Genomic DNA, 113,978 nt, shown 5'->3' with positions numbered 1-113,978 from the left:
CATCGCGCTGTGGTTCATCTTTCTTGACCATGTTCCCAACAACATCGGAACTTGGCTGACACTAAGGAACTACGGCTTCAGCGATGCCGCTGAGGTGTTCATGTTCGTGTCGGGCGTAACCTGCGCGCTGGCTTACGGCAAAGCATGGCGTTGCGAGGGTTGGACCGGAGTGATCAGCCGAACGCTGCGGCGAAGCTGGGACATTTATGTCGCATTTCTGCTGCTCACGCTCGCCTGCGCCATCTTGGTTCACCTCGCAGGCACGGGCCGTATTGCTGATGAGAGCAATACGCGTATCCTGTTGGATCATCCAGGGGCAACGCTCGCGCGCGCGGCGGTCCTGCAATACCGTCCGGTCAATACCGACGTGTTGTCGGTCTTCGTGCTTCTTCATCTCCTGTTCGCGCCGCTGCTGTGGCTGCTGCTGCGAGCGCCGAATGCGACGCTTGGCGCCTCGCTGGCGCTTTATGTGCTGGTGCATGTCTTTGGCTGGACCGTCCCGGCCTGGCCGAACGGCCACTGGGCCTTCAATCCGCTGGCCTGGCAGTTGCTGTTCGTGCTTGGCGCGTGGTGGATGATCGAGGACAAGAGGCTCCAGCCGTGGGTGACGTCACGCACGACGCTTGTACTTGCCGTCCTGTATCTGCTCTTCAGCTTGGTCATCGTATTGAGCTGGCGCATCAAACCGCTGGAAGCACTGATCCCGCAGGCGCTGGCGAACCTGCTTTATCCATTGGACAAATCGAATCTCGATCCATTGCGACTGCTGCATTTTTTGGCCATAGCGGTTTTGGTGGCATGGCTCGTGCCTCGCAATTGGCAAGGGCTGACGACGCCGGTAATGCGCGGCGCGATCCGCTGTGGTCAGAACTCGCTGCCAATCTATTGCCTCGGCGTTCTCCTGACGTTTGCCAGTCACGTGGCGCTGCTCAAGATTTCAGACGGATTTGCGATGCAGATAGTGTTGAGTTTCGCTGGCATCGCAGCGATGATCGCGACCGCAACGCTGCTGAACTCGATCAGCATCAAACCCAGGATGCGATCACAATATTCTGACACTGCGATCAGCGAGAGTGTCTATGAAAGATGAAGAATGCCGTCATTGCGAAGATCGCTGCCGGCCAGGGCCATGCCTCCGGCGGAACCAGGTTTATTCGCTCGCAACCACAACCGCCCGATGGCAAAGCGGGTGGACGCTGCAGTAACGCGCATCGTTGCGCATGCGATCCATGTGGCGCTATACATTACCCATGTCCCGCGATTTTCGCCTTGATCGCACTCCCGTCGACGTTCTCAACTATGAGATCGCCCAGGACCAGGCCGTTGCGCTCGGACGAATGGGGCGAGCGCTGGAAGCGGCCCTCGCCAGGCTGCGGGAGTTCGATTCCACTCATCCACGCTCGGGCGCGCCGGCGTCAGCGCAGCAGGCACGGCGCATCCTGGTGATGGAGGCCGGCCACGCGCTCTGGATGTTCGTGGTGCAACGAGAGGCGTGCGGCTTGCGCGACAGCCGCCCTATCATGCGCCACTATAACGTGCCGAACGAGGTGCAGCAGTGCATGGGGGCTGTCCCTGCCACATCGATGCTGTCAGCAACATGACTTCCTGAGTTTCAACGATCCATCGAGGTTCGAGACGAGCAGGAAGTCCACCTTGCACGCCGTTCGCGCGGCTGCCCGGCACTCGCGCCACGGTCTCGTTTCCCAAGCCAGAATGAATCCACCGCCTTGCCGGATTTGAGTCTCATTATGACCCAGGTCGCGGCCAAAGGTCGGTGCGGGGAGGGCGCAACACTGGGGTGATTCTCATGTCCGGTCATTTGCGATCTTGCATCGCCGCTTTTGTCCTTCTCGCAAGTCTCCCGGCTTCGCCTGCATCTTCGAATCCGCTTGCAGACTTGTTCAATGTCTCTCCTCCCCAGACAGCCACTGCGCCTGCTCCCGCGGAAAAGGAAAGCGAGTGCTTGCCACGACCCGGTACGTCGACGGCGGAAGGTCAGCGCTGGGTCTATCGTACTGAGGGGCGCCGCAAATGCTGGTTCCAGGCTGCTGAGGGAACCACGACGGTGAAGCAGGTTCGTAATCGCGCCGCGAAACCTCGTGTCACTGTTGAGGAGAATGAGGCCGCGCGGGCCAAGCAGAAGGCGGTCATGGATGCGCGTGCGGAGCTGCTGCGCTCCGCACCGGCGGAAACGTCTCAGCCGACGCAACCCGCGCCCGAGCTCAAGGTGGTCGATGCCGCTTCCGTCCCGGCTACGGAGACCGCAGCCTTCGTGCCGCCGACACCTGTCGCCAGCCGCGCGACCGATCAGCTCACGCCTGACCAGCCCACGCCTGACCACCCCGCGCCGCGCAGGCTCGACGCAGCGACACTTCTGGCAGCCGCACCGGCGCCAAGCGAGGCGGTTGCGGTTTCCGTGCCTCCGGCCGCGCCGGTCGCCTCTCCGATCGCCGAGGCGGCTGAAGACGGGTGGGGCTGGATGGCAACCTGGCTTGGCGCGCTGCTGATGGCGCTGGGGCTCGCCTCCGTCTTAGCCTCGAGCCGGACCCTTCGCGAGGCCGTGCTGTTGCGCGATTAATGCGGGAGTTGCTGCTCCTCAGCCCAATCCATTTTCTCGCAGCTAAGGCAGCGGAGGAGGCGAAAGCTCTTGCCCTGGCGACTGTCGAGGATCACCACGGGCCGCGCGATGCCGCCGCAATGATTGCAAGTTGGATGATGAGGCGGATGACACCGCCCGGCGTCGCTCGCATCTCGTACGTTACTCACCGCAGCCTCCTCTAAGGGCGACTCACGTAAGATAAAGCGCACACTGGTTCCAAGAACGCGTCCAGTGAGCACAAAAGCCGAGGCCAAGAACCAAGCGAACCGTCAATTTTCTAATCTAAAAGCCAGATCCTTCCGCTCCATAACGCATCAAAAGTGTCAGGGACATCATTCCGCGCTTGCACGGCTTCCTCCGGTGCCCACGCTTGTACGGCTTCTTTCGGTGCCCAGGCTTGTGTGTCTAATAGATTGCCGCGCTTCTGCGAGACTGCGTTCACAATATCCTTGCGCGACGGTTGCGCGGCCACGCCCTTGGGCCATTCCAACAACGCTTTTGAAAGCCCGGGCTTGCCTTCGTACCAGCATTTTCGTCCGTCGATGAGACGATACGACCACCATTTTCCGTTCGGATTTGACGGCATAGCGGCGCTGCATTGCTGTTTCGCTCCCGCGCCTGGCGTTCCCAACAATAACAGCGCAGCAACAAAAGCCGTCAGCGTTATTGATGAAAGCTGCTTGGTCATTTGCGTGGCTCGAGGCCACTACGTTGCTGCAAGCGGCTCACAGCAACCATCACATCGGGACGTTCGAGAACTTCTACGAGCTTGTCGAGAATACGCTCATTGTTCTGCGGCCGAGGTTGCAGGTATTCTTCCAGTATGAGTTGCGCCTCGCCAATCGCCTGAATAGCCAATTGTTGATCTGTCATACGCGTTACTCACAGAGCGCCCCGGCTAAAGAAAGAAGGCAAATCAAGACCCCATTTGGGTTTTTTCCCCGCTTTTTTCCAAAGTTCCATCAATTTTTATTTCAAGGTTTGGCAGGAGCCCTGCCAAACCCTGTGTAGGAACTTGGTCTACTGGGCGCAGACGGATTGTGGCGGTGATTGTTGTGGTTGCGACCTTTCAAGCCGCCATCTTGCGGCGAGGTAGAAAGATCGGGCTGTCTTCGGCAGCGAGTGACTGTTTTCTGAACTCAGATGCCCGGACTATGTCTGCAAGTTTTGAAGTCGATGGCCGCACCATGTTCGCGCATGCCTGCAAGGTCGGGCTCGAAGCCGTCGCGTCGAAGCGATAGCGGATATGCATCTGGACGAGGCAACAACTGGGTAAAGGTGACATGCGCGCAGCGCGAGATCTCGCCAAAAAATCCCGCCTGGGGAAAACTCGACTTAGGTCAGCCTAACTGCGTTGTCCGACTCGGCAGTCCGTGCTGGTTTCCTCAAAATTTGAGTCTGGTTTGCGGGGCAAGGAAGTTGAGCCAGTTTTCCTTTATGCTTCTGCTCGTGATGTCCCTGATGCTCACTGTGTGCGTCGGAGTGGCAGCTTGGCGCATGTCTGATGACTGGCCGGAAGTTACCGGAAGCACTTCGCCGGCATTTATCCACATGCGTTGAAAAGCAAGGACCTCAACTCCTGACGGAGCTGAGGCCCTTGCACGGAATCAGCAGGGATAGAGGCCGCATGCTTTGGCATTCGCGGGCTCGCGCATTCCGCTGATCACCTCTTCTGCGCTTGCGCCACCCGATCTCGGTTCCGGGGATCCCGATACGGAGATCGTCGGCGCACGCTCTGATCGATGTCATCGGCCGATCGAGCTTCACCGTCATAATGGTGAGGCTCTTTCCTGCCGGTGACATAGAGCGCAGCAGATTGTCGCCCTCGTCCGACCAGTGGCGGCCGCGGTTTTGTCTTATACCGCTCATCGTAGTTTGCCTCTGAGGCCAATTGAGGCGGGCCAGATACAGAAAATCAAAGGACCCAGCTCACTGAGCACGGCCGCTGGGCTTCAGTTGAAGGGCGGATTTCAACGCTTCCGCCTGTCACCTACATGGTGCAAACGTGCTTGCCTTCAATAATATTACGCAATTGTAAGTTCTCGGAAGAGCACTCTTGATCGGGAGGAAGTCTTGAGGATCTACGAGCCGCGGGTTCGCCCGAATTTGGAGTGGGTGCTTCCGGTGCACGAGAGCGATCACGAGTACCTGTGGAGGCTGGATGGGACTGCCCGCCGAGCTAGCTGGCGACCGATGCCGGTGGCCAGGCTCTTGGTGGACGACGAAGGTGAGCCGCGGGCTGAGGCGGACCTCCCCTGGCTTGGCGGCCACGTGCTGGTGCTTCGCGAGCATGCGGTCAAGGTGCTGGCGCCGCTGTTGGACCGTTCCGGCGAACTCCTGCCGCTGGCATGTCCGGACGCGGACCTGTGGCTGTTCAACGTGCTAACGGTGGTTGACGCGCTTGATGAGGAAAAATCGGAGCTGGTGCGGTTCGATGATGGAGACATTCTTGATGTCGAACGTTACGTATTCCGGCCCAACCTGACGGAGGGGCTAGCGGTGTTCAAGGTGCCGCAGCTGCTACGCGGCCCGTTATTCTTGGGCGACGAATTCGTCAGTGTGGTGAAAACTGCCGGGTTGCGTGGACCCGAATTTATCCAGCTCTGGCCGTAGCGCGTTGGATCGGTAGAGCGAAATCGAAACGCATCAATCGCGTGCGCGGACGGGCATCGCTTCCACGCTCTGGCAAGCTTCCGCCTTCGCTCTGGCGAGCTACGGCGGACAGGCCGGCGGACAAGTCGCTCTACCCATCCGGCGCGCTACGTGGCAACGAACCTGCGCGCCGCGCGCTCTAGTCGCAATAGCTCCACCCGCCATAACCGTCGTCGCATCGCGCCCGCGCACGATGGGGCACGGGCAGCGGCGGTCGCGGCGCGTATTCGCCCGCATAGTCGTATTCCTGCGCGTAGTAGCGTTCGCGATAGACTGGCGCGCGTTCGACATAGACCGGCCGCGCGGCGTAGGCGGGTCCGTACTCGCCATAGACCGCTGCCGGTGCGCGGTAGGCGGGGTCACCGTAAGAGCGATATCGGTAATCGGGTTCCGCGTACGGCCGATAAGCCGGTCGCGGGCGCACATTGATGTTTGCGGAGGGCGCGTAGATTCCGCCTGGCGCGACGTAGACGGATGACGACAGATCGCTGGCCGCGGCAGCCCCGGAACACAGGACGACGAAAGCCAGCGTGAGCGATGATCGGTACATGTGTGAAGCCTCCAACTACTCAAGCCGCGCCAGCCAGCGTGGTTAATTTTCGCTAAACAAATCGAAGTGCGCAATGATATTTTGCGCGAAGAAGTGTGCCATTTCAGGACTGCGCACACATTCGCGTGTCGGCATCGTGAGTTGAGGAACACTGCGTGATGCGATCGCAATCACGCAGTCTGGCAGTTGAATGTGAATGCCCAGCCGTTGGCTCCTCGCAATGACGGCTCGAGGATCGCTTTCATGAACGACTTCACCATCCGCACGATGCGGCGCGACGAGATATCGATCGCAATCGACTGGGCCGCGGCTGAAGGCTGGAATCCGGGTCTTGCCGATGACGCCTGCTTTGCGTCTGTTGATCCAAAGGGCTTTTTCATCGGCGAGATCGATGGTGCGGCTGTCGCGACTGTGTCCTGCGTCAATTACAGCGCGGGCTTTTCCTTTCTTGGCTTTTACATCGTGCGGGCAGATTTGCGCGGCAAAGGTTACGGCTTGCGGATTTGGAATGCAGCCATCGCACATGCCGGCGCGCGTGTGATCGGACTCGATGGCGTGACGGCGCAGCAGGACAATTACAGGAAGTCCGGATTCGAGCTAGCTTACGCCAACGTCCGCTTTGGCGGTATCGTCACAGCACCGAGCGCGGCGAAGGCCGGGGTGATTGACCTGAGCGAAGTCCCGCTGGCTGACGTGGAAGCAGACGACGCGACGGTGTTTCCGGCGCGGCGGCCGGCGTTCCTGCGGGCCTGGATCGGCTCGCCCGGGCATGTCGGGTGCGCGGTCATGCGCGATGGACGGCTTGCGGGCTGGGGTGTGATCCGGCCGTGCCGGAAGGGGTTTAAGATCGGGCCGCTGGTGGCCGACGACCGCGCTACGGCCGAAGCGGTGTTGTCCGCCTTGCTCGCCAAGGTGGGCGGCGGCGAGATGTTTCTGGACGTGCCCAGCATCAACCGCGACGCGGTCGCACTGGCGGAAGGTTTTGGGCTCGCGCCGGTGTTCGAGACGGCGCGCATGTATACCGGCGCAATCCCGCCACTGCGGCTGGAGCGGGTGTTCGGTGTGACCAGCTTCGAGCTGGGGTAGGGAACGGAATGTAGGGTGGGTGGAGCGAAGCGATACCCATCGCTCCTTTGATGGCATGCGATTGATGGGTATCGCTGTGCTCCACCCATCCTACGCGTTCGTGCGGGCCGGCCTCGGCACTACCGGCCCAATGGCATCCGATCGATCACCGTGGTGCCGGCGGCGGAGAACAGCCTGTCGGTTTGCACGAGTTCGAGCGCTTCCACCGTAAAGCGGCCGAAGCAGGTCGCGCGATGGCGTGCGATCGCGCGAATGAAAGAAGGAGATAACGGGCCCGAAAAGCGGATCAGGTTCGCAAAGGCAAGTCTACGAAACAGAAGATCGCGAAATGCGCCCGGGCCGGCTGTTCTTTTTCGCGTGTAAGAAAGATCCTGGGTCGAGCGCGTAAGCTGTTGTCTGAGCCCCCACAGCGAATCGTCTTCGGGAAACAACTGCAAGAAGACGGAATTGGGCGAAACGCCCAAGCCGTGTCCCGTTAGGCTGAAGGGACGAAGCGTTCCGATGCGATGCCGGAGTCGCGCGAGCAGCTCGTCCCGGTCGACGTCCTTGATGTCGTCGAAATTTTGGATCGTCACATGGACGGTGTCGGAGGGATAATAGTGATGCGAAGGATGGAGCCGCTCGAGTTCAGCCAGGACTTTGCCGATTCCGGAATTGGGTTGTTGAGGAAGCCGGGCGACAAGGGACAAGTGCACAGCCGCATCCGGGCCTGATGCGGGCAGGATATATTGTTGGCGCCGAACCGTGGAGAGGCTTAGGGCTGCCGTGCCGGTTGCCCAGAGCGATTTGAACTGTAAGGCATCAAGGAAGTTGCGGGAGTTCAAGGCGCTCTCCGTTAGTTCCGCGACGCGCGCCTGGACGTCGAAAAAATCTCCCAGCTCACCATGAAGATCGCGGCGATCAGCGGGCCGATGATGAAACCGTTGAGGCCGAAGACTTCGATGCCGCCCAGCGTCGAAATCAGCACAACGTAATCCGGCAGCTTGGTACCCTTGCCGACAAGGAATGGACGCAGCACATTGTCCACCAGGCCAATGATCAGCACGCCATAGGCGATCAGCCCGATGCCCTGCCAAACGGCGCCGGTTGCGAGAAAGTAAATCGCGACCGGGAGCCAGACCAACGCGGCTCCGATGGCCGGCAGCAGCGACAGAAACGCCATCAGCACGGCCCACAAAATCGGCGCGTGAACCCCGAGGAACCAGAACGCCAAACCGCCGAGCGCGCCCTGGACAACGGCCACCACGATCCCACCCTTGACGGTGGCGCGAACGACGTCGGCGAACCTGGTGAAGAGCGCTGATTTCTGATCGCCGTGGAGTGGAACAGCCTGCTTGATCAGGTCTGCCACTGCCTTGCCATCGCGCGTCAGGAAGAACAGCAGGTACAACATGATGCCGAGGCTGATCACGAACTCGAAAGTGTTCATCCCGATGGTAAGCGCTTGGGGAGCCAGGGCCTGACCGCCCTTCATCAGGCTGGACGACAATGTTTCGCGAAGCCCTGAAAGATCTGTCAGGTTGAACCGCTGCAGCCAACCGGTCGCCCAGGCCGGCAGCGCATCGACGACACGCTGGATGTAGCCGGCGAAATCATATTCTCCGGACCTGATCTTCTCAAAAAGGCTCGTTGCTTCCTGCACCAGGGAGGCCGCAACCATCGCCAGCGGTATGAGTACGATCGCGATGATGAGCAGGACGGTTACCAGGGCAGCGAGGTTCGGCCTGCCGGGCATCGATCGCAGCAGCGCCCGATTCACCGGCGCAAAGATGACGGCTACGATGATCGCCCACAGAACGGCGCCGTAGAATGGCTGCAAAATCCAGGCGAATGCCAGCGTAACGGCAAACAGCAAGAGCAGAAAGGTCTGATCATCAATTCGTCGCACCACGGGCGTCTCGTTTCCTTGCCTTCTCGGCCGCGCCAATGTTCAGCAACGAACCGGTGCGCGTTCTCCATCGCCTTGTACAGCATTTTTCCGGACCCGTACCGCGTCAGCGTAGGATTGGCGGAGCGGACGGGTCCGGCCTTCGGCCAGCCCGATGATAAACTCCGCGATACCGTCACCCTTCTTGAATGGAGTGTAGACGACGGGTGACGTTTCGCTCTACCGCATCCTGCGGACTAAGTGTCAATCCTCTGCGTTCCGATGAAGCGCATGTAAGGCGTCTGCCCGGCCGGCCCGAACAACACGACTGTGTAAGGTTGTGGTGCCCCGCCTTCCATTCCGGGTGACCCGACCGGCATGCCGGGAACGGCAAGGCCCTTGGCGTTCGGACGGTCCGCCAGCAACCGCTGGATCGCGAGCGCCGGCACATGTCCTTCGATGGCATAGTCGCTTACGACGGCTGTGTGGCAAGCGGCGAGCTCAGGCGGAATACCATGCTGCTGCTTGATCGGCGCGAGATCGGCAGAGTCATGCACCTCGACCGGAAAGCCGGCCGCGCGCAGATGATCGGCCCAGCCCGAACAACAGCCGCAGTTCGGATCCTTGTGGACGGTCACGACAGGATTAGCGGCAGCGGCGGACGCGATCGTCCGGCCTGCCAGCACGGCGGCAATCGCGCCGAGGAAGGACCGCCGGGCGATGCAATGCAGTGTTTCGGTCATCGACTTCACCTTTTCGGTTGGACTTTCCAGTCAGCGTAGGATGGGTGGAGCGTAGCGATACCCATCACTCTGAACTGGGCGCAGACGATGGGTATCGCTTCGCTCCACCCATCCTATCGACTAATCCGGGCGCGCTATTTATCGAGCCGGGCCAGTATTTGCTTCATCTGGTCGATCTCCTGCTGCTGTCCCTTGACGATATCCTGGCAGAGTTTCACGAGCTCTGCATCCGCAACCGCCGACCGTTCGCACATCAGAATTGCGCCTGCATGGTGCGGGATCATCGACTTGATGAACTGCACGTCGGCGACCGCCGTCTGGGCGCGGATGCCGAGGAAGAAGAGCGCCACGGCGACAACAGCCACCCCGCCAAAAATCAGGCTCATCCTGGCGTCCGGATACATGCCGCGCATCACGACCAACTCGATGATAACCATCGGCGCGGCCATCAGCCCTGCCATGTAGAATTGGTTGATGTTCGGATACACGTTCGCGAAGCGATCGACCATCGCGTACATCAAGATGAACATCGCTACGAAGGACAATGCGGTCATGACCGCGAGGTGACCGTAGTGGTGCTTGTGCATAGTCCCACCTCGAATCCTCCCATTGCACCGAGGAAACGCGAGGACTCAATGGTAGTTCCTTGGCTTGGGATCGGCATCCTGCCGGAGGTCCCACCCCACATCGGGAAGAAGGAGACTACCGGTCTAAAGAAATCCAGCGCGGGCGGAAGCCACCACTACTACGGTGGACCGAAGTCCCAAGTGCCGCATCACATCGGCCCCAAGAAGGACTGATTGAGAATGAAGTGATCCTGCGCGATCGACGCGGGATCACTTCATGTCGCCAAAGCTTCTTCCATCGCCGCAGCAATTGGCCGCCGCACCCATGACCTATTTGCCTTTCTGCATTTTCGTGATCGTGATCCCGGCTGCAGCTCGCTCCGCTTCGAACTGAACCTTATCGCCGGCCTTGACCTGCTTCAGCATCGCCGGATCCTGCACACGGAAGACCATCGTCATTGGCTCCTCCATTTCGAGGCTCTTGATTGGGCCATGCTTCAGGGTGATCTTTCCGGCGGCCTGGTCCACTTTCTTGACTTCGCCATTGACCATTTCCGCCTGCGCCGCGGCGATTCCGACTCCCAAGGTGAGCGAAAGCGATAGAGCGGCTAATGTGAGTTTCTTGACCTTCATGCTCGTTCCCCTTTCACTGAGCTAGATTACTGACTCGAACTACTTCACGACCACCGTTCCGGTCATTCCTGCTTCCCGATGGCCGGGGATCAGGCAGGAATATTCGAATTCGCCCTTCTTCGTGAACTTCCAGACAATCTCGTCGTTCTTCTTCGGCGCGAGCCGCTTCCCGTTCGGATCGTCGTGCTCCATGTCGGGATTCTTCTTCATGGCTTCAGCATGCTTGAGATTGTCCGCTGTCGAAGCGAGGATGAATTCGTGTTCGAGCTCGCCGGTATTGCGCAAAACGAATTTTATCTGTTCACCCTTTTTCACTTCGACTTTCGCCGGTGTGAATGTCATTTTGCCATCGGATTCACCCATGGTGACTTGCACGATTCGCGCCGGCTTCTTGGGATTGCCCGGCTCACCCGCCGAATAGGAATCGTCGTGATGATGATGGCCGGGAGGGCCTTCACCGGCGTATGCCGGCGCCACAAGCAGAGCGGTGCCTGCTGCTGAGATCAGAACCAGTTGTTTCAGTTTCATTATCTTCTCCTGTCGATGTTCAAGCTTGAGCCGGCTCCGGGTCTCTCATTTCTGCATATGCTTCATATGCGCAGGCTTTGCGCCCTTCGTATCCTTTGCAGGTGGTTTCGTATTGGCCGGTCCCTGTCGTGCGGGCTCACTCGACGGCGCCTCGACTTCCCAGGCGACGGTGCCTTTCGGAAACTTGTACGGACTTGGATCCCTGTAGTCGTCGCGCGCGAGCCCCTCGCGGATCTTCATCACCGTGAACATGCCGCCCATTTCGATCGGGCCGAACTGTCCGGTGCCGGTCATCATCGGAAGCGTGTTGTCGGGCGCCGGCATTTCCATGTCGCCCATCGCCATGCCGGTCGAACCCATCACCATGGCGTCGGGCGCGAGCTTGCCGACGGCTTTCGCAAGATCCCGCTTCGACACGCCGATCAGGTTCTTCACGTCGTGTCCCATGGCGTTCATGGTGTGATGCGACTTGTGGCAGTGGAATGCCCAGTCGCCGGGATTGTCGGCGAGCACATCGAATGCGCGGATGGCCCCGACGGGCACGTCAATGGTCGTTTCAGGCCATTGGGCGCTTTCAGGCACCCAGCCCCCGTCCGTGCAACTCACCGAGAAGTTATGGCCGTGCAGATGGATCGGATGGTTGGTCATGGTGAGATTGCCCATGCGCACGCGGACACGGTCGCCAAGGCGAACCGGCAGCGGATCGATGCCGGGAAAGACGCGGGAATTCCACGTCCACATGTTGAAGTCGGTCATCTCGTTGACCTTTGGCAGGTAAGTGCCGGGGTCGATCAGATAGCTCGACATCACAAAGACGAAGTCGCGATCGACCGGCCGGAACGACGGATCGCGCGGGTGCACGACGAACATGCCCATCATGCCCATTGCCATCTGCACCATCTCGTCCGAATGCGGGTGGTACATGAAGGTGCCACTGTGCCTTAGCTGGAACTCGTAGACGAAGGTTTTGCCGGGCGGGATGTGCGGCTGCGTGACCCCGCCAACGCCGTCCATGCCGGACGGCAGGATCATGCCGTGCCAGTGCACGGTGGTGTGCTCGGGCAGTTTGTTGGTGACAAAGATGCGCACCTTGTCGTCCTCGACCGCCTCGATGGTCGGTCCCGGCGCCTGGCCGTTATAGCCCCACAGATTGGCTTTCATGCCTTCGGCGAATTCGCGCACCACGGGCTCAGCGACAAGGTGAAATTCCTTCCAGTCGCCGTTCATGCGCCATGGCAGCGTCCAGCCGTTGAGCGTGACGACGGGCCGGTAGTCGGGACCCGACGTCGGATGCAGCGGCGGCTGCATCACCGCCTTGTCCATCGTCGGCGCTTCTGGGATAGCGGCCGCCTGCACGCGGCCGGTGACGGCGCTGGCGCCGACGAGGGCGGCGGTGCCAAGAAATCCTCTGCGTGAGAACATCGTTCTCTCCTTTTAGTGCCCGACGCCTGCGGCTGGCGCCGCCGCGGCGGTGGTCGTTGGAGTTTCCCTTGCGGCCTCCGAGCCGCCGCCATTGACGGCGGTCTGCAGGTCGGATTGCGCCAGCCAGAACGCGCGCTTGGCGTTGATTGCCGCGCGCAAGGAGGCGAGGCGCTGGCGCGCTTCGGTCAAAAGCGCGAACACATCGATCTGCATCGAGGAGAAGCGAAGCTGCATCTCCTCGGTGATGATCTGACGCAGCGGCAGGATCTCGCGCTGGTAGTGGCTGGCGATGTCGTATGCCGAGCGGTAGACACGGTAGGCGTCGCGCGCTTCCGAGCGGACGTTGACGGCCCTTTCGGTGAGCAGGTTGAAGCCCTGGTTGTACCTCTCCGCGGCCTGACGGACCCGCACCTCGCCGCCGTCAAAGATCGGGATCTGGAACTCGATGTCAAAGCCGCGCTCCCGGATGGGCGGTCCCTCGTCCTCGCGGCTCCGCTTGGATACCCCGGCGAGATCGAGCAGCGTGACGAAGCGGGTTGCCTGGGTTAGGCCGAGCGATTTTTCGAGCGCCGCGAGTTCCATGCGTGCGATCTGCAGATCGATGCGGTGGCCGACCGCGTCGGCTTCGATACTGGGAAGCGAGCGCGGCCGCCGCGGCAACGTCGGCAGGCGGTTGGGCAGGCGGAAATCGAGATCCTCGCCCCACAGGCCCATCAGGCGCGTGAGCTGTTCGCGGGCGCTGGTCGCCTCCTGCCGCGCGGTGGCGAGGTCAGCGGTAGTTTCAGCGTAAAACACCTGCTCGCGGGCCTGGTCGAGCTTGTTCAGCGAGCCGGTCTCGCCGCGCTTTTTCGCCAATTGCGCCGTGCTCTCGGCGGTCGATTTCGCATCGGTGAGGAGGCCGACCATCTCGTTGGCCGCGACTGATCGGAAATAGGTGCGCCGAACCTGGGCGGCGAGCCGCAGCGTTTCCAGCGCGGCGCGGAGCTGCGCCTGACGAAAGCGTTCGCGCGCAATTTCGGAGCGGAACGGCAAGGTGGCGAGCGCCAGAATGTCGCCGACCACCTGACGCTCGATTTCATAGCTGCCATTGCCCGAGATGCGGGAAATCGCAAAGACCGGATTCGGCGGCAGGCTTTGTTCGATGAGATCGGTCTCCGCCAGCGCGAGCTCATTATAGGCGGCCTGCAGGCCCTTGTTGCTCAACAGCGCGACCTGCACGGCAGTATCGACCGTGAGCGGCCGGCGAAGCAGGCGGCGCACGACGCCGCCGGTCCGCTCGGCACCGTCGGCCGAGCGCACGAAGGCGACATCCTTGCCGATGGTCTGGCTGGCGACGTCGGACACGACGGTCATGCCGGAGTCCGGCGAGAACGATGCGCATCCGGAAAGGCCCACGCCCGTTGACAGCAGCAGGGGCGATGGCCGGCGTACGCCACATGAAGCTAATGCGCATGGCTGTTCCCGCGTTGTTTGGGCGTGACACTCTCATTGCGCTCGCGCCAGGGCGCGGGCGTCGACGGGCGCAAGGACGTGTACGGCGCAATCGTCGAGCGATAACGGACGCTGGCGACTCTGGCCGCAGGATCGGCGGGATCGGCGCTGGCCAGGCGCGTCGTCGCGGGCGTGCAGCCGGCTGCACCGATGGCCAAGGCGACGACGGCTCCGCGAATCGCCGACTTGAAGATGGAATGGCATCCGCCCGCCGAACCTACGGCGGCGAACCACGCCCCAAACTGCGCAGACATCAAATGAATCCCTGATCTCTGATGAACCACAGGCAGCCGCGCCGACGCGCGCCGCTACCCACTTAGGTTACCTCGGATCAGGCGATGGGAGGACGGTAGTGGAACGGGGGCGCCTCACCCGGCAGGCGCCAGGAATTCTCGGAGACGCAAAGCGAGGTCGGCTGCAAGGGTTTTACAACCGTCGGCAGATCGGCCGCGATGCCGGAGACACAGAGCATGGCGCAGCACGGTCCCGGTGAGGACTTGTGGTGTCCATGCTTGGCTGGCTCATGCGCGGTGTTGCCCGCATCGGTGTCATGGCTTTCATGGTCGTGATGATGCTCATGCGCGCTCGCATGCTCGGAGTGATCATGCGTATGTGTGGCGGCGACCGGCTGAACCACGATCACCAGGCATGACGCAGCGTCGCCGAGCGCCAGTGCAACGCCGGGCGCCAGCACGCAAAGCAGATAGAGCAGGGCGACAAACCACCCCGCTTTGACGCGCTTCCGTCTGGTCAGGCGAACGAACATGGTGGCAAACTATCCCCAATCGCCGATTCCGCCAAGCGCGGACGCCGTCCCCATCACAACTGCATGCCTAACATCGCGGCATTGTGGCTTGACCTTCGGCCATTTGACCCCGAAGTTCCGGCTGCCGTGGTGATTTCTTCTGAGCTTTCCCGAGATTCCGACCTGTTCGTTCCCGATTCGCGCCGGGCGTGGATCCGGCTTGCCGTGGCCGTGCTGATCGGCTCGCTCGGCAGCGTCGGCATGTGGTCGGTGGTGGTCGCGCTGCCCGTGGTGCAGACGGAGTTTGCCGCGAGCCGCGGCACCGCGTCGCTGGCCTTTACCATGGTGATGCTCGGGTTCGGTTCCGGCGGGGTGCTGACCGGCAAGATCACCGACCGCTACGGCATCGTCACAGCGATCGGGCTCGGCATCGGCATTTTGGGCCTCGGCTATGTCGTCGCGGGAATGTCGACCTCGATCTGGCACTTTATCTTGGTGCATTTCGCCATCGGGCTGTCGTCGTCCGCCACCTTCGGGCCGCTGATGGCGGAAGCCTCGCACTGGTTCGACCGTTATCGGGGGCTCGCGGTCGCGATTGCCGCCAGTGGCAATTACATCGGCGGCACGATCTGGCCGCCGCTGGTGAATTTCGGCATCGAGCAGCTCGGCTGGCGCACCAGTCATATCGCGATCGGCATCTTCACGGCGGTAGCGATGACGCTGGCGCTGATCGGCTTGCGCATGCTGATGGGCGCGGGAGGCCAGCGCGACCACGACAACGCGGCGCCGCCGCGCGTCGATCTAAAACTCTCCACCAACGCGCTGACCGCGATCCTGTCGCTGGCCGGCATCGCCTGCTGCGTGGCGATGTCGATGCCGCAGGTGCACATCGTCGCCTATTGCGGCGACCTCGGCTATGGCGTGGCGCGCGGCGCCGAGATGCTGTCGCTGATGCTGGGCTTTGGCATCATCAGCCGGATCGGAAGCGGCTTTCTCGCCGACAAGATCGGCGGCATCCGCACGCTTTTGATCGGGTCGTTCGCGCAGGGCACGGCGCTGTTGTTCTACCTGTTCTTCGATAGCCTGACCTCACTCTATATTATCTCGGCGATGTTCGGCCTGTTCCAGGGCGGCATCGTGCCGAGTTACGCGATCATCGTGCGCGAGGCGATGCCGGCCTCCGAAGCGGCGACCCGCGTCGGCATCGTGATCTTTGCTTCCGTGTTCGGCATGTCGTTTGGCGGCTGGATCTCGGGCGCGATCTTCGACGCCACAGGCTCCTACGGCGCCGCGTTCGCCAATGGGCTGGCGTGGAACGCGCTCAACATCGCGATCATGCTGCTGCTGCTGATGCGTGCGCGGCAACGGCTGGCGATGGCGTAAGCATAGGTAATTCGGTCCAGGTCTCTAGCTGGCGTTGCTGACGCGTGCTGCCGGGACAATCGCGTGAGATCTGGATTGCACCGTCCCTCATGATGCTCTGGCACCGGAGCAAGAGCTAGCCGTTGCGTCGCCGGAGCGCTCGACCTGTATCGGCGGACAGGGCACTGAACCATAGGAGCAGAATACGCAGCAGTCGCCCGGCTTCGGCCGCAGCCTCGCCCCGCAGCCGGTACATTCATAAAAGAACCGGCAGGCATCGGTCGGCATAGCTTCCGATTTAGCGGTCGCGCAGTGCGGGCAAGTGATAATGGATTCGAGGATCATATCATGTTCCTAAAGCATGTAGCCGATATCCGAGGCTCCGGTCGGATAGATGAACATCGCCGATTTGAGATCAGCGGCGGTGAGATTGTGCCGGATCGCTAGAGCAAACAGATTAATGACTTCGTCCGCATGCGGTCCGACGACGTGCGCGCCGATAATGTGTCCGCTATCTTCATCGACAAGCGTCTTGTACCCGTAAACGGACTCGGCAATGCGACGGGCTGTGTACCAATCGGGCACCTTCGCGGACTTCATGCGCAGTTTCGGGGTTTGCGCGCGGGCGGCGCTTTCCGAAAGCCCCACGGCGGCGATCGGCGGCAGCGTGAAGGCAACACTCGGCACGCCCCGATAGTCCGCCTTGTGGCGAGTGCCTTCCAAAATATTGTCAGCGACGACCTTGGCATCGTGGCTCGACACCGGCGTCAGCGGCGGCCCCTTCGCCGCGGCATCTCCCGCTGCATAGACGATCGGGTTGGAGACGCTTTGCAGGAAATCGTTGAGTTTAAGTCGCCCACCTGCGACAGCGACATTGGCGGCTGACAGATTGAGTGCTGCGATGTCCGGCACGCGCCCCGCGGCGTGTACTACGAGATCGGCGCTCGCAACCGCTTCGCCGTGCGGTGTCTGCTTATGCACGCGGTATTCATCGCCCGTCCGTTCTATCGCCGTCACCGCGTTTCCGGTTCGCACGTCCACGCCGATTTCGGCAAACTTATCCATCAGCCAACCAACTACCTCGGCGTCGAAGGTCGGCAGCATTCGCGCCGAGCGCTGCAGGACGGCCACATTGGCGCCCGCACGCGCCGCGATATGAGAGAATTCGGCGGCGATGTAACCGCCGCCGACCATTACGATCCGGCCGGGAAAATGCTCAAGCTCCATGAATGCGTCGCTGGTCGTGAGATGTCCAGCGCCGGGGAACCCGAGGACGGCTGGCCGCGCGCCGCTTGCAATCAAGATATGACGGCCTTGGAGAATATGATCATTCACCGCGACGCGATCGGGGCCGGTGAAGCGAGCCACGCCATGAAACCCATCAATGCCCTGCTTGGCGAAATCCTCCTCGCGCCTTCTCGGTACGGGTTCGGTGAAGGTCCGTTTGAAAGCGATGAGGTCTTTCCATTCGATGCGCAGGTCCCCAGTGACGCCGTGACTTCGCATCCGGCGCGCGAGATCGATCCCCTCAGCCCCGCTGACTAGCACCTTCTTGGGATCACAGCCGCGCAGCGCGCAGGTGCCGCCGAACGGACGATGATCGATCACCGCCACCGAGCGTCCCGCTCTGCGGACACGACGCGCCGCCACCTGTGCGGCCGTTCCGGTGCCAATGACGATGAGATCATAGGAGCCCATGCGTCACCCTTGGCGAATCCGCCGCTGGTGATAAGGAGAGCGGTAGCTTGCACCGCGCGCCTATCCCTTGGGAGCGGACGGATAGCCTGCATTTGTGGTGGCGGCGGTCAGCGCATTCACGCTGGTCTTCGCATCGTCGAACGTGACGATCGCCGTCTTGTCCTTGTAGGACACGGCGACCTTGGCCACGCCCGGCACCGCTGCAAGGCTTGCTTTGACGGTGTGAGGACACGCCGCGCAATACATGTTCTTGACCGCAAGCCTGACCGTCCTCTCGGCAGCGAACGCGGTGGACGATCCGAGCAGGCAGAAGACGAATGCAGCGGATATGAGTTTGTTCATTGAGGACCTTCCATTCATGCGTTGAGAAGCGGTGGCACAAGGAGGTCGAAGCCGAGTGCAGCAACGACCAGGATCGTCGCCACCACGAGCGCGGCCTTGACCAGCTGGTTTGGCAAGGGGCGGGCGCAGGCTTCGCCCTCGGCGCAGGTACGTTTCGAGGTGCGGTGGACCAGCCAATAGCCGGTTCCGAGAAAGAGCACTGTCGCTGCGAGGAAGTAGGGTTGATACGGCGCAAGCTGTGTGAAATTGCCGATCCACGCACCGCTGACGCCGAGACTGAACAGAACCATCGGCAGGATGCAACAGGACGACGCGGCGAGCGCGCCCAGCAGACCGCCTGTGGCCATCAGCGCTTGTCCGCGCCCTGGGTCGGCGGCGATATGCTCTTCCTTGATCTTCATGCTAACAAGCCTACATCCTGTAGCGACTACAGGATCAAGGGGTTTTCCATGAGTGCGATCACGGCTGCGCGAGCCGAAAAGCTAACAATCGGCAAGCTGTCGCAGCTTACCGGCGTAAACATCGAAACCATCCGCTACTATGAAAAAATCAAGGTGCTTCCGGTCCCCTCGCGCGCGGAAAACGGGCGTCGCGTGTACGGCCCGATGGAAGGGCGCATTCTTGCTTTCGTGCGGCGCTCTCGCGAGTTGGGATTTTCGCTCGACGAGGTCCGCGCCTTGCTCCGCCTCGGTGGTCCTGAAAAAGCCTCGTGTCGTGAAGTCCGGGAGATCGCTGCCCATCACCTCGATGACATCCGCGCAAAGATCGCCGACCTCCGCAAGCTGGAACGCTTGCTGACCAAAACCGTCGCCCAATGCACCGGCACCGCAGCGCCGAAGTGTCCGGTATTGGAGATCCTCGATATCCAGCGTTCCAGATAAGTGCTCGGCGGTGGCTTGAGTCTTATGCCGCCTGGCCGGTCTTCAACAGCGAGCAGCCGGTAATCTTCAGGCTGCCGTCCGGCTGCTGCTCCAGCGTGTACATCGCTTCCCAGGCTTCGCCCTTGTCGTCGACGATATGGACGCGCTGCGCAATCCGGCCATTGGCTGAACGCGCCTCGCCGAATTCGAAACTCTTGTGGCGATAGACGGGCGCGTAGCCTTGCCGGACCATCTGCATGAAGATGTCGGCTTGCGGAAAGATCTGCCTGATCTCGGGCGCGGCATGGGAATAGGCGGCCGCGGCGTCGTCGCGAATGAACGCCTGCTCCTGCGCGCGGATCACGCTCTGGGCAGTAGCGACGTCGTCGGCGAGGGCAGGGGTGCCCAACCCGATCAGGAATGCGAGAACCAGAGCAAGAGCGCGCATGTAAAATGCCTCGGACTGGCGGTGCTTGCCACGGTACAGACAAGTGGAAATTTATACCCGCCGGCACGCGGGCGGAAGTACTATTCGCGTAAGCGTCAGGCAAGATGAGGAACAAGCCAAGGCAGTTATCGTTTCTCAATTATCGTTTCACTCGGGAGGGACACCCGATGGCACTCGCACGCGGAAACATTGGCGGTTATGAGTTCGACCGCATGGTGCTGCTGTTTTCCATGATGGACGGCCCGAGGGAAATACCGTGCGCGGTCAGCGCCTCCGCGATGGATGAGCTGGAACATGCCTCGCGCACGGCGACCAGCCAGCGCGAAGAACAATTCCTTCGGCTGCGCGACCGCATCGAACAATGCGCGTCGCGCAAGTTCGAAGCGGGGGAGTTCGAGGGGACCCCGCCCGGCATCATCCTGCGCAGCATCGATTTTCGCGGCTAGCTCTATTGCTGACCTGCTCCAGGCAATGTCGTCGCCGCGATGGCAGGCCGCCTAGTGCGAATGCAAGTCCAGGAACGGCGTGTCATTCGCGCTGACATAGAAGATGACCACCTTGGTCGGCTCGGTGGAGCTGCGGTTATAGCCGGTCATGGGCACGTTCGGCGGTTCGACCATCGCTTCGCCGGCCTTGACGTTAAGCGGTGGACGGCCTTCGAGTTCGAGCGTGAAGGCGCCTTCGAGGACGTAGACCGTCACCGGAAAGCGATGGGTGTGATACACGGTCTTGTCGCCAGGCTTGAACGTTGCGGTCATCACCCGCACGGTTTGCTTGTCATCCTTTGGCAATCCCTCGACGACCTGTTGCAGCACCATATTCGGCTTGGCGATACTCGGCGCGGGCGCTCCTTGCGGCTGCGCCGATGCGGGATTGTCGAGGCCAGCGCCGAGGCCGGTGAGAAGGAAAAATGCCGGGATGAAATGGCTGCGCATGTTTTCGCTCCTTGTGTCGATCAGGGACCGCGCGGGTGTTTTCGGCGCGAAGAAGCCTACGGGCCGCTGCCTTGCCGCGGGAGCCGCAAGATTGCGAAACCCCGCCGCAGAAGTGCATAATGGGCGAATGTTCGACTGGAACGATCTGAAATACTTTCTCGCGGTGGCGCGTCACGGCAGCACGATCGCGGCCGGCAAGGCGCTCGGCACCAGCCAATCGACGGTGCATCGCCGCCTCGAAGAACTCGAACGCAGACTGGGGCGGGCCCTGGTGACGCGGCAGAACACCGGCTATCGCCTGACCGAATACGGCAACACGCTCTTGAAATATGCCGAGCGCATCGAGGCGGCGGTCGATGATTTCCAAAGGCGGGCAACCGACCTCGAGCAGGAGCTAAAGGGCGTGATCCGCGTCACCTGCCCCGAGCCGATCGTCTATCGCATGACCCAGTCGACGTTGATCGACCGTTTCCATGCCCGTTACCCGCAGCTTCGCGTCGAGTTTATCACCAGCGACCGCTATCTTGATTTGTCGAGGGGCGAAGTGGATGTTGCGTTTCGCTCAGGCGATACCGACGATGAGCTGGTGGGCCGCAAGATCGCCGACTCGGTCTGGGCGGTGTATGCCAGCCATGGATACATTGAGCGCCACGGCAAGCCCGAACGAACCGAGGATCTGTCGCGTCACCTTCTCGTCGGTTTCGATGAGACGCTCGCCAACCACCGCGCCGCCAAGTGGCTCAAGGAAGTGGCGCCCGGCGCCCCCATGCCGGTGCGCAACAACAGCGTGCTCGGGCTGGTCTCGGCCGTGAAATCCGGCGTCGGCCTCGGTCCGCTGCCGACGGCGCTCGGCGATGCGGAGCCGGATCTGGTCCGCGTTCTCGGGCCCGTCCCTGAATTGACCCGAAGCTGGCGGCTCCTGGCCCACCCGGATATCAGGCGCGTCCCGCGCATCGCGGCGTTCTTCGACTTCATCGTGGAAGAACGCGACTCGTTGAAATCGATCCTGACAGGATGAGAGGCGGGCAGCCCGCGCCTACTTGCCCTGAAACACCGCAGCGCGACGCTCGATGAAGGATTGAATGCCCTCGCGCGCATCGGAGCTGTTGAGCACGCGCTCGCGGATTTTTGGAATGTAGGCGATGGCCGCCGCCTCGCCGTGCTCGACATATTGAAGGGCCGCTTCCTTGGTGACCTGAATGCCGAGCGGCGCATTGCCGGCAATGATCTTGGCGAGCGCCATCGCCCGCTCGATTTGCTGGCCGGCCGGCACCACCTCCTGGACCAGCCCGATCTCACGGGCGCGCGTTGCGGTGAATTCGTCGCACAGGAACAAATGATACATCGCGTTGCCCCAGCCGCTGCGCGACAGGAAGCGGAAATGCGCACCTCCAAGCGGGGCGATGCCGCGCCTGGATTCCATCTGGCAGAAGCGGGCGTCGTCGGCGGCGACGACGATGTCGCCCGCCAGCATCAGCTCGATGCCGATGGTGAAGACGATGCCTTGCACCGCTGACACGATCGGCTTCTTGCAGCGCTTCTGCAGGCCGAAGACGTCGACATTGCCCTCCCTAAAATTCCGCTTCTCGGCGTTGGGGCCGAAGAATTTCGGCATGTCGAGGCCGGCGGTGAAATCCTTGCCTTCGGCGCAGATCACGCCGACCCAATAGTTGTCGTTATTGTGGAGCTCGGTCAGCGCGTCCGACAATTGCTCCATCATCGCGGGCGAGAACGCGTTCTTCTTGGCGGGATTGTCGATGATGATCTTGAAGATGCGATCGTGGATTTCGGTGCGGATTGTTCCTTCGCTCATGGTCTTCTCCATCCTGATTGCTCTCAAAATGCGGTGCGACGCGCGCGTGTTTATCGCTCGTATTTGACGGCGAGTGCAGTGCGGATTGCCGTGGCGCGTTCCGGTGAAAAATGCGATGCGCCATGTTCGAGCAGGTCGAGGAACGACAGCACGCCGCCGCGCGAACCCCAGCTTCCTTCCTCGATGATACGGAAATTGATCCACCAGCCTGGCGAGGGTGTCTTCATTCCACAGGCGTCCGCAAGCGCGGCATGGATGTTGCGGATGACGGTGGCGCGATCCTCGCGCGTCCAGCAGCAGTCCATCACCACGACGTCGAGCACCATCACGTCGCTGGGCTTGTCCGAGAGCAATTCCCCGCCGTGCGCGATCATGTCGAGCGGGCGCTCGACGAAATGGACCTGATAGCCGCGGCGCGCTTCAGGCGTCAGCTTGCCGACCTCCGGCACGAGGACGGCGTCCGTCAGCGTCTTGGCCAGCACCCGCCGCTGATCGGCGTTCAACCGTCCCTGCGGCGTCATCACATGGATAAACGTCATCGCGCGCTTCCTTCTGCCTTGGCTTTTACCGACTATGACGCGTGGCATAGTTCAGATCGGGCTGGCTATGTCAAGTGTCATATTCTAGGATGAACTGTCCAGCCGACGAGGATCTCCGATGACGTCAGATACCCGCACAAAAATGGTGGCAGGGGCCGCCGACCTGATGAGCCGCCGCGGCGTCAACGCCACCAGCATGCGCGAGGTGGTCCGCCACACCGACACGCCGCGCGGCTCGATCGGCCATCATTTTCCGCGCGGCAAGCAGCAACTGATCGAGGACGCGGTAGTCTTTGCCGGCAAACAGGTCAGCAGGCCGCTGGAGCACCTGACGCAGTCGCGCGGCGCGATTGCGGGTCTGCGTACCTTCATCGCGCTGTGGCGTCAGACCCTGGAGAAGTCGAAATTCCAGGCCGGCTGCCCGGTGCTCGCCGTCGCGGTCGAGCAGTATGTCAATGACGCGACGGATAAGGACGGCGCGCCGGACGAAGCCGCGCAGCGGCATCTGCTCGACCTTGCCGAGGGCGTATTTGCCGATTGGCAGCGCATCATGTTCACGGCGCTGCGCCGCGAGGGCGTGGCGCCCGCGCGCGCCCGGCGGCTCGCCGCGCTCGTCATCGCCTCGACCGAGGGAACGGTCGCGATGTGCCGCGCCGCGCGCAGCGCCCAGCCGCTGGACGATGTCAGGCAGGAGCTGGAGCTGGTGCTGTCGAGCGCCCTGGGGAAGTGAAGCAGACCGGCGCGGTGCAGCTCAGGCGGATGCCGCCAGCGCCTGCCGCATCTCAGCAGGCGTGGCCGGCTCCGCGCCGTGCTCGCGCACCAGGCGCACGGCCTCTTCGACCAGTTCGAGATTGCTCACGGTGGTGCCGAGCGGCGCATCTTCGAGGCCGACGCGAATATGGCCGCCGCGTGCGATCGTATCGGTGAACAGCGGGCGCAGATCGGCGCTGACGCCCGCAATCATCCAGGGCGCGCCGGGCGCTTCCTCCTCCAATAGCGCATGGTAGGCCGCAAGCGCATATGGCTTGGGTGGAAGGCCGACCGCGATCAGATCGCAGAACATCAGGCGATAGATCGGCGCCTTGACGCCGGCCGCGCGCGCGAGCGCTGCGCCGGCACGCAAAAAGCCGGGCTCGTAGATCGCAAAATCGGTATGCAGGCCGTGGCGTGCTGCGAAATCGAGCGCATACCGGATCTGGGATTCCGGATTCATGTAGGTGCCGCCAGGCTGTGTGTCCGCCGTGATTTTTGTCAGGCTCAGATTGACGCTGCCGGGGTCGATGACGGCAAAATCCAGGAGGCCGCGCGCGGCAAGCTCTTCGATGTCGGCAAATCGGTCCTCCGCGTCGGCGAGTGGGCTGTCGTCACTGCCTGTGGTTATGAAGGCCGGATAGGAGGGGTAGACCGGCACATCGACCTGGTTGCAAATGCCTTCAATGATGCGGGCATAGACCTGCCAGTCGTAGGTCTGCGGGCCGCCGCCATCATAGGCGTGGACGTGAACGATGGTAGCGCCGGCATGCGCGCAGGCGACGCCCTCGGCGATGATGGTCTCGACGGTATCAGGAATGCCGGGTTGGAGCGCGCGGCCCCACGAGCCGTTCAGGGCCGCTTCGATCCAGACTTTGCGCACGGTATCGCCCTCCTGAAGATCCAGTTCTTCTATCTATAGGGCGTGTACTCGTAAACGAGCGATGTGCGATTTCTGAGGCCAGGCAGACGCTACCTTTGGGCTCTGGCGAATGCCTGCAAATGATCCGACACGGACGTATGCGGTGACGAATATTATGCCGAGCGCATTCGCTCAATCAGACCGTAGATATCTCCGAGTACGTAGAGGTCGCGAACCTTGCCGCTGTCGAATGTGAAGATCGGCATACCGGTCCACCATACATGGCGGCCGCTCGGAGCCACCCCGAACACCTCCTGACGATGGTAGCCGTGAAAGCGCATCTTGCCGCTTACGCGATTGCCTTCCTCAATCAGAACCAGCATGTCCGTCGTGTAGTTGGCAAAGGCGGTTGTTACCCAATCCACGTATTCGGCGAATTGGCCATGCCCGACTAGCGAAGGACCTAGAGAGCCACGAAACGTGAAGTTCGGATGGAAAATGGAGGGGATTAGACTTTTGTCAGCACGATCCCACATCTCCTTGTAGAATATGCGCACCAGCTCTTTTTGAGGTGAAAGGACAACGCCGTCCAAGTTTAACACTGGCTCATCCATGAACCCCTCCTTGGGCCGAGACCTAATTGTGTCCGAGTATTGAAAGCCAAAGCCTATCGTTGCAAGTAGCGGATTGATGAGGGCGCAGCCTTGGCTTCTCAAAACGTCGGCGGCGTGCAGGCGCTTATCACCTCGCACGGTTTGCCTCCGACACAACGGAAGCGGTGTGGCCGGCGGCTTTCGAAATAATAGGCATCGCCGGGATCGAGGATGCGGCGCTCGTCGTCGACCGTCACCTCCAGCCGGCCGCTCACGACGATGCCGCCTTCCTCGCCGTCATGCGTCAGCGGTACCCGGCCGGTGTCGCTGCCCGGCTCGTAGCGTTCTTTGAGGATCTGCAACGCGCGGCCGAACAGATTGTCACCGACCTGGCGGTAGGAGATCGGCTGCTTGCCGATTTCGGTCAGCTCGTCGGAGCGGTAGAACGCCTTGCGCGGCCGCTCCGGCTCGATCGCGAAGAATTCGGCAAGCCCCATCGGCAGGCCGTCGAGGATGCGCTTCAGCGCGCCGACGGACGGGTTCATCTGGTTCGATTCGATCAGCGAGATCGTCGAATTGGTCACGCCGGAGCGTTTTGCCAGCTCGCGCTGCGACAGCTTGTGGCGGGCTCGGACGAAACGGAGTCGCCCACCGATATCGACGCTCATCGGAAATCCCTGTTGCAGGTGTTTCGGATCGAACAAATATGCCCTGACCGGGCTAGCAAAATCAATGGGTTGCAGGAGTGCAGAAAAGGACTTGTTGTGGCTTCCCGAGCGTGGCCCGGTGCTCCCTTGAGCTGCCAGCAAAGGAGCTAGACCGTGACCCTTCATCAGAAGCCGAACACCCTGCAGACCGACTCGTTCTGGATGCCTTTCACGGCCAACCGGCAGTTCAAGAAAACGCCCCGCCTGTTCGCCTCCGCCGAGGGCATGCATTACACCACCGTCGATGGCCGCAAGGTGATCGACGGCTCCGCCGGCCTCTGGTGCGTCAATGCCGGCCATGGCCGCCGCCAGATTGCCGCCGCCGTCGAGCGGCAATTGATGAACCTCGACTTCGCGCCCTCGTTCAACATGGGCCATCCGCTGGCGTTCGACTTTGCCGAGCGGCTCACCGAGATCGCGCCGAAGGGACTGGATCGCGTCTTCTTCACCAATTCGGGTTCGGAATCGGTCGATACCGCGCTGAAGATCGCGCTGGCCTATCAACGCGCCATCGGGCAGGGCACGCGGACGCGCTTGATCGGCCGCGAGCGAGGCTATCACGGCGTCGGCTTCGGCGGCATGTCGGTCGGCGGCATGGTGGCCAACCGCCGCGCGTTCGCCACCCATCTGCCCGGCGTCGATCACATCCGTCACACCCACGATCTCGCCCGCAACGCCTTTGCGAAGGATCAGCCGGAGCATGGTGCCGAGCTCGCCGACGATCTCGAGCGGATGGTGGCGCTGCATGGCGCCGACACCATCGCCGCCGTCATCGTCGAGCCGGTGCCGGGCTCGACCGCCGTGCTGCCGCCGCCGAAGGGCTATTTGAAGCGCCTGCGCGAGATCGCCGACAAGCACGGCATCCTGCTCATCTTCGATGAGGTCATCACCGGCTTCGGCCGCCTCGGCACGCCGTTTGCGGCTGATTATTTCGGCGTCACGCCTGACATGATGACGACCGCCAAGGGCATCACCAACGGCACCGTGCCCTGCGGTGCAGTGTTTGCCAGCCGCAAGATTCACGACGGGCTGATGACCGGCCCCGAGGGCACGATCGAGCTGTTCCACGGCTACACCTATTCGGCGCACCCGACCGCCTGCGCCGCTGGCTTGGCGACGCTCGACATCTACAAGGACGAGGGGCTGTTGACGCGCGGCGCGTCGCTGGCCGAATACTGGCGCGATGCGCTGCACTCGCTCAAAGGCCTGCCCAATGTGATCGACATCCGAAATGTCGGCCTGATGGGCGCGGTCGAGCTTTCGCCGCGCAGCGACGGCGTCGGCGCGCGAGGCTATGACGTGATGGTGGATTGCTTCAATCGCGGGCTTTATTTGCGCATGAGCGGCGATTCTTTTGCGATGTCGCCGCCCCTGATCGTCGAGAAGAGCCATATCGACGACATGGTTTCGATCCTGGGCGACGCGATCAAGCGTGTGGCCTGATCCTTGCTCTGAAGAATATAGAGCGGCCGCGGCGTGCGACGCCGCGGCAGATGCGTGAGGAATCGTGAAAGTCATCGTTCTCGGCAGTGGCGTGATCGGCGTCACCACAGCCTATTATCTGGCGCGCGCCGGCCACGAAGTCGTCGTCGTCGACCGCCAGGCTGAGCCTGCACAGGAAACCAGTTTTGCCAATGCCGGCGAGGTCTCGCCCGGCTATTCCTCGCCCTGGGCCGGCCCCGGCGTGCCGGTGAAGGCGATCAAGTGGCTATTGATGCGGCACGGGCCGCTGGTGATCTGGCCGAAGCTCGATCCTGTCATGTGGATCTGGGGGCTGAAGATGCTGCGCAACTGCACGGCAGAGCGCTACGCGGTCAACAAGAGCCGGATGATCCCGATCGCCGAATACAGCCGCGATTCCTTGCGCGCGCTGCGCGCCGAGATCGGCATCACGTATGACGAGCGCAGCCGCGGCACGCTGCAGCTCTTCCGCAAGCAGAAGCAGCTCGACTCGACCGGCGACGACATCGCGGTGCTCAAGCAATATGGCGTGCCGTACGAGCTTTTGGATCGCACCGGCTGCATCGGTGCGGAACCGGCGCTCGCGGCCGTGAAGGAAAAATTCGTCGGCGGGTTACGATTGCCGCAGGACGAGACCGGCGATTGCCACATGTTCACGCAGGCGCTCGCCAGGGAAGCAGCAAAGCTCGGGGTGCAGTTCAAGTTCAATACCACGATCGAGCGGCTGGTCGCGGAAGGCGGCAAGATTACCGGCGTCGTCACCAGCGCGGGGTTGTTGCAGGCCGATGCCTATGTCGCTGCGCTCGGAAGCTGGTCGCCGCGGTTGCTCAAACCTCTGGGTGTTTTTGTCCCGGTCTATCCGGTGAAGGGCTATTCGATCACGGTCCCCATTATCGATCCCGACGGGGCGCCGGTGTCGACCGTGATGGACGAGAGCTACAAGGTCGCGATCACGCGGCTGGGTGACCGCATCCGCGTCGGCGGCACCGCGGAAATTTCCGGCTATTCGAATACGCTCGATGCGGCGCGGCGGGCGACGCTCGATCACTCGCTGACCGACATGTTTCCGCGCGGCGGCGATTTGAGCAAGGCGAGCTTCTGGTGCGGCCTGCGCCCGATGACGCCGGATGGACCGCCGGTGATCGGCGCGACGCGCTACGGCAATTTGCATCTCAACACCGGCCACGGCACGCTCGGCTGGACCATGGCGTGCGGCTCGGGGAGGGTGCTGGCGGATCTGATCTCGGGACGAAAGCCGGATATCGACGTGAGCGAGCTCAGCGTGAGCCGGTACGATCACAGATTTGGCTAGCACTGTCATTCCGGGATGGTGCGTAAGCACCCGACCTCAGGTGCGCAATTGCGCACCGGGGAATCTCGAGATTCTCAGGTGCGCAATTGCGCACCATAGTTCGATGCTTCGCATTGCCCCGGAATGACGCTGGCGCGTCACCCCGCTACCGTCCGCTTCAATCCTTCTCGGGAGGATCAAAGGCGCGAATCGGAGGCAGTGTGCCCGAATACTTCTCGCACTCGACCACCGTCACCTGACCGCAGCAACCTTGCGCCAGCCGTGATGTGCCGATGTCGCGGGTGAGCACGTTCGGGTTGCCGTGAACGCAGAGCGGATGTTCTGCTGTGCCGGCTTGCGGGTCGTACCAGGCGCCGGTGGACAATTGCGCCACGCCGGGCATGACGTCGTCTGAAACGGCGGCGGCGGCCAGACACGCGCCCCGATCATTGAACAGGCGGACGATGTCGCCATTGGCGATGCCGCGGCGCGTCGCATCGACGGGGTTGAGACGGACGGCTTCCCGGCCGGCAACTTTTTTGGACTGGCTGTAGGCACCGAAGTCGAGCTGGCTGTGCAGCCGGGTCGCCGGCTGGTTGGCGATCATCGTCAACGGGTGGCGCTGATCCGGCAGTTCGGTCGACGGCAGCCATGCCGGGTGGGGCGGGCAATCGTCGTAATCGAAGCCTGCGATGGTTTTCGAATAGATCTCGATCTTGCCGCTTGGCGTCGGCAGCTTGTTCTTGACGGGATCGTTGCGGAAGGCGCGCAGAAAGCCGCCATCATCGGGGGCCGGTGGCAGCGCGAGTTCGCCGCGCCGCCAGAATTCGTCGAAGTCAGGCGCATCCCAACCGGCATCGGCAAGCGCCCGCCGCGTCGGCTCGTAAAGATGGGCCAGCCATTGCCTGGTATCGCGTCCTTCCGTGAAGGCCTGTTCGACGCCCAATCGCCGCGACAGCGCGGCAAAAATATCGAAATCGTCGCGTGCTTCGCCGATCGGGTCCACGGCCTTGCGCATCGCGACCAGCCTTGGATCGGTGCCGGCGGCGCCGATATCGTCGCGCTCCAGCGTCATGGTCGCCGGCAGCACGATGTCGGCAAACTTCGCCATCGGCGTCCAGGCGCTCTCGTGCACGACAATGGTTTGCGGGACATTGAAGGCCCGTCGTAGCCGATTGATATCCTGGTGATGATGGAAGGGGTTGCCGCCCGCCCAGTAGACCAGCTTGATATCGGGATACCGCATCGTGCGGCCGTTGTATTCGAACGGTTGTCCCGGATTGAGGAGCATGTCGGCGACACGCGCGACCGGGATGAACTCGGCCGTGCCGTTCTTGCCTTGCGACAACGTCGGGATTGGAACCGCATTGAGACGGCGGCCGGTGTGGCCGAGCGCACCGAGCGCGTAATTATATCCGCCGCCGGGCAGGCCGATCTGGCCCAGCATGGCCGCGAGCACCGCGCCCATCCACACCGGCTGCTCGCCATATTGCGCCCGCTGCAGGGAATGCGAGACCGTGATCAAGGTACGTCCGCGCGGCAGCCGGCGGGCGATGTCGACGATGGTGCCGGCCGGAACGCCGGTAATGTCGGCCGCCCATGCCGGGTCCTTCGGCGTATGGTCGTCGCGGCCGAGCAGATAGCGTTCGAAGATGTCGAAGCCGGTGCAATAGCGCGCGACAAAGCCGCTGTCCCACAGATCCTCGACGAGGAGCGTGTGCGCGAGCGCCAGCATCAGTGCGACGTCGGTGCCGACCTTGATCGGCATCCACCGGGCGCCGGCCGCTTCCGGCATGTCGTCGCGCAAGGGAGCGATGCCGTAGAAGACGGCGCCGCGGCGCGCGGCCCTTTGCATCGCGTCGCGCTCGATGTGCCGGCTGATGCCGCCGCTTGCGACGTCCGAGTTTTTCAGCGCCATGCCGCCGAAGGCCAGCACAGTATCGGTGTGCTCGGCGATCTGATCCCACGTCACGTTGTGGCGCGAGATGCCTTCGAAGCCGCCGAGGACGTGCGGCAGGATCACGGCCGAGGCACCGGCGCTATAGCTGTTCACCGAACGCACATAGCCGCCGAACGCGGTGTTCAGGAAGCGATGAACCTGGCTCTGCGCATGGTGAAAACGTCCGGCGCTGGCCCAGCCATAGGAGCCGCCATAGACCGCGGCGGCGCCATGTTCGGTTCGGATCCGCGCCAGTTCGCCTGCGAGCAGGTCGAGCACTTCGTCCCAGGGGCACGCGACGAATTTCTGGTCGAACGTGCGCGGAGCGGGTGCGCTTCGCTCCAACCATGCCTTGCGCACCATCGGCCGCAGGATGCGGGCCTTGTGGCGCATCGCCGTGGTGAAATTCTGCAACATCGGGGAGGGCGCCGGATCGTGCTCGTACGGCTTGATATCCAGCGTCGCGCCGTTCCACCGCGCCGCGAAGGCGCCCCAATGCGCGCTGTGTGGGCTCCAATCCTCTCGGGCTTGATCCATCCGTTGTTCCAGAATGTTCATGACGCCTGCGTCACGCAATTCACCCACAGCACGACCGCTTTCGCATCTTTCGCGGGATTTGAGAAGCGGTGCGGCCTGCGGCTGGCAAAGCGAAAACTGTCCCCCCGCTTGAGCGACCAGGTTTCGGCGTCGACCGTCAGCGTCATCTCGCCTTCCAGCACCAGTCCCGCCTCCTCGCCATCATGGGTGTAAAGCTCGTCGCCGGTGTTGCCGCCGGGATCCATGTGCACCAGAAACAGATTGAGGCGGTTTTCGGTACCGGCCGGGCTCAGCAATTGTTTTGAAATGCCGGTGCGCCACAGTTTGAGTTCGGCGCGCTGCATTTCGCGCGTCACCACGCCGCCGGATGCCGCCGCGTCGTTCGGCTGCGAGCCGAACAGCGCGGCGATACCGACGCCAAGCACGTCGGCCAGCGTTGCCAGCACGCGGAGCGAAGGCGACGACAGCCCGCGCTCGATCTGGCTGAGAAAGCCGATCGACAGACCGGTCTTCGCCGCAATCGTCTCAAGCGAGAGCTTGTGTTCGCGGCGCAGGTCGCGGATGCGGCGGCCGACCGCAAGGTCCATCGCCGGCTCGGCCGGCCTGGCGCTGGCCTTCGCCCTCGACCTGGCCGTCGCCTTTCCGGCGGCCCTTGCTTTGGCCTTGAACGCCGGTTTCTTTATTCGCTTGCCGCCGCTCACGTCAGACCGCTTCCTTCATGTGCATGAAAATCGCTTGCAAACCGCATGGAAGTGTGGCCACAATTTCATATTGGTGAAAATAGGCCTGAATGGCGTTGCCCGCAACTCTTTGGTCTGATGCGGGCGGGCCCGGGCGGGGGTGCAGTTTCAGGAGGTGGTTCGATGGCTCTGAAGCGTCTCGTTCAGGCCGCGGTAGCGGCCTTGGTTCTCACAGCCGCAATGCCGGCATCCGCGCAAAAGGTGCTGAAAGTGGGCTCGACGCCGACCGGCGTACCCTTCACCTTCCTCGACACCAAGACCAACAGCATTCAGGGCATCATGGTCGATCTCATCACCGAGATCGGCAAGGACGCCGGCTTCCAGGTGCAGATCGAGCCGATGCAGTTCTCGACCCTGATTGCCTCGCTCACCTCGAACAAGATCGACATCATCTCGGCGGCGATGTTCGTCACCCCGGCGCGTAAGGAAGTGATCGATTTTTCCGAGCCGTTCTACAGCTACGGCGAGGGCCTCCTGGTGCCGAAGAGCGACACGAAGACCTACACCAAGCAGGACGATCTGAAAGGCGAAGTGGTCGGCGCGCAGGTTGGCACGGCGTTCGTCGATGCGCTGAAGAAGTCGGGCTTGTTCAGCGAGGTCAAGGCCTACGACACCATTCCCGATATTCTGCGCGACGTGAATGCAGGCCGCCTCAAAGCCGGCTTCGCCGATTATCCGATCCTCGCCTATAACCTGAAGCAAGGCGGCTTCCCCGAGGCGCGCATTGTCGAGAGCTACAAGCCGGCGACTGTCGGTTCTGTCGGCATCGGCGTCCGCAAGGGCGATACCGAGTTGCTCGCCAAGATCAACGCTTCGCTTGCAAAACTGAAGGCGAACGGCACGGTCGAAAAGATCCTCGATAAATGGGGCCTCAAGGCGCAGGGTGCCTGATGCAGGCGTTCTGGCGCGACGCGACCGAGTTCCTGCCGATCCTGATGAGCGGCGTGGCGCTGACGGTCATCGTCACCATCGGCTCGCTGTTGCTGTCGACCGCGCTCGGCCTGGTCTGGGCCTTGATGCGGGTATCCGGCATCGGCATTTTCTCAGGGTTCAGCGCCGGGCTGATCAACGTGATCCGCGGCATCCCGATCATCGTCATGCTGTTCTATCTCTACTTCGTGATGCCCGAACTCGGCCTCACGCTGACGGCGCTGGAGGCGGCGATCTTAGGGCTAGGCATCGCCTATTCGGCCTATCAGGCGGAGAATTTCCGCGCCGGCATCGAGGCGATCGACAAGGGGCAGATCGAGGCGGCGCAGGCGATCGGGATGGGCTGGTGGCAGACCATGCGCCGCGTGGTGTTGCCGCAAGCGATCAAGATCGTGCTGCCGCCCTACGGTAACATCATGATCATGATGCTGAAGGATTCGTCGCAAGCTTCCACCATCACGGTCGCCGAGCTCGCGCTGCAGGGCAAGCTGATCGCGTCCTCCACCTTCAAGAATACCAGCGTGTTCACGCTTGTGGCGTTGATGTATCTCACCATGAGCATCCCGCTCATTCTGCTGGTTCGTCACTTCGAAAAGCGCGCGGGCCACAAATGATCGAACTCACCAACGTTCACAAGAGTTTTGGCAAGGTCGAGGTGCTCAAGGGCATCACGGCTTCCGTTGAGAAGGGCGAGGTGGTCTGCGTCATCGGCCCCTCAGGCTCCGGGAAATCCACCATCCTGCGCTGCATCAACGGGCTGGAGAGCTATGACAGCGGCGACATCCTTGTCGAAGGCGCGCGGGTCGACCGCAACGCGCCCTCGATCGTAGCGATCCGGACGCAAGTGTCGATGGTGTTCCAGCGCTTCAATTTGTTTCCGCACCGTACCGCGCTCGAAAACGTCATCGAGGGGCCGGTCTATGTGAAGAAGGAGCCGCGCGCCGAAGCGCTGGAGCGCGGCCGCGCGCTACTGGCGCAGGTAGGGCTTGCCGAGAAGGCCGACAGCTATCCGCCGCAACTCTCGGGGGGCCAGCAGCAGCGCGTCGCGATTGCCCGCGCGCTTGCGATGCAGCCGAAGGCGATCCTGTTCGACGAGCCGACTTCGGCGCTCGATCCCGAACTGGTCGGCGACGTGCTCTCGGTGATGCGCAGGCTTGCCGACGACGGCATGACCATGGTCGTCGTCACCCACGAGATGGGGTTTGCTGGGGATGTCGCCGACCGCGTGCTGTTCATCGATGGCGGCGTGATCGTCGAGCAGGGGCCTGCGAAGTCCGTGCTCAATCAACCGCAGCATGCGCGCACGCAGGATTTTTTGCGTCGCGTGCTGCATCCGCTCTGAGTTCGCCAGCATGAATGCGCCGATCCGACTACCGCTGCCGCCAAGTCTCTACGCCGATACGGCGGTCGCTCCGGCACCGACGCCGCCGCTCGATGGAGACAAGGACGTTGCGGTCGCAATCATCGGCGGCGGTTTCACCGGGCTGTCCACCGCATTGCATCTGGCCGAGCGGGGCGTGAATGCGATCGTGCTGGAAGCGCAACAGCCGGGCTGGGGCGCCTCGGGCAACAATGGCGGTCAGGTCAATCCAGGCCTCAAGCACGACCCCGACCAGATCGAGGCCGATTTCGGCGCCGAGCTCGGCGGCCGCATGATCGCGTTCGCCTACGGCACCACCAACTACACGTTCGACCTGATCCGCCGCTACCAGATTCCCTGCGAAGCAAGGCAGAACGGTACGCTGCGCGCAGCCTATAACGAGGCGAGCGCCGGGGAAATCGAAACCACGGCAAAGCAGTGCATCCGGCGCGGCATGCCGGTGACGCTCTTGAACCGCGAGCAGATGCGGGAGACCACCGGCACCGACCGCTATCTCTGCGCCATGCTGGACAATCGCGGTGGCGACCTGCATCCGCTGAGCTATGCGCGCGGGTTGGCGCGCGCCGCGATCGCGGCCGGCGCAGCCGTCCATGGCGAGACGCCGGTGCTCTCCTTGTCGCGTGAAGGCGCGCATTGGCGCGTTGAGACGCCGCGCGGGATCGTGCGCGCCAAAAAAGTGCTGCTGGCAACCAACGGATTCACGGACGATCTGTGGCCGGGCCTGCGCCGCACCATCGTGCCGGTGTTTTCATCGATTGCGGCCACCGCGCCGTTATCCGAGGAGGTCGCGCGCGAAATCATGCCGACGCGCTCGGTGCTGTACGAGAGCGGCCACATCACGGTGTATTACCGGATCGATGCGCAGAATCGTTTGTTGATGGGCGGACGCGGGCCGATGCGCTGGATCAGCAAGCCTGGCGATGTCGCCTATCTCATCCGCTATGCCGAACGGCTGTGGCCGCGGCTGAAAGGCGTGACCTGGACGCACGGCTGGAATAGCCGGCTCGCGATCACGCCCGATCACTATCCCCACGTGCATGAGCCGGCAGAGAACCTTCTGATCTCGCTCGGCTGCAACGGCCGCGGCGTCGCGCTCTCGACCGCGATGGGCGCGCAACTTGCGCGCCGTCTCGTCGGAGGCAGAGATGCCGTGATCGATATGCCGATTTCAGGCATCAAGCCGATGGCGATGCACGCGTTCTGGCCGCTCGGTGTCACAGCTGCGGTGCTGGCGGGCAGGGTGCGGGACGGGCTGGGGCTGTGACGCCGCGGTCGCGCAGCCTACGACCAGCTACCAGCGACCATCGCTCGCCCCCGGACGGAACCTTCCATGCCCGGCGAACGTTCGCCTGCGCAGGGCCTGTTTGGAGGAGGTTTAGATGCGCAAGCAGCTATTGTTATCGACTGGGATTATCTGCCTGATGCTGGCACCGGGGCTATCGTATGGCCAGGCCCCGGGTGGAAGAAGCGAGGAACCGAAACAGATGCAGCCTAGCGATCGTGGCAAGGGTGCTGCATCGCAGGAACGCGGCCCCGAGCGAGCGCAGGAACGCGCCAAGGGCGCGGAGAAGGGTACGGAACAGAAGGCTCAAGGCGCGCCGGGTCGTGAGGAAAGAGGAGCCGGTTCCCGGCAGGCCGGCGAGAAGGGCAAGGCTGCACCTGGGGCCGAGCGTCCAACGGCTGCGAGCGAAGACAGCAAGCGTGGCCGCGGCGATGACGCGAAGAGGGCCACGGAGCAAACCAAGGGCGCCCGCCCGGGCGATCGGGAGGCCGATCGCGGCCGCGATGCCAAGGAGAGCGCTAAGGACAGTGCCAAAGACAGAACCAAGGGCACCGCCGAGTCAGAAAAGACCAAGAGCGGAACAACGACATCCCAGAAGGAGCGCGAGGGCACAACCACCACGCAGAAGGAGCCGAGCCGCGATCAACAGGGCAGAACCTCGAAGGATGCGGCTGAGCAGAGCAAGGACCGGCCGGCGACCGCGACTGAAACCACGCGCACGCAGACCCAGACCACCCAGACGCAGGACCGCCAGCAGATCTCGACCGAGAAGCAGGTGCGCATCTCCGAGACGCTGACCCGCGAGCGTCTCGCGCCGCCGCAGCGCAATCTCAACATCTCGATCCGGGTAGGCGAGCGGCTCCCGCGCCATGTCCGGGTGCAACGGCTGCCGGCCACGATCGTCTCGATCGAGCCGCAGTACCGCGGTTACGATTACTTCACAACCGAGGAGGAAATCGTGATCGTCGAACCCCGCACGCAGCGGATCGTGAGCCATATCCCGCGTGACGCGTCGCGCATTCGCGCCGCCGCAGGCGGCGAGACCGCCGGCGGTGGGCGTGCGGCCGACGCGATGGCTCAGGCCGGCGGTGCGCCCTGCCGTATCATGCGCCGGGATACCGCGGGCAATGTTACCGAAGAGTCGCCTACGACGGTTGGTTCGACCGCACCGCAGGATTCGATCAGCGTCAGCGTTCGTGCGCCGGGCGGCGGTGGATCGACGAACCCGATTGCACTGGGCGCCTCGGAAGGACAGATCGTGGTCGCCATGCAAGGCGGCGAGTGCACGGTCACGATCGAACCGCAGACGCGGTAAGGACCGCTGGAGGATCACTGAGATCGAAGAGTGCGGCACATGGTTGCCGCACTTTTTTGTCCAGCGGCTATCGTAGGGTGGGCAAAGGCGCTCTTGCGCCGTGCCCACCATCGCTCCGAGACCACAGATAGAAATGGTGGGCACGCTACGCTTTGCCCACCCTACGAGGTTTGGGGCGGCGGGTAAGGGCGCAGCTATGCTTCCTGCCTCACCCCTCCGCCACTGTCTCGCTCCAGGCGTGGAACGGCTCGGTCGCACCGCTGTTGGTTTCGCCGTCGCGCAGCACCGCGCTGGGGCAGGCGAACTTCATCGGCAGGTTCTGGATGCGGGCCTCCTCGTAATCGAAACGCGAGCCCAGCGCTTCGCGCGCGGCCTGCGGCAGGCGGACGTCGCCGATCACGATCGCGCCTTCGCTGGCGTCGATGCGCGGCTGATGGATTGCGGCATCGAGATCCATGCCGTAATCCATCACGAAGGACAGAAGCTGACTTACCGCCGGCAGAATGCGCCGACCGCCCGAAGCGCCGACCGCGATGCGCCTTCCGTCCGCCGCCTGCGCCAGCACGGGCGTGTAGTTGGTAAGGCAGCGTTTGCCCGGCGCCAGCGAATTCGGCGTGCCTGGGGTCGGGTCGAACCACATGATGCCGTTGTTCATGGTGATGCCGGTCTGGTTCGTTACGAATTTGGAGCCGAAGGTGGACAGCAAGGTTTGCGTCACCGCGGCCATGTTGCCGTCGCGGTCGACGGCGGAAAAATGCGTGGTGCAGGCCGGCGCCAACGCCTCGGCTCCGAGCGCGCGCCTGCCGTCTTCATCGCCCATGTCCTTGAGGCGTTCGCGATACGCTTTTTGCAGCGCCGATGCATAGGCGATGTAGGCCGCCGCGTCCGGTCCGCCGCGCGCAGGCTCGAGATTTTCCTGCAGCAGACGAAGCGTGCGCGCCAGCGTCGGCCCGGCGGTGAGTTCGGGCGTCGCGAACACCTTGCCGCCGCGATAGGGGATTGCCAGCGGCTCGCGCACAATGCCGCGAAATGGCTTGAGATCCTCGACCGACAGCGCGCCGCCGGCCGCCTGAATGTCGGCGGCGAGGCTTTGCGCCAGATCGCCTTCATAGAAGTCGCGCGGGCCGGCGCCGGCGAGTTGCGCCATCGTGGCCTTGAGCCGATCCTGCGGCATGCGGACTTTGGACCTGATGCCCCATTGCGGGTTCGGCGGCAGGCCGTCCTGGAGATAGGCGGCGGCGCTCGCGGGGTAACGCCGCAAGTCTGCTGCGGCGCTCGAAATCATCACCGTGGTCCACCAGTCGACCGCAAGCCCTTCGCCGGCGAGCGAGATGCTCGGCGCCAGCAACTCCTTCCACGGCAGCTTGGCGTAGCGGCGGTGTGCCTCTTCCATGCCGGCGACCACGCCGGGCACGGCGATCGAGCCGGGCCCGTGAATGTTGCGGTCGTCCTTTACCCGCGGCCAGGGGAAGATGTCGGAAGCCGCGCCACCGCCGGTCAGCGGATAATCTTCCACCCGCAGGCTGAGCGGCGCCCGCATGCCGTAGTCGATCACTTCATAGCGGTTCTCGCGCGCCCGATAGAGCACCATCGCGCCGCCGCCGCCGACCCCGCTCATCCAGGGCTCCAGAACGCCAAGCGCAAACGTCGTCGCGATCACGGCATCGACGCAGTCGCCGCCCGCAGCCAGCACCTCGGCTCCCACCTGTGCCGCCCTGCTTGATTGCGCGGCAACGATGCCGCCTTTGGAAGTGACGGCCGGCTTGCGTATCGCTTGGGTATTGGAGAACTGGTCGTGCATCGGATTGCCTTTGATCCCTGTAACGTGTGTGGTTGCCGGTCGGGCGGAAAATTTCGCTGACGTCATTACACCCTAAAAATCTCAGGCCAGCCATGACAGAATAACATGCTGGGAATTCGCATCGCCCGCCTTCGTGTTGGCGTCTTGCGTCCGACAATGGCACATTGCGAACGATGGCCGTATCCACAAAGGAGCATACTGACTTGACCGCCGACGCATTCATTCATCTGCCGGACCTGCGAGCCCGGGTAACGCACCCGGAAAAATCGCTACTGCGCCTGACGCCGGAGATGTTTGCGATGTGGGAGCAGCGGGCGCGGGCCGCGGGATGGCCGGCAGGCTGGCGGCTCTCGGACGAAGTGATCGAGGCGTCGCGGCTTGCGGTGCTCGGCAATCACCCTGATGGCGACGACCTCTGGATCTACTCCTACGGTTCGCTGATGTGGGACCCCGGTTTTCACTTTGCCGAAGTCCGGCTCGCCGACGTCGAAAATTATCAGCGCCGCTTCACGCTGAAGATCAATCTCGGCCGGGGATCGCACGACTATCCGGCGCTGATGCTCTCGCTGGAGCCGAAATTGGGATGTTGCCGCGGGCTGGCGTTCCGCATTGCGGCCGATTCCGTCCATGCCGAGACCGCGATCCTGTGGCGCCGCGAAATGCTGCGCGGCGGCTACGCGCCAGCGATGATGCCGATGACGACGCCGCAGGGACCAATTACCGCACTCGCCTTCACCTCCAACCGCTCGCACCCGAGTTATGTCGGCGAACTGCCGCTCGCCGAGACCGCCGCGATGATCGCGAGCGGGAAGGGCGTTCTCGGTACTAACCGCGAATACCTCGTGCAATTGGCGACGCAGTTGCAGGCATTGGAGATCGAGGATCCGTATGTCGCGCAGTTGCATGCGCAGATCGGCGGCGCTCCCGGGGCTTGAGGCGGTCACCTCACGGCGGCCTGCCGCGTCTATTTTCAAACAATGTTTTAGGCTGATTTTGCCGCACAATCCGGCATCCTGACGCAAGTGCAGGACGCGGATAGTTGGCATCATAAGAGCCGCCGCGCGAAGACGATCGACGCCGAAATAATTAGTGGAGAGGGTGCGCATGACTGGGGAGATCAAGTCGCACTACGAGGTCGTTGTTGTCGGTGCGGGCGTGTCGGGCATTTACCAGATCAAGCGGCTGGCCGATCTCGACGTGGATGCCCTCGTGCTCGATGCCGCCCCCGATCTCGGGGGAACCTGGTACTGGAACCGCTATCCCGGCGCGCGATTCGATTCCGAGAGCTACACCTACGGCTATTCCTTCTCGAAAGAGCTGCTCAACGAATGGCACTGGCAGGAGCGGTTTTCGAGCCAGCCGGAGAATCTTCGCTACCTCAACTATGTCGCCGACAAGTTCGATTTGCGCCAATACATGCGGTTCAACCGCAAGGTGAAAGCGGCGGCGTTCGACGAGGGCTGTCATCTGTGGCGGCTCCGGCTCGACGATGGGCGTGAACTGAGCTGCCGATTCCTCATTCTTGCGGTCGGGTTGCTCTCGGTACCGACGCTACCGCGGCTTGAGGGCATGGAGACGTTCAAGGGGCGTTCATTCCATACGTTTTATTGGCCGCACGAGCCGGTTGAACTGTCCGGCAAGAAGGTCGGCATTATCGGCACCGGCGCCACCGCGATCCAGGTGATCGGCGAGATCGCCGACAAGGTCGGTGAACTCACGGTGTTTCAGCGGCGTCCGAACTGGAGCGCGCCGCTCAACAACGGCCCGATCTCGGACGCGGAAATGGCCGACATCCGTTCGCGCTACAATGAAATCTTTGCCGCCTGCAAGCGCACGCCCGGCGGTTTCGAGCACGAGCCGGATAGGCGCGGCTTCTATGAAGCCACCCGCGAGGAGCGGATCGCGCTGTGGGACAAGCTCTATGACGAGCCCGGCTTCGGGATCTGGCTCAGCAATTTTCGCGAGATTTTTACCGACGAGGCGGCCAATGCCGAGTTTTCCGCTTACATCGCCGATCGCATCCGAAGGCGCGTGAAGGACCCGGTGACGGCGGAAAAGCTGATTCCGAAGGATCACGGCTTTGGCGTGCAGCGGGTGCCGCTGGAGACCAACTATCTCGAGGCCTACAACCGTGACAATGTGCATCTCGTCGACATCAGCGAGACGCCGATTCTGCGGGTCACCGAAATGGGCCTGCGCACCAGCGCGCGCGATTACGAGCTCGATATCATCGTTTACTCCACCGGCTTCGATGCCATCACCGGCGCATTCGACGCGATCGACATCACCGGCGTCGACGGAGTGAAGCTCGCCGATAAATGGCGCGACGGACCCTCGACCTTTCTCGGCATGATGGCGCATGGCTTTCCGAACTTGCTGATGCCGACCGGCCCGCAAAGCGGCTCAGCCTCGACGAATTTTCCGCGCGGCATCGAGAACGGCGTCGGCTGGTGCATGGGCATGCTCGGCTACATGTGGGACCGCGGCTACACGCGGGCCGAGCCAACGGCCGAAGCGCAGGCGCGCTGGACCGCGCACGTGACCAAGATGTACGCCATCATGCTGATGCGCAAAGCCAAGTCGTGGTTCACCGGCTACAATTCCAATATCCCCGGCCACGAGCACGGCAAGACCCGCTACCTCGTGTACAATGGCGGCACGCCGAAATATGTCGCGGCGATCACCGAAGTTGCCGATAAGGGGTATGAGGGAATCGTGTTCGATACGGGCGCACAGGCAGCGGCGAGGTCCGCGGCCGCCGCGGAGTAAAATACGCATAAAGGCTGAGCTAGGATGGGTTGAGCCTACGGGTCCGCCTTCGGCCGGCCCGGTGATAGACTCCGCGAAACATATCGTCTTTGGAAAGGCGATGGGTTTCGAAAGAGCTCAACCCATCCTACGAGTTCGAGTTCGATCGTCGCGCTCGCGCCTTTGCTTGCATCACGTCACTGCGTCCGCAGCAGGCGTCTCGGATGAACGCCATCGACATAGCCCATGAACGGCGGATGGATCGAATAGCCGATCAGCTCGCGGGCGCGCTCGGGCAATTTGCTGGCGACCTCGGCGGGGACGGCGAGCGCCATGTTCTCGAGTTGCCGCACCCAGCCCACGCAATATTGCGGCGTGATGATCAGGCGCGGCTGGTTCGACCGGTTGGCGCCGCCACGGTGCCATAGCGTTCCCTTGGTGATGGCCAGGGATCCGGATGGCATGATCAGCTTCACGGCGTCAGGCCTGTCGCCTTCCTCGTGACCGGCTTCGTTAGTGAAATGGGTTGGCTTCACCGCGCCCTCGATATATTGCCCGTCCCACAGATGGCTTCCAGGAATGATTTCGGTGGCGCCATTTTGCTCGGTCGTATCATCGATCGCCCAGAACGTGCTGATGCCAAGGGCGGGGCGGGGGCGCGGAATCTTCACGCCGCTGTCGTCGAAATGCCAGGGCTGGACGGTCTCGCCGGGATGGAGATTGATCGCGAGCAGAGCAGACAACAGGCAGCTCTCGCCGAGTTCGGCTTCCACAAAGGCCATCGCGAGCGGATGGATCGCGAGCTCGGCGAAGACAGGCGATTTTGCCAGCAGAGCATACACGCGGTTGGTTCTGGTACCTTCGAAATCGTTGCGGCCGAACAGATCGCGCGCCAGATGTGGCGCCACCGCCGCGCGGACTTCGGCGACGCGGTCGGGCGCAAGAACGCGTTCGAAGATCAGGTAACCGCTGCGGTCGAACTCTTCCTTTAAGGAGGCGAATGAGCGTGCCCCGAGCCAGGGCAAAACCTGCTCCGCTGTCGCTACCATCTGCGCTCTCCCTCGTGAGCCCGGTCAAGCCAGGCCTCTTGCGCATATCATACGCAACTACGGGCGGTTTTCACGAGATTTCTGCAGCGTCGACGGTGGCGCAAATCATGATCGCGGTGCAAATGCGTAGCGGAACGTGCAGCTCGGTGCGCCCTGCATCAGGGTCTGGTCGCGCCTGAGGCTGACCTCGTTGCCGCCGGCGGCAACGATATCGAAATCGGTGGCGCAGACCAGCAGCGCGCCGAGTTCCGGCTCGCCGAGCGCGCGGAAGAATTCCGCGAACCGGCAATTCGTGACGTCGAATTCCAGCGCCGCCTCATCGTGGCGGCGCATCTCGACCGTTACTTCCCGCTCGGTGACTTCAGCGAGCGCGGTATGCATGGTCGCCCATTTGCGCCGCGCGCTGCCCTCGACGTTCTCGCCGATGGCGGCGAACAGCGCCTTCGACCAGTCGCGCAAGGCTTGTCGCGCAATCGCGTCAGCCTTTTCCTGGCCCAGTTCCGCGCGCAGCGCCCGCAGCATCGGCACCAGCACCTGCGCCTGGATCCGCGTTTTGTCCAACAGCGACAGGCGGGGATCGACCATATAATCGTCGAGCACGTTCATCGCAGGATCCTTTTGTTTCCCGACCTTCAGCGAGATATTGCTGCCGGCGAGGCGAGCGCAACCGAGATAAATTGAACGATTGACTTAGAAAATCTGATGCATGACGCGCAAAGCGCCAAGGCCGCGCAAACGCCCGTCGTAGGCGGTTCAAATCTTTTGGCCGCTCGGATGAAGCCGAGCGGCCGTTGCCTCGTGCCTATCCCGCAGCCGCGTTGACCTCGACCGGTGCAGCGTCCTCGCCGCTCTCTTCCAACTTTCGCGGCAATCCCGCAAAACCGCGTAACGCTTCCGCCATCCTGGCGCGCGCGCTGACGCCGGTGATCACCACATCCACCATCATCAGGGACGAGTGGATGTGGCCGCGCGCCTGCAGTTGCTCGACCGGCACGCCTGCGGCCGCCATCGCCTCGGCATATTCGATCCCTTCGTCACGCAGCGGATCGAACTCGCAGGTCGCCACGAACGCCGGAGGCAGGTTCGCCAGATTGCCGCGCAGCGGCGAGGCGCGCGGGTCGGTGCGGTCAGCGGGCGAACAATAGATATCCCAGAACCAGAACATCAGCGCGCGCGTCAGGAAATAGCCGATCGCATTGTCGGTGTAGGATGGACGGTCGAACCTGCAATCGGTGGCCGGACACACCAGGAGCTGGCCTGCGATCTCTGGCCCGCCGCGGTCGCGTGCGAGCTGGCAGGTGACGGCGGCTATATTGGCGCCGGCGCTCCAGCCCGCGACCAGCACCGGTCCCGCTCTGCCGCCGAGTTCGGTGGCATGCTCGACGATCCAGCGCGTTGCCGCATAGCCATCCTCGGCCGCGGCGGGGAAGCGATGCTCGGGCGCATGGCGATAGCCGACGCTGACGACGATCATCCCGCTGCGGCGACAGATGTCGCGGCAGAACGGATCGTCGGATTGCTCATCGCCCAAGACCCAGCCGCCGCCGTGGAAATAGACCACGATCGGATGCGGCCCCGGCGTTGCCGGCCGATAGAGGCGATACTGCAGCAGGCCATCGGCGCCGTGCAGCACGCCGTCGCCGACCTCGCCGACCGGCCGCCCGGCAGGACGTCCCTTGTTGAATTCGGTAAGGAAGTCGCGCGCGCCCTGGGCGCCGAGCGACTCGATCGCCGGCAGGTTCATCTCCGCCAGCATGCCCAGCACCAGCCGCACGTCCGGCTGCAGGCGCACGACTTGGCCGTCGTTGCATTGCTGCGAAACGTTCGGGCCGGTCAGCCGGAAGCCGAGCATGCCGCGGGCGACCACCTCGTTGCAGATGCTGCGATAGGGGCCAACGCCGCCGGTATAGGGCATCACGCCCTGCGCCTTGCCGGGAACGTTGGCGCCCGTGTACCAGGTGTTGGCGAGCCGATGCAGCGTCAGCGTCGAACAGTCGGCCATGTGCTGCGCCCAGCCGGCCTGCGCTGTCTCGGTCGCGTCGATGGTCGTGAAGCCGGCCTCGCGCATCGCCGCCAGCCGGTCGACCACCCAATCGACATGCTGCTCGATCGAGACTGCCATGTTCGACAGCACCGATGGGCTGCCCGGGCCCGTGATCAGGAACAGATTGGGGAAGCCTGAGACCGTGAGCCCGAGATAGGTCTGCGGACCGTTGGCCCAGACGTCGGACAGCGATTTGCCATCGCGGCCTGTGATCGGATGAACCGCCTTGATGGCGCCGGTCATGGCGTCAAAACCAGTGGCAAACACGATCACATCGACGTCGAACGTGCGCTTGTCGGTCGTGATGCCGGAGGCCGTGATCTCTGTGATCGGCTCCTTTCGCAGATTGACCAGCGTGACGTTGGGGCGGTTGAACGTAGTGTAGTAATTAGTATCGAGGCAGGGGCGCTTGGCGCCGAACGGATGGTCGCGCGGGGTCAATGTATCCGCCGTCTCCGGGTCCTTGACGATCTCGCGGATCTTCTCGCGGATCAGGTCGGCGAGCAGCGCGTTGCCGTCGACGTCGACGCCCTGGTCGGCCCAGAGCTGGGTCAGGATGTAGACGAGATCGCCGGCGGCCCAGGCCTTCTCGAAGCGCTCGCGGCGCTCGGCATCGCTCAACTGCCAGCTCACCGCCATCTGCTGCGGATAGGGGACGCCCGCGAGCGACCACCGCGCCTGCTCGCGATAGCCGGCGCGGTCGCCCTCCAGCAGTGCGAGGCGGTCTGCCGGTGCCGAACCGTTGTGGGCGGGAAGGGCGAAATTCGGCGTGCGCTGGAAAACGGTGAGATGCGCGGCCTGCTCGGCGAACAGCGGGATCGACTGGATGCCCGATGATCCCGTGCCGATGACGGCGATGCGCTTGCCCGCGAGCTTGACCTCTTCGTGCGGCCAGCGGCCGGTGAAATAGACCTCGCCCTTAAAATCCTTGACGCCGTCGATCTCCGGCGGCTTGGGCGCTGAGAGGCAGCCGGTCGCCATGATGTAATGGCGACAGGAAATTTCAGTGCCATTGCTGGTCGTGAGCCGCCAGCGTTCGGCCGCCTCATCCCAATTTGCCGCCGTGACCTTGGTGCCGAACCGGATGTCGCGCCGCAGATCGTATCGATCGGCGACGAAACCGAGATAGCGCAGGATCTCGGGTTGCGTTGCGTATTTCTCCGACCATTGCCACGCGCTCTCCAGCTCGGGATCGAAGGTGTAGCTGTAGTCGATGGTCTGGATGTCGCAGCGCGCGCCGGGATAACGGTTCCAGTACCAGGTGCCGCCGACATCGCCGGCCTCCTCGATCACGATCGCCGAGAAGCCGGCCTTGCGCAAGCGATGCAGGAGATAGAGGCCGGCAAAGCCGGCGCCGACCACGGCGACATCGACCTGTTGGGTCGTATCGCTGTTTGTCGTTTCAGAAGAACGTGCTGCGACCGCTGCGTCTGGCATGCCACTCCTCCCGTATGTTTATAGTTGGGAGAAGGCTACTGCCGCGTGTTCAGTTTGTCATCAGGACATATGCAATCGCTGAGTGTTTGCTGCAGACGCGCGCTGCACCGCCTCTGAGTCTGCGATTTCGCGAATTTCTCCGCGAGCAGCAGCGACTTAACCGCAACGCTTCTCGGTCTACATCTCCTACCGGACTGCATCCCCGATGTCGTCCCTGCGAACGCAGGGACCCATACCGCGTGATCTCTCGATAAGGCAGCGTGGCAGACGTCTTTCGCAAAACGTCCGCCGGTGGTTATGGGTCCCTGCGTTCGCAGGGACGACGACGAGTGTGCTGCGCGCTTGTTCGCTACGCTAAACGCGCTTGCGTCGCTCATTCGTGCGGCGGCGCTCCATTCCGCCGGTCGCCCAATTCGGACTGAAATCCAGCGTGAAGTCGCGAAAACTTTCCACGGCGGGTGAGAGCGATGCGCTGTTCCGTACGAACATCGCGATCTTCCATTTGACCGTGGGTTGCGTGAGCGGCAGGAATGCCAGTCCGAAGCCGTGCACCAGCGGCTCCGCCATCGAGGGGCAGATCACGGCGCCTTGTCTCACCCGCAGCATCGATAGCGCGGTGTTCACCCGGTGCACGGGCACCAACTCCTTCGGGTGATGCCTAGGCGGCACGTTGCTCAACACATTGACGGCGATGTTGGGCATGTAGTTGAGCAGGGGTCGCTCGCGGAGATCCTTCCAACTGACCGACTCGCCCTTTGCCAGCGGATCATCGCTGCGCAGCGCCACCCAGAGCGGGTCGGCGCAAATCATGTGCACCTCGACCGATCGATCGGGAACGACGCCGGCCGGCCCGAAGCCGATGTCGGTAGAGCCGTTCTGCAGGCCCGCCAGCACCTCCTGAATCGGCACGTCGTCAAAGCGCACGTCCACGCCGGGATGGCTATTGGTGTATTCGGCGATCAGCTCCGGCAGCAGCGTGCACGATAAGGTCTCGGGCCCGGCTACGCGCACCAACCCGCGGCGGAGTTCCTTCAGGTTGGTCAGGCTCTCCAGCGCCTCGTCGAGATTCGACAGCACGCGCCGCGCCATCGGGGCGAAGGTCTCGCCGACGCTGGACGCAGAAACCTTGCGGGTGGTGCGGTCGAGGAGGCGGACGCCGACGCGGCTCTCGAGCTCCTTGATCAGGCCCGACAGCGCCGCCTGCGACAAGTGCATGGCCTTGGCGGCTTCCGAGAAGCTCGCGGTCTCCAGCACGGCCACGTACGCGCGCAATTGCCGCACTGTCACGTCCATCGCCATGTCGCGTCCCCCAAGCATCGCCGTTCTGTATTCATAGGACGAGCTTATCAATTAGTCAAAAAATACACATTGTTCGATAGAAGGCGCGTATCTATCGTTGCAGGACAAAGGCCCCGGCGATCGCAACGATGCGATTGCGTCAAGGCGGCTCGAATAAATGGGATGAAATGCGACGGGGCTGCACCGGGCCGCCCCCAAGAGAGGCACTGATGAACGTCACGCGTCGAACGCTGCTGGGGAGCATCGCTGTCTGCCTCTCGGCAAGCCCCGTCTTCGAGGCATTTGCCCAAGGCGATTGGCCGTCACGGCTGGTGCGGCTGGTGTCGCCGTACGGCGCCGGCGGGGCCAACGACATCTCGCTACGCATTCTGGCCGAGCAGTTCGGGCGCAGCCTTAACCAGCAGTTCATCGTCGAGAACAAGCCGGGGGCGGGCACGCGCATTGCCAACGAGCTGGTCGCGCGCGCCGCGGCAGACGGATACACCTTCCTCTATGCAGCCGCGCCCTATGCCACCGCCGAAGCGCTGTTCGGTAAACTGAAGTACGAGCGCAAGGATCTGCAGCCGGTGGCGATGACTGTCATGGCGCCGCTGTTCCTGATCGTCAACGCCAAGGCGAGCTTCAAGAATTTGCAGGAGATGATCGCCCACGGCAAATCGCAGCCGGACGGCCTGACCTTCGCCTCACCGGGCGCGGGCTCTCAACCGCATCTGGCGGCCGAGTTGCTGCTGAGAGACGCTGGCGACAAGGGCCTCAACGTGCAGTACCGCGGCGATGCGATGGCCTATACGGAACTGCTCGCCGGCCGCGTCGATGCCACCTTGACCGCGATCAGCACGGCGTTACCGCACATCCGGAACGGCGATTTCCGCGTGCTCGGCGTCGCCTCCGCCGAGCGCAGCGCGATCTACCCGCAGGCTCCGACCTTGCACGAGCAGGGCTTTCCTAACGTCGTGGCGTCGGGATGGTTCGGCTTCATGGCGCCGGCAGGGACGCCGCAGCCGATCGTCGAGCGGATGCAGCAAGAGATCAATCGCGCGCTCGCTGACCCCGAGGTGAAACAGAAGCTGCTCGCCCAGGGGCTGGAAACACGCGCCGGCTCGGCCGCCGAATTCGGCAAGTTCATCGACGACGAGACACGGAAATGGAGCGAGGTGATCCGCGTGGCAGGCCTCAAGGGCGAATAGGAGGGCGCTCAGTTCGCGTACAGGCCTTCGACGATCGGCAATCGCGCGGCGCGTAGCGCCGGGAACAGCCCGCCGATCAGGCCCACGATCAGCGCGAGCATCACGCCCTCGGCAATCAGCCACGGACTCAGCTTGAAGTCGAACACCACCTGGGTGAAGTTGCCGCCAAGCGTCGAAGCCGTGACGCCATCGAAAATCAGAAAGGTGGCGGCGGCTCCTAACAATCCGCCGATGACGGCGAGCAACAGCGATTCGGCCAGTGTTCCGACAAACGCCGGGAAGCCGCCGAAGCCGATGGCGCGTAGCGTTGCGATTTCCGTCGCGCGCGCGGCGACCGACGAATACATGGTGTTGAGCGCTCCGGCGACAGCTCCGAGCGCCATCGCGATCGCCAGCGGCCAGCCGAGTTTCTGAATCAGGTCGGAGGTTTGCGAGGCCTGTTCGGCAAAGTAACTCGCTTCGGATTTGACGTCGAGCTTCAGCCGCGGATCGTTGTCGCTGTAGCTTTTCAGCTCATTCAGTGCGGCCGGTCCGGTGAGCCGCGCGCGCACGGTCTGGACGATGTTGTTGCGATTGAACAGGCTCTGGACCACGTTGAGATCAGCCCAGATCTCGGATTCGAACACGCTGCCGCCGGCCTCGAACACGCCAACGACGGTCCAGCGCGTCGCGCCGAACGATACGGTAGAGCCGAGGTCCAGCCCTTCGAATTCCCGCAGCAATGCCTTGCCGACCACCACTTCGTTGCTGCCGCGATTGAACATGCGGCCTGCGGTGATGCGAACGTCCTTGCGCAACTCGGAGCCCTGTTCGCCGATCCCGCGCAGCGGCAGATTGGCCTTGGTCTTGGTGGTCCGTTTGATACCGTCGACCACAAGATAGAGTTCCGGCGAGATCAGCGGCTTGCCGTCGCTGCCGCGCGCAATCCCGGGTCCATCCTCGATCACCCGCACCTGGTCGCGGCTCACGGTGCTGTTGATCTCGGCCTGCGAGCCGGCCCGCAGCACGATGGCAATGTCGTCGGCGCCGGATCCCGCAATGGTGCGCTGGAAGCCGTTGGCCATCGCCAGGAATGCGAGCAACACGATCACTACCAGTGCGATTGCGATCACGGTCGAGAGCGAGAGCCAGCGGCGCTGCGAGATGCTCTTGAGATTGATGGCGGTGACCGCCGCCACTTGAAGCCAAAGCGAACGCATGCCTATCCCCGTCCGAGCGCGGTTGCAATTTTGAGCCGCATGGCGTTGAGCGCCGGGATGATACCCGTGATCAATCCAAGCGCGATCATAAGCGCCAATCCCTGCAGCGCTATCGTCGGCGATACTGCAAATGCGGGCGCGATGTTGGCGAGGCTGGTGCGCAGCGCCATGGCGATCAGCGCCGCGATCGCCAGTCCGGGAATTCCGCCGAGCAGCGCCAGCAGCACGGATTCGCCGAGCACCATCGTCAGGATCCGCGGACCTGAGAAGCCGAGCGTCTTCAGCACGCCGATCTCGCGGGTGCGCTCCCGGATCGAGAGCGCCATGGTATTGCCGACGATCATCAGGATAGTGACGAAGGCCGCGCCGACCACCAATAGCACGATCAGGGCGATATTGCCGAACTGCGCCGCGAACGCCTTGCCGAATGCTTTTTCGGTGTCGGTCGAGGTCTCGGCGGTGGAGTTGGCGAACATCGCGTCGATGGTCTTGGCCACGCGGTCGTTGTTTTCGGGCGAGGTGGTCTGCAGGATCATCCAGCCGATGGTGTCCTTTCCGAAGCTGCGGGTCTCGTCGAAATAGGGATACTGGAACAGGAGGAAGTTGGTATCGACGTGCTGGGCCTTGCCCTTGGCGATACCGACAATGGTGAGATCCCAGGTATGACCACCGCTCTTCTGGCTGAAGATGTTGCTATTGAGAGGAATCCGATCGCCGATCTTCCAGCCCCACTTCTGCGCCAGCGTTTCACCGACCACCGCGCTGCCGCGGTCGCGTATGAAGGCCTGAAGCTGCTCGGGAGGAACGTCGATTTCGCTGCGATAGACGTCGAAATAGGTGTTTGGCTCGATCGCGAGCGCCATGATGAAGTTCTTGGGGTCCTGATAGTAACCGCCGAACCAGTTGGCAAAGGTCACCTGCCGCACCCCTTCCACCGCCTTTACGCGGTTGAAATAGGCGATCGGCATCGGCTGGGTGAAGTTGATCTTGTTGACCGTGATCATCCGATCAGCGGCGGCGGCATCCTCGCCGGCGGTGAAGGCACGGTAGAATCCGGCGAGCACGCCGAAGATCATGAAGGCGATCAAGATCGACACGATCATCAGGCTCGCGCGCAATTTGCGGCGGAACAGGTTTTTCCGGACCAGATCGAAGTCGTTCACGCGGCAAGCTCCCGTTCGACGAAGCGGCCCTTGTCGAGATGCAAGACGCGCTTGGCATAGTTTGCCGCCGCGGGATCGTGGGTAACCATCACGATGGTCTTGCCGAGCTCGCCGTTGAGCAGTTGCAGGATCGATAAGATCTCATCGGCGGATTGACGGTCGAGATCGCCGGTCGGTTCGTCGCACAGCAACAGGTTCGGGTCCGAGACGATGGCGCGCGCAATCGCCACGCGCTGCTGCTGGCCGCCCGACATTTCGCGCGGACGGTGCTTGACGCGATCGGCAAGCCCGACCACGGAAAGCGCGGTGTGAACACGCTCGGCGCGCTCTTTGCTGCGCAATTTGGTGAGCAACAGCGGCAGTTCGACATTCTGCGCGGCGGTCAGCATCGGCATCAGATTATAGAACTGGAAAATGAAGCCGATATTGGCGGCCCGCCAGGCCGCCAGTTCGCCCTCGGAGAGACCGTCGATGCGATGGTCCGCCACCGCAATCTCGCCCGCGTCGACGCGATCGATGCCGCCCAGCAGGTTAAGTAGCGTCGTCTTGCCCGAACCCGATGGTCCCATCATGGCGACGAAATCGCCGCGGGGAATCGCAAGGTCGAGATGGTCGAAAATCGAGATGGTCTCCTTGCCCTTGGTGAAGCGCTTGCTTACGCCGGTAAGGCGGACCATCGGGTGTTCGGCTGTCACGTTTGTCTCCTCTTTGAATCGGTCGGGAGCTAGTTCGCGGCGCTGGCGTCGGCGGAGCCGTTCGCCTTGGCTTCGCGCATAAAGTTCACCTTCACCGCCATGTCGGGCAGGATGCGCGGGTCCTTCTTTTCGAAGCGAATGCGGACCTTCACCGTGGCCTTCTCGCGGTTTGCAGTCGGCACGATCGCGATGACGGAGGCGGGAATCGTCCAGTCCGGATAGGCATCCAGCACCGCATTCACGGGACCGCCGGGGGTGACGCGGCCGATGAAGGCCTCGTTGACGTCGACCTCGATTTCGATCGAATCCATGTCGACGATGGTGCAGATGCCGGTGCGGGTGTAGCCGCCGACCGACATCGGTGAAATCATCTCGCCGGGTTGGGCGCTGCGGTCGATGACGACGCCAGCAAACGGTGCGCGGATTTGGTGCTTGTCGAGCATCGAGCCGCTGCGCTTGGCGTCGATCTTGGCGGTCTCGAGTTGCGACTGCGCCTGGCGCAATTGCGCGCTGAGCACACCGACGCGGGCTTGCGCTTTGGTCAGATCGGCCTCGGTGGCAAAGTTCTTCTGCGACAAGGTCTGTACCCGCGACATGATCCGGGTCGCATCCTCAAGATCGGCGCTGATCGCGGCCACGGCGGCGTCGGCGGTCTCAACACGCGAGCGCGCCAGTTCATAGTCTCTTTCAGCCAACACGCTGTCGAGCCGCGCGACGACTTGCCCTTCGGTCACCGTCCTGCCTTCGTCGGTGAAGACCTCGACCACCTTGCCCGTGATCTCGGCCGCAACGGTTGCCTTGCGGCGCGCCACCACATAGCCGGAGGCCGCCAGGCTGCCGGCCGCCTTGCCATTCGTTGCGGGCTGCTGAGGCTGCTGCTGCGCTTGCGGCTGTGAGGCCGGCTGCGGTGCGGCTTGCGATGTCGTCTCTTTGGGCTGGTCCTGCCTGCGCAATTCGAAGGCGGCAAAGGCGGCAAACGCGACGACGACGCAGGCGGCAACGGCCGCCGAGATCGGCAGCCAGCGGCTCTTCGGTCGTTCCACCTTGCTGGCGCTGCGATCGATGGTCAGCGATCTCAGCAATTTGCTCTTGTCTTCGCGCATCGTTCATTTCCATCCGGCTGCTCGCTGCAGCTTCCGCGCGGGCGACGTCGTCCTCGCGCGGGCGGTCTCTCTTACAGCCGATCTGCACGTCTCGCCATAGCAGCGGTCGAGCCCTCAGCTTTTTCGTGAGGCGGCGACCCCAGCTCGGTTGTAGATCACGTTCAGCTCTCGCGCGCGCCAGGCGGCGCCCGTTTTTCGACGAGCGAGTTGCGGAAATCTAAAGCCTAATGGCGATAGAAGCAATTCTTGGAACCAGCAAGAGTTGTATTCGTCGCGCCGCCAATTGCCAGGCCGTCAGCATCGCGGATCCCTGCGTAGACGCCTATGATCCTGAAATGACCTCAAAACCCGGCAAAATCTTGCAGTCGGAACCCTGTCACTGGACCCGCGCGTATGATTTTCGGTGCAAAGATACATAATGCTAGGGTTGAGAGCCCACCAGCGGGGAGGGCTTTCTTAAGACCATATTTCTGGTGCTGGCATTTACAAATGTTCCAAGACAAGAGCTTGAGGAATCGCGGAAGCCTCATCGTGGTTGATCTGCCTATGACGAGACGCCAGCCTGTTTTCATGTGGCTTGGTGCTATCAGCACCATCGTCAGGATACTCCTTGCAGTAGCCCTGGTTTGGTGCGCGAGCGCGATGGCGGCGGCGGGAGCTGATCTGTATCGGGCGCAGACCGTCGTCACGGGGCAGGGCGAGGCCAACCGCATCATCGGCTTTGCCTCCGGTCTGGAGGACGTCCTGATCAAGGTATCCGGCGCACAGAAACTTGCAGGCGACCGTCGCTTGGCGGCGTACAAATCGAACGCGAGAAGCTTCGTCAGGGCATTCAGTTATCGCGACCAGTTTTTGGGTAAGCCCATTCGTGACGAGCAGGGCACCCGTGATCGGCCCTACGACCTGACGGTCGACTTCGAGGAAAAGAAAATCGACGACATTCTCAAGGCGCTTGGTCTGAAGCCGTGGGTTTCACATCGCCCGCGCCTTGCCGTCTTTGTCGGGATGGAGAACGGCCCGAGGGCCTTTATCGTCACGGCGGATGGAGCTCAGTCCGATTTGCAGCGCGACGCGTTGCTCGCAGCCGCCGACAGGCGCGGGATGAACATCGTGCTGCCCAGCATGGCTGCGCTGGCGAAATCAGGCCTCGAAGGCGCGAAGCTCGAGACTGTGCCATCGTCGACTCTGGCACCGCTCGCGACCGAGCAGGGTGGGGAACTCGCGTTGGTCGGACATCTGGTCTGGAGTGATCGCGAGCTTGGGTGGGTCACGCGTTGGCGAATGGACTGGCAAGGCCGGACGCGCCGTTGGCAAATCCGCGGCGTGACTTTCGATGAGGCTTTCCGGCGTGGCGTCGGCGGCGCGGCCCAGATTTTGTCAGACAACGGCGATCCAGGCGGCCGCGTGCGACGCTGACGGAACGGGCCGCGGGTTAGTTCTACTGCGGCCCATGCCCCTCATGGTGAGGAGCGCGAAGCGCGTCTCGAACCATGAGGCCCGGTCTGTGGCCTACATCCTTCGAGACGCCCGCTTCTCGCGGGCTCCTCAGGATGAGGTGTTTGAGCTGTCGTGACGCAGTAGAACCAGCGGGATCGCGCTCACCCGATCTCGATCGCCACTTTGCCGAAATGCGCGCCGCTTTCCATGTGCGCAAAAGCGTCTCTGACCTGATCGAAACGGAACACTCTGTCGATCACTGGCTTCATGCCATTGGTGGTGATCGCATCAACCATCGCCTGGAGATCCTCGACCGATCCGACGGTGACGCCCTGCAGCCGCTGCTGCTGCATGACCATCAAGGGAAGCCGCAGGTCGGACGGCGGCGGCCCGGCAAGTACGCCGATAAACGCGATCGTGCCGCCGATCCTGGTCGCCCGGATCGATTCATTCAGCGTGCCGACCCCGCCAACCTCCACGACCAGATCGACGCCGTGACCGCTCCATTCGCGGGCTCTCTTCCCCCAGTCGGGTGTCGTCCTGTAGTTCAAGGTAAAGTCGACACCGAGCTGCATGAGGCGTTCGATCTTCGCGTCGCTGGATGAGGTCGCGATGACGCGCGCGCCGCACATTTTGGCGAACTGAACTGCGAACAGGGACACGCCCCCGGTCCCCTGCGTCAGAACGATCTGACCGGGCTTCACGCCGCCGAGCTTGACGATCGCGCTCCAGGCCGTGAGCCCGGCGCAGGGAAGCGCGGCGGCTTCGATGTCGCTGAGATGCTCCGGCGTTCGGACCAGCGCGTGCTTCGGAAAAATCCGATACTCGCTAAGGACACCGTCGACCGCGCCGCCGAGGGCTGAGCGCATTTTTGCTTCGCTCGGTTCGCCGCCGATCCAGCTTTCGAAGAAGCTGCCGATGACGCGGTCGCCGGCTGCGAATTCCCGCACGCCTGGGCCGACCCGCTCGACCACGCCCGCGCCATCCGAAACTGGCACGAGCGGAAATTTCTGACGCGAGCCGTAGCCGCCCTTGATGGCGATGAGATCGCGATAATTCAGCGTTGCCGCCCTGAGCCGAACCAGCACCTGGCCGTCGCCGGGCTCCGGCACGGGCTTGTCCACGAGGGCAAGCCCATCGATTCCGCTCGGTCCCTGCAGCTCGTAACATTTCAACGGAAGTCTCCTTCGACGCTGTCTGGTGAGCGCTATACTGCCGCAAATATTCCGGTTCCGCCAACCTTGCGAGCTAGAATCGCGCAGCCATCTCGGCCAGCCGCCGATGCGCGCCTTCGCGAGCCGCCCGGATCGGTTCGAGCGGCCCGGTCGTCGGTCCGATCGGCACGAAACGCACATCGCTGACGCCGATGAACCGCAGCGCCTCGCGCAGGTAAGGCGTCGCCATGTCGATGCGGCCGCGGTTCATGCCGGTAACGAAGTCGCTGCCGCTTGCGAGAATGACGATTGTCGGCCGGTCCTTGAACATAGGCAAATAGCCTTGCGCCGGGTCGAAGCGGAACGCCAACCCGGGCTGCGTGATCACGTCGATCCATTGTTTCAGCTTATAGGGAATGCCAAAATTCCACATTGGCGTCGAAATCAGCACGCGGTCGGCGAGTGCAAAGCGGATTGCGATGCGCTCGGCGACCGCAAAGGCGTCGCGCTGTGAATCGGTGAAGGCCCGCCCATTGATGCGGGCATATTTGGCCTCCAGTACATAGCCTTCGAATTCCGGCAGGTGATCCCGCCACAGGTTCATCACGTCGATGTCCCAGTCCGGCCTCGCCTGGCTGAAGCGGTCGATAAAGATGCGCGCGCCGGCCGAAGATTCCGAGTCCGCGCGCGGCGAGCAGCTCAGGTGAAAGAGTTTTGGCATGGCCGCGCTCTGGTCATCCTAATCCCCTGATAACCGCATCGGCGTTGGTGACGACGGCGACGTTCTGCATGGCAAAATTGATGGAGGCGTTGTGCCAGTCAGCGTTCATGGTCGAGCAGCAGTCTTCCGGCACGATCATGAAGTAGCCCTTGTCGGCGCCAGTACGGGCGGTGTGTTCGATCGACATGTTGGTCCATGCGCCGGTGTTGATGATCATGTCGCGGCCGGTTGCCTTCAGGATGGTCTCCAGCCGCGTGCCCTCCCAGGCGCTCATGCGCATCTTCTCGACCACGAAATCGCCGGCGCGCGGCTCAAGCCCCGGCACCGGGGCGGCACCCCAGCTTCCGCGCACCATCGCGCCGCTATCGACCAGCCCTTCGAACAAGGGAGCATTGAGCGTGACGCCGGGCGCGCCAGGTTCGACGATGAACCAGACATGGATGATGACGACGCCGCGGGCCCGCGCGGCCTCGGCAAGGCGGCGGACATTGTCGACCACCCGCTGCTGGCGCGCATGGACGGGGGAGCCGGATGCGGCGAACGCGCCGCCCTCCATGATCACATCGTTCTGCAAGTCCTGAATGATCATGGCGCAGCGGCGCGGATCGAGCTGCATGTCGCCGCCGGCCAATTGAGGTGACGCAGGCGCGGCGGAAGCAGTGTCGGGACCCGTTGAAGCCCGGCTGCTCATATAGGGCTCGTGGCGCGGTCCGGCCTTGACCGGAATCGCATAGACCGAATGCGTGGCTGTGAGATAGAGCGTGCGAAAATCAGGTCCGCCCCAGGTGAGGTTGGCGACGAGTTCGGGAACGCGCACCTTGCCGAGCAACTCGCCTGATGGCGAATAGACCCAGACACCGCCGGGCGCCGTGACCCAGACATTGCCGCGCTGGTCGCATTTCATGCCGTCGGGCAGGCCGGGCTCGAGCTCGGAACGAATGCCGCTGGCGAAGACGCGCGCGTTGGCGAGCGAGCCATCGGCCTCGACGTCGAAGACGCGGATCAGCGCCTGCGTGGTGTCGTTGACGTAAAGCAGGCGCTCGTCGGGCGAGAAACAAAGGCCGTTCGGCTGATCGAACATGTGCCGATCGACTACGAGTTTCGGTGGCCCCCCACCGGGCGGCACGCGAAAAACGCCCTGGAAGCCGAGCTGGCGCGGCCGCTCGACGCCATAGACCGGCATGCGGCCGTACCAGGGATCTGAAAAATAGATCGCGCCGCTCGAATGCACGCAGACGTCGTTCGGACTGTTGAGTTCCTGATTCTCGAAATGCGAGGCAATCACCTCGCATCTTCCGTCCGGGCGTTCGCGGATCAATGACGAGGTGGCGTGCTCGCAAACGATCAAATTGAGCCCGGCGTCATAGGTCATGCCGTTGCATTTGTTCGAGGGACGCTTGACCTCGACGACGCCGCGCTTGGTATCCCATCGCCGGCGCACGTCGGCCGGCATGTCCGAAAACAGCAGATACTGATGAACCGGATGCCAGATCGGCCCTTCCGTGAATTCGAAACCGGTGCCGACCTGGCCGACCGGCGCATAGGGGTCGATCAACGTTTCGAATTCCGGGCGCAGCGTGACGTGCGTCATCGGTCCGTCCTTTCAGCGCTCAGGCCGGGAACCAATTGCGCTGCGGCAGGCTCTGCACCACCGGCCCAGGCACCTGGTCATGCAGCCGGCCAACCACCATGCCGCCTTCGATCTTGGCCGGCCGGTCGTGGACCGGGAGCAGGTAGCGCGAATTGCTCAGGAGCTTTTTGATGGCGGCCTTCTCGGCCCGCTTGCTGGTGCCGTGATTGCCCGTCGTGCGCGGTTCCCAATCGTGAATTTCGTTGAAGGGGTTCACGATTTGGTCGTTGAAGTCGTAGATCACATCGCCGCAGATGGTGGCGATGCCGTCGGCGGTGTGAACGTGGATGTTCATCGAGCCTTCGGTGTGGGCGTTGGCCGCATCGCAATAGACGCCTGGCATCAGTTCGATCGGCCCGGTCACCTCGAGATCGAGGAAACGCAGCGCGCTCTTGGTGTGCAGGCGGTCGATCAGGTGCTTGATGTCGGGCGCCGGATATTGCGGATGCATCAATCCCGAGACGGAATATTCCAGCTCCTTGCGGTTGAGCACGACGGTGGTGTTCATCGGAAACAGATCGTCCTTGCCGGCATGATCGATGTGCAGATGGGTGTGGCAGACGAAGCGGACGTCTCCCATGCGCACGCCGTGGCGCGCGAGCTGATTCTCGATCATGTTCTCGTGGTATTGCAGACCGCGCATGCCCAGCGTTTCCATGATCTGGTTGGAGCGGTAGCCGGTGTCGATCACCACCGGATAGGGCCCGCCGACGATCAGGAAGCCGAGCGTCAGGACACGGCGGGTACGGCCGCAGTCGCGGCCGAGCACGAGAAAGCTCGATTCCAGTTCGATATCCCCATAGTCGAGGATTTTGATTTCAAGCGGCATATGTTCCCTCCTACATTCTTTTAATTGGCGGTCTGCGCGTGCACCGTCATCGCTCACGCTCCCAGCCGATAGACGCGCGCGGCCGTCGTTCTCAGAATGGCATCGCGTTGATCGGCGCGAAGCGAGGCCGTTGCGGCGAGATAGGCGTCGATCAGTTCGCGATAAGTCGTCCAAAGTTTCTCAATCGGAAAATTGGAGCCGAACAGGCAGCGGTCGGCACCGAAGATTGCGACCGTCTCTGTGAGGACTTCGGCGATATGCGACGGGTCGTTGCGATGGATGAAGGTGCCGAGCCCGGAAAGCTTTGAGACGATGTTCGGACAGGCTGCGAGGCGGGTCATCCCAGTGCGCCAGGCGGATCGGCCTTGCGGCGAGAGGTCTTCCAGCATGCCGGCGTGCTGCAGGATGAAGGTCACATCAGGGCACGCTTCGGCGAGCTCCGCGGCACCGGCCATCTGCGGCGCAAACACCTGCAGATCGAAGCTGAAGGCGTAGTCGGCGAGCCGCGCGATGTTGCGCCGGATCTTGGGATCGGCGCAGAGGTCGGGCCGCGCCGCAAAACGATAGAGGGGGTTGTCGTGCCAGTGCAGTTGCATGCGCACGCCCCGCACAAGGGGATAGCGCGCGAGACGATCAAGTTGCGGACGGACGTCATCGACGTTGAAATCGGCATAGGAGACGATGGCGTGTGGCCAGCCATGGTCCTTCGCCGTCTGCTGCACCCAGGCGGTTTCGTCCTCGAAGCGATCGTTGGCCCAATTGGTCTGCACATAGACGGAACGCGTTACGCCGGAACCTGCGAGGTCAGCGAGATATTCCTGGATCGGATAGTCGCGCCTGATCGGCTCGTAGGGGCCGAAGATCCGCGGCTGCATCGGGCCGATGAGCCAGGGCAGGTCGGCCTGACGCCAGATGTGGTGATGGGCATCGACGATTTCGGTCACGCTGCCTTCCTTTGTCCAAGCGAGAGTACATGCGAAACGATCGCAGCCGTGGATCCGCCATCGGCCAGATCATCCACGAAACGGCGGATCGCGATCAGCGCTTCGGTCTGCGGCTGAAAGCCGGGGCCTGACGCCAGCGGCGTCAGCCAGCTCAGGCGCCAGGCGCGCCGCGATAGCTTTGCCACCGCGTCGCGTAGCGCCGAGGGATCGCCACGTTCGAGGCCGTCGGAGAGGATGACGACGGCGGAGCCACGCGCATAGCTGCCGAACCGCGGTACCGCCAGGAACGCCTGCAGCGCATCGCCGATGCGGGTGCCGCCGTCCCAATCGCTGACCAGATGCGCTGCGGCGAACAGCGCCTGCTCGCGGCGCTTGAGACGGAGCGCGCGCGTCACGCGGGTAAGCCTTGTGCCGAAAGTGAATACCTCGACGTTGGGAGCCGCATGCACCACGGCATGGGCGAGCTTCATATTGTCGTCCGTGCGCCCTTTCATCGAACCCGAGACGTCGATCAAGAGCAGCACCTTGCGCGGACGGGTGCGCCGCTTCAGCCGTCCGAGCCGCAGCACCTCGCCATCGTTGCGCACGCTGTCGCGCAAGGTACGGCGAAGATCCGCCCACGGCCCGCGGCGGGCGCGCCTGCGCCGGTGGCCGCGGCGTCGCGGTAATCGGGCAGGGGCTTCGCGTGACAGTCTTCGCAAGACATCGCCGGTCGCGCTCGGCGCGAAGCGGCGTTCGACCAGCGCCTCCGCGCGGGCCGCGGCAAGCCCCGACTCGTTGGCTTCATCGGCGAGCAGTGTTTCATCCTCGCCGCGACCTTCCTCCTGCAGGCGAACCACTTCCTCATCTTCGGCGCCGGCATGGTCGACCGCTTCGCTGCCGAGGAAATGGATATCGAACAGCCGATCGTAGGTCGCGCGCCGCTCGGGCGGCGGCGCGAGCGTTGCCAATCCGGCCTGCCGAATGGCTTCGAGGCTGCGCGGACCCAGCAACTCGATGGCAGCCAGGAATGTAGTCGTCTGTTCCGGCGCCACGGCAAAACCGTTGGCGCGCAATAGAGCGACAAAGGACACGAAGACGCCGGCAGCACGTGGCAGTCGAAGTTCGTCGCTCACGCGGCAGCCTCCGCAATGAGGGCGTCGAGCCGGCCGGAGATGAAGGTGAGATCCTCCTCGTCCTTCAGCGCAACCCCGATCGAGCGCTTGAACGCGTCTGGCCAGCGGGCGCCGCGCGCGTGCAACAACGTGGCCGCTTCAGCCCAATCCACCGCCTCGGCGATGCCCGGAGCCTTACTGAGCGGCTCGCGCCGGAGTTTGCCGACGGCGGCAACCACGGCACGCGCGGTCGCTTCGGCAACGCTCGACGCCCGCATCATGACGATACGCGCCTCGCGCTCGGCGGTGGGATAATCGATCCAGTGATAGACGCAGCGCCGGCGCAACGCTTCATGCAGATCGCGGGTGCGGTTTGAGGTCAGCACGACGACAGGGCGCTCCGCGGCACGGACAGTGCCGCGCTCGGGAATCGAAATCTGGAAGTCGGAGAGGAATTCCAGCAGAAACGCCTCGAACTCCTGGTCGGCGCGGTCGATTTCGTCGATCAGCAGGACGGTAGAGTCGGGCGCGCGCAAGGCGGCCAGCATCGGCCGCTCGATCAGGAACGTCTCGCCATAGATGTCGATGCTCTCTTCGCCGGCCTGGCGGATCGCGAGCATCTGGCGCGGGTAGTTCCACTCGTAGAGCGAGGCTGACGCGTCGATGCCCTCATAGCATTGCAGGCGGATCAGGCGGCGGCCGAGCACGGCGGCGATGGCTTTTGCAGCTTCGGTCTTGCCGACACCCGGCGCGCCTTCGAGCAGCAACGGCTTGCCGAGCGCGAGCGCAAGATAGGCCGCCGTCGCCAGGCCCTCGTCGGCGAGGTAGTACGCCGTCCGCAGCGCCCTTTCGAGCGCCTCCGGGCTGTCGATGCCGACGATGTTTGAGCGGACCGTCATGGAAAGACCTCAGCGCCTCGCTTGCGGCCGCGCACCGCCCTGCGCCTTGATCGCCCGCAAGACTTTCTCCGGTGTGATCGGCAGTTCATCCATCCGCACGCCGACCGCGTTGAAGATGGCGTTGGCGACCGCGGGCAGCACCGGGTTGGCGCACATCTCGCCGGGACCCTTGGCGCCGAACGGCCCGTCGGCCGCAGGGCGTTCCAGCACCGCGATATCGTGCGGACAGGTGTCGCCGGGGCCGGGCATCAGATATTCAACGAAATCGCGCGGACCATGCGTCGGGTCGGGATAATAGGGTTCGGGTGTTTCAAACAGCGCGTGGCTGATCCCCATCCACGCGCCGCCGACGAGCTGCTGCTCCACCAGCCGTGGATTGAGCGCGCGGCCGAGCTCGTATGCACTGTCCATGCGCACCATCGCGACCTCGCCGGTCTCGTCGTCAACCTCAACCTCCGCGACCAGGCAGGCGTGCGCATAGCAAGTCGCAGGCGACATCTCGCCGGTCTCAGGGTTCACCTCCGACAGCGGCACCAGAAAGATGCCGCGGCCTGAGATCGTCTTGCCTTGCTTGAACTGCGCGGCAATCGCGACATCCTTGGTGGAGATCGAGCGGTGCGGCGCACCCTTGACGTGGATGTTGCCGCGCCCGTCGGTCTCGAGATCGGCGGCATTGACCTCCAATTCCTCCGCAGCGGCTTCCATCATGACGCCGCGCGCCTCTTTCGCCGCCGCCATCACCGCATTGCCGACCCGATGCGTGCCGCGCGAGGCGAACGAGCCCATGCAGTGCGGTCCGGTGTCGGAGTCCGCGGTATCGACATAGACGTCCTCGACCGGCACGCCGAGCGTCTCCGCGCAGATCTGCCGCGTCACCGATTTCATGCCCTGGCCGAGGTCGATTGATGACAGCGACACCGTGAACTTGCCGCTGGGGTTGGAATGCACCAGCGCCTGGCTGGGGTCTCCGCCAAGGTTCATGCCGATCGGATAGTTGATCGAAGCGATGCCGCGTCCGCGATGTTTTGCCATGGTCAGCGCCTCCTGGTGCCGAAGACGGAGGAGAAGCGGGTCGCGCCGTGTGACGGCGACTGCGGCCTTGGAGGAGGGGGCGGTGCGGGAGGCGGCGGTTCGTGGATCGGTGCAGGAGGCGCGCGATCGTATGTGGTCCGCTGCTGTGAGACCGCAGCACGTTGTGGGGCAGGCTCGATCGGCGTCGGCGATATTGCCGCCCGGCTGCCGCCGCCATCCTTGCGCGAGGACATCCGCTTGACCTCTTCGCGCAGCGGCCATTTTGCTTTCTCGGCGGCGACCTGGGCGCATTCGATCAGTGCGGTGTTCTTGGCCTCGCGCCGGTGCGCCTTCATGTCGCCGTCGCGATAGGCGTTGAGGATGCGGAACTCCATCGGGTCGATGCCGACAAGATGTGCGAGCTTGTCCATCTGGCATTCGAGCGCAAAGTCCATTGCCGTGACGCCGAAACCGCGCATGGCGGTAGCAGGCGTCCGGTTGGTGAATACGCAATACACGTCACCGTGGACGTTCGGGATCGTGTAAGGGCCGGGCAGGTGGGCCACGCATTTGACGACGGCGTAGCTCGAAAGCCTTGTATAGGCGCCGCTGTCGAAATAGGCGCGGATCTTGCGCGCGACGATGCGGCCGTCGCGCATCACGCCGTCCTTGATGTAGATGCGTTCGGCGCCGCGCGGCGAGCCGAATTGCATCTCCTCTTCGCGGCCGAGCTGATAGCGTACCGGCCGCCCTGTCAGCATCGCGCCGAGAATGGCGAGCGGCTCGGTCAGCGTATCCACCTTGCCGCCGAATCCGCCGCCGACGGTGCCGCCGATGAAGTGGAACGTGTTGGAGGGTACGTCGAGGATTTTGGCGCAGGTGTCGAGCGAGAAGAACAGCGCCTGCGTTGAGGTGTAGACGACATAGCGGCCGTTGGTGTCGGGAGCTGCGATCGAGCCGTTGGTCTCGGTCGGCGCATGCTCGATCGGCGACATCTGGTAGCGCTGTTCGAGCACATGATCGGCCTCGGCAAAGCCGCGCTCGACGTCGCCGAAGCGCAGCTTTTGGTGATCGTAGACGTCGTGATAGATGAAGGTGTTCTTGGGATAGGTCTCGTTGACGACGAGCGCACCCGGCTTCAGCGCCTCCTCGACGTCGAACACCGCCGGCAGCGGCTCGTAGTCGACGCGCACTTTCGCCATTGCCTCGTAGGCTTCGCGCGGGCTGTCGGCGACAATGGCGACGATCGGCTCGCCCTTGTAGCGCACCTTGTCGACCGCGAGCGACGGCTCGTCGTCCTTGCCGAAATTGATCAGGCTGAGCAGCGTATTGAGATTGCGCGGCACGTCGGCCCCGCGGATGATGCGGCGAACGCCGGGCGAACGTTCCGCTTCCATCGTATCGATACGGCGTAAGCGGGCATGGGCGTGCGGGCTGCGCAGCACTTTCAGATGCAGCATGCCCTGCAGCTTATGGTCGTCGAAATAGGTCGAAGTGCCCGTGACATGGCCGAGCATGTCCTGGCGCTGGGTGCCTTTCCCGATCTCTTTCAAATTATCGTCGCGCTCGTCGGCGAAGATGTCCTTGCGCAGTTCCAGCATGGTGGTTTCCTTTAGGCGCGGGCCCGCCCGCTCGATGCGGCGGCGAGCACGGCGTTAATGATCGGCTCGTAGCCGGTGCAGCGGCAGATATTGCCGGAGATCGCCTCGATGACCTCAGCGCGGCTCGGCGACGGATTGCGATCGAGCAGCGACTTGGCGGCCATCAGCATGCCCGGCGTGCAGTAGCCGCACTGGGCTGCGAACTGCTCCATGAAGGCGCGCTGCAGCGGATGAAGGTTGGGCCCGTCCTTTAGCCCGTCGAGCGTTTCGACGGCGCGGCCGTTCACGGCTTCCGCCAGCGTCAGGCAGGAGAGATGCAACTCGCCGTCAATCAGCACGCTGCAGGCGCCGCAGCCGCCCTGGCCGCAGCCGAATTTTGGCGTCATGTCGCCGATCAGTTCGCGAAGCGCGACCAAGAGATTGACGCCGCCATCGACGAACACCGCGACATCGCGGCCGTTGTGGCGAAACTGGAGTGGGGTCTTAGTCATGAAGGCTTACTCCAGGCCGGACAGCAGGCGGCGAAGATGAACGCCGACGATCTCGCGGCGATACCAGGCGCTGCCAAGGGCATTATCTGTGGGTGACACGCCTTCGGCGGCTACCGCCGCAGCAGCGTTGATCGCCGCATCGTCAAGCGCGCGTCCCTCCAGCGCCCGCTCGGCGGCCCTTGCACGAATTTGCGTCGCGGCCATCGAGCCGAGCGCGATGCGCGCACCAGAAATGCGGCCACCGCTCGAAGGCAGGTGCGCCGCCAGCGTGATCACCGAACCGCCCTTCGGCTTGATGCGGGCGATCTTGCGATAGCGGAAGGCGTCGGCACTTGCAGGCCGCTGACACGCGACCGCCAGCACCAGCGCGCCGCTCTGCCGTTCGCGAGATTGCAGGAACTCCTCGATTGGCATGTCGCGGGCGCCAAGACCGCCCTGGACGGAGACTGTCGCGTCGAGCGCCAGCAGGGCGACGGTGAAGTCTCCGTAGGGGCTGGGCGCGAACAGATTGCCGCCCACCGTACCCATGTTGCGCACGGCCGGCCCGCCGATCGAGCGCGCCGGCGCGTGCAGAAAGGCGAGGTCGCGCTCGGCCAGAATTCTCCCAAAGGTGACGCCGGCGCCGATCGTGACGCGCGAGCTTGCGACGTCGATGCGAGTTAGCGCCAGGTCGTTCGCGCGCACGACGGTGGAGATCGAGACATCGCCCTCGTTGAGGGCGCGCATGACGAGCGTGCCGCCGCCGAGATAGCGCGCGCTACGGTCCGACGATAACGCCGACGCCGCCTCGCCAAAATTCGCAAATGTCTTCACCGTGACGGGCATGACTTCGCCTCTGCTTTCATGCGGCCTCCTTCAGGTGCCTTCGAATGGCGTCGAAGCCGGCTTGATAGATCTGTTCCGCGACCATTTGCGTCAGCCGCTCGGCATCGGCAGGCCGCGTGGTGAACCTGGATTCCCAATGCCAGAAGGTGCGGTCGCCGTCGGTGACGGGCAGCAGGCGGACATGGGCGACATAGTTGAACATCGGGATCGGCGTATCGAGCAGGCAATAGCTGAAGGTCTGTTCGAGGTCGGACAAAGCGAGCAACTGTTCGCGCAGCTCCGAGCCGTCCTGCAGCTTGAAGCGGCGCACGCAGCCGATCTTGTCAGCGGCCTGTGCGCGCTCGATCGTGCTGGTGGCGACCTCAGGATGCCAGCGGTCGTGGCCGTTGAAATCGCGCAGCACATTCCAGACCGCGGTTGTCGGCGCGTCGAGGATCGTGCTTTTGACGATATGCGGCACGCTAGCCTCCGAAGGCGCGCTTGAGCGCGTCGAATCCGCCCTGGAACACACCTCCGCCGATGTTGCTGACGAGCTCGTTCTCACGCTCGGGCGCGCAGTCGAACTCGGCAGTCCATTCCAGAAAAGTCTGGTCGCCGTCGGTCACGGGCGTCAGCCGCAGCGTTGCAACGTAGTTCTCCACGCCCATCGGGGACTCCAGGATGGAGTAGGTGCAGAACATGTCGTAGTCGGAGAGCCCGAGCAGTTTTTCGCGGATACGATCGCCGTTGCGCAGGCGAAAATCCCGCACGCATCCGATCTTGTCCGCGGGCTCGCCGCCCTCGATGCGGCTTTCCGCAATCGCAGGATGCCAGTTCGGCAACCCGTTGAAGTCGCGCACCCGCGCCCAGACGCGGTCGTTGCGGGCGTTGACGACAGTGGAGACGTAGACGCGGGCCATGGCGTGCTCTCACCCTTTCTTGCGTGGTCCGCGTTCAGGAGCGGGTTCGCCGGGGCCGGGGACCGCAGGCGGTGCGTCGGGCTTGCCTTCAAGCTTCCCTTGGCCGCCTTTACGCGCGGAATCCCTGATGCCCTGCATGTCGCGCGCCTCGCGGATCAGGCCTGGCATCCTGGCGAGGCTGCCGCCCTCGACACCGATGTCGGAAAGGATCGAGTCGATCAGCGGCGCCTGCACGCGGTAGCGCAGCGCCGAGTCGATCACCTCGTCGGTGGCGCTGCGGCCGGCACCATTGCCGCCGCCGGCGCCATTGAGGCCGTCCACCTGAAGGATGCGGATACCCTCGATCTTCTCCATCGGCTTGACGCTCTCGCGCACGATGCCCTCGATCCGGTCGAGCAGCTTGCGGCGGAACAGCGAGTAACGCGCCTGGTCGGTGAGCACGTTCTCCGCTTCGTTGAGCAACCGCTGCGCCTCGGCTTCGACCGCGGCGCGCACGCGCTCGGCGTCGGCGGCGATACGGGTCTCCTCCGCCCGCTTCTCCGCCAGCAGCACCTCGACGGTCTTTTGTCGTTTGGCGATCTCGCTTTCGCGGGCGGTGACGACGCGCTCGGCCGCTTCGGTCGCGCGTACCCGCGCATCCTCGGCAGCCACCTTGGCGGCGGATTCTTCCAGCGATTTCTGATAAAGGGCGATCGCCTTTTCCATCAGCGCCGTTTCGACGTCCTTCTCGCGGTTGACCTCGAGTTTCCGCAAGTCCCGCTCGCGGCCGATACGGGCTTCATCGAGGCCGCGGTCGGCGGCGATGCGCGCCCGCTCGACTTCCTCGCGGGAAGCAATCTCGGCTTCCTGCAGCGCCTGGACACGGCCGACTTCGAGCTGCTCGATCGCGCGCCGGCGAGCGAGCCGGGCGGCCTCCAGCGCCTGTTCACGCGAGACGTCGGTGGTCTCGACTTCCTTGCGCGCGTTGATCTCGGCCTGCTTGACCTGGCGATCAGCGTCGATGCGCTCGGAGCGCTTGGCGGCCAGCGCAATCACGCGCTCCTCGTCGGCAATCTCGACTGCCTTCTTCTGATCGATATTGAGCACCTCTCGGGTCCTGGACGAAGCGATACGTTCGGCTTCGAGCGCCAGCTCGACCTCGACGCGGCGCCGCTCGATGACGTCACGCCGCTTGAGTTCGGCAGCTTCGATGGCTTCGGTACGCTCGATCTCGAGACCCCTTGTTTCTCGTTCGGCCCGAATACGCTGCGCGGCGACGACCTTCTCCTGGGAGATGCGGGCGGCCTCGATCGCTTCGCGCGAGGCGATATCGGCCTCCTCGACGGCGCGGTTGCGCGCAATTTCGAGCGAGCGAACGCGCTCCTCCTGCGCGATGCGCGAGGCTTCGGTTGCCTCTCGCGCCGAGATACCTGCGACTTCCAGCGCCTGGTTGCGCTCGATTTCGAGCTTGCGCGTGGCGTGCTCGGAGCTGATCCGCTCGGCGGCCAGGGTACGCTCGCGGGCGATCCGCGCGGCTTCCACGGCCTTTTGCGCCTCGATCTCAGCCTCCTGGATGGTACGAATCTGCGCAATCTCCAGCGCGCGGGTGCGTTCGTCAGACGCAATGCGTTCGAGGTTGACGATCGTGGTCTGGGCGATGCGGGCCTTTTCGGTTGCCTCGCGCGCCGCGATCTCGGCTTCTTCGACCGCGCGGGTGCGCTCGATTTCGCGCCTTCGGGTTTCTTCCTCGTTGGCGATCCGCGCGTCGGTGACGGCGCGGTCCTGCTGGATGCGCGCCTTCTCGATCGCTTCGCGTGCCGTGATCTCGGCTTCCTCGACGGACCGTGTGCGCTCGATGTCGCGCTGCCGCACCTCCCGCTCGGAAGCAATGCGGGCGGTATCGACCGCGCGTTGATTGGCGATCTTGGCCTTTTCGATTTCCTCGCGCGCCAGCAATTCCTTTTCCTCGACCGCTCGCGTGCGCTCGATCTCGCGGTGCCTTGTTTCGCGCTCGGAGGCGATGCGGGCTTCGGCGATGGCGAGCTCATTGGCGATACGTGCCTTTTCGATTGCCTCGCGGGCGGCGATCTGCGCCTGCTCGGCCTCGGTCTCGCGCAACGCGCGCTCGCGCGCCACCTCGGTGCGCTGCAGCGCCCGGCGCATCTCGATGTCGCGTTCTTGTTCGAGGCGGGCGGTCTCGCTCTCGCGCTCGATCTCCAATGCCTGCCGCTCGGCATCGAGGTTGCGAGCGCGGATCTTGATCATCGAATCCTGCTCGATATCGTTGCGCAGCTTGCGCTTGGCTTCGATGTCCTCCATCAGCCGGGTGAGGCCCTCGGCGTCGAAGCGGTTCGACGGATTGAAATATTCGAGGTCGGTCTGGTCGAGATCGGTGATGGCGACCGATTCGAGCTCAAGCCCGTTCTGGGCCAGCGCTTCGGCGGCGGCGGCCTTGACGCGGGCGACATACTCGCCGCGCTGCTCGTGCATCTGCTCCATTGTCATTTCGGCGGCCACTGACCGTATGGCGGAAACAAACTTGCCGGAAAGCAGGGCGTGCAACTGCCCCGGCTCGAGCGTGCGCCGCCCGAGCGTAGCAGCGGCGATCGCGACGGCTTCACGGGTCGGCTGCACGCGGACGTAAAAATCGGCCTCGATGTCGATCCGCATGCGGTCGCGGGTAATCACCGCGTCATGCTTGGCCCGCACGATGCCCATCGGCAGCACGTTCATGTTGACGGGCGTGTAGTCGTGAATGAACGGCAGCACGAAGGCACCGCCATTGATCACCACGCGCTCGCCCAAGAGACCGGTGCGGACGAAGGAGACTTCCTTCGACGATCGGTGGTAGAGCCAGTTCACGACATAGACGACGACGGCGATCACGACGATCGCGACGATCAGCCAGAGGATCAATTCGCCAACCAGAGTCCCCGACATCTCTTCCTCCCTTGGTCTCGGCGTTACCGCGCGCCGATCGCCTTGAATTTGCGAACCTGTTCCGTCAGCGCCCGCTCCACCGGCAGGCGCTCCATCGAGGAGGCGCCGTAGAAGCCGTGGCACTTGCGCGTGTGTTTCATGATGAAGTCGGCGTCGGCGGGCTCGGCGATCGGGCCGCCATGGGCCAGGACCAAGATGTCCGGATTGACGCTGAGGGCGGCTGCCGCCCAGGTGTCGATCTGTTCCGGACAGTCTTCGAGCTTCGGCGCAGTATGCGCACCGATCGCGCCGCCGGTGGTCAGGCCGAGATGGCAGACGATGATGTCGGCACCCGCGATCGCCATTGCCGCGGCTTCGCTTTCGCTGAACACATAGGGCGTCGTCAGCATGTCCTTGTCGCGCGCCTTGGCGATCATGTCGATCTCCAGCGCATAGGACATTCCGGTTTCCTCGAGATTGGCACGGAATACGCCGTCGATCAGGCCGACGGTCGGAAAATTCTGCACGCCGGCAAAGCCCAGCGCCTTCAACTGATCGAGAAAACTGTCCATGTCGCGGAACGGGTCGGTGCCGTTGACGCCGGCCAGTACCGGCGTCCGGGTGACGACGGGGAGCACTTCGCCGGCCATCTCCAACACGATCGCGTTGGCGTCACCATAGGGCATCAGGCCGGCGAGAGAGCCGCGGCCGGCCATGCGGTAGCGGCCGGAATTGTAGATCACGATCAGGTCGACGCCGCCGGCTTCCTCGCATTTGGCCGATAGGCCGGTGCCCGCGCCGCCGCCGACGATCGGCTCGCCCTTGGCGGCCATGTTGCGAAACTTCTTCAGAATGGCTGAACGTTCGAACTTCGCCATGGTCACCTCGCGACTTTCCGACGTGTCCCCGGGCGTCCGACCAGAGGACGGAGCGCGTTGACGATGGCGGATGCAAATTCGGGTTCGTTGATGTGGCGCCTGATGCGGATGAGCTGGCGGTTGCCGGTCTGGCGCACGCTGCGTTCCAGCGCTGTAAACAGCGCCGCGTCGGCTTCCGGATCCCAGAACGGCTGACCCGGCGCATCGAGCGCGGAGACACCGCCTTCCGGCAGGAAGAAGCGCACCGACCCGTCCATCCGGTTGAGTCTTTCGCCGATCCAGCGGCCGATGCGGTCGTTCTCTTCCGGCGTGGTGCGCATCAAGGTCACCTGCGGATTGTGAACGTGGAATTTGCGCTGGCGGTAGCGTTCGGGAATGCTGTCGGGCGCGCCGAAATTGACCATGTCGAGCGCGCCGACCGAGCCGATGAAGGGGACGCGGCTGCGGATGATCGCGCCAAAGCGGTCGTCGGTTGCCGGGAATACGCCGCCCATCAGGAGATCGCAGACTTCCGTCGTCGTGAGATCGACGACGGCTGCGAGCATTCCGGAATCGACCAGCTTTTCCATGGAGCGGCCACCGACGCCGGTAGCATGGAAGACGAGGCATTCGAAATCGCTGCGCAGATCGGCCGCGATCTTCTGCACGGCCGGTGTCGTCACGCCGAACATGGTGATGCCGACAGCGGGCAACGCAACCCGTGCATTACGCTCGGCCGCACTTTGATTGTCGAGACGCGCCTTCACCATGCCGGCGATGGCGTTGGCGCCATTGGCGAGCACGGCACGCGAGATCGAGTTAAGCCCCTGCACGTCGGTGACCGAATACATCATCGCGATATCGGCAGGTCCGACATAAGGGCCGACATCTCCCGATGCGACGGATGAGATGATGAGTTTCGGTACGCCAACAGGAAGGCTACGCATGCCCGGCGCAACCAGCGAGGCGCCGCCGGAGCCGCCGGCTGAAATAATGCCTGCGACATTGCCTTGACGGCGCAGCCAATTGGCGAAGGCATCGGCCATCGCCGTCACCGAGGCGCCGCGATCGGAGCCGAACACGCTCGAACCGCCGCGCCCATGGTTGAGCGCGATCTCCTGGGCGGAGACGTCGCAGGTGGAGAGCTTGCCGCTGGTGGACACGTCGACCAGGCGCGTCCGCAAATCATGACCGGCGATTACGTCGCGGATGAAGCGCAGCTCCTCGCCCTTGGTATCGAGGGTGCCGACGACGAGCACGACCGGTGGCCCGGACGCGGTTTGAGCGACGGCACCGGCTTGGCGTTTCTGCCGTGCGACGTCTTCGATCCGGGGAATGCCCGTCGAAAGCGTCCGCGCGGCGGCCTCGATGCGCGCAATCGGTGCCGGCTGCGACCAGCGCGTCGGCAGCGTGGGATTGGAGATATAGATCCGGATTGGTGCCGTGCTCGGGGCGCGCGGCGGGGAGGGACGCGTCTTCTCCGCGCTCGCATCGATAGCTTCGATATCCGTTTCCAGCTCGGCGTGAACACCAACGACACCAACACCAAGCAGCCGTTGCTGCAACTCGCGGTCGGCGGCAAGGCGCGCGGAATCGATGATGCGATTGATGCGGCCATTGACCATGATCGCGACGTTCTTCGAAATCGCCGTGGCGACGCCGATATTCTGCTCGATCACCAGCACCGACATCTCGCCGTCTTCGGCAAGCCGCACCAGCATTTCCTCGACCTGGGCGACGATGACAGGGGCGAGGCCTTCGGTCGGCTCGTCCATGATGAGGAGATGCGGATTGGTCAGAAGCGCGCGCGAGATCGCCAGCATCTGCTGTTCGCCGCCGGAGAGCTGACCGCCACCGTGATCCCTGCGTTCGGCAAGGCGGGGAAACGTCTCGTAGATGCGATCGATGGTCCAGACGCCGCGCCGCATCCCGGCCGCCAGCCGCAGATGTTCGTCCACGCTGAGCGAGCGCCACAGCCGTCGCCCTTGCGGAACGTAGCCGACGCCTGCTTGCGCGATCCGGGCCGGGCTGAGGCGGGTGATGTCCTCGCCGCGGACGCGCACCGAACCGCCGCTCGCCCGCAGCAAGCCCATGATGGTCTTGCACAGCGTGGTCTTGCCCATGCCGTTGCGGCCGACCACCGAGAACACGCCGGAATCCAGCGTCAGCTCGACGCCCTGCAGCGCATGGGAGTGGCCGTAGTAAACGTCGAGGCCCCGGACTTCGAGGGCAGGTGCTGAACGGCTGAAATCACTCATGGCCGGCCCCCAGATAGAGTTCCTGCACCTCCGGGTCGGCTTCGATCTCGTGCGGCAGGCCTTCCTTGAAGACACGGCCGTTGTGCATCATCGTGACGCTCTCGACGACGCGAAGCGCGACATCCATGTCGTGCTCGATGATGATGTAGCCGATATGGGCGGGTAGCGACGTCAGGATATCGATCAGTTCGCGCCGCTCGGTGGGTGACAGGCCCGCGGCCGGTTCGTCGAACAGGATGAAGCGCGGCGCGCCGGCGAGCGCGAGTGCGATCTCGAGCTGCCGCTGCTGGCCATGCGCGAGTTCCGCGACGCGCTGCTCCCTCAGGGGTGTCAGGTGCACCGCCTGGATCAGCGCCTCTGTCGCATGCATGAGGGCATCGTTCGCCCCCGGGCGCAGCGGAGAAAACCGTCCGCGAGAAACGCCGCGGCAGGCGAGATAGATGTTGTCCCTCACCGTAAGGCCGGGGAACAGCGCCGATATCTGGTACGTGCGGCGCAAGCCGCGCCTGATACGCTCGTAAGGCGGGAAGTGGGTAATGTCCTCGCCGAAGAAGCGGATGGTGCCGGAGGACGGCGGAAAGTCCCCGGTCACGCAATTGAACAGTGTCGTTTTGCCGGCGCCGTTGGAGCCGAGCACGGCGCGGCGTTCGCCCGGACGAACGGTAATGGTGACGTCGGTCAGCGCCGCGAGCGCGCCGAACAGCCGCGTCACGCCGCGCAGTTCCAGCGCGGCGCCGGCGCCGACAGCCGAAAAGCGTGGCGCGGTGCTATCCATGGCCGTGGCCTCCGCCCGCGCGTTTATCGACGGCCGCCGCGCCGCGGCGCCACCGCTCCCAGAGACCGATCACGCCATCCGACGACCAGAACACGATGGCGAGGAAGCCGAGGCCGATCAGCAGCCGGAAGCGGTTGCCGTCGAGCCCGAGCTTGACCAATAGATCGAGCGCGAAGGTCCGCAGGATGACGAAGATGAAGGCGCCGATGAAGGGCCCGATGGGGCGGGTGATGCCACCGACCACGGCGATGATCAGGATGTCGATGCAGGCGCCGACGCTGACCGAGCCGGGCGAAATCTGCCGGTAGTTCCAGACCTGCAACACGCCGCCGAGTGCAGCGATGAAGGCCGCGAAGGCGTAGGCTGCCACGCGGTGCGCGTTGACGTTGAAGCCGAGTGCGGCCATGCGGCGGGGATTGTCGCGCACGCCCTGCAGCGCGAGGCCGAACGGCGCGCGCGAGACATATTGAACGGCGAAGTAGCAGAATGCCGCGACGCCCAGCGTGACGTAATAGAAGGGAATATCGGAGCGCCAGTCGATGCCCCAGAAACGCGGCGTGGCGATGGTGTTGATCCCGGTGTGGCCGCCGAAGATCGGCCAGTTCTGATTGGTGAAATAGTAGAAGGCCGCGCCGATCGCGAGCGTGATCATGATGGTGTAGATGCCCTCGGTGCGCACCGCGAGCGCGCCACCGAGCGTGCCGAAGACCGTGGCTAGAATGAGCGCCATCGGCGTAGCGAGCCACCACGGCCAGCCGAGGCTGATATTGGTGTTGGCGCTCATGCCGAACACCGCGACCATGTAAGCGGCAAAGCCGGCGACGGTGAGTTGCATCAGGCTGACCATGCCGCCATAGCCCGCCAGGAACATCAGGCTGAGTGCGACGGTCCCGAGGATCAGCGTCGTGGCAAAGATCTCGATGAGGAAGAAGCCGTTGGCGATGAACGGCATGATCAAGAGGATCACGGCCACCAGCCAGACAGCCGGCTTGTTGAATTCCGGCCATGCCAACAACGCCGCGCGCGCTTCTGCCGGCTGACTGGTCTGAGGATGGGCGCCCTGGAGCAGCGACATGTCAGCGCCTCGCAAGGAGGCCCTGCGGCCGCAGCGCCAGCACCAGCACCATGATCAGGAAGGTCACGACGATTGCATAAGTCGGGATGTAGACGGAGCCGAGCTGCTCGGCGAGGCCGATGATGACGGCGCCCAGCGCCGCGCCCGGGATCGATCCCATACCGCCGACAATGACGACGACGAGGGAAGCCAGCAGAAAGCGGGTATCTTCGCCGGGCGAAAGCGACTGAAAGGTTCCGCCGACGACGCCCGCGATGCCGGCGAGGCCGGCGCCAAGCGCGAACACGGCAACGAAGACGAGCTGGATCGGCACGCCGGTCGCTGCCAGCATGTCGCGGTCATCGACGCCGGCGCGCACCATCATGCCGACGCGGGTTCGGTTGAGCGCCAGCCACATCGCGATGCCGATCACGATCGCCGCGACCAGGATCACGAGCCGCACCAGCGGATAACGCAAATAGACCGCCTCACCCGACGATCTGACCGCGGTGACCAGCGGCAATTCGATCGGGCCGACCAGCCAGCTCGGCGTCTGGATCTGATAGAAGTCACCACCGAAGGCCCACAGCATCAGATCGGCAAACACGATCGAGAGACCGATCGTGACCATGGTCTGGCGCAGATCCTGCCCTTCCATGCGGCGAAAGACGACGATCTGCAGGACGATGCCGACCAGCGCCACACCGAAAAATGCGATGATGAAGCCGAGGATCCAGGAACCGGTCCAGGCGCTGATGGCGTAACCGATGTAGCCGCCGAACAGATAAAGCGAGCCATGCGCCAGATTGACGTTGCGCATCAGGCCGAAGATCAGGGTGAAGCCGCTTGCCACCAGAAAGTAGAGGCTGCCGAGCGTGATGCCGTTGAAGACGGCATTGAGAAAGACCCGCTTTCTGCCGATTGTCTCTTCAAGGCCGGGCGGCCAGACGGCGAGGATCAGCCACAGCAGCAGCGCGATCGCGACCAGTGCGATCAGCGCCCATGCCGGATGGCGCTCGATGAATCGTGTCACGGCAGTAGCCCGGCCGTCGCCATACCGTCCTCCCAGACGCCGCGGCCGTTTCGGCTCGCGTTTTGGGCATCCTAACGGCGTCGCGAACCTTGCACTTGATTGTCAGTATCTTTTCGCACCAAGTGCGCTCAGGGGCGCAAGACTTTGGCGGCGCGGCGGTATTCAGTCGGCGCCATCCCGACATTGGCCGCGAAGAAGCGGGTGAAACCGCTCTGGGAGGAGAAGCCGAGATCGAAGCCGATATCGGCGATCGGCACCTCGGTCGCGACCAGGGCGTCCAGCGCTTGTTCCATGATCAGTGTATTGAGATAGAGGTTTGGCGTCACGCCGGTCTGGGTGCGGAACAGCCGGTAGAAGTGTGGGCGCGACAGCCCGGAGGCCCGCGCGATCGAATCCAGCTCGATCTCGGCGCCCGGGCTTTCGGACATCAGCTTGATGGATTTGCGGACGCGAAAGTCGGTGACGGCGGTGGCGGTGCGCGTCTCCTGCACCGGCTCGGACGTCTGCCAGCTTTCGTCATAACAACTGTCGATCAATTGCCTGAGTTCGCAGTCGAGGCTGCTCAGCGAAGGTGCGCCGCACACCAGCGCGGCAGAGCGGCGAATGTGCCTGTCGAGCGTGGCCGTACGCTTGAAGCAGGTGCGGCCGAACCGCAGGCTATGGACGCGGGCCGCGTCGGGGGCGAACCATTCGGCGTTGACGTAAAGCACGAAGAAGATCGCCCCGTTCTCCATGTCCGTCGGGACAAAATTGTGTGGTTCCCAGGGGTTGACGGCAATAATGGAGTCTTCGGCAAGCAGCCATCGCTCGTCGCACACATCAATGCGGGCTGGCGTTCCACCGACATGAAAAATCAGGTGCCCTTCGCGATGCGCGTGCATGTTGAAGGGGCGGTTCAACTGATAGACCGTCGCGCGACCGAACCGGCCGTGGAAGACGGCGAGAGCCTTGCTCATGCCTTCCCTCCCGCGGGATGTTCTTGTCTTTTCAACCAGCGTTCAACATCCGCCGCGAGAATGCAAGGGAAGATCAAGGGAAGATCACGTCCAGCCCGGGCCCCGGCATGACCGGGGCCCGTTCGCAAATGCGAAGAGGTCAGTACTTCTTGCACTCCGGAACCGTCCGGCTCGGCAGCCCGATCTTGGAGAACACTGCCGGGTCGTAGCCGAGCGTCTGGTTCACGTTCGGAATGACCTTCACGACCTTGCTGAAGAGGGCGCCCTTGCCGTCATCCACCACTTCGGTGACGAAGTTGGTTCCGATCGCCTGGCGGTTGGAGTCGAGCTTGATCTTGCCGTTGGGCGCATCGAGCTCGATCTTGGCGAGGGCTTCCTTGAGCTTGGCCTGGTTGTTGCTGAGGTCGCCATTGACCTGACGCAGCGCCAGGATGAGCGCCATCGTCGAGTTGTAATAGTTGGTGGCGAGCAGTGACGGGCTGGGGAACCGCTTGTTCGGCGGGAAGGCGTCCTGATAAGCCTTCACGAATTTCTGCCAGCCCGCATCCTCCCAGGTATCGGCCTGGCCGCTCGCGGCAATGGTGCCGAGCAGCGCATTCTTGGCGTTGCCCTTGGCGGAGAGGATGGTCTGGTCGACCATGATCGAGCCGCCCATCAGATGCGCCTTGCCGCCGGCCTGCTGATATTGGTTCAGGAAATTGACGGCATCGGCACCGCCAAGGCCGAGATAGATCGCGTCGACGTCGTCGGGCAGGGCGGCGATGACAGAGGCAAAGTCCTTGGTGCCGAGCGGCACCCATTGCCGGTTGGTGACTTGTCCTCCGGCGCCGCAGAACTCGAGCACAAGCCCGAAAACCTGGGTGTAGATGAACGAATAGTCTTCGCCCACCGTCGCGATCTTTCGGTAACCCTTGGTGTCGTAAGCGTATTTGCCGAGGCCCACCTGCCACTGGGCGCCGTCCATGTTGTAGCGGAAGAAGTTCGGCGCCGGATCGACATAAGTGGTTTCCTGCGCGCCGGAAGCAGCGTTCACAAAGGTCAATTCCGGACGCGTCTTGGCAAAGTTCTTGACCGCAATGCCTTCGTCACCGGACAAGGGCGAAAGCAGGATCTGGACCTTGTCCTGCTCGATCAGCTTGCGCACGGCACGAACCGCGGAGTCGGGCGTGGCATCCGTGGAGGCAATGATGAATTCGATTTCCTTGTCGCCGACCTTCTTGCCGAGTGTGTTGATCGCCGTCTGGTGCCCGCGGATTCCGTCCTCGCCGAGCACCGTATAGGTGCCTTCGAGGGTCGCGGTGACGCCGACCTTGATCTTCTCTTGAGCTAAGGCGGCGCCGGAAAGCAACAGGCTGCTCAGCGCGATAAGTCCCGCACAGCTTCTAAACATCGAACCCCTCCCATGTATCGCCAGTTTTTCTATAGGTCGTTCCGAAATCGTCATGCCCTTCACAGTGCATTGCGACCGGGACCGCCGAGCGAAAAACTAGCCGATGACTGGGGCGGCGCGTGCAGCTTCGCCCGCTGCAACTTGACCGGTAGTCTCATTTTGCATGCTGCGCCGCGACGAGATGCCGAGGCTGGCGAAGCCTAGCCGGCCCGCCCCCAGCCACGTAGCCAAAGCGCAGATGCGACGATGCCCCCGGAAACGATCGAGCCCGCGACAACGGTAATGAAGAGCTCCCTCAATCCGCCGCCAAGATAGGCAACGACGAGCCAGCCAATTCCCGCCGCGACGAGCAGCCGGACGGTTCCCCCGAAAACCGGCCACATCACGCGGCCGGCGCCTTGGCCTGCGAAATAGAGCAGCATGCCGAGACCCGCCACGCCGTAGAAGGGCGCAACGGTGCGGAAATAGATCGAGCCGGCGGCAAGAACCTCGGGCTCCGTGCTGAACAGCGTCAGCCAGGCGTGTGGGAATATCGTCACGACAAGTCCGAGGAGTTCGGTGACACCGGCCGCAAAAAATGCGGCAACCCAGGCGATGCGCTCCGCCCTCTTGATCTGGCCCGCGCCGATGTTGACCCCGACCATCGTGAGCGCCGCGCTGCCAAGCGCGAAGAGCAGCGGAATCTGGATGTAATCGAGGCGCGATGCAATTCCGTAGCCTGCGATGGCGTCAGTGCCGAACAGCCCGACGGCGCCGGTGACCAGGACGACCGTCAGATTGGACTGAATGGTGCCGATGGCCGACAACCCGCCGACGCCAAGAATATCGCCAAGCTGCCGCCACTTGATGAGGCGCACGTCGAACGGCAGACGCAACGAGGCGCGGGCGGAGCGCATGTAGACGATCAACACGAGCGCACCGACGAGATAGTAGACGACGACGGCAACGCCGGCTCCCGCTACGCCGAATTGCGGAAAGGGTCCCCAGCCGAAGATCAAGGCGGGTGAAAGCGGAAGCAGCACGAACACGCCCAGCAGAATGACGGCCGCCGGCGCGACGGTGTTGCCTGCGCCACGAAGAGCCGCCGCCAGAAGGCTGACGATCCAGACAAAGATCGCTCCGAAGAAGATAACGTGGCCATATTCGAGAGCTGCGCCGAGGGCTCCCGCCTGACCGCCGAGCAAGCGGTAGACAGCCTCGCCGAACAGCCATTCGGCGGCGGCAAAGATCACTCCGAAAGCCATGGCGAGAACGAGTGCGTTGAGCGCCAGCGCCTCGGCTTCCGCCACTTTGCCGGCGCCGATCGCACGCGCGATTGCCGATGCGACACCACCACCGATGCCGCCGTTCGACATCATCTGCATCAGCATAAAGATGGGAAACACCAGGCTGACGCCCGCCAGCGCTTCCGTCCCGAGGAAGCTGACGAAATAGGTCTCCGCGACCCCGACCAGGGTTTGCACGATCATGACCACGAGCGTCGGCAGAGCAAGCTTCAGAAGCGTCGGCAGCACAGGGCCCTCAAGCATCGACCGCTGCTTGACCTTTGCTGCCTTGTTCTCTTCCCGGCTGCCGGCCACGGCCACCGGTCGCGGCAAGGACGGTTGTTGCGGCGTCAGGGTTGTCATCATCGGCTCGGCAGGTCTCGAATAAATTCCACCAGCGCGGTGCTGACCTCGTTCGGCCGCTCCTGCTGGGTCCAGTGGCCACAGCCGGGCAGCATCTGAATCTTGCGCAGGCCGGGAACGAAGTTCTTCTGGTTGGCGAGCAACTGGTCCGTTCCGGGAAACGAGAGCAGGAAGTCACGATCGCCCGCGATATAGAGCGCCGGTATAGATACTTGCATGCCGGCCACAGCCCCCGTGATTTCCCAGTTGCGATCGATGTTGCGGTAGTAGTTGAGCGCGCCCCGGAAGCCGGTTCGCTTGAACTCCTCGCCGTAAAAGTCGATGTCGCTTTCGCTGATCCAGGATGGCAGGATTCTGGGGGCGCCGGGTCCTTGCAGAAATCCGCCGCCCTTCGGCACCATGCCAAGGTTCGGCGCGGGCCCGCCCGCAGCGACGGCCGCGCGGGCCGCGGCTACGCCATCGCCGGACGCCCCGAATAGCATGTTGCGAATGGTCGCGCGCGGATCGCGCCCCAACTCCGCCTCGGCCGGTTCGGGCTCCATGAAATAGAGTTGATAGAATTGCGCCGTCTCCGTGCGCGGCATGAGACTGGTCGGCACCACTTTGCCGCGCGGGCGGAACGGGACGCTGAGGGCTGCGACCGCCCGGAAGCGGTCGGGCCGCATGAGAGCTGCCTGCCAGGCAATGCTGGCGCCCCAATCATGACCGGCGATAACGGCGGTCGCCGCGCCCAAGGCATCAAGGATGCCCACCATGTCGCCTACGAGATGCAGGATCGTGTACTGATCGATCGCTTGCGGCGCGTCGCTCTTGCCATAACCACGCAGGTCCGGAGCGACGACACGGAAGCCGGCGGCGGCAAGCGCATCGATCTGATGCCGCCAGGAGAACCAGGATTCGGGAAAGCCGTGCACCAGCAGCACCAGCGGTCCCTCGCCCTGTTCGGCGATGTTGATGCGGATGCCGTTGCATTCGATGATCCGTTGCGTGGTCTTGCTCATTTTTCCATCCCGCTCCGAAGTTGCTGCTGATGCGTTTGACGAGATCGCGCCTGGCGCAATTCGCAATGCGAGCGGTGCCAATGCCGCAGCCAATAGCTGGCGTCTGTTCATGGTCTTTCCTCAGGTTAAGCCGGCGTACTCACAGCGAGTAGGTGAACGCCGCCGATCTTTACCGTCACAACCAGTTTTGGTACTGTCTGGTACCCAATGAGCGATGTATGGTACCACTTGGTACCGAGTCAAGAGGGAAATGACATCGATGAGTCCGAAAATGAAGCCGCGCGAGGAAGAAATCGATGGCGCCGCAGTCCGGAAGCGGATTCTCGGTGCGGCCCTTTCGGCATTCATGGAGGGCGGCTATGCGCAGACCAGCACGCTGGAGATTGCGACACGCGCACGCGTGTCAAAACGCGAGCTTTATTCGCTTTTCGGCAACAAGGAAGCGATGCTGGTCGCCTGCATCACCGAGCGCGCCCGGCGGTTGAAAGCACCGGCCGATCTGCCTGAGTTGCGTGACAGGGAAACCCTGGCCAACGTGCTTGCCACCTTTGGTACAAGGCTTTTGACGGAAACGACCGATCCGGTCGTCGTTGCTGTGTTCCGGCTGGCGATATCCGAAACAGTGCACGCGCCAAAGGTTGCACAAGCGCTGGATTCGATCGCTCGCCGGCCTACGCGTGATTCATTGCGAGAGATCATGGCGAACGCCAAGTCGGCCGGGCTGTGCGATGGCGATCCTGCCGCGATGGTCGAACAATTCTTGGGGCTGCTCTGGGGCGACCTGATGACCGGCCTGCTTCTTCAAGTGGCCGATCGCCCGAGTGCTGGCGAAATAGCGCGGCGGGCCCACGCGGCAACGACAGGGTTTCTAAACATCCATCCGAAGCCCAGGTGAAATCGCCTGCCTTCGCCTGCAGCGTCGCCGGTACGCTCACTATCTTGGATGATCTGCCGTTTTGGCTTGACCGCGGTGTGCGGTATTTCTAGGTCCATCCGATCCACCTGCACGCATGGAGAAGGTCCGCCGTGGCATTTGAACTGTTCAATCTGGCCGGCAAACGAGCACTCGTCACAGGATCGTCCCAGGGGATCGGTCTCGCCATCGCGCGAGGGCTCGCCGAGCATGGCGCCTCCGTGGTCCTGAATGGACGGGAGCGCAGCAAGCTTGAGGCCGCCGCCGCAAGCTTGACCGCAGCCGGGCACAAGGTTGCGGTCGCCGGTTTCGATGTCACCGTTGCCGAGGATGTCCGCGAAGGGGTTGCGACAATCGAACGGACGGATGGGGCGATCGATATTCTCGTCAACAACGCCGGCATGCAGTTTCGCACGGCGCTTGAGGATTTTCCCGCGGAGAAGTGGGAGCAATTGCTCAGGACCAATGTCTCGAGCGCCTTCTATGTTGGCCAGGCTGTCGCGCGCCACATGATCCCGCGCGGCAAGGGCAAGATCATCAACATCGCCTCGGTTCAAAGCGAGTTGGCCCGCCCGGGCATTGCCCCGTACACCGCTACCAAGGGAGCGATCAAGAATCTCACGCGCGGCATGTGCGCCGATTGGGCCAGGCACGGACTGCAGATCAATGCCATCGCGCCGGGTTACTTCAAGACCCCGCTGAATCAAGCGCTGGTCGACGATCCCCAATTTTCAGCGTGGCTTGAAAAGCGGACGCCGGCCTTGCGCTGGGGCAACGTGGACGAACTGATCGGCGCCGCGGTGTTTCTGTCGGGAGATGCCTCGTCCTTCGTCAACGGGCATACGCTCTACGTCGACGGCGGCATCACGACCTGTCTTTAGCATTCCCAATCCTTGAGAGCCGTTCTCGCGCATGAGCGAATATCAGTACTACGAATTTCAGGCGGTCGATCGACCGCTCGACAAAGCGGCACAGGGCGAGTTACGATCGATTTCGTCACGGGCGCGCATCACAGCAACGAGCTTCACCAACCATTACAAATGGGGCGACCTCAAAGGCGACCCGTGCAAGTTCATGGAGCGCTGGTTCGACCTGCATCTTTATCTCGCGAATTGGGGGTCGCGGCGCCTGATGCTGCGGGTGCCCGCGCGCTTCGTGAACCAGGCGGACCTAGATTCCTTTCTTGGCGAGATCGATTGGGTCGACGTCTGGACCTCCGGCGACAATTTGATCGTAGATATTCAACGTCACGAGGAAGGAGGCTATGACGATTGGGACGATTGGGACGATGGCTCCGGTCGGCTCGCTGCGCTCGCACCGCTGCGGACTGATGTGCTGTCGGGAGACCTTAGATTGTTTTATCTCCTCTGGCTGATTGCGGTGGAGGACGAACTGATCGCTGAGGATCAAGTCGAGCCGCTGCCAGGCCTAGCTCCGCTGACTGGGGCACTCGTAGCCTTTGCCGACTTCATCTATATCGATCCCGATCTCGTAAAAGCGGCTGCCGAACTGGGCGGCGATGATGCCGCGGTATCCAAGGACGACCTGCGAAAAACGCTGGCGGCTATTCCTGAACGTGAGAAGATTGAGTTGTTGCTGCGCGCCGCCGAGGGAGACTCCTATGTCGGCGCGGAACTCAGGAAAAGACTTCGCAAGGAAAACCCGATACCTGCGAGACACCGCACAGCCGGTGCATTGCGGCGACGTTCACAGGAGATCAGAGAGGCACGTGAGCGTGCCGAAGCCGAGCGCCGTGAGGCGGATCGGCGCCGCGAGGCGGCGAAGGCAGAAAAGGCGCGCCGCGCGCGGCTCGAGGTTCTCAAGCAACGCGGCACCAGCGTCTGGCGCGACATCGAGCGGGAAATCGAACGCCGCAACCCGGCCGGCTACGAGACGGCGATAAGCTTGCTTTCCGATCTTCAGTCGCTGGCTCTGGAAGAGGGGAGCCAGGATGATTTCAACAGTCGCGTCGTCGCGATCCGAGCGCGCCATGAGAAAAAGGGAAAGTTCATTGAGCGGCTGAGCAAGCTCGGACGCGACCGTGGTGAGAGAACGGGTTGATTGCGGAGCGCGATCACGAAATCACCGCGATCCGTGAGTTATTGATGAGACTCGAATCAGCGATCGGCATTGAGCGAAGTCTCAATAAAATACTCTCGCCTGGAGTGCTCTCTCGTGGCAGACGTCAAGCCGGTTTCGTCTCGCCTGACCGCGCACGCAAGGCACTGAACGCATCGACCTTGATTTCGGCGCTTGAGCCGTCGGCGAAGGAAAGGTTTACCGGATCGAAGCCGATATCCAACGTCAACTGGTCCGATCCGTCTCCGAAGGACACCGTCGCGACGTTTCCTGATATCGTGACGTTCATATTCTCGGCCGACAAGCCCGCGCCCAGTTTGATGGTAACGTCGCGGTTGGTGAAGATGGTATCCTTGCCGTCGCCGGCGTTGAACAGGATTGTGGAACCACGGTCAGCGCGAATCGTATCGTCACCGGTACCGCCGGCAACGATCGTTCCATTGTCCGCATCGATGGTGTCATCGCCCGCACCGCCCTCGACATAACTGCCGACGAGAGCTGAGATGGAATCATTGCCGTCACCACCATAGGCGCGGCTGTCGGACCATACCGAGATCGTGTCATTCCCTGCGCCGCCATCGACCAGGCTCTCCGACCAGGCGCTGATCGTGTCGCTTCCGGCGCCACCCATCGTCACGGTATTTGACCAGGCGCGCACCATGTCGTCGCCATCGCCGGCATCCACGGCGCTATCGGACCAGACGTGGATCTGGTCGTTGCCGGCGCCGCCATAGACCGCCGATCCCGACCAGGCACGGAGCGAGTCATTACCCGCGCCACCATCGACGACGCTATCGGACCAGGCATCGATCGTATCGTTGCCATCGCCTCCGTCGGCGAGGGTCTTGCTCCAACCGGACAGCGCGTCGTCGCCGTCGGTCCCCGGCCGATACGACATTCCGAGTTCCTGCAACCGCAGCAAGAACGCCTGTACCACCGGTGATTGCCCGATGCTGCCGGTGGATGGGGTTGAAGGTCCGCTTTTCGATTTCTCGTTCGATGAAGCCTGATGGTTGGACGCCAGCGCGGCCAAAAGCCTGGGCGGCTGCGGCAGCGACCAGGGTCGAAACGAGGGGGAAAGAGGATTGTAGAGCACTCTCATGGCGGCATTTCCAAACCCAGTTGCCGCCCTCTGCAAGCGGCGACATGCTGTGAAGATGCCTGAACGGTATCGCGATGCTCCTAAGAAATAATTACTCGTCTACCTAAGGGTGTATCGAAGGATGCTTGTCGGCAGCATTATTATTTCGGTTAAGTGACCGTGTCCGCGAAATCGCAGCGTCCGGCAATCAACGCCGGACGCTGCGAGCGCAAGATAATGCTGGCCTTACTTCTTGTAGGCGGCGATCACGGCTTCACCATCGGTGCCCGCCTTCTTGAGCCAATCGGCCGTCAACTGCTCGCCGATCTTCTCGAGGCCGGACTTCAGCGCCGGAGGTGGCGGCAGCACCTTCATCTTGTTGGCCTGAAGCTGTTCGAGATACCACTTCGCCTTTTCTTCCGCGAGCTTCCAGCCGCGTTCTTCTGCAACCGCCGCGGCCTTCAGGATCGCGTCCTGCGTCGGCTTGTCGAGCGCGTCGAACGCCGCCTTGTTCACGAAGGTGACGTTCTTCGGGATCCAGGCTTGCGTATCATAGAAATGCGTCATGGTTTCCCAGGACTTGCTGTCGTAGCCGGTTGAGCCCGAGGTCATGAACGCGTTCACGACGCCGGTGGCCAGCGCCTGCGGCAGTTCCGCCGCCTGGATGGTCACGGGCTGCGCGCCGACAAGTTCGGCGATGCGCGAGGTGCCGACGTTATAGGCGCGCCACTTCAAGCCTTTCATATCCTCGACCGTGTTGAGGTCCTTCTTGGCATAGATGCCCTGCGGCCCCCACGGCACCGCGAACAGAAGCACTAGTCCCTGCGAGGCGAGCTTCTTTTCGATGGCGGGCTTCGAGGCGAGCCACAGCTTCTTGGCTGCCGGATAGCTCGTCGCCAGGAAGGGGATCACGTCGATGCCGAACATCGGATCTTCGTTCTCGTGCAGAGAAATCAGAACCTCGCCGGCCTGCGCCTGGCCGGTTGCGACCGCGCGTTTGATTTCCGGCGCCTTGAACAGTGATGCGGCGGGGTGCACGGTGATCTGCAGCTTGTTGCCGGTGGCATCGGCAACGTCCTTGGCGAACGCGATCAGATTCACCGAATGCGGATTGTCCGCCGGATAGGCCGCCGGAAGATTCCATTTTGTCTGCGCCATTGCGGGGGCGGCAAGCGCCGCGATGCAGGCGGCCAATGCGCACGTCTTCATAAGTCTGAACATGACAATACCTTTCTCTAGCCAGGGAACGCGATCCGCGGCAGCAGCATCACGATATCAGGAAAGACCGTGATGATGGCAACCGCCAGAACGAGCAAGAAGAAGAACGGCAGGGCCGCCTTGGCGACGGTGTTGGAATCCTTGCCGCTCATGGTCTGCAGGACGAACAGGTTGAAGCCGACGGGCGGAGAGACCTCCGCCATTTCCACTACCAGCACCAGGAAGATTCCGAACCAAACTAGATCGAAGCCGGCCTGCTTCACCATCGGAATGACGATGGCGGTGGTCAGCACGATCATGGAGATGCCGTCGAGCGCCGTGCCGAGCAAGACGTACATCACGGTGAGCGCCGCAATCAGCGCATAGGGGCTGAGCTGGAGGCCGTTCACCCAGTTCGCGAGCGCCATCGGGATGCCGGTATAGGCCATCGACGTGCCCATGTAGGAGGCGCCCGCCAGGATCAGCAGGATCATGCAATTGACCCGCGTCGCGCCCATGACGCTCGCCCAGAACGATTGCCAGGTCAGCGCGCCCTGCCACCATGCAATCGCGAGCGATCCCAACACGCCCCAGGCCGCGCATTCCGTCGCCGTCGCCCAGCCCATCAGCAGCGACAGAAAGACGAAAATGATCAGCAGCAGGCACGGAATGAGATTGAGCGACTCGGCAACGCGCCTGCGAAAGCTCATGGACGGTTCGGCCGGCGGCGTGTTTTTCGGATTGGCGAGCGACCAGATCGCGATGTAGCCGGAATAGAGCGCCATCACCAACATACCCGGCAGAAACCCGGCGAGAAAAACCTGAATGATGGAGACGTTCGCCTGCACGGCGTAGACCACCATGGTGATCGACGGCGGGATGAGGATGCCGAGCGTGCCCGCGCCGGCCAGCGAGCCGAGGCTCAGGCCCTCGTCATAGCCGCGCTTCTTCAATTCGGGCAGGGCGATCTTGGCAACCGTGGCGCAGGTCGCGGCTGATGATCCCGACACCGAACCGAACACGCCGCAGGCGAGGACATTGACGTGCATGAGCCGGCCCGGCAGCCAGTTCAGCCACGGCGCAAAGCCCCGGAACATTTCCTCCGACAAGCGCGTGCGGAACAGAATTTCGCCCATCCAGATGAAGAGCGGCAACGCCGCGAGCGACCAGGATGCGCTGTTGCCCCACACCGTCGTCGCCAGCACGCTGCCGGCCGGAATGCCGCCGGCGGCGAATTGCATGCCGGCCCATCCCGTCGCCATCAGTGCGACGGCGATCCAGACGCCGGCGCCGAGCAGCAGCGCCAGGAATCCCAGCAGGATGGCGGCGATGGAAAGCAGCTCCATCTCAGACCCCGCTCTGCATGGTACGCTCGACGATTTCCTCGGCGCTCTGCGCCTTCGGTAATTCGTAGCGCGGCGCAAAGCCGCGCAGCACGTGGATCAACTCATCCACGAAGGCGATGAAAAGAATCGCGAGGCCGCCGCTGTAGCCGAGTTGCGGAATCCACAGCGGCACCGCGATGACGCCTTGCGAAATATCGGAAAATTTCCACGACTGCCAGGTCATGATCACGGCATGCCAGGCGAAAAAGCCGATGAAGCCGACACCGACCAGGAGGGCTGCAATCTCGACATAGTGGCGGACGTTGTCGCTGAGGCGGTCGATCAACAGGCCGACGCGGATCATCTCGCCGTGCTTGAAGGTGTGCGCGAGCCCGAGGAAGGCGGTCGCCGCCATGCACCAGGAGATGAAATCGTCGCCCGCGGGAATATTGATGCCAAACGGCCGGCCGCCCGACAGCAGCAGCATCAGGACAAAAATCGCAATGAGGAAAAGTCCGGCAAGATAGCCGGAGAAAAGGTAGAGCCGATCGAGAAACACGCGGATCATAATGAGTCCTTACCCCTCGCACGCATATTGCCGGGAAGCAATAGACGTACCATTTTCGGTCGTTCCTTTTGGAAGGGCCAATCGATCCGCGTCCCGCCAAGCGACCGAAATCAGCCTTCTAAGGGGATAGGTTTTCGGAGTTGCTCCGGACAGTCAAGGCAGGACGAGGCAAATCCTGCAACTCTTTCGGCGGATACCATTCCGATCGCGGCCGGACCTTGGCTCTAGTCCTTTTCTCGTGCAAAGCGAGGTGAAAGCAGAGCGCGTCAGCCGCGCCTGGCACGGCCTGACGGCCGGGTGAGCCGCAGCCTGCGATGGGTGCGGGGCAGAAACTGCTTGCCCTTGGCGCTGAGGAAATCGAGCATCGCCTGCGCCGGCGGCAGCAACACCTTGTCCTTGCGTGCAAGCGCGAACCACTGCCGCACGATCGGCAGGCCATCAACGTCCAGGGTGACTAGGCGCCGTTCGTCGAGCTCGGTTGCGACCGTGTGCGCAGAAAGGAAGGCGATACCTAGCCCTGCGATCACCGCCTGCTTGATGGTCTCGTTGCTGCTCATGGCGAGGCCGATCTTGGGGCGGATGCCCGACGTCTCGAACAATTGCTCCATCAGCCCGCGCGTTCCAGACCCTGGCTCGCGCGTCAGGAAGGTTTCGTCGGCAAGCTCGCGCAGCGCGATGCGGGATTTTCGCGCCAGCCGATGCGCGGTCGGCGCGATGATGACGTGGGGATGATCGCCGATCAGGTGGACGTTCATGTCGATATCGGCGGGCGGGCGGCCCATGATCGCGAAGTCGAGATCGTAGCCGCGTAACGCCTCGCCGACCTCCTGGCGGTTGCCGATCGAGAGCGTGATTTCGACGTTCGGATAGAGCTTCGAGAATCCGGAGATCATAAACGGCACGAAATATTTCGCGGTCGAGACCGCGCCGATCGAGATGCGGCCCGCGGTCTTTCCCGCCATCATCTCCAACGTGGTCTCGCAGTCAGTAATCGCCGCCTCGATCCGCTCGGCGAGCGCCAAAACCTCGCGCCCGGCATCCGTCAGCAGCATGCCGTCGCCGGTGCGCTGGATCAGCGGCAATCCTGCGACCGCCTGCAGGTTGCGTAGCTGCAACGTTACCGCGGGCTGTGTCAGGTATAGCTGCTTCGACGCTGCGGTAACCGACCGGTGCTTTTGCACGGCGGCCAGCGCCCGCAATTGGCGGATGGTTAGTTCGCGCAACAACCGGCCGGCCATGGGCACGCTCAATTATAATAAAAACTTTGCTCTGGCCAAAGATAACAAAATTTCCCTAATTCGGCAAACTGCGCTTGCTTAAGCGCGCGGGTCGCCAATCGGCGGACGCTTCGACAGCGCCGAGAGAGCGCACCGGGAGACGGCCATGGACGAACGCGTGACGCTGCGTTCACATCTCGAGAAGTCTATTGCGCAGCTCCCGCATGGCGCGGCGGTCGGTGCGGTGATCGAGGCCATCGCCGCCGCTGCAATCGAACTCGCCGCGCTGATTGCGAATGGGCCGCTCGCTGATATCACCGGGCAGGATAGCGGCATCAATTCCGACGGCGACCGGCAGAAAGACATCGACATCGTCGCCGACGAAATGATGCGGCGTGCGCTGCGCGACGCGCCGGTGGCGGCGGTCCTTTCCGAGGAGGCGGCGCTGCCGGAAACCTTGCGGCCTGAGGCGCACCTGTGTGTTGCGATCGATCCGCTCGACGGATCGGCCAATCTCGAAAACAACATCTCGATCGGCACCATCTTCTCGATCCGCCCGAGAGGCAACGACATCCTTTCGACCTTCTTTGAGCCCGGCACGGCGCAGTGCGCGGCAGGCTTTTTCGTCTACGGTCCACAAACCACGCTCGTTCTCGCGCTCAACGCGCGGGTCGATATCTTCATTCTCGACAGGCGCGCGGAGGAATTTCTGCTGATCCGGCAGGCCGTGCAGGTCGCACGCGATACGCCGGAGTTCGCCATCAACGCGTCCAATCGCCGGCACTGGCATGGTCCCGTTCGCGCCTACATCGATGAATGTCTCGCCGGTACCAGCGGTGGCGGTGAGGCGGATTTCAACATGCGCTGGATCGGTTCGCTGGTTGCGGAATCGCTTCGCATTCTGGCGCGCGGCGGCGTGTTTCTTTATCCGGCCGATGCCCGCCCCAGCTATCGCGAAGGGAGGATTCGCCTGCTGTACGAGGCCCATCCGATGGCGCTGGTAATGGAATGGGCGGGCGGCGCGGCCTCGACCGGACGGCGGCGAATTCTGGAAGTGGCTGCGAGAACGCCGCACCAGCGGGTGCCGCTGATCATGGGTTCTTTGCGTGGCGTGCGCGACATCGCTGCCATTCACGAAAGGATCGAGCCGATGTTCGACAATAGCGATGCGCCGCTGTTCGCGCGGCGCGGCCTGTTCCGCTGACGGGGTATCATTATGTCGCGGGCTCATCCCATCATATCGATTACGGGTTCGTCGGGTGCCGGTACCACGTCGGTGAAGAAGACGTTCGAGCAGATCTTCCGCCGCGAAAAGGTGGTTGCGGCCTACATCGAAGGCGATGCCTTTCATCGTTACAATCGTTTCGAGATGCGCAGCAAAATGCTGGAGGAGGCCGAGCGCGGCAACAAGCATTTCAGCCATTTCAGTCCGGAAACCAACTTGTTCGAAGAGCTCGAAAAAGTGTTTCGCGACTACGGTGAATCCGGCACCGGAATGACGCGTCACTATGTGCACGACGACGAAGAGGCGAAGCTGTACGGCGCCAAACCGGGCACATTCACCGAATGGACCCAATTGCCTGAAGGGTCAGACCTGCTGTTTTACGAGGGGCTGCACGGCGCTGTCGTGACCGACAAGGTCAACGTGGCGCAGCATGCCGATCTCAAGATCGGCGTGGTGCCGGTGATCAACCTGGAATGGATCCAGAAGCTGCATCGCGATCGTCGCGACCGCGGCTATACCGCCGAGGCGGTGACCGACACCATCCTGCGGCGAATGCCGGATTACGTGAACTACATCTGTCCGCAGTTTGCCGAGACCGACATCAATTTCCAGCGCGTGCCGACCGTCGATACGTCGAACCCGTTCATCGCGCGGTGGATTCCGACGCCGGACGAATCGATGGTGGTGATCCGTCTCAAGAATCCGCGCGGCATCGATTTTCCCTATCTGCTGTCGATGATTCCGCACAGCTTCATGTCGCGCGCCAATTCGATCGTGATCCACGGGGCAAAGCTCGACTTGGCGATGCAGCTCATCCTCACCCCACTGATCCTGCAACTGATGGAACGCAAGAGGCGCACAATATGAACGCTCCCGCTCTGTCCCGCATAGCCAGTCGTCCGGATCTGTCACACGCAGAGATGGCCAACGCTATACGCTTCCTCGCGATCGATGCCGTTGAAAAGGCGAAGTCCGGTCATCCGGGCATGCCGATGGGCATGGCTGACGTCGCGACCGTTCTGTTTTCGCGCTTCCTCAAATTCGACCCCTCGGACCCGGCGTGGCCGGATCGCGACCGCTTCGTGTTGTCGGCCGGCCATGGCTCGATGCTGCTGTATGCGCTTCTGCACCTCACCGGGTACGAAGGCATGACGCTGAACGAACTCAGGGCCTTCCGGCAGTGGGCATCGAAGACACCGGGGCACCCCGAATATGGCCATACGGCGGGCGTCGAGACGACCACCGGACCTCTCGGGCAGGGCATTGCCACGGCCGTCGGTATGGCGCTGGCCGAGCGGCTGATGAATGCCCGTTTTGGCGACGACTGCGTCGATCATTTCACCTATGTAATCGCGGGCGACGGCTGCCTGATGGAGGGGATCAGCCACGAGGCGATCTCGCTGGCCGGGCATCTCAGGCTCAATCGTCTGATCGTGCTGTTCGACGACAACGAAATCTCGATCGACGGCGCCACGTCGCTGTCATGTTCAGATGATCAGCTCGCACGGTTCAAGGCGGTGGGCTGGTCGGCCAGCCGGATTGACGGCCACGATCCCGACGCGATCGCGGCCGCGATCGAGCGGGCACGCAACAGCGACCGGCCATCGCTGATTGCCTGCCGCACCATCATCGGCTTCGGCGCGCCAAACCGTCAGGGAACTGAGAAAGTCCATGGCGCCCCGCTGGGTGGTGAAGAAACCGCCAAAACCCGCGATGCGTTGAACTGGCCGCACGCGCCGTTCGAGATCCCGGAAGCCGTCCTTGCGCAGTGGCGTCAGGCAGGCCGCCGCGGGCATGCCGCGCGCCGCTGCTGGATCGAACGGACCAAGCGCCTAAGTTCGGATGCCCGTTCGCCATTTCACGATGCGCTGAATCGCAACCTGCCGTGCAGCTATGCGCAAGCAATGACAAAGCTGCGCGATAACTTCGCGACTGAGCGACCCAATATTGCCACGCGGCAGGCCTCGCAGCGCGTGATCGATGCAATCGCTGAGGCACTGCCCAATCTGCTCGGTGGCTCGGCCGATCTCACCCATTCCAACCTGACGCGGGCCAGGACCCAGCGACCGGTACAGCCTGGCTCCTTTGCAGGCAGCTATATTCACTATGGCGTGCGCGAGCACGCCATGGCGGCGGCTATGAACGGCATCGCGCTGCATGGCGGCTTCATCCCCTATGGCGGTACGTTCCTCAGCTTCGCCGACTACAGCCGTCCGGCGATCCGGCTGGCAGCGCTCATGAACATTCGTGTCATCCATGTGATGACGCACGACTCCATCGGTCTCGGCGAGGATGGTCCCACCCATCAGCCGGTCGAACATCTGGCATCGCTTCGAGCGATCCCCAATCTGCTGGTTTTCCGACCGGGCGATGCCGTCGAGACCGCCGAGGCGTGGGACTGCGCGCTACGAGCGCAGGCCAGCCCGTCCGTGCTCTGTCTGTCGCGGCAAGCGCTGCCTGCCTTCCGCGAAGGCGGTGGTGACAATCTGGTCGCGCGCGGCGCCTACGTCGTCGTTGAGCCGGAGGGCGGACGCGATATCACGCTGATCGCGACCGGATCAGAAGTCTCGATCGCCATCGAGGCTGCGAAAACGCTCGCGAAGGATAATGTCCGCGCGGCCATCGTTTCGGCCCCGTGCTTCGAGCTGTTTCGTCAGCAGTCGCACGAGTACCGGGCGGACGTTCTTGGAGACGCTCCACGGGTCGGTGTCGAAGCCGCGATCGAAGGCGACTGGGCGCGTTGGCTCGGCGATGGCGGCGAATTCGTCGGTATGACCGGCTTTGGCGCATCTGCACCGGCGGAAACGCTTTACCGCGAATTCGGCATTACCGCGAACGCCGTCGCCACAGCGGCGATGCGCTGCATCGCGCGGTCAAGGATGGCGGCAACCTGGGCATGACGGTCACACGAGAGCAATGAGACGGAGGCTGCGATGGCGCTGATAACGCTGAGGCAATTGCTGGATCATGCCGCCGAGCGCGGCTACGGCGTGCCGGCATTCAACATCAACAACATGGAGCAGGGCCTTGCCATCATGGAGGCGGCGGCTGCCGTCGATGCGCCCGTCATCATCCAGGCCTCGCGGGGCGCGCGCTCCTATGCCAACGATATCATGCTGGCGAAGATGATCGAGGCGCTGGAAGAGATGTATCCGCAGATCCCGCTCTGTCTGCACCAGGATCACGGCAACGAGGAATCGACCTGCGCCACCGCGCTGCAGCACGGCTTCACGTCGGTGATGATGGACGGCTCGCTGATGGCCGATGCCAAGACCCCGGCGAGCTACCAGTACAACGTCGACATCACCCGCCGCGTGGTTGACATGGCGCACTGGATCGGCGCTTCGGTCGAAGGCGAATTGGGCGTGCTCGGCTCGCTGGAGCATGGCGGCGGCGAGCAGGAGGACGGCCATGGCGTCGAAGGCGAGGTCAGCCACGACCAGTTGCTGACCGATCCGGATCAGGCGGTCGACTTCGTTCGCGCTACCAAGGTCGATGCGCTGGCGATTGCGATGGGGACTTCGCACGGCGCCTACAAATTCTCGCGCAAGCCGGACGGTGACATTCTCGCCATGAGGGTGGTCGAGGAAATCCATCACCGGCTGCCCAATACGCATCTGGTGATGCACGGCTCGTCCTCGGTGCCGCAGCCGCTGCAGGACGCCTTCAACCAGTTCGGCGGCGAGATGCCGCAGACCTGGGGCGTGCCGGTCGAGGAAATCGTCCGCGGCATCAAGCACGGTGTCCGAAAGGTCAATATCGATACCGACTGCCGGTTGGCGATGACTGCGGCGTTCCGCAAGGTCGCAACGCAGAGCAGGAGCGAGTTCGACCCGCGTAAATTTCTGAAACCGGCGATGGATGGCCTGCGCGATCTTTGCCGCGAGCGCTTCGAGCAATTCGGCACGGCAGGGCATGCGTCCCACATCAAGGTCGTCCCATTGGCCGAGATGGCGCGACGCTACCGTTCGGGTGCACTCGATCCACAAATCGGAGGAATAGCCGATGCCGCCGAATGAGCTGACGACGCGTTCGATCCCGGCTAACCGCCGCACACCACCTCAGGAGAGCGATATGAACATGCACTCGATGACTGTCCGCGGCAAGGATCGCTATAAATCCGGCGTCCTCGAATACAAGAAGATGGGCTATTGGGAGCCCGACTACGAGCCCAAGGACACCGACATCATCGCGCTGTTCCGCGTCACGCCGCAGGACGGGGTCGATCCGATCGAGGCGTCGGCGGCGGTCGCCGGCGAATCCTCGACCGCGACCTGGACGGTGGTGTGGACCGACCGGCTGACCGCGGCGGAGAAATACCGCGCCAAATGCTTTCGCGTCGATCCCGTGCCGAATTCGCCGGGGCAGTATTTTGCCTATATCGCCTACGACCTCGACCTGTTCGAGCCCGGATCGATCGCCAATTTGTCGGCCTCGATCATTGGCAACGTGTTCGGCTTCAAGCCGCTGAAGGCATTGCGGCTCGAGGACATGCGGCTGCCGGTGGCCTACGTGAAGACGTTCCAGGGGCCTGCGACGGGCATCGTGGTCGAGCGCGAGCGCATGGACAAGTTTGGCCGGCCGCTGCTCGGCGCCACGGTGAAGCCGAAGCTCGGCCTATCCGGGCGCAACTACGGGCGCGTGGTGTACGAGGCCCTGAAAGGCGGGCTCGATTTCACCAAGGACGACGAGAACATCAACTCGCAGCCGTTCATGCATTGGCGCGAGCGGTTTCTGTATTGCATGGAGGCGGTCAACAAAGCGCAGGCGGCGACCGGCGAGATTAAGGGCACCTATCTCAACGTCACCGCCGGCACCATGGAAGACATGTACGAGCGCGCCGAGTTTGCCAAGGAGCTCGGCTCGGTCATCATCATGATCGATCTGGTGATCGGCTACACCGCGATCCAGTCGATGGCCAAATGGGCGCGCCGCAACGACATGATTTTGCATCTGCATCGTGCCGGACACTCGACCTACACGCGGCAGCGCAGCCACGGCGTCTCGTTTCGGGTGATCGCGAAATGGATGCGGCTTGCGGGCGTCGATCATATCCATGCCGGCACCGTCGTCGGCAAGCTGGAAGGCGATCCGGCGACCACGCGCGGCTACTACGATATCTGCCGCGAGGACTACAATCCGATGCGGCTGGAGCACGGCGTGTTCTTCGACCAGCATTGGGCGAGCCTCAACAAGCTGATGCCGGTCGCGTCCGGCGGCATTCACGCAGGCCAGATGCATCAACTGCTCGATCATCTCGGCGAAGACGTGATCTTGCAGTTCGGCGGCGGCACGATCGGCCATCCCATGGGCATTCAGGCCGGCGCGACCGCCAACCGCGTGGCGCTGGAAGCCATGATTCTCGCGCGCAACGAGGGCCGCGACTATCTGCACGAGGGTCCTGAGATCCTCGCCAAGGCCGCGGAGACCTGCACGCCGCTGAAATCGGCGCTGGAGGTCTGGAAGGACGTCACCTTCAACTACGAATCGACCGACATGCCGGACTACGTGCCCACGCCCAGCGTTGCGATGTAAGGAGCGGAAATCATGCGCATTACCCAAGGCTGCTTCTCGTTTCTGCCCGATCTCACCGACGAGCAGATCTCCCGCCAGGTGCAGTATTGCCTGGAGAATGGCTGGGCGGTGAACATCGAATTCACCGACGATCCGCATCCCCGCAACAATTTCTGGGAAATGTGGGGATTGCCGATGTTCGATCTCCGCGACGCCGCCGGCGTGATGATGGAGCTGAACCAATGCCGCAAGGTGTATGGTGACAGATACATCCGCTTGTCGGCGTTCGATTCCAGTCACGGCTGGGAATCGGTGCGGCTGTCCTTCATCGTCAACCGACCGAAGGAGGAACCCGGCTTCCGCCTCGAGCGGCACGAAGTTGCCGGTCGCAACATCCGCTACACGACCAAATCATACGCCGCCGACCGTCCGGAGGGCCGGCGCTACGGTTAGCAAGTTACCCGGTCCGACAGACGAGTTCTCCCTCATCGTGCCTTTCGTCTGCCGGATGCACTGCTCCGTCGCTGCCGAAGCGGCGACGGAGCTTCTTTGGACTGCGCATGCATTGCGTCGAGGTTTGCCAGATGGATATGGATACCGCCGACATGACAGACACGGTCAACCTCCGCGAGGAGCTCGAAGCCGTCGGCATTGAGGAAATCCTCACGCAGCTCGACCGCGAGCTGATCGGGCTAGCGCCCGTCAAAACCCGTATCCGCGAAATCGCATCGCTGTTGCTGATCGAACGTATCCGCAAGCGTCTGAATCTGACGTCGGAGGTGCCGACATTGCACATGTCGTTCACCGGCAATCCCGGCACCGGCAAGACCACGGTGGCGCTGCGGATCGCGAGCATTCTCCACAGGCTCGGTTTCGTGCGTCGCGGCCAGGTGGTGTCGGTTACCCGGGATGAGCTGGTTGGACAATATATCGGCCACACCGCGCCCAAAACCAAGGAGGTGCTGAAGAAGGCGATGGGCGGCGTGCTTTTCATCGACGAAGCCTATTATCTCCACCGGCCCGACAACGAACGCGATTACGGTCAGGAAGCGATCGAGATCCTGCTGCAGGTAATGGAATCCCAGCGCGAGGATCTCGTGGTGATTCTCGCCGGTTACGGCGATCGAATGGATAAATTCTTCGCCAGCAATCCCGGCTTCCGCTCCCGCATCGCCCATCACATCGATTTTCCCGACTATTCGGAGCCTGAATTGCTTGCCATCGCCGAGCTGATGCTCGGCGACATGAACTACAAATTCAGCGCCGACGCGCGTGAAGCGTTCATCCGCTACATCGCGCTGCGCAAGACCCAGCCGCTGTTCTCCAACGCGCGCTCGATCCGAAACGCGCTCGACCGCATGCGCCTGCGCCAAGCCAATCGTCTCGTCGCCGATCTCGATCGCGTGCTGACGGCTGACGACATCATGTCGCTGGAGGCGTCAGACGTGCTCGCCAGCCGGGTCTTTCTGAAGGACAGGTCGACGGTTCGCTCGGCGGAACAAGCGCGCGATCGTTGATTTTACTGCATTTTCGTTGGAAGTTGATCGTGTTCGTTGCGTTCTGGTGAGATTGGTTCTGGCGCGATATATTGGAGGACCGAGGATTGACGCATGAGGACGAACGCGAACGTTGAACTCGACGCCGGCAGCAAGACATTTGCCTCCGGTCTGCTGCCGGATTTGATAGCCGCACTACGCCGTAGCCGGAAGGGCGATCTGCTGGCCGTGATCAGCGGCGATCCAAGTATCGGCCCCGAACTCGAGGCATGGTGTCGCTTCACCCGCAACAGCCTGGTCGACACAGTAGTCGAAGACAGCCGCACGCGCTGGGTGCTTCGGTACGGAGAGGCTCCGGAGAATGTAGGTGAAGATCGGCCTGTCGGCTCTCGATTATGGCTTTACACCAACTTCGATTGCAACCTGAGTTGCGACTATTGCTGCGTGCGCTCGTCACCCAAGACTCCGCGGCGGGCGCTCGGCGTCGAGCGGGTGCGGCGGATTGCGATCGAGGCGGCTGAGCTCGGCGTAAAGGAAATATTTGTGACCGGTGGTGAGCCATTCATGCTGCCGGATATCGGCGAAATCATTGCCGCATGTGCTACGGCGGCGCCGACCACGGTTCTCACCAACGGTATGCTGTTTGCCGGGCGCGGGCTCGAAGCACTGCGCTCATTGTCTCGCGAGCGCGTCACCCTGCAGATCAGCCTCGACAGTCCGACGCCGGAACGCCACGACAACCATCGCGGAAAGGGGGCGTGGGCGCGCGCCTGGAAAGGAATCGAGCGGGCCCGTGCCGAAGGATTCCGCGTGCGATTGGCCGCGACAGTGTCAACTGACGCGGAGGCTGAAGAGTTTCGCAGCTTCCTTGACGCCCATCACGTCAGCGAGGAGAACCGGGTGATCAGGCGAATTGCGCTGCGAGGCGCCGCTACGCGGGGCGTCGCTGTGGCAAGGGCAGACCTGGTGCCCGAGGTGACGATCACGGCGGAAGGCGTGTTCTGGCATCCGGTCGGCGCCGAGGATAACGATCTATTGGTCAGCGGCGAAATCTTTCCGCTCGCCGAATCCTTCGCAGCCGTGCGCCGCGCCTTCTATCGCGAATCTGAGCATCAGCGCCGGTTGGCAACGATTTTTAATTGCGCCTGATCAGGTCGCGGAGGTGCGTTTACGGCCGCTCTAAAAAGCCCTGCTGCGCCGACGCTTCCCGCAGTGACGCATATGCTTCAAGCTGTGGCGCGACCCACTGGCGCAACCCTTCCGCCTCGAGCACGGAACGATGGATCGGGTTGTCGAAGCTCATGGCGAAGAGCGCCCTGGCAAACTGCTGCTCCAGCGCCGGGTCGAGATCGGACCGAGCTGTGAACATGCAGTGATTGAAGGGCGGTGAACTCCATATCTCCGTTAGCGCACCCTCCGGCACCAGGCGCTGGGCGCGTACGGCATCCCAGAAGGGGCTGCCGATGGCGCCGGCATCGGCGCGGCCGTCGAGCACCGCGCGAACGACCTCGGACTCGCTCGTCCCGGTATCACCGTGCTTGCCGACATCGCTGTTGAAGCGCAGCGTTCGATAGTCCTTCCCCTCAGCCATCCCGTCGCGCCCCAGAAAATACACTGGGAGGATGGCCGCATGGCCGCTGTCACGGCTGCCGAGCGCGAGGGTGCGATTTTTCAGATCGGCAAGCTTGGCGACGGGTCCACCGGTTACCGCGACGATCTTGGTCATCCAGCCCACATCGGTGTCGCGCATCGCGATGGGTCGGCAACGCCGATCGCTCCACGCCTCGGACTGGATAAAAGCGAGGTTCGTATTCCATCCGATGTCGATGCGCGGCAGCGCATCGCCAGGCAGGGCAAGGAGGGCCGCGACTTGGGCTTCGTAGCTCTGAAATAGCACCACCTCGACGGGGAGATGCGCTTCCTCGTGAAAGTACCGCCGCATCCCCTCCCAGATACTGACCACCTTTGGATCATATGCGACCGCACCTAACCAGATCGTCCGGCTCATGATGGCCTCGCTGTCGCGCTTGAAGTTCAGATACGATCAATTCGCTTGCCGAAGTTTCCGAACGCGTCACCGCATTCAGAACAACGGTATTCCCAAAATGGCCTTGCCGATGAAGTCGCGCAGAACATCGCCCGTCGGCGCCATGACAGCGCCGGCATGGGCGTCGCGGAACAATCGCTCGATCGCCAGATGTTTTGAGAACGCCGCCCCTCCGCACACCCGCATCGCCGCCGAGGTGACGGCGATCGCGACCTCACCTGCCGCCGCCTTGCTCTCGAGCACGCGCAGCATGGTGGTATCCCGGGGATGCTCGAGGTGGTCGACGAGATCGTCGATGCGTGCCGCAAGCCCGTCTGTGTCGATCTGCATCGTCGCTAGTTGGGCGCGAAGCGTCTGCAGGCTCTCTCCGAGGGTCTGGCCCAAATGATCGAAGCGCGCGCTGTTGAGATGAGACGCCGTGCCCGCGACTGCGGTCCGGCAAAGGCCCAGTCCGACCGCCGAGGTTCCAAGGTTGAACAGCGGAAGCACGATCTCCAGCATCGCCTTGAAGCCGGCGCCGTCATCCGTCAGTTGGAGACCGGGTGCAATCTCGCAATCTTCGAGGGTCATCGGCGCGGAAGCATTGGCGCGCATCCCGAGACCATCCCACGGGCCGGCGACCGACAGCCCGGGCGTGTCGCTGGCGACGAGATAGAGCGTCGAATCCGTTGCAGTCGTGCCTTCAGGAGACAGCGCCGAGACGACATAGCTTTGCGCATGACCCGCACTCGTCACCCACGATTTCTTCGCCGTGAGGTGCACGTTGGCGGCGTTGCGCCTTGCTCGCGAGACGGGCGCCCAGAAGTGACTGCGCGATCCGGCTTCGCTGAATGCCAGGGTGGTCAGGTGTCTTCCCGCCGAAATGTCCTTTAGCGTCTCCGCGACCGTGGCCCCCGGACGGGCTGCCGCAATCGTCGCGGTAGCGCACGCGTGCATCAAATAGACCATCGCTACTGACGCGTCCGCTTCCGCAAACGTCGTGATGACAGCGGCGAGGGTTCGCGGTCCCAGGGCTGCCCCGCCTACCTCGGCGGGCAGCATGAGCCCCAGCAGCCCCGCCGGCCCGAGCGCTGCGATGGCCTCCGACGAAAATCGCCCTTCCTTGTCGTTTTGCCTGGCCGCCGGCGCCAGGATGCGATCGGCGATATCCGTGGCATTCGAAACTGCAGTCGCATGATCCATGACGACCCCCGACATCCAGGCGCTGACCACCGGGTTCGAGAACGTCGAACCCGCTCTCGGCTACCAATGCTATGCGAGCCGCACCAAGGGATCAACACGATCAGCTCCGGACATGGCAAACTATTGCCGTGCCAGCAGCAAGGGCGGGGCAAGGTAACTACGTTCCTCAAAGCCGCTTTGTTACGTCACTCGGAATTTTTTTTACATCGACGACGCGCCTCCTCGAAACCGTACCCAGCGGGCGGCGCTTGCCCGCTTTCGAGTGGAACGCTACCAATGACCAGCAAGGGCGTAACGAGGTCTGTCTCGTGATGGCTATCAATCATGACCACGCGCTGCAACTGATCGCGATCGCCGATCCCCTGCGATCCCGGCCGCAGCCGTGAGCTGCGCAGCGATCGGAATCATTGGCAAGGCGCCGCAGCCCGGCCGCTCAAAGACGCGCCTTGCCACGGCCGTTGGTGCCACCACCGCTTCCGAGCTATCTGCCTGCTTTCTGCGCGACGTCGCCGCAGCCATTGAGGCGGTGCCCGACGCGCTCGGCAGGCGCGGCTATGGCGTCTATGCGCCGGCAGGAGCCGAAGACATCATGCGGCAGCTACTTCCGGCAGGATTCGGACTGTTGTTGCAGGTCGGCGACGATCTCGGACACGTGCTGATCGGTGCGGCGCGTGCGCTCCTGGTTGCCGGACATGACTGCGTCCTGCTCGTCAATGGCGACAGCCCGACCTTGCCGCCTCGTTTCCTTGTGGGGGCAATCGAAGCCCTGCGCGAGCCCGGTGATCGGATGGTGCTCGGGCCTGCGAGCGACGGCGGCTACTATCTCATTGGGCTGAAGAAGACGCATCAGCATCTGTTCACGCGCATCGCGTGGGGAACGGAAACCGTTGCCCGCAGCACATGTGACCGAGCTGCCGAGATTGGCCTCGCCACGACGCTGCTTCCGGAATGGTACGATGTCGACGACATCGAGAGCTTGGGTTGGCTGCAGGAGGAACTCGCCGGCGCTTCTACACGCTTTCGTGCAGGCGGATTTGCCCCCGCGAGCCGGGCCTTTCTCAAGGCCGGGCTCCAGATGAGCCCGTGAACTGATGGCCGGGAAAATTTCGAACCAATCCGGTCGACTGACGCGCGCCGCCAAGCATGCTGCTCCGCTCCATCTGTTGGCTGCCATCGGTGTCATCATCGTCGGCATGACGCTCGTAATCCCCTTTGCCTTCGAGACTCTCGGTGACAATGCCTTCATCGCGCTGACCATTCCTGCGGGCCTCTTGACGATCGCCGCGACGGACCTCGCCAAGCGCGCTCCGCAGAAGCACGCGCTCTGGCTCGTGTTTGGATGTGCGATCCTTCTGAGAGGCTATGTGCTGCTGTTCGATCCGCTCCTGTCCAGTGACATCTATCGCTATATCTGGGACGGTAGGGTTCAGGCCGCCGGCATCAACCCTTACCGCTATTTTCCGGCCGACGAGACGCTGGCATTTCTGCGCGATGGGACGATCTTCCCCCATATCAACCGAGCCGATACGGCCGTCACCATCTATCCCCCGGTGGCGCAATTTTTCTTCCTCCTTGTCACGCGGCTAGGCGAAAGCGTGACAGTGATGCGTCTCGCGCTGCTGGGGTGCGAGGCCGTGACCGTGACACTGATCATGCTCTTGCTGCGTCGAACCAACCGCCCGGTGACGCGCGTGGTCGCCTATCTCTGGCATCCGCTTCCCCTGTGGGAGATTGCCAACAACGGCCATGTCGACGCGCTGATGGTTGCGCTGATGATGCTTGGCCTATGGATCGCCTTGACCGGCCGAGCGCTCCGCGGAGCGGTAGTGATTGCGTTTTCGATACTGGTGAAACCCTACGTTGCGCCGGTGCTGGCCGGAATCTGGCGGCCATGGGACTTCAGGATGCCGCTCGTCGTGATCGCGGTCATTGCGCTTTGTTATCTTCCTTATTTGTCGGTCGGGTGGGGCGTTCTCGGATTCCTGACCCAAGGCTATCTGACAGAACAGGGCATCAGTGGCGGCAACGATCTCTGGCTGTTGTCACTTTGGCGCCTTGTGTTTGGCTATCATGAAGGTGATGTTGCCGCCTACGTTGCACTGGCAGCGCTGGCTCTTTGGTTCACGGGGCTCTCCGTGGCCCGCAGCTCTCATCACAGCATCGCATCCAGTCTTGCCGACATCAACATGCTGTTACTTCTCACGCTCCTGTTGTTGTCGCCCAACTATCCCTGGCATTTTCTAACTATAATGCCGTTTGTCGCCCTGTGTGGATCCGCGCCTAGTTGGGCGGTTTCGATCGGAGCGCTGTTGCTGTCCGAACAGCTCGATTGGGATTTCTACATTCCGAGAATTGTGAGCAAATCAATTCTGTTCGGAGGTCTTTTCCTAGCTTGCGCCTTTACGGCATGGAGGGCCCGCATGCAGCGGACTGCAGATTCCGGGGCATCGCAATGAACATTTCCGGCGAAGTGCAGGGCACTGGCGCGCCCTTCGATCCGCGCCGCTATCACGAGTCGGTTGCGGCCGAGCGTACCGAGATCGCACAGCGTCCGCCGGTCTGCCTTTATCTGGAAGTGACCAACCGCTGCAATCTGCTGTGCACCACCTGTCCTCGCACCTATGAGGAGCTTGAGCCGCCGGCCGACATGAGCTGGGACCTATTCACGTCGATTGTCGATCAGGTGCCTGCTCTGGCGCGCGCGGTTCTGCACGGAGTCGGCGAGCCGATGCTGGTCGCGAACCTGCCCCGGATGGTGAGACACCTGAAGGATCGCGGCGTCTACGTACTATTCAATACCAATGGAACGGTCCTCAGTGAGCGCAATGGCCGTGCGCTGATCGATGCCGGGCTGGATGAACTGCGTGTGTCGCTCGACGCATCGAACCGCGAGAGCTTCAGGGCGATCCGCGGCAGGGATTATTTCGGCCGCATCATCCGCAACGTGCGCGCGTTTCGCGAACTGCAGGAAAGAGAGGGACATGCCAGCCCGCTGGTTTCCATGTGGCTCACGGGCCTGAAGGAGACCGTCGCGGAACTCCCGGCATTTGTGAAAGTTGCAGCCGAGATCGGTGTCAGGGAGGTCTATCTGCAGCGGCTTGTTTTCTTCACTGAATCGGCCATCGGCATGGCACGTCCGGATCAGGCCCTGTTCGACCGCCTGACACAGGAGGAAGCGGTCTATCTCAAACAGGCTGAAGAACTGGCGCGTTCCCTTGGCGTAACCTTCAGTGCGTCGGGCGCAGCGAGCGAGCCGGAGTTGAGTTTGAAGGGCAGCGCCGACGGTTCGCCGTGGTCGTTATGCCGGCGGCCGTGGTCGCTGATGTATTTCACGGCCAATGGCCGGGCCTTGCCGTGCTGCATCGCGCCGTTTTCGCAGCATGGCTATGAGAACTATACGCTCGGCCATGCAGGGCAGCAGTCGCTGCAGGACATCTGGAACGGGCCTGCCTATCGGGACTTCCGTGCGGCGCTGCTTTCGGACAAGCCTCCCAAAGCGTGCGCCAATTGCGGCCTGCGCTGGAGCCTGTGAGCGAGGTGGCCCAGGAGATCGGCGTACCGAGCCGCTCGCCGGTCGTCTCGGCGGTCATTCCGTGCCTCGACGAGGAAACAGCAATTGGCCAGGTTGTCGCCGCGGTGCTGGCGCAGAATGTGAGTGAAGTCGTCGTCGTCGACGGGGGCTCACGGGACCATACGGTTGAGCGGGCTGAGGCCGCCGGAGCTCGGGTGATCATCGAGCCGCGGCGAGGCTACGGTCGCGCCATCCAGGCAGGCATCGCCGCTGCGCGCAACGATGCCGACATTCTCGTCTTCCTCGATGGCGACGGCAGCGATCCCGCCGAATTCATTCCTGAGCTGCTATCGCCGATCGTCGCGGGGCAGGCTGTCTTCGTTCTCGGCTCGCGCATCCGTGGGGAACGCGAGCCAGGCAGCCTCGCGCCTCAGCAGGTCGTCGCGGGCCATGTTGGCGGGCTCCTCCTGCGGCTCTTCTATGGCGCAAGCTTCACCGACCTGTCGCCGTTTCGTGCCGTCCGCCGGGATGAACTCAGACGTCTCGGCATGAAGGAAGAGGCATATGGCTGGAACCTGGAAATGCTGATGCGGGTCGCGGCCGCGCGTCTTCCGGCACGGGAGATCGCCGTTGGGCAGCGGCGCCGGATCGGGGGCGTATCGAAGGTCTCCGGCAATTTCATCGCGGGCGTCAAGGCCGCGTGGTCCATTTCGACGACGTTCGTTCGCCTTGCTCTTGAGCTGCGAACACCTCGCGAACCATAAAGGTTGGTGGTCAGCGCGCACCGGCGCGATTGGCGCAGGCAACGATGTCCCCAGGCGATTTCCGTCCCGCTTGCCCCGGTGGCGAAAACACCGCGAGATATCCGGTATCACCCGCAAGCTGATGCGTAGCGACCTCGCGATAGCCGACGGCGGACAGCTCGCAACGCAGGAGCTCAATTGGCGTGCCGTGCTCCGACGTAGGACGCTCGAGGTCGACAATTCCGACCTGCGCGCCAGGCTTCAGGGCACGCGCGAGATTGTACATGAAGGCATAAGGCTGAGCGATCTCGTGATATACGTGCACGAGGATCGCTGCATCGAGCGATGCAGCGGGCAGGCGCGGGTCGTGTGGTTCGCCCAGCGCGAATTTGACATTTGTCAGCTTCAGGCGATGCGTTCGCCTGGCGAGCGCGATGAGGTAACTTCGTGTAACGTCCTGGGCGATGACGGAGCCGGTGGGACCGACGAGACGGGAGAGACGGACCGTGTGGTAGCCAGCGCCGGCACCAATGTCGCCGACTGTCATGCCTGGCTTGAGTTCAAGAAGGCGGGCGAGCCGACCGGCCTCATTCAGTGAATCGCGGCGCTCCTCGGAGGAGCGGCTTGGGCTGACGATCTGCGCAACTGGGCGCTGAGGCGAGGGAAACGCCTTAGCGGGGCCTCCTGGCGGACCCAGATAGCCGATGTCAGCGGCGTGTCCACAGGTTGCGCCCAAGCCCACAAGAAGCGTCACTGCGCGGGCCAGTGCCATCATCTGTTCGTCTCCTACGCAAACCGATACCGACTAGCCCGCGATGTTGAAGAACCAGCCGATGAAACCCTTCCCGTCGCGCACGGCGGGCACGTTGCGGCGCAACCAGGCATCGAAGCCGAGACTCCGGCCGGCGCCCTCGAGCGCAAACAGGAACATCAGAAAGGCCAGGAACATGTACGACCACGGCCACTCGGCCGGATCGCCCGGCCGATAGATGCCGAGCCAGAGTTGCAGCACATAGGCGAGGGCCAGCACGCCCACGAAGCGCACCGCAAGCCCGAGCATCATCGAAGTGGCGAACGCCAGCTCGGCAAGAAAAACAATTGGCCCAAAGACCTTCATGTTTGGTAGCACGACCTCCTTCAGGAAGGTGCTGTGAAACTCGAATGCAGCGCGGGTCGTTTCCTGTTCGGTCCAGTATTGCAGACCACCGGACACGGGCAGCGGGAGTTTCCACAACATGCCCTCAAACCACATGCAGCCGATCAGGACCCGGACCAACCAGACTCCAACATGTCGGCCGGTCCGTTGCGCCGGATCCTCCCGCCAGTTTTGGAAGGCCACGGCGATACTGGCGAGAAGCAGCGCCCAGAACAACGCCAGGATGAGATAGCGCCAGTTTCCCAGAGTGAGGTAATCACCGGTAGTTGCGGTCAGGAACTGCCAAATATCGGTAAAGGGATTTTTGGGCATGCACGGGCTCCCAAAGGATCGAATAATGGTTCTACGTATCGGTCGACCAAATCGTTACTCTGCCGTGTCGGCTGGATGACTATACCACCGCGTGGGCGATTGGGTGGCCCAGCGGTGGTCCAGCTTTCGGTCGCCAGCCAGCGATCAGTCGGCTGTCAAAACGTCTCGGTAATCTTGCTCAGGCGAGGGGGACGATCCGGGTCAAATCCGCAGGCGCGCGCCGTCTGCTCGATCATCCGATAGGCCGGCACGAGCATGGTGATCGGATCGGTGGCGGGGTCATCCTCGGCCAACCAGGGCAGCGAGCCATGCGGTCCGCCGCATAGATGCAGCGCGATCTTTTGCTCGCGCAATTCTTCCGCCAGCGCGTCCACCGTGGCCGCCGTTTCATCCATGAGGCGCATCATGATAACCGGCGTGCGGGATGACAACGCGGCGCGCGGCCCATGCTGCAGCTCGGCGGCGCTCAGACCAATGGAAGGCAGGCGCAGAATTTCCGAGAGTTTGAGCGCGATCTCCCGCGCCGAGCCCAGGCCCAGGCCCCGCGCCGCCACAAACACGGCTGACGCCTTGGCGAGATCATCGGCAATCTCGGACCAGTCGAGCGCCATCGCGCGGTGCAGGCGCTCGGGCAGCCTGTCGAGAGCCGACCGCAGCGCACGATCTTCCGCCAGCTCGGCAATAAGTCCGGCGCCAGCGGCCATCGAGCCAATCACGGTCTTGGTCGCCGCTACGGAGTGCTCTTGGCCGGCTTCGATCGGAACGACGAACTCCGCTTCGTCAGCCACCGGCGAAGGCGTCGCATTGACGATGGCGATGGTGCGGGCGCCTGCGGCGCGGGCCGACCTCGTCGCCGCGACAAGATCCGGACTGCGCCCGGATTGCGAGATCACGATGAACAGCGCACGGCGCAGCATCAAGGGCGTGCGAAATGCGGTGATCACCGAAGGAGCGCTGGCTGATACGGCAAGGCGAAGCCGCGTCTCGACAAGGTATCTCAAGAAAACCCCGGCATGCCCAGAGCTTCCTCGGCCGCACACGACGCACAGGGGGGCGGAGCCAATCCCGATCCGCTGTGCGATGTCGCGCGTGGCATGGCGGTTACGAACGATTTTGGCGACTACATCCGCGCTTTCCCCGATTTCGCTCGCCATCGCGGATGTCGTCACGGCTCAACCGCTCCGCCTTGCTTGCGCGGCGCCGCTTCCTTGGGATGCCGGTTGCGATCCTTGGTGAGCTCGGCAAACACGCGCCGAAGGTTGCCGTCACAGCTTTTCAGAATGGTCTCGGCATCAACCCTGTCGAGACCCAACGCCAGAAGGCCTGCCGTCTTGATGTCTCCTTCGGCCTGCTCAAGCGAGCGTGCTGCGTGCGACGGCTCACAGTGCGCGATTTGCGCCACCATGGCCTCGGCGCGCCGCTTCAGCTTGGCATTCGTCGGCTGCATGTTCACCATCATGCCACGATACACCCGGCCAAGGCGCAGCATGATCCCTGAGGAGATCAGGTTGAGCACAATCTTCTGCGCGGTGCCCGCCTTCATCCGCGTGGAGCCGGCGATCAGCTCGCGGCCGGTCTCGATCAAGATCGGAAACTTTGCCGATGCCAACAGTGCGGTGCCGGGATTGTTGGCGACACCGATCGTCACTGCACCGAAAGAGCCTGACTGCTGCAGCGCCGCGACCGTGAACGGCGTTGTCCCGCTGGCGGCAACGGCGATCACCACGTCATGCGCTGTGAGCCGCGCGGCATTGATCTGCGTGACCGCATCATCGACATCATCCTCCGCGCCCTCGATGCTGGTGACGAACGCGCGTTCTCCGCCGGCGACGATGAAGCGGACGCGCTCGCTGGGCCAGGCGAAGGTCGGCATCAGCTCGGCGCCGTCCTGGACTGCCACGCGGCCCGAGGTGCCGGCGCCGACATACACAATGCGTCCGCGATCGCCCAGTGCCGCCTTGGCCGCTTCGGTCGCCGCCGTGATCGCGGGAAGGGCGTGGCCGATCGCCGCGACTGCCGCAAGCTGGCCCTCCCACATCGCTTCCATCGCCGACGTCAGCGGCCATGCATCAAGATCGGCAAAGCGGGGATCGACTTCTTCGGTGGCCATATCGTTGATCCATGTGCCATCAAACGCGGAACTTTGAAGCCTGGTCAGCTTCTCTCTCGGGCAGTTCTCTCTCGGGCAGTTCTCTCTTGGGCAAGTCAAGCCGCCCCCGCGCAACCAGTAACGCGCCGGCCGCCGCGTCGGCGTCGGGACACCGCAGGCGGGCACGCAGGTCAGGCGTCAGCCAGGGCGTAATGGCATCCGCGAGCCCGCCCACCAGCGAGAGCCGGTCAATTCCTCTCGCCAGAAACAGATCGAGCAGATCGCCAATGGCATCGGCCGCGCGTTCCACAATGCGACGGCCGACCGGATCGCCCTGATTGGCGTGCCGCATCACGATCGGCGCGAACGCAGCGTAGTCCGTGGCCCTGGCTTCTTCAGACCAAGCCACCGCCTGATAAGGATCATGATCGAATGCGCCCAGCACCTCTGACAGCAATGGGGTCAGCTCGCCGCGGCGATCCGCGGCCCGCAACGCCAGTCGCACAACCTGCAGGCCGATGTCGGCACCGCTGCCTTCGTCCGACACGGGAAAGCCGTAACCGGCGATACGGATTTCGCGGCCATCGATGAGGCCGACACCCACCGAGCCTGTGCCGGCTACCACGATAGCCCCGTCCGCGCCGCTATGGGCGCCGAGACAGGCCGCCAAGCCGTCGCTGATGAAGATGACGGAGGCAAAGGGATGCGCGATCTTGTTGAGTGCCGCTTCCGCACCCCGGCGACCAAGACCGGCAAGGCCAATTCCGGCGTGCATCCGCGCGAAATCCTCGTGCGTCAGTCCGGCCTGTGCGGCTGCCGCTTCAGTGGCCTCCATGATGGACCGCCAGGCCTTCTCGAAGCCAATCCGCGTCGTGGCAGGCCCCGAGCTTGCTGCACCGAGTACCCTGCCGTTTTCGTCCTCGATCCGGGCGCGGCAGCGGGTTCCGCCGCCATCAATGCCGAGATACGTGGTACCTTTTGTTCCCATGGAAAGTTAACGCGAAGGTTTCGCTCCGGGTCCTCCCAAAGCGCCTTGGTGTACATATGAACTCTTGTACGGGGACTCGCCTCACGAGTCCGTGACTGCCATTCTCGGATCAATGCTGATGGGCCACGCTGGTTCTTCCTCTCTCACCATTGCCGCGCAGCATGTCTTTGATGGTGCCGAGATGCGTGGGCCGGGGTCGGTCAGGATCTCGCAGGGGCGGATTGAAAGCGTCACCTTCGGCGAGGCGGAGGCGCGCGCCTCAATCCGTCTTCCCCGAGATGCGATCCTTGCACCCGGATTCATCGACATCCAGGTGAACGGAGGCGGGGGCGTTCTGCTCAACGACCAGCCAACGGAGACTGGCGTTCGACGCATCGTCGAGGCGCACCGCAAGGCGGGGACCACGGGCTGCTTGCCGACCCTCATCACCGATCGCAGCGAGGTCATCGAGCGATTGGCTGCGGTCGCCGAGGCTTGTCTGAAGATTCCCGGCGTTCTCGGCTTTCATCTGGAAGGACCGGCCCTCAACAGGTCTCGCAAGGGCATTCATCCGGAAGCCGAGATACGCGTGCCCGATCGGCGCGATCTCGCTGCGATCAAAAGTTTTGGCGGCCGCGGCCGCTCCATTGTGACCTTGGCCCCGGAATGCGTGCCCGCGTCCATGATCGATGAATTGATCGGCGTCGGATTGCGTATCGCGGCCGGCCACAGCGACGCCACCGCCGCCGAAATCGGGCAGGCGGTCGATCGCGGTGTCTCGGGGGTCACCCATCTGTTCAATGCCATGTCGCAGTTGAACGCCCGGGAACCGGGCTTGGTGGGCGCCGCGCTGGAGGATGACCGGCTATTTGCAGGGATCATCTGCGACGGTATCCACGTTGACCGCACCGGCTTGCGGGTTGCTTTTCGCTGCAAGGGACGCGATCGATTGATGCTGGTCACCGATGCCATGCCACTGGCGGGCACGAACGAGCGGCAGTTCATGCTGCAAGGAAGGCGGATCACGCTGCACGAAAATCGCCTGACTGGCCCCGATGGCACGCTCGCGGGCGCTCACCTCACGATGATCGAGGCGGTGCGCAACGCTGTTGCGCTGCTCGGAATCTCGGTTGTCGATGCCCTCATCATGGCCTCTCGGACGCCCGCAGCATTTCTGGGCCTTGAGTCCGAGCTTGGACGGATCGCGCCCGGATACCGCGCGGATCTTGTCGCCTTCAATCCGAACTTTGAAGTCGTCGGCACATGGATAGGCGGTGCCGGTTCGATGAGCGAGGCTTCTCACCGAGGTTAGATGCGCAACCATCCCACCATCGTGCAAAAATATGGCGGTGTCTGCCTTGAAACACCGGAGAAAATTCGCGCGGTTGCGCGTAGTCTCGCCGACCTGCATGGCCGTGGTCATCGTGTCGTGGCGATCGTCTCCGCCATGGGCAAGACCACCGACCAATTGATCCAGATGGCTTATCAGGTAAGCCCAACTCCCAATCGCCGTGAACTCGACATGCTGCTAACGACCGGTGAGCGCATCAGCATGTCCCTGATGAGCATGGCACTTTCCGATCTCGGCGTGCCCGCGATCAGCTTCACCGGCAGCCAGGCCGGCGTGATGACCGACGGTTCCCATTCCTACGCACGCATTCTGGATGTACGGCCCATTCGCGTGCGTGAGGAACTTGATCGTGGGCGCGTCGTGGTGCTGGCAGGATTTCAAGGCGTGAACCCGGCGAGCAGGGAAATCACCACGCTCGGCCGGGGCGGCAGCGACACCACGGCCGTTGCGATGGCCGCGGCGTTGAAGGCCGAGCGCTGCGAAATCATCAAAGAGGTCGACGGAATTTGTTCGGCCGATCCGCGCATCGTGCCGGATGCAAGACCCCTGCGGCGAGTGGACTTCGCATCCCTGTCCGAGATGTGCTTCTGGGGTGCGAAGATCCTGCATTTTCGCAGTGTGGAGCTGGCGCAAAGTCAGGATGTGCCCCTGGTTCTCAAGCAGTGGGGTGGCGTTGAACACAGCACGCAGGTGACGAAAGAGGTTGCAGACATGGAAAACGGAAGGGTTCTGGCCGTCAACTCGATGGCTCGCATTGAGCATGTGGAAATCGATTCCAAAGATCTCAATCATGGTTTCGAGAAATTCGCGCAGCATCTCAAGCAAAACAGCCTGTCCTGGCCGCAGCTCCTGGCATCACACTTCACCGTGGGAAAGACCAGCATGACCGTGGCCTGTGATTCAGAGTGGCTCGACGCCCTGTTGCGCACGCTGGAGCCAAGCAATGATCTGCGCAAGCAGCGCGAGGCTTCAAGCTCGGTCAGTCTCACCTGCTTCGGCGGCGTTTCGTCCGAATTGCCGTTCAAGGCGTTGCAGGTTCTCGGACAGCACGGGATTGTCCCCGACAACTACGTGCTGTCGCCGCATTCGGTCAGTCTGTTTGTCCCCGTGGAGAACCGGGAAGCCGCGGTTAAGGCGTTGCATTCGCTTGTCCAGCAAACATAGGTTCGAGAAGCGGCAGGGATTCGCTTGCTTCGCTTTCGAGAGAATTGTGCTGGCTTGCCAAGCCGTAGCTCGCGCGCCAGGAAGCCCGCCTTCGCCTTCGGCTCCGGCGCGGCAGCACTCGAGCTGCGACCAGACCGTCATTAGCGGGAAGATAGGGGTCAGTTTCGTTGATTTTTCTGGTTTCGGTCGATTTCGGCCGCGTTCATTGCGCCTTGTGGAAGCCGTTGCTGGTGCGCTAACGCGGAGGGGGCCATCGTTTGCGCCATTTGTCATTTGACTTGCGAGACGTCGGGCGTTCATCGTGAAGTTGAGCCCGTGGGGGATCCGCCCGACACTTGTCGAAGACGGATACAGAATGGCGGTAGCTCGATTTCGGGAGTTGCCAACCTGCCGAGCCTGAATCGCGAAGCAGCTTCCGCTGTTCGAGCACTCCTAGCGCATAGTGCCGTTATTGCTCGCGGGCGCACTGAGTATCGACTGTGGTTCTGGTTTTCCTTGAAGCTGGAGCACTAGCATGATTCATCCATCACGCAGATATCAGCAGGAATACGATTCGATCGCGAATAGATCGCGCATGGGCATAGCCCGCCTGGCCACGCTCGCTCTTGGGGCGCTCCCGTCGATCGCGTTCGGCGCCGAGAAACCGGCACTGAGCCCGGACGCAGCAACGCCACTCGTAACGACTTCGCGCATCTCTGCGACGGTCGAGTTCGGCCTGCCGGCTCTCGCTGCGGCGATCGAGCGGGATATTCCAAAGCGGCTTGCCACCATCGACGAGCGCGTCAATTGCGTTCATCGTCGGGTTTTCATCTTCCGCATCAACGCCAATTGCGACGTCTGGGGTTTTGTCGACCGAACTAGCCCGGTCTCGCTGTATGGCAGGGGCGACCGCGTCTTCGGAGCGGTCTCCATATATGGCGCCGCCGAGGGCCAGGGAGCCAATCGCTTCACGGCGCGTATTCGCGGCGACACCGAGGCGCGCGCGACGATCGAGGTTGAAGCGCGCCCCGAGCTGCGGCGGGATGGGTCGCTCCAGCTAAACATCAGCGACTCCTTCCACTGGAGCGAACATCCCTATCTTCACGTGCTCGGCCGCGAGTTTGACCTTGCGCCCTATGTCGAGCCCAACATCCGGACGCAGCTGGGCCGCATCCGGTCGCGGGCGCTGGCGGCGGCGCGCGCACTCGACCTGCATGGCAAGGCGGAGATGGCGTGGCGTCACGCGTTTGAACCCATCAAGCTCGCGGACGATCCGCCGGCCTGGCTGCAAGTGACCCCGCAGAGCACGGCTTTCGCGGGTGTCAGGGCCAACGCCAAGGTATTGTGGGGCTCACTTGAGCTTGCCGGTTCCGCCGAAACCGTAATCGGGCAGAAGCCGCCGGCTGTCGCGGTAACAGCCCTGCCGCCGCTCGGCACCGCGGTGGCCGAGCCGGGAACCTTCGATGTCATTCTTCCCGTCCGCATCAACTACGACACGCTCAAGGACAAGATAAGCCAGGCGATCACAGCCTTGCCGGCGCAGGACACGTCCGTGCGCGAGGTCCAGGTTTATCCATCGTCGGGTAAGCTCGTGATCGGCCTGCGCATCGCAAAGAGCTCGGACACCGATTCCAACGCCGGCCAATGGACCTATCTTTCCACCACGCCAAAAGTCGATACTAACAACAAGACCGTCGGCCTCTCCGAAATCAACCTGACAACTTCATCAGACGACAGCCAGATTGGATCTGCCGTGCAACAGCTCGCGGCGCAATTGAAGAATGTCGCTAATCTCGACTACGGCATCTCCTACCAGAACTTGCTCATGGCGGCGAACGAACGCCTGACGCGCCCGCTGAAGGACGGCTTTCGCATGGAGGGCCGCCTCGACTCGGCAAGGCTCGAAAAAGTGCAGTTGCTGCGCGAAGGCATCTTGATTGCCCTTCATGCCAGCGGCGGTTTGAAGATACTTTACGGACTGTGAGCACGTGAGTTGGACCATGCGATGCTTCACCACCAACGACATGCGCCGCTGCCGGAGCAAATGGACGCTGAATGCGCTCGTCCCCGTCGCGGCTGTCGTTGCCTTGGCGCAAATAGCGTCGGCCCAGACGGCATTCTATGATGCGCCGGAATCGTTGCTCGCCGGTGCCCCGGGGACCTTGGTGCGGCAGGAGCCGATGGATGGCGCTCCGCTCGGCGCCTCCACCTATCGCGTGCTCTATCGGTCGACGGGGCTGAATGGTCGGCCGATCTTTGTGTCCGGCGTCGTCATTGTTCCGCAAGGCGCGCCCCCGCCAGGCGGTCGTCCGATCGTTGCTTGGGCGCATCCTACGTCGGGCATCGTCCCGCGCTGCGCGCCGTCGCTTGCGATTTTTCTGTTTCAGCAGATCCAGGGCCTTCGCTCGATGATCTCTCGTGGCTTCGTCGTGGCGGCGACCGATTATCCGGGGCTCGGCACGCCGGGCCCGCATCCTTATCTCGTAGGTGAGAGCGAAGGTCGCGCCGTGATCGATATCGTGCGCGCGGCACGCTCCCTTCCGCGCGCGGGCGAGGGTAAGGACTTCACGGTGTGGGGACATTCGCAAGGCGGGCAAGCCGCGCTCTTTGCCGGGATGATGGCAAACGCGTACGCCCCTGAGCTGACGCTTCTCGGCGTCGCTGCGGCAGCGCCGGCAACGGATCTTGCGAAGCTGATGAGCGACGATATCAATACAATCGGCGGCAAGAACATCACGGCGATGACGCTATGGTCGTGGCACCGGGTCTACGGAGCCGCTATCGACAATGTCGTCGATCCGCGCGCCATGCCCGCGATCGACAGACTGGCGCAAGAATGCATCGAAGGGCCTTTCGACCTGATCGTCAGGCAGAGAACAGGGAGGCCGCTCGAGCAATATTTCCTGACGGTGCAAGATCCGACCAAGGCCGAACCTTGGCGCTCGCTTCTTCAACAGAACAGCACCGACGTGCTCTCTCCTGATATCCCCATCTTTCTAGCGCAAGGGACCAACGACCAGATCATCCAGCCCGCGGTTACCCAGGCCTACATGGACAAGCTGTGCAAGGCCGGCAGCAAGGTGAG

General features: G+C 63.0%; 111 protein-coding genes (2 of these 111 only partly in view). 41 read left to right on the top strand and 70 right to left on the bottom strand.

Annotation, left to right across the window (positions count from 1 at the left end; all coding sequences use genetic code 11):
* The 3 genes from YUO_RS0110665 to YUO_RS0110655 all read left to right on the top strand — a co-directional run.
* Positions 1–1,090, top strand: the 3' portion of a protein-coding gene (locus YUO_RS0110665; protein ID WP_028347237.1) for an OpgC domain-containing protein. It extends 95 nt beyond the left edge of the window; only the last 1,090 of its 1,185 coding nucleotides appear in the window; the start codon falls outside the window, past its left edge; the stop codon is at positions 1,088–1,090.
* Positions 1,091–1,250: 160 nt separating this feature from the next.
* A complete protein-coding gene (locus tag YUO_RS0110660) occupies positions 1,251–1,601 on the top strand; it encodes a DUF6665 family protein (RefSeq protein WP_028347236.1) in 351 nt (116 codons plus the stop codon).
* A gap of 362 nt (positions 1,602–1,963) precedes the next feature.
* Positions 1,964–2,578, top strand: coding sequence for a hypothetical protein (locus YUO_RS0110655; protein ID WP_235782680.1), 615 nt, complete (start codon positions 1,964–1,966; stop codon positions 2,576–2,578).
* Positions 2,579–2,876: 298 nt separating this feature from the next.
* On the opposite strand, the gene YUO_RS44695 is transcribed toward YUO_RS0110655, so the two are convergent.
* Complete coding sequence (locus YUO_RS44695) at positions 2,877–3,287, bottom strand: hypothetical protein (protein ID WP_156908573.1); 411 nt, start codon at positions 3,285–3,287, stop codon at positions 2,877–2,879.
* On the bottom strand, positions 3,284–3,472 hold the full coding sequence (locus YUO_RS44690) for a hypothetical protein (RefSeq protein WP_028347233.1): 189 nt from the start codon (positions 3,470–3,472) through the stop codon (positions 3,284–3,286). Before YUO_RS44690 ends, YUO_RS44695 begins: the two co-directional genes overlap by 4 nt.
* A gap of 1,200 nt (positions 3,473–4,672) precedes the next feature.
* Here YUO_RS44690 and YUO_RS40445 point away from each other — a divergent pair.
* Positions 4,673–5,212: an imm11 family protein gene (locus tag YUO_RS40445; RefSeq protein ID WP_035726390.1), complete on the top strand. Its 540-nt coding sequence runs from the start codon at positions 4,673–4,675 to the stop codon at positions 5,210–5,212.
* A gap of 178 nt (positions 5,213–5,390) precedes the next feature.
* Here the strand turns inward: YUO_RS40445 and YUO_RS0110625 are convergent, their stop codons facing one another.
* Positions 5,391–5,801 (bottom strand): hypothetical protein, encoded by a 411-nt coding sequence (locus YUO_RS0110625; protein WP_028347231.1) that lies wholly within the window; start codon positions 5,799–5,801, stop codon positions 5,391–5,393.
* Between the two features lie 243 nt (positions 5,802–6,044).
* Here YUO_RS0110625 and YUO_RS0110620 point away from each other — a divergent pair, with 243 nt between their 5' ends.
* Positions 6,045–6,887 carry a GNAT family N-acetyltransferase gene (locus YUO_RS0110620; RefSeq protein WP_028347230.1) on the top strand — a complete coding sequence of 281 codons (843 nt, stop codon included), beginning with the start codon at positions 6,045–6,047 and terminating at the stop codon, positions 6,885–6,887.
* 119 nt (positions 6,888–7,006) lie between these two features.
* Here the strand turns inward: YUO_RS0110620 and YUO_RS46145 are convergent, their stop codons facing one another.
* From YUO_RS46145 to YUO_RS40440, 4 genes are all read right to left on the bottom strand, one after another.
* The gene (locus YUO_RS46145) at positions 7,007–7,711 is read right to left on the bottom strand and encodes a 2'-5' RNA ligase family protein (protein ID WP_156908571.1); all 705 of its coding nucleotides are present in this window, start codon (positions 7,709–7,711) and stop codon (positions 7,007–7,009) included.
* A gap of 11 nt (positions 7,712–7,722) precedes the next feature.
* On the bottom strand, positions 7,723–8,775 hold the full coding sequence (locus tag YUO_RS0110605) for an AI-2E family transporter (RefSeq protein ID WP_028347228.1): 1,053 nt from the start codon (positions 8,773–8,775) through the stop codon (positions 7,723–7,725).
* A 236-nt stretch (positions 8,776–9,011) separates the two neighbouring features.
* Positions 9,012–9,497 carry a DUF411 domain-containing protein gene (locus YUO_RS0110600; RefSeq protein WP_028347227.1) on the bottom strand — a complete coding sequence of 162 codons (486 nt, stop codon included), beginning with the start codon at positions 9,495–9,497 and terminating at the stop codon, positions 9,012–9,014.
* A gap of 134 nt (positions 9,498–9,631) precedes the next feature.
* Positions 9,632–10,006: a DUF305 domain-containing protein gene (locus YUO_RS40440; RefSeq protein WP_235782679.1), complete on the bottom strand. Its 375-nt coding sequence runs from the start codon at positions 10,004–10,006 to the stop codon at positions 9,632–9,634.
* A gap of 126 nt (positions 10,007–10,132) precedes the next feature.
* Here YUO_RS40440 and YUO_RS46140 point away from each other — a divergent pair, with 126 nt between their 5' ends.
* Positions 10,133–10,297, top strand: coding sequence for a hypothetical protein (locus YUO_RS46140; RefSeq protein WP_156908570.1), 165 nt, complete (start codon positions 10,133–10,135; stop codon positions 10,295–10,297).
* Positions 10,298–10,393: 96 nt separating this feature from the next.
* On the opposite strand, the gene YUO_RS0110585 is transcribed toward YUO_RS46140, so the two are convergent.
* The 6 genes from YUO_RS0110585 to YUO_RS0110560 all read right to left on the bottom strand — a co-directional run bounded on the left by YUO_RS0110585 (position 10,394) and on the right by YUO_RS0110560 (position 14,903).
* Positions 10,394–10,696, bottom strand: a complete 303-nt coding sequence (locus tag YUO_RS0110585) for a copper-binding protein (RefSeq protein WP_028347226.1) — start codon at positions 10,694–10,696, stop codon at positions 10,394–10,396.
* 39 nt (positions 10,697–10,735) lie between these two features.
* Complete coding sequence (locus tag YUO_RS0110580; protein WP_028347225.1) at positions 10,736–11,224, bottom strand: cupredoxin domain-containing protein; 489 nt, start codon at positions 11,222–11,224, stop codon at positions 10,736–10,738.
* A gap of 45 nt (positions 11,225–11,269) precedes the next feature.
* Complete coding sequence (locus YUO_RS0110575) at positions 11,270–12,646, bottom strand: multicopper oxidase family protein (RefSeq protein WP_028347224.1); 1,377 nt, start codon at positions 12,644–12,646, stop codon at positions 11,270–11,272.
* A 12-nt stretch (positions 12,647–12,658) separates the two neighbouring features.
* Positions 12,659–14,059: a TolC family protein gene (locus YUO_RS0110570; protein WP_028347223.1), complete on the bottom strand. Its 1,401-nt coding sequence runs from the start codon at positions 14,057–14,059 to the stop codon at positions 12,659–12,661.
* Between the two features lie 29 nt (positions 14,060–14,088).
* A complete protein-coding gene (locus YUO_RS0110565; RefSeq protein ID WP_028347222.1) occupies positions 14,089–14,391 on the bottom strand; it encodes a hypothetical protein in 303 nt (100 codons plus the stop codon).
* 77 nt (positions 14,392–14,468) lie between these two features.
* Positions 14,469–14,903: a hypothetical protein gene (locus YUO_RS0110560; RefSeq protein WP_028347221.1), complete on the bottom strand. Its 435-nt coding sequence runs from the start codon at positions 14,901–14,903 to the stop codon at positions 14,469–14,471.
* A gap of 126 nt (positions 14,904–15,029) precedes the next feature.
* On the opposite strand from YUO_RS0110560, the gene YUO_RS0110555 reads away from it, so the two are divergent.
* Positions 15,030–16,265, top strand: a complete 1,236-nt coding sequence (locus YUO_RS0110555) for an MFS transporter (RefSeq protein WP_051379376.1) — start codon at positions 15,030–15,032, stop codon at positions 16,263–16,265.
* Positions 16,266–16,352: 87 nt separating this feature from the next.
* Here the strand turns inward: YUO_RS0110555 and YUO_RS47695 are convergent, their stop codons facing one another.
* Genes YUO_RS47695 through YUO_RS0110540 form a run of 4 tightly spaced genes read right to left on the bottom strand, consistent with a single transcriptional unit; the run spans position 16,353 to position 18,685 of the window.
* Positions 16,353–16,589, bottom strand: coding sequence for a GDCCVxC domain-containing (seleno)protein (locus YUO_RS47695; protein ID WP_156908569.1), 237 nt, complete (start codon positions 16,587–16,589; stop codon positions 16,353–16,355).
* Between the two features lie 9 nt (positions 16,590–16,598).
* Positions 16,599–17,942: a dihydrolipoyl dehydrogenase family protein gene (locus YUO_RS0110550; RefSeq protein ID WP_028347219.1), complete on the bottom strand. Its 1,344-nt coding sequence runs from the start codon at positions 17,940–17,942 to the stop codon at positions 16,599–16,601.
* Between the two features lie 60 nt (positions 17,943–18,002).
* On the bottom strand, positions 18,003–18,284 hold the full coding sequence (gene merP, locus YUO_RS0110545; protein ID WP_028347218.1) for a mercury resistance system periplasmic binding protein MerP: 282 nt from the start codon (positions 18,282–18,284) through the stop codon (positions 18,003–18,005).
* A 14-nt stretch (positions 18,285–18,298) separates the two neighbouring features.
* Complete coding sequence (locus tag YUO_RS0110540; protein ID WP_028347217.1) at positions 18,299–18,685, bottom strand: mercuric transporter MerT family protein; 387 nt, start codon at positions 18,683–18,685, stop codon at positions 18,299–18,301.
* On the opposite strand from YUO_RS0110540, the gene YUO_RS0110535 reads away from it, so the two are divergent.
* On the top strand, positions 18,665–19,165 hold the full coding sequence (locus YUO_RS0110535; RefSeq protein ID WP_347335921.1) for a MerR family transcriptional regulator: 501 nt from the start codon (positions 18,665–18,667) through the stop codon (positions 19,163–19,165). The two genes, YUO_RS0110540 and YUO_RS0110535, sit on opposite strands and share 21 nt — an antisense overlap.
* A 22-nt stretch (positions 19,166–19,187) precedes the next feature.
* Here the strand turns inward: YUO_RS0110535 and YUO_RS0110530 are convergent, their stop codons facing one another.
* Positions 19,188–19,592, bottom strand: a complete 405-nt coding sequence (locus YUO_RS0110530; RefSeq protein WP_028347215.1) for a DUF4864 domain-containing protein — start codon at positions 19,590–19,592, stop codon at positions 19,188–19,190.
* 167 nt (positions 19,593–19,759) lie between these two features.
* On the opposite strand from YUO_RS0110530, the gene YUO_RS0110525 reads away from it, so the two are divergent.
* On the top strand, positions 19,760–20,038 hold the full coding sequence (locus YUO_RS0110525; RefSeq protein ID WP_028347214.1) for a DUF1488 family protein: 279 nt from the start codon (positions 19,760–19,762) through the stop codon (positions 20,036–20,038).
* Between the two features lie 51 nt (positions 20,039–20,089).
* Here YUO_RS0110525 and YUO_RS43755 read toward each other — a convergent pair whose 3' ends face one another.
* Positions 20,090–20,527, bottom strand: a complete 438-nt coding sequence (locus YUO_RS43755; RefSeq protein ID WP_051379360.1) for a cupin domain-containing protein — start codon at positions 20,525–20,527, stop codon at positions 20,090–20,092.
* Here YUO_RS43755 and YUO_RS40430 point away from each other — a divergent pair.
* Positions 20,526–21,545, top strand: a complete 1,020-nt coding sequence (locus tag YUO_RS40430; RefSeq protein WP_198028020.1) for a LysR family transcriptional regulator — start codon at positions 20,526–20,528, stop codon at positions 21,543–21,545. The two genes, YUO_RS43755 and YUO_RS40430, sit on opposite strands and share 2 nt — an antisense overlap.
* An 18-nt stretch (positions 21,546–21,563) precedes the next feature.
* On the opposite strand, the gene YUO_RS0110510 is transcribed toward YUO_RS40430, so the two are convergent.
* Both YUO_RS0110510 and YUO_RS0110505 read right to left on the bottom strand, forming a co-directional pair.
* The gene (locus tag YUO_RS0110510; RefSeq protein ID WP_156908568.1) at positions 21,564–22,340 is read right to left on the bottom strand and encodes a crotonase/enoyl-CoA hydratase family protein; all 777 of its coding nucleotides are present in this window, start codon (positions 22,338–22,340) and stop codon (positions 21,564–21,566) included.
* A gap of 50 nt (positions 22,341–22,390) precedes the next feature.
* Positions 22,391–22,879 (bottom strand): tautomerase family protein, encoded by a 489-nt coding sequence (locus tag YUO_RS0110505; RefSeq protein WP_028347212.1) that lies wholly within the window; start codon positions 22,877–22,879, stop codon positions 22,391–22,393.
* A 118-nt stretch (positions 22,880–22,997) separates the two neighbouring features.
* On the opposite strand from YUO_RS0110505, the gene YUO_RS0110500 reads away from it, so the two are divergent.
* Entirely contained in the window at positions 22,998–23,609 is a 612-nt protein-coding gene (locus tag YUO_RS0110500) for a TetR/AcrR family transcriptional regulator (RefSeq protein ID WP_028347211.1), read from the top strand.
* 21 nt (positions 23,610–23,630) lie between these two features.
* Here YUO_RS0110500 and YUO_RS0110495 read toward each other — a convergent pair whose 3' ends face one another.
* The 3 genes from YUO_RS0110495 to YUO_RS0110485 form a co-directional block, all read right to left on the bottom strand.
* Positions 23,631–24,512 (bottom strand): beta-keto acid cleavage family enzyme, encoded by an 882-nt coding sequence (locus YUO_RS0110495; protein ID WP_028347210.1) that lies wholly within the window; start codon positions 24,510–24,512, stop codon positions 23,631–23,633.
* A 152-nt stretch (positions 24,513–24,664) separates the two neighbouring features.
* Positions 24,665–25,105: an ester cyclase gene (locus tag YUO_RS0110490; protein WP_028347209.1), complete on the bottom strand. Its 441-nt coding sequence runs from the start codon at positions 25,103–25,105 to the stop codon at positions 24,665–24,667.
* A 98-nt stretch (positions 25,106–25,203) separates the two neighbouring features.
* Positions 25,204–25,752: a cupin domain-containing protein gene (locus YUO_RS0110485; protein WP_028347208.1), complete on the bottom strand. Its 549-nt coding sequence runs from the start codon at positions 25,750–25,752 to the stop codon at positions 25,204–25,206.
* 153 nt (positions 25,753–25,905) lie between these two features.
* On the opposite strand from YUO_RS0110485, the gene aptA reads away from it, so the two are divergent.
* Positions 25,906–27,234: an omega-aminotransferase AptA gene (aptA, locus tag YUO_RS0110480; protein ID WP_028347207.1), complete on the top strand. Its 1,329-nt coding sequence runs from the start codon at positions 25,906–25,908 to the stop codon at positions 27,232–27,234.
* A 64-nt stretch (positions 27,235–27,298) separates the two neighbouring features.
* Positions 27,299–28,564, top strand: a complete 1,266-nt coding sequence (locus YUO_RS0110475; protein ID WP_028347206.1) for a D-amino acid dehydrogenase — start codon at positions 27,299–27,301, stop codon at positions 28,562–28,564.
* Between the two features lie 157 nt (positions 28,565–28,721).
* Here the strand turns inward: YUO_RS0110475 and YUO_RS0110470 are convergent, their stop codons facing one another.
* Positions 28,722–31,019, bottom strand: a complete 2,298-nt coding sequence (locus YUO_RS0110470; RefSeq protein WP_028347205.1) for a molybdopterin-dependent oxidoreductase — start codon at positions 31,017–31,019, stop codon at positions 28,722–28,724.
* Between the two features lie 17 nt (positions 31,020–31,036).
* Complete coding sequence (locus YUO_RS0110465; protein ID WP_028347204.1) at positions 31,037–31,720, bottom strand: cupin domain-containing protein; 684 nt, start codon at positions 31,718–31,720, stop codon at positions 31,037–31,039.
* A gap of 162 nt (positions 31,721–31,882) precedes the next feature.
* Between YUO_RS0110465 and YUO_RS0110460 the strand changes: the two genes are divergently transcribed.
* The 5 genes from YUO_RS0110460 to YUO_RS0110440 all read left to right on the top strand — a co-directional run bounded on the left by YUO_RS0110460 (position 31,883) and on the right by YUO_RS0110440 (position 36,667).
* Positions 31,883–32,650 (top strand): ABC transporter substrate-binding protein, encoded by a 768-nt coding sequence (locus tag YUO_RS0110460; protein WP_083754544.1) that lies wholly within the window; start codon positions 31,883–31,885, stop codon positions 32,648–32,650.
* Positions 32,650–33,303: an amino acid ABC transporter permease gene (locus YUO_RS0110455; RefSeq protein WP_028347202.1), complete on the top strand. Its 654-nt coding sequence runs from the start codon at positions 32,650–32,652 to the stop codon at positions 33,301–33,303. Before YUO_RS0110460 ends, YUO_RS0110455 begins: the two co-directional genes overlap by 1 nt.
* Positions 33,300–34,031, top strand: coding sequence for an amino acid ABC transporter ATP-binding protein (locus YUO_RS0110450; protein ID WP_028347201.1), 732 nt, complete (start codon positions 33,300–33,302; stop codon positions 34,029–34,031). Before YUO_RS0110455 ends, YUO_RS0110450 begins: the two co-directional genes overlap by 4 nt.
* Before the next feature lie 10 nt (positions 34,032–34,041).
* Positions 34,042–35,334: an NAD(P)/FAD-dependent oxidoreductase gene (locus YUO_RS0110445; RefSeq protein WP_028347200.1), complete on the top strand. Its 1,293-nt coding sequence runs from the start codon at positions 34,042–34,044 to the stop codon at positions 35,332–35,334.
* Positions 35,335–35,554: 220 nt separating this feature from the next.
* Positions 35,555–36,667 carry a DUF1236 domain-containing protein gene (locus YUO_RS0110440; protein ID WP_235782675.1) on the top strand — a complete coding sequence of 371 codons (1,113 nt, stop codon included), beginning with the start codon at positions 35,555–35,557 and terminating at the stop codon, positions 36,665–36,667.
* A gap of 208 nt (positions 36,668–36,875) precedes the next feature.
* On the opposite strand, the gene YUO_RS0110435 is transcribed toward YUO_RS0110440, so the two are convergent.
* Positions 36,876–38,468, bottom strand: coding sequence for a gamma-glutamyltransferase family protein (locus YUO_RS0110435; RefSeq protein WP_028347198.1), 1,593 nt, complete (start codon positions 38,466–38,468; stop codon positions 36,876–36,878).
* A gap of 203 nt (positions 38,469–38,671) precedes the next feature.
* On the opposite strand from YUO_RS0110435, the gene YUO_RS0110430 reads away from it, so the two are divergent.
* Positions 38,672–39,403: a gamma-glutamylcyclotransferase gene (locus YUO_RS0110430; RefSeq protein WP_028347197.1), complete on the top strand. Its 732-nt coding sequence runs from the start codon at positions 38,672–38,674 to the stop codon at positions 39,401–39,403.
* A 169-nt stretch (positions 39,404–39,572) separates the two neighbouring features.
* Positions 39,573–41,237, top strand: a complete 1,665-nt coding sequence (locus YUO_RS0110425) for a flavin-containing monooxygenase (protein WP_028347196.1) — start codon at positions 39,573–39,575, stop codon at positions 41,235–41,237.
* A 176-nt stretch (positions 41,238–41,413) separates the two neighbouring features.
* On the opposite strand, the gene YUO_RS40425 is transcribed toward YUO_RS0110425, so the two are convergent.
* The 4 genes from YUO_RS40425 to YUO_RS40420 all read right to left on the bottom strand — a co-directional run bounded on the left by YUO_RS40425 (position 41,414) and on the right by YUO_RS40420 (position 47,045).
* Complete coding sequence (locus YUO_RS40425; protein WP_035726383.1) at positions 41,414–42,265, bottom strand: phytanoyl-CoA dioxygenase family protein; 852 nt, start codon at positions 42,263–42,265, stop codon at positions 41,414–41,416.
* A gap of 105 nt (positions 42,266–42,370) precedes the next feature.
* Complete coding sequence (locus tag YUO_RS0110415) at positions 42,371–42,871, bottom strand: L-2-amino-thiazoline-4-carboxylic acid hydrolase (RefSeq protein ID WP_051379357.1); 501 nt, start codon at positions 42,869–42,871, stop codon at positions 42,371–42,373.
* 196 nt (positions 42,872–43,067) lie between these two features.
* Positions 43,068–45,746 carry a flavin-containing monooxygenase gene (locus YUO_RS0110410; protein WP_028347194.1) on the bottom strand — a complete coding sequence of 893 codons (2,679 nt, stop codon included), beginning with the start codon at positions 45,744–45,746 and terminating at the stop codon, positions 43,068–43,070.
* Positions 45,747–46,100: 354 nt separating this feature from the next.
* Positions 46,101–47,045, bottom strand: a complete 945-nt coding sequence (locus YUO_RS40420; protein ID WP_051379375.1) for a LysR family transcriptional regulator — start codon at positions 47,043–47,045, stop codon at positions 46,101–46,103.
* A 209-nt stretch (positions 47,046–47,254) separates the two neighbouring features.
* On the opposite strand from YUO_RS40420, the gene YUO_RS0110400 reads away from it, so the two are divergent.
* Positions 47,255–48,232: a Bug family tripartite tricarboxylate transporter substrate binding protein gene (locus YUO_RS0110400; protein ID WP_028347193.1), complete on the top strand. Its 978-nt coding sequence runs from the start codon at positions 47,255–47,257 to the stop codon at positions 48,230–48,232.
* Positions 48,233–48,240: 8 nt separating this feature from the next.
* Here the strand turns inward: YUO_RS0110400 and YUO_RS0110395 are convergent, their stop codons facing one another.
* The 4 genes from YUO_RS0110395 to YUO_RS40415 are packed head-to-tail and all read right to left on the bottom strand — an operon-like array spanning position 48,241 to position 52,392.
* Positions 48,241–49,431 carry an ABC transporter permease gene (locus YUO_RS0110395; protein WP_028347192.1) on the bottom strand — a complete coding sequence of 397 codons (1,191 nt, stop codon included), beginning with the start codon at positions 49,429–49,431 and terminating at the stop codon, positions 48,241–48,243.
* A 2-nt stretch (positions 49,432–49,433) separates the two neighbouring features.
* Positions 49,434–50,594, bottom strand: a complete 1,161-nt coding sequence (locus tag YUO_RS0110390; RefSeq protein ID WP_028347191.1) for an ABC transporter permease — start codon at positions 50,592–50,594, stop codon at positions 49,434–49,436.
* Positions 50,591–51,271 carry an ABC transporter ATP-binding protein gene (locus tag YUO_RS0110385; protein ID WP_028347190.1) on the bottom strand — a complete coding sequence of 227 codons (681 nt, stop codon included), beginning with the start codon at positions 51,269–51,271 and terminating at the stop codon, positions 50,591–50,593. The genes YUO_RS0110390 and YUO_RS0110385 overlap by 4 nt, the downstream gene beginning before the upstream one ends.
* A gap of 47 nt (positions 51,272–51,318) precedes the next feature.
* On the bottom strand, positions 51,319–52,392 hold the full coding sequence (locus YUO_RS40415) for an efflux RND transporter periplasmic adaptor subunit (protein ID WP_051379356.1): 1,074 nt from the start codon (positions 52,390–52,392) through the stop codon (positions 51,319–51,321).
* A gap of 393 nt (positions 52,393–52,785) precedes the next feature.
* Here YUO_RS40415 and YUO_RS0110375 point away from each other — a divergent pair, with 393 nt between their 5' ends.
* Complete coding sequence (locus tag YUO_RS0110375; RefSeq protein ID WP_235782674.1) at positions 52,786–53,808, top strand: DUF2066 domain-containing protein; 1,023 nt, start codon at positions 52,786–52,788, stop codon at positions 53,806–53,808.
* A 182-nt stretch (positions 53,809–53,990) separates the two neighbouring features.
* Here the strand turns inward: YUO_RS0110375 and YUO_RS0110370 are convergent, their stop codons facing one another.
* The 23 genes from YUO_RS0110370 to YUO_RS0110260 all read right to left on the bottom strand — a co-directional run bounded on the left by YUO_RS0110370 (position 53,991) and on the right by YUO_RS0110260 (position 79,777).
* The gene (locus tag YUO_RS0110370) at positions 53,991–55,004 is read right to left on the bottom strand and encodes a zinc-dependent alcohol dehydrogenase family protein (RefSeq protein WP_028347188.1); all 1,014 of its coding nucleotides are present in this window, start codon (positions 55,002–55,004) and stop codon (positions 53,991–53,993) included.
* Between the two features lie 73 nt (positions 55,005–55,077).
* Positions 55,078–55,704, bottom strand: coding sequence for an FMN-dependent NADH-azoreductase (locus YUO_RS0110365; RefSeq protein WP_028347187.1), 627 nt, complete (start codon positions 55,702–55,704; stop codon positions 55,078–55,080).
* Between the two features lie 13 nt (positions 55,705–55,717).
* On the bottom strand, positions 55,718–57,295 hold the full coding sequence (locus YUO_RS0110360; RefSeq protein ID WP_028347186.1) for an isochorismatase family protein: 1,578 nt from the start codon (positions 57,293–57,295) through the stop codon (positions 55,718–55,720).
* A 19-nt stretch (positions 57,296–57,314) separates the two neighbouring features.
* A complete protein-coding gene (locus YUO_RS0110355; protein ID WP_028347185.1) occupies positions 57,315–58,163 on the bottom strand; it encodes an MBL fold metallo-hydrolase in 849 nt (282 codons plus the stop codon).
* 53 nt (positions 58,164–58,216) lie between these two features.
* A complete protein-coding gene (locus YUO_RS0110350; protein WP_028347184.1) occupies positions 58,217–59,107 on the bottom strand; it encodes an amidohydrolase family protein in 891 nt (296 codons plus the stop codon).
* Positions 59,104–60,222 (bottom strand): vWA domain-containing protein, encoded by a 1,119-nt coding sequence (locus YUO_RS0110345; RefSeq protein WP_028347183.1) that lies wholly within the window; start codon positions 60,220–60,222, stop codon positions 59,104–59,106. Before YUO_RS0110345 ends, YUO_RS0110350 begins: the two co-directional genes overlap by 4 nt.
* Positions 60,219–61,100, bottom strand: coding sequence for an AAA family ATPase (locus YUO_RS0110340; protein WP_028347182.1), 882 nt, complete (start codon positions 61,098–61,100; stop codon positions 60,219–60,221). Before YUO_RS0110340 ends, YUO_RS0110345 begins: the two co-directional genes overlap by 4 nt.
* A gap of 9 nt (positions 61,101–61,109) precedes the next feature.
* A complete protein-coding gene (locus tag YUO_RS0110335) occupies positions 61,110–62,132 on the bottom strand; it encodes a xanthine dehydrogenase family protein molybdopterin-binding subunit (protein WP_028347181.1) in 1,023 nt (340 codons plus the stop codon).
* Positions 62,133–62,134: 2 nt separating this feature from the next.
* The gene (locus YUO_RS0110330) at positions 62,135–63,712 is read right to left on the bottom strand and encodes a xanthine dehydrogenase family protein molybdopterin-binding subunit (RefSeq protein WP_028347180.1); all 1,578 of its coding nucleotides are present in this window, start codon (positions 63,710–63,712) and stop codon (positions 62,135–62,137) included.
* A gap of 11 nt (positions 63,713–63,723) precedes the next feature.
* The gene (locus YUO_RS0110325; RefSeq protein WP_028347179.1) at positions 63,724–64,203 is read right to left on the bottom strand and encodes a (2Fe-2S)-binding protein; all 480 of its coding nucleotides are present in this window, start codon (positions 64,201–64,203) and stop codon (positions 63,724–63,726) included.
* Positions 64,204–64,209: 6 nt separating this feature from the next.
* The gene (locus YUO_RS0110320) at positions 64,210–65,028 is read right to left on the bottom strand and encodes an FAD binding domain-containing protein (protein WP_028347178.1); all 819 of its coding nucleotides are present in this window, start codon (positions 65,026–65,028) and stop codon (positions 64,210–64,212) included.
* Between the two features lie 16 nt (positions 65,029–65,044).
* On the bottom strand, positions 65,045–65,488 hold the full coding sequence (locus YUO_RS0110315) for an SRPBCC family protein (RefSeq protein WP_028347177.1): 444 nt from the start codon (positions 65,486–65,488) through the stop codon (positions 65,045–65,047).
* Position 65,489: 1 nt separating this feature from the next.
* On the bottom strand, positions 65,490–65,927 hold the full coding sequence (locus YUO_RS0110310) for an SRPBCC family protein (RefSeq protein WP_028347176.1): 438 nt from the start codon (positions 65,925–65,927) through the stop codon (positions 65,490–65,492).
* A gap of 9 nt (positions 65,928–65,936) precedes the next feature.
* Positions 65,937–68,846 carry a flotillin family protein gene (locus tag YUO_RS0110305; protein ID WP_028347175.1) on the bottom strand — a complete coding sequence of 970 codons (2,910 nt, stop codon included), beginning with the start codon at positions 68,844–68,846 and terminating at the stop codon, positions 65,937–65,939.
* A 23-nt stretch (positions 68,847–68,869) separates the two neighbouring features.
* The gene (locus YUO_RS0110300) at positions 68,870–69,703 is read right to left on the bottom strand and encodes a phosphoenolpyruvate hydrolase family protein (protein WP_028347174.1); all 834 of its coding nucleotides are present in this window, start codon (positions 69,701–69,703) and stop codon (positions 68,870–68,872) included.
* Positions 69,704–69,705: 2 nt separating this feature from the next.
* Complete coding sequence (locus YUO_RS0110295) at positions 69,706–71,940, bottom strand: ABC transporter permease (protein ID WP_028347173.1); 2,235 nt, start codon at positions 71,938–71,940, stop codon at positions 69,706–69,708.
* On the bottom strand, positions 71,933–72,715 hold the full coding sequence (locus tag YUO_RS0110290) for an ABC transporter ATP-binding protein (RefSeq protein WP_028347172.1): 783 nt from the start codon (positions 72,713–72,715) through the stop codon (positions 71,933–71,935). The genes YUO_RS0110295 and YUO_RS0110290 overlap by 8 nt, the downstream gene beginning before the upstream one ends.
* Complete coding sequence (locus tag YUO_RS0110285) at positions 72,708–73,790, bottom strand: branched-chain amino acid ABC transporter permease (protein WP_028347171.1); 1,083 nt, start codon at positions 73,788–73,790, stop codon at positions 72,708–72,710. Before YUO_RS0110285 ends, YUO_RS0110290 begins: the two co-directional genes overlap by 8 nt.
* A 1-nt stretch (position 73,791) precedes the next feature.
* Positions 73,792–74,802: a branched-chain amino acid ABC transporter permease gene (locus YUO_RS0110280; RefSeq protein ID WP_028347170.1), complete on the bottom strand. Its 1,011-nt coding sequence runs from the start codon at positions 74,800–74,802 to the stop codon at positions 73,792–73,794.
* A gap of 128 nt (positions 74,803–74,930) precedes the next feature.
* Positions 74,931–75,758 carry an AraC family transcriptional regulator gene (locus YUO_RS0110275; protein WP_028347169.1) on the bottom strand — a complete coding sequence of 276 codons (828 nt, stop codon included), beginning with the start codon at positions 75,756–75,758 and terminating at the stop codon, positions 74,931–74,933.
* A gap of 139 nt (positions 75,759–75,897) precedes the next feature.
* Positions 75,898–77,148: an ABC transporter substrate-binding protein gene (locus YUO_RS0110270; RefSeq protein WP_028347168.1), complete on the bottom strand. Its 1,251-nt coding sequence runs from the start codon at positions 77,146–77,148 to the stop codon at positions 75,898–75,900.
* 200 nt (positions 77,149–77,348) lie between these two features.
* Positions 77,349–78,776, bottom strand: a complete 1,428-nt coding sequence (locus YUO_RS0110265; RefSeq protein ID WP_235782673.1) for an MATE family efflux transporter — start codon at positions 78,774–78,776, stop codon at positions 77,349–77,351.
* Positions 78,776–79,777 (bottom strand): alpha/beta fold hydrolase, encoded by a 1,002-nt coding sequence (locus YUO_RS0110260; protein WP_028347166.1) that lies wholly within the window; start codon positions 79,775–79,777, stop codon positions 78,776–78,778. Before YUO_RS0110260 ends, YUO_RS0110265 begins: the two co-directional genes overlap by 1 nt.
* Before the next feature lie 214 nt (positions 79,778–79,991).
* Between YUO_RS0110260 and YUO_RS0110255 the strand changes: the two genes are divergently transcribed.
* The 3 genes from YUO_RS0110255 to YUO_RS0110245 all read left to right on the top strand — a co-directional run bounded on the left by YUO_RS0110255 (position 79,992) and on the right by YUO_RS0110245 (position 82,751).
* Positions 79,992–80,672 carry a TetR/AcrR family transcriptional regulator gene (locus YUO_RS0110255; protein WP_347335920.1) on the top strand — a complete coding sequence of 227 codons (681 nt, stop codon included), beginning with the start codon at positions 79,992–79,994 and terminating at the stop codon, positions 80,670–80,672.
* Between the two features lie 131 nt (positions 80,673–80,803).
* A complete protein-coding gene (locus YUO_RS0110250; RefSeq protein ID WP_028347164.1) occupies positions 80,804–81,571 on the top strand; it encodes an SDR family oxidoreductase in 768 nt (255 codons plus the stop codon).
* A gap of 31 nt (positions 81,572–81,602) precedes the next feature.
* Positions 81,603–82,751, top strand: a complete 1,149-nt coding sequence (locus tag YUO_RS0110245) for a hypothetical protein (protein WP_028347163.1) — start codon at positions 81,603–81,605, stop codon at positions 82,749–82,751.
* 124 nt (positions 82,752–82,875) lie between these two features.
* Here the strand turns inward: YUO_RS0110245 and YUO_RS40410 are convergent, their stop codons facing one another.
* The 5 genes from YUO_RS40410 to YUO_RS0110220 form a co-directional block, all read right to left on the bottom strand.
* Positions 82,876–83,871, bottom strand: coding sequence for a calcium-binding protein (locus YUO_RS40410; RefSeq protein ID WP_156908567.1), 996 nt, complete (start codon positions 83,869–83,871; stop codon positions 82,876–82,878).
* 225 nt (positions 83,872–84,096) lie between these two features.
* Positions 84,097–85,071, bottom strand: a complete 975-nt coding sequence (locus YUO_RS0110235) for a TRAP transporter substrate-binding protein (protein WP_035726378.1) — start codon at positions 85,069–85,071, stop codon at positions 84,097–84,099.
* Positions 85,072–85,085: 14 nt separating this feature from the next.
* Complete coding sequence (locus YUO_RS0110230) at positions 85,086–86,393, bottom strand: TRAP transporter large permease (RefSeq protein WP_028347161.1); 1,308 nt, start codon at positions 86,391–86,393, stop codon at positions 85,086–85,088.
* Position 86,394: 1 nt separating this feature from the next.
* Positions 86,395–86,940: a TRAP transporter small permease gene (locus YUO_RS0110225; protein WP_028347160.1), complete on the bottom strand. Its 546-nt coding sequence runs from the start codon at positions 86,938–86,940 to the stop codon at positions 86,395–86,397.
* A 266-nt stretch (positions 86,941–87,206) separates the two neighbouring features.
* Positions 87,207–88,178 (bottom strand): LysR family transcriptional regulator, encoded by a 972-nt coding sequence (locus YUO_RS0110220; RefSeq protein ID WP_028347159.1) that lies wholly within the window; start codon positions 88,176–88,178, stop codon positions 87,207–87,209.
* 145 nt (positions 88,179–88,323) lie between these two features.
* On the opposite strand from YUO_RS0110220, the gene YUO_RS0110215 reads away from it, so the two are divergent.
* The 8 genes from YUO_RS0110215 to YUO_RS0110180 all read left to right on the top strand — a co-directional run bounded on the left by YUO_RS0110215 (position 88,324) and on the right by YUO_RS0110180 (position 97,541).
* Positions 88,324–89,361 carry a class 1 fructose-bisphosphatase gene (locus tag YUO_RS0110215; RefSeq protein ID WP_028347158.1) on the top strand — a complete coding sequence of 346 codons (1,038 nt, stop codon included), beginning with the start codon at positions 88,324–88,326 and terminating at the stop codon, positions 89,359–89,361.
* 12 nt (positions 89,362–89,373) lie between these two features.
* Entirely contained in the window at positions 89,374–90,249 is an 876-nt protein-coding gene (locus tag YUO_RS0110210; RefSeq protein WP_028347157.1) for a phosphoribulokinase, read from the top strand.
* Positions 90,246–92,282 carry a transketolase gene (tkt, locus tag YUO_RS0110205; protein ID WP_028347156.1) on the top strand — a complete coding sequence of 679 codons (2,037 nt, stop codon included), beginning with the start codon at positions 90,246–90,248 and terminating at the stop codon, positions 92,280–92,282. Before YUO_RS0110210 ends, tkt begins: the two co-directional genes overlap by 4 nt.
* A gap of 33 nt (positions 92,283–92,315) precedes the next feature.
* A complete protein-coding gene (gene fba / locus YUO_RS0110200) occupies positions 92,316–93,401 on the top strand; it encodes a class II fructose-bisphosphate aldolase (RefSeq protein WP_028347155.1) in 1,086 nt (361 codons plus the stop codon).
* A 55-nt stretch (positions 93,402–93,456) separates the two neighbouring features.
* Positions 93,457–94,917 carry a form I ribulose bisphosphate carboxylase large subunit gene (locus tag YUO_RS0110195; RefSeq protein WP_028347154.1) on the top strand — a complete coding sequence of 487 codons (1,461 nt, stop codon included), beginning with the start codon at positions 93,457–93,459 and terminating at the stop codon, positions 94,915–94,917.
* Between the two features lie 12 nt (positions 94,918–94,929).
* Positions 94,930–95,349 carry a ribulose bisphosphate carboxylase small subunit gene (locus YUO_RS0110190; protein ID WP_028347153.1) on the top strand — a complete coding sequence of 140 codons (420 nt, stop codon included), beginning with the start codon at positions 94,930–94,932 and terminating at the stop codon, positions 95,347–95,349.
* A gap of 152 nt (positions 95,350–95,501) precedes the next feature.
* A complete protein-coding gene (cbbX, locus tag YUO_RS40405; RefSeq protein ID WP_051379374.1) occupies positions 95,502–96,413 on the top strand; it encodes a CbbX protein in 912 nt (303 codons plus the stop codon).
* A 93-nt stretch (positions 96,414–96,506) separates the two neighbouring features.
* The gene (locus tag YUO_RS0110180; RefSeq protein WP_028347152.1) at positions 96,507–97,541 is read left to right on the top strand and encodes an Rv1681 family radical SAM protein; all 1,035 of its coding nucleotides are present in this window, start codon (positions 96,507–96,509) and stop codon (positions 97,539–97,541) included.
* Between the two features lie 19 nt (positions 97,542–97,560).
* Here the strand turns inward: YUO_RS0110180 and YUO_RS0110175 are convergent, their stop codons facing one another.
* On the bottom strand, positions 97,561–98,400 hold the full coding sequence (locus tag YUO_RS0110175; protein WP_051379354.1) for a phosphate/phosphite/phosphonate ABC transporter substrate-binding protein: 840 nt from the start codon (positions 98,398–98,400) through the stop codon (positions 97,561–97,563).
* Positions 98,401–98,475: 75 nt separating this feature from the next.
* Positions 98,476–99,621 carry an acyl-CoA dehydrogenase family protein gene (locus YUO_RS0110170; protein WP_198028019.1) on the bottom strand — a complete coding sequence of 382 codons (1,146 nt, stop codon included), beginning with the start codon at positions 99,619–99,621 and terminating at the stop codon, positions 98,476–98,478.
* Positions 99,622–100,003: 382 nt separating this feature from the next.
* On the opposite strand from YUO_RS0110170, the gene YUO_RS0110165 reads away from it, so the two are divergent.
* The 4 genes from YUO_RS0110165 to YUO_RS0110150 all read left to right on the top strand — a co-directional run bounded on the left by YUO_RS0110165 (position 100,004) and on the right by YUO_RS0110150 (position 103,896).
* The gene (locus YUO_RS0110165; RefSeq protein WP_051379353.1) at positions 100,004–100,708 is read left to right on the top strand and encodes a TIGR04282 family arsenosugar biosynthesis glycosyltransferase; all 705 of its coding nucleotides are present in this window, start codon (positions 100,004–100,006) and stop codon (positions 100,706–100,708) included.
* A 277-nt stretch (positions 100,709–100,985) separates the two neighbouring features.
* Positions 100,986–102,077 (top strand): MptA/MptB family glycosyltransferase, encoded by a 1,092-nt coding sequence (locus YUO_RS40400; protein WP_198028018.1) that lies wholly within the window; start codon positions 100,986–100,988, stop codon positions 102,075–102,077.
* Positions 102,074–103,153: a radical SAM/SPASM domain-containing protein gene (locus YUO_RS0110155; protein WP_035726375.1), complete on the top strand. Its 1,080-nt coding sequence runs from the start codon at positions 102,074–102,076 to the stop codon at positions 103,151–103,153. The genes YUO_RS40400 and YUO_RS0110155 overlap by 4 nt, the downstream gene beginning before the upstream one ends.
* Entirely contained in the window at positions 103,150–103,896 is a 747-nt protein-coding gene (locus tag YUO_RS0110150; protein ID WP_198028017.1) for a glycosyltransferase family 2 protein, read from the top strand. Before YUO_RS0110155 ends, YUO_RS0110150 begins: the two co-directional genes overlap by 4 nt.
* Before the next feature lie 10 nt (positions 103,897–103,906).
* Here the strand turns inward: YUO_RS0110150 and YUO_RS0110145 are convergent, their stop codons facing one another.
* The 5 genes from YUO_RS0110145 to YUO_RS40390 all read right to left on the bottom strand — a co-directional run bounded on the left by YUO_RS0110145 (position 103,907) and on the right by YUO_RS40390 (position 108,420).
* Positions 103,907–104,650, bottom strand: a complete 744-nt coding sequence (locus tag YUO_RS0110145) for a class I SAM-dependent methyltransferase (protein ID WP_028347146.1) — start codon at positions 104,648–104,650, stop codon at positions 103,907–103,909.
* Between the two features lie 30 nt (positions 104,651–104,680).
* Positions 104,681–105,343: a hypothetical protein gene (locus YUO_RS40395; protein ID WP_063830284.1), complete on the bottom strand. Its 663-nt coding sequence runs from the start codon at positions 105,341–105,343 to the stop codon at positions 104,681–104,683.
* Positions 105,344–105,498: 155 nt separating this feature from the next.
* Complete coding sequence (locus YUO_RS0110135) at positions 105,499–106,497, bottom strand: SIS domain-containing protein (protein WP_028347145.1); 999 nt, start codon at positions 106,495–106,497, stop codon at positions 105,499–105,501.
* An 11-nt stretch (positions 106,498–106,508) separates the two neighbouring features.
* Complete coding sequence (locus tag YUO_RS0110130) at positions 106,509–107,453, bottom strand: N-acetylmuramic acid 6-phosphate etherase (protein ID WP_028347144.1); 945 nt, start codon at positions 107,451–107,453, stop codon at positions 106,509–106,511.
* 19 nt (positions 107,454–107,472) lie between these two features.
* Positions 107,473–108,420 (bottom strand): glucosamine kinase nucleotide-binding domain-containing protein, encoded by a 948-nt coding sequence (locus YUO_RS40390; protein ID WP_035726372.1) that lies wholly within the window; start codon positions 108,418–108,420, stop codon positions 107,473–107,475.
* Positions 108,421–108,538: 118 nt separating this feature from the next.
* Here YUO_RS40390 and nagA point away from each other — a divergent pair, with 118 nt between their 5' ends.
* From nagA to YUO_RS40385, 4 genes are all read left to right on the top strand, one after another.
* Positions 108,539–109,711 carry an N-acetylglucosamine-6-phosphate deacetylase gene (gene nagA / locus YUO_RS0110120; protein WP_028347143.1) on the top strand — a complete coding sequence of 391 codons (1,173 nt, stop codon included), beginning with the start codon at positions 108,539–108,541 and terminating at the stop codon, positions 109,709–109,711.
* A complete protein-coding gene (locus tag YUO_RS0110115; protein WP_028347142.1) occupies positions 109,712–110,914 on the top strand; it encodes an aspartate kinase in 1,203 nt (400 codons plus the stop codon). It abuts the gene before it with no gap.
* 514 nt (positions 110,915–111,428) lie between these two features.
* Positions 111,429–112,877, top strand: coding sequence for a DUF4403 family protein (locus YUO_RS0110110; protein ID WP_235782669.1), 1,449 nt, complete (start codon positions 111,429–111,431; stop codon positions 112,875–112,877).
* A 16-nt stretch (positions 112,878–112,893) separates the two neighbouring features.
* Positions 112,894–113,978 carry the 5' portion of an alpha/beta fold hydrolase gene (locus YUO_RS40385; RefSeq protein WP_235782668.1) on the top strand. 121 nt of this gene lie beyond the right edge of the window, so only the first 1,085 of its 1,206 coding nucleotides appear in the window; its start codon is at positions 112,894–112,896; its stop codon lies beyond the right edge, outside the window.

The sequence above is a fragment of the Bradyrhizobium murdochi genome (assembly GCF_000472965.1).
GTDB classification, from domain to species: Bacteria; Pseudomonadota; Alphaproteobacteria; order Rhizobiales; family Xanthobacteraceae; genus Bradyrhizobium; species Bradyrhizobium murdochi.
The sequence above is the reverse complement of the archived record's forward strand: the minus strand, read 5'-3'. Positions and strand labels throughout refer to the sequence as shown.

Coding starts and splice junctions, on each gene's coding strand:
- YUO_RS0110660 (WP_028347236.1), top strand. CDS start 1,251: ATGTCCCGCGATTTTCGCCTTGATCGCACTCCCGTCGACGTTCTCAAC.
- YUO_RS44695 (WP_156908573.1), bottom strand. CDS start 3,287: ATGACCAAGCAGCTTTCATCAATAACGCTGACGGCTTTTGTTGCTGCG.
- YUO_RS44690 (WP_028347233.1), bottom strand. CDS start 3,472: ATGACAGATCAACAATTGGCTATTCAGGCGATTGGCGAGGCGCAACTC.
- YUO_RS0110625 (WP_028347231.1), bottom strand. CDS start 5,801: ATGTACCGATCATCGCTCACGCTGGCTTTCGTCGTCCTGTGTTCCGGG.
- YUO_RS0110620 (WP_028347230.1), top strand. CDS start 6,045: ATGAACGACTTCACCATCCGCACGATGCGGCGCGACGAGATATCGATC.
- YUO_RS0110600 (WP_028347227.1), bottom strand. CDS start 9,497: ATGACCGAAACACTGCATTGCATCGCCCGGCGGTCCTTCCTCGGCGCG.
- YUO_RS40440 (WP_235782679.1), bottom strand. CDS start 10,006: ATGGTCGATCGCTTCGCGAACGTGTATCCGAACATCAACCAATTCTAC.
- YUO_RS46140 (WP_156908570.1), top strand. CDS start 10,133: ATGGTAGTTCCTTGGCTTGGGATCGGCATCCTGCCGGAGGTCCCACCC.
- YUO_RS0110585 (WP_028347226.1), bottom strand. CDS start 10,696: ATGAAGGTCAAGAAACTCACATTAGCCGCTCTATCGCTTTCGCTCACC.
- YUO_RS0110580 (WP_028347225.1), bottom strand. CDS start 11,224: ATGAAACTGAAACAACTGGTTCTGATCTCAGCAGCAGGCACCGCTCTG.
- YUO_RS0110575 (WP_028347224.1), bottom strand. CDS start 12,646: ATGTTCTCACGCAGAGGATTTCTTGGCACCGCCGCCCTCGTCGGCGCC.
- YUO_RS0110565 (WP_028347222.1), bottom strand. CDS start 14,391: ATGTCTGCGCAGTTTGGGGCGTGGTTCGCCGCCGTAGGTTCGGCGGGC.
- YUO_RS0110560 (WP_028347221.1), bottom strand. CDS start 14,903: ATGTTCGTTCGCCTGACCAGACGGAAGCGCGTCAAAGCGGGGTGGTTT.
- YUO_RS47695 (WP_156908569.1), bottom strand. CDS start 16,589: ATGATCCTCGAATCCATTATCACTTGCCCGCACTGCGCGACCGCTAAA.
- YUO_RS0110550 (WP_028347219.1), bottom strand. CDS start 17,942: ATGGGCTCCTATGATCTCATCGTCATTGGCACCGGAACGGCCGCACAG.
- merP (WP_028347218.1), bottom strand. CDS start 18,284: ATGAACAAACTCATATCCGCTGCATTCGTCTTCTGCCTGCTCGGATCG.
- YUO_RS0110535 (WP_347335921.1), top strand. CDS start 18,665: ATGCTCTTCCTTGATCTTCATGCTAACAAGCCTACATCCTGTAGCGAC.
- YUO_RS0110540 (WP_028347217.1), bottom strand. CDS start 18,685: ATGAAGATCAAGGAAGAGCATATCGCCGCCGACCCAGGGCGCGGACAA.
- YUO_RS0110530 (WP_028347215.1), bottom strand. CDS start 19,592: ATGCGCGCTCTTGCTCTGGTTCTCGCATTCCTGATCGGGTTGGGCACC.
- YUO_RS0110525 (WP_028347214.1), top strand. CDS start 19,760: ATGGCACTCGCACGCGGAAACATTGGCGGTTATGAGTTCGACCGCATG.
- YUO_RS40430 (WP_198028020.1), top strand. CDS start 20,526: ATGTTTTCGCTCCTTGTGTCGATCAGGGACCGCGCGGGTGTTTTCGGC.
- YUO_RS43755 (WP_051379360.1), bottom strand. CDS start 20,527: ATGCGCAGCCATTTCATCCCGGCATTTTTCCTTCTCACCGGCCTCGGC.
- YUO_RS0110510 (WP_156908568.1), bottom strand. CDS start 22,340: ATGAGCGAAGGAACAATCCGCACCGAAATCCACGATCGCATCTTCAAG.
- YUO_RS0110505 (WP_028347212.1), bottom strand. CDS start 22,879: ATGACGTTTATCCATGTGATGACGCCGCAGGGACGGTTGAACGCCGAT.
- YUO_RS0110500 (WP_028347211.1), top strand. CDS start 22,998: ATGACGTCAGATACCCGCACAAAAATGGTGGCAGGGGCCGCCGACCTG.
- YUO_RS0110490 (WP_028347209.1), bottom strand. CDS start 25,105: ATGGATGAGCCAGTGTTAAACTTGGACGGCGTTGTCCTTTCACCTCAA.
- YUO_RS0110485 (WP_028347208.1), bottom strand. CDS start 25,752: ATGAGCGTCGATATCGGTGGGCGACTCCGTTTCGTCCGAGCCCGCCAC.
- YUO_RS0110470 (WP_028347205.1), bottom strand. CDS start 31,019: ATGGATCAAGCCCGAGAGGATTGGAGCCCACACAGCGCGCATTGGGGC.
- YUO_RS0110460 (WP_083754544.1), top strand. CDS start 31,883: ATGGCTCTGAAGCGTCTCGTTCAGGCCGCGGTAGCGGCCTTGGTTCTC.
- YUO_RS0110455 (WP_028347202.1), top strand. CDS start 32,650: ATGCAGGCGTTCTGGCGCGACGCGACCGAGTTCCTGCCGATCCTGATG.
- YUO_RS0110450 (WP_028347201.1), top strand. CDS start 33,300: ATGATCGAACTCACCAACGTTCACAAGAGTTTTGGCAAGGTCGAGGTG.
- YUO_RS0110445 (WP_028347200.1), top strand. CDS start 34,042: ATGAATGCGCCGATCCGACTACCGCTGCCGCCAAGTCTCTACGCCGAT.
- YUO_RS0110440 (WP_235782675.1), top strand. CDS start 35,555: ATGCAGCCTAGCGATCGTGGCAAGGGTGCTGCATCGCAGGAACGCGGC.
- YUO_RS0110435 (WP_028347198.1), bottom strand. CDS start 38,468: ATGCACGACCAGTTCTCCAATACCCAAGCGATACGCAAGCCGGCCGTC.
- YUO_RS0110425 (WP_028347196.1), top strand. CDS start 39,573: ATGACTGGGGAGATCAAGTCGCACTACGAGGTCGTTGTTGTCGGTGCG.
- YUO_RS40425 (WP_035726383.1), bottom strand. CDS start 42,265: ATGGTAGCGACAGCGGAGCAGGTTTTGCCCTGGCTCGGGGCACGCTCA.
- YUO_RS0110415 (WP_051379357.1), bottom strand. CDS start 42,871: ATGAACGTGCTCGACGATTATATGGTCGATCCCCGCCTGTCGCTGTTG.
- YUO_RS0110410 (WP_028347194.1), bottom strand. CDS start 45,746: ATGCCAGACGCAGCGGTCGCAGCACGTTCTTCTGAAACGACAAACAGC.
- YUO_RS40420 (WP_051379375.1), bottom strand. CDS start 47,045: ATGGCGATGGACGTGACAGTGCGGCAATTGCGCGCGTACGTGGCCGTG.
- YUO_RS0110400 (WP_028347193.1), top strand. CDS start 47,255: ATGAACGTCACGCGTCGAACGCTGCTGGGGAGCATCGCTGTCTGCCTC.
- YUO_RS0110395 (WP_028347192.1), bottom strand. CDS start 49,431: ATGCGTTCGCTTTGGCTTCAAGTGGCGGCGGTCACCGCCATCAATCTC.
- YUO_RS0110385 (WP_028347190.1), bottom strand. CDS start 51,271: ATGGTCCGCCTTACCGGCGTAAGCAAGCGCTTCACCAAGGGCAAGGAG.
- YUO_RS40415 (WP_051379356.1), bottom strand. CDS start 52,392: ATGCGCGAAGACAAGAGCAAATTGCTGAGATCGCTGACCATCGATCGC.
- YUO_RS0110375 (WP_235782674.1), top strand. CDS start 52,786: ATGATTTTCGGTGCAAAGATACATAATGCTAGGGTTGAGAGCCCACCA.
- YUO_RS0110365 (WP_028347187.1), bottom strand. CDS start 55,704: ATGCCAAAACTCTTTCACCTGAGCTGCTCGCCGCGCGCGGACTCGGAA.
- YUO_RS0110360 (WP_028347186.1), bottom strand. CDS start 57,295: ATGACGCACGTCACGCTGCGCCCGGAATTCGAAACGTTGATCGACCCC.
- YUO_RS0110355 (WP_028347185.1), bottom strand. CDS start 58,163: ATGCCGCTTGAAATCAAAATCCTCGACTATGGGGATATCGAACTGGAA.
- YUO_RS0110340 (WP_028347182.1), bottom strand. CDS start 61,100: ATGACGGTCCGCTCAAACATCGTCGGCATCGACAGCCCGGAGGCGCTC.
- YUO_RS0110335 (WP_028347181.1), bottom strand. CDS start 62,132: ATGGCAAAACATCGCGGACGCGGCATCGCTTCGATCAACTATCCGATC.
- YUO_RS0110330 (WP_028347180.1), bottom strand. CDS start 63,712: ATGCTGGAACTGCGCAAGGACATCTTCGCCGACGAGCGCGACGATAAT.
- YUO_RS0110325 (WP_028347179.1), bottom strand. CDS start 64,203: ATGACTAAGACCCCACTCCAGTTTCGCCACAACGGCCGCGATGTCGCG.
- YUO_RS0110320 (WP_028347178.1), bottom strand. CDS start 65,028: ATGCCCGTCACGGTGAAGACATTTGCGAATTTTGGCGAGGCGGCGTCG.
- YUO_RS0110310 (WP_028347176.1), bottom strand. CDS start 65,927: ATGGCCCGCGTCTACGTCTCCACTGTCGTCAACGCCCGCAACGACCGC.
- YUO_RS0110305 (WP_028347175.1), bottom strand. CDS start 68,846: ATGTCGGGGACTCTGGTTGGCGAATTGATCCTCTGGCTGATCGTCGCG.
- YUO_RS0110300 (WP_028347174.1), bottom strand. CDS start 69,703: ATGGCGAAGTTCGAACGTTCAGCCATTCTGAAGAAGTTTCGCAACATG.
- YUO_RS0110295 (WP_028347173.1), bottom strand. CDS start 71,940: ATGAGTGATTTCAGCCGTTCAGCACCTGCCCTCGAAGTCCGGGGCCTC.
- YUO_RS0110290 (WP_028347172.1), bottom strand. CDS start 72,715: ATGGATAGCACCGCGCCACGCTTTTCGGCTGTCGGCGCCGGCGCCGCG.
- YUO_RS0110285 (WP_028347171.1), bottom strand. CDS start 73,790: ATGTCGCTGCTCCAGGGCGCCCATCCTCAGACCAGTCAGCCGGCAGAA.
- YUO_RS0110275 (WP_028347169.1), bottom strand. CDS start 75,758: ATGAGCAAGGCTCTCGCCGTCTTCCACGGCCGGTTCGGTCGCGCGACG.
- YUO_RS0110270 (WP_028347168.1), bottom strand. CDS start 77,148: ATGTTTAGAAGCTGTGCGGGACTTATCGCGCTGAGCAGCCTGTTGCTT.
- YUO_RS0110265 (WP_235782673.1), bottom strand. CDS start 78,776: ATGACAACCCTGACGCCGCAACAACCGTCCTTGCCGCGACCGGTGGCC.
- YUO_RS0110260 (WP_028347166.1), bottom strand. CDS start 79,777: ATGAGCAAGACCACGCAACGGATCATCGAATGCAACGGCATCCGCATC.
- YUO_RS0110255 (WP_347335920.1), top strand. CDS start 79,992: ATGTATGGTACCACTTGGTACCGAGTCAAGAGGGAAATGACATCGATG.
- YUO_RS0110245 (WP_028347163.1), top strand. CDS start 81,603: ATGAGCGAATATCAGTACTACGAATTTCAGGCGGTCGATCGACCGCTC.
- YUO_RS40410 (WP_156908567.1), bottom strand. CDS start 83,871: ATGAGAGTGCTCTACAATCCTCTTTCCCCCTCGTTTCGACCCTGGTCG.
- YUO_RS0110235 (WP_035726378.1), bottom strand. CDS start 85,071: ATGTTCAGACTTATGAAGACGTGCGCATTGGCCGCCTGCATCGCGGCG.
- YUO_RS0110230 (WP_028347161.1), bottom strand. CDS start 86,393: ATGGAGCTGCTTTCCATCGCCGCCATCCTGCTGGGATTCCTGGCGCTG.
- YUO_RS0110225 (WP_028347160.1), bottom strand. CDS start 86,940: ATGATCCGCGTGTTTCTCGATCGGCTCTACCTTTTCTCCGGCTATCTT.
- YUO_RS0110220 (WP_028347159.1), bottom strand. CDS start 88,178: ATGGCCGGCCGGTTGTTGCGCGAACTAACCATCCGCCAATTGCGGGCG.
- YUO_RS0110215 (WP_028347158.1), top strand. CDS start 88,324: ATGGACGAACGCGTGACGCTGCGTTCACATCTCGAGAAGTCTATTGCG.
- YUO_RS0110210 (WP_028347157.1), top strand. CDS start 89,374: ATGTCGCGGGCTCATCCCATCATATCGATTACGGGTTCGTCGGGTGCC.
- tkt (WP_028347156.1), top strand. CDS start 90,246: ATGAACGCTCCCGCTCTGTCCCGCATAGCCAGTCGTCCGGATCTGTCA.
- fba (WP_028347155.1), top strand. CDS start 92,316: ATGGCGCTGATAACGCTGAGGCAATTGCTGGATCATGCCGCCGAGCGC.
- YUO_RS0110195 (WP_028347154.1), top strand. CDS start 93,457: ATGAACATGCACTCGATGACTGTCCGCGGCAAGGATCGCTATAAATCC.
- YUO_RS0110190 (WP_028347153.1), top strand. CDS start 94,930: ATGCGCATTACCCAAGGCTGCTTCTCGTTTCTGCCCGATCTCACCGAC.
- cbbX (WP_051379374.1), top strand. CDS start 95,502: ATGACAGACACGGTCAACCTCCGCGAGGAGCTCGAAGCCGTCGGCATT.
- YUO_RS0110180 (WP_028347152.1), top strand. CDS start 96,507: ATGAGGACGAACGCGAACGTTGAACTCGACGCCGGCAGCAAGACATTT.
- YUO_RS0110175 (WP_051379354.1), bottom strand. CDS start 98,400: ATGAGCCGGACGATCTGGTTAGGTGCGGTCGCATATGATCCAAAGGTG.
- YUO_RS0110170 (WP_198028019.1), bottom strand. CDS start 99,621: ATGGATCATGCGACTGCAGTTTCGAATGCCACGGATATCGCCGATCGC.
- YUO_RS0110155 (WP_035726375.1), top strand. CDS start 102,074: ATGAACATTTCCGGCGAAGTGCAGGGCACTGGCGCGCCCTTCGATCCG.
- YUO_RS0110145 (WP_028347146.1), bottom strand. CDS start 104,650: ATGATGGCACTGGCCCGCGCAGTGACGCTTCTTGTGGGCTTGGGCGCA.
- YUO_RS40395 (WP_063830284.1), bottom strand. CDS start 105,343: ATGCCCAAAAATCCCTTTACCGATATTTGGCAGTTCCTGACCGCAACT.
- YUO_RS0110135 (WP_028347145.1), bottom strand. CDS start 106,497: ATGGCGAGCGAAATCGGGGAAAGCGCGGATGTAGTCGCCAAAATCGTT.
- YUO_RS0110130 (WP_028347144.1), bottom strand. CDS start 107,453: ATGGCCACCGAAGAAGTCGATCCCCGCTTTGCCGATCTTGATGCATGG.
- YUO_RS40390 (WP_035726372.1), bottom strand. CDS start 108,420: ATGGGAACAAAAGGTACCACGTATCTCGGCATTGATGGCGGCGGAACC.
- nagA (WP_028347143.1), top strand. CDS start 108,539: ATGGGCCACGCTGGTTCTTCCTCTCTCACCATTGCCGCGCAGCATGTC.
- YUO_RS0110115 (WP_028347142.1), top strand. CDS start 109,712: ATGCGCAACCATCCCACCATCGTGCAAAAATATGGCGGTGTCTGCCTT.
- YUO_RS0110110 (WP_235782669.1), top strand. CDS start 111,429: ATGATTCATCCATCACGCAGATATCAGCAGGAATACGATTCGATCGCG.